108 protein-coding genes, 1 tRNA gene, 1 pseudogene and 1 riboswitch are annotated in these 98,464 nt (G+C 65.9%); of the genes and pseudogenes, 53 read left to right on the top strand and 57 right to left on the bottom strand.

Going from position 1 to position 98,464, the window contains the following annotated elements:
* A partial coding sequence (locus A5733_RS16420; protein ID WP_076240874.1) for a condensation domain-containing protein occupies nt 1–2,619 on the top strand: 2,619 nt, incomplete at its 5' end.
* Nucleotides 2,620–2,647: 28 nt separating this feature from the next.
* Here the strand turns inward: A5733_RS16420 and A5733_RS16415 are convergent.
* The 3 genes from A5733_RS16415 to A5733_RS16405 form a co-directional block, all read right to left on the bottom strand.
* A complete protein-coding gene (locus A5733_RS16415) occupies nt 2,648–3,322 on the bottom strand; it encodes an isoprenylcysteine carboxylmethyltransferase family protein (protein ID WP_076240863.1) in 675 nt (224 codons plus the stop codon).
* Nucleotides 3,323–3,420: 98 nt separating this feature from the next.
* Entirely contained in the window at nt 3,421–3,687 is a 267-nt protein-coding gene (locus tag A5733_RS16410) for a hypothetical protein (RefSeq protein WP_142254032.1), read from the bottom strand.
* A gap of 65 nt (nt 3,688–3,752) precedes the next feature.
* Nucleotides 3,753–3,829 (bottom strand) — tRNA-Leu (locus A5733_RS16405).
* A gap of 83 nt (nt 3,830–3,912) precedes the next feature.
* Here A5733_RS16405 and A5733_RS16400 point away from each other — a divergent pair.
* From A5733_RS16400 to A5733_RS16370, 7 genes are all read left to right on the top strand, one after another.
* A complete protein-coding gene (locus tag A5733_RS16400; RefSeq protein ID WP_067772009.1) occupies nt 3,913–4,539 on the top strand; it encodes an ANTAR domain-containing response regulator in 627 nt (208 codons plus the stop codon).
* Nucleotides 4,540–4,735: 196 nt separating this feature from the next.
* Nucleotides 4,736–5,947, top strand: a complete 1,212-nt coding sequence (locus tag A5733_RS16395) for a branched-chain amino acid ABC transporter substrate-binding protein (RefSeq protein ID WP_067772011.1) — start codon at nt 4,736–4,738, stop codon at nt 5,945–5,947.
* Between the two features lie 84 nt (nt 5,948–6,031).
* Nucleotides 6,032–7,069, top strand: a complete 1,038-nt coding sequence (locus A5733_RS16390) for a branched-chain amino acid ABC transporter permease (RefSeq protein ID WP_067772020.1) — start codon at nt 6,032–6,034, stop codon at nt 7,067–7,069.
* Entirely contained in the window at nt 7,066–8,268 is a 1,203-nt protein-coding gene (locus A5733_RS16385; protein WP_076240861.1) for a branched-chain amino acid ABC transporter permease, read from the top strand. Before A5733_RS16390 ends, A5733_RS16385 begins: the two co-directional genes overlap by 4 nt.
* A complete protein-coding gene (locus A5733_RS16380; RefSeq protein WP_067772024.1) occupies nt 8,265–9,119 on the top strand; it encodes an ABC transporter ATP-binding protein in 855 nt (284 codons plus the stop codon). The genes A5733_RS16385 and A5733_RS16380 overlap by 4 nt, the downstream gene beginning before the upstream one ends.
* Nucleotides 9,103–9,849 (top strand): ABC transporter ATP-binding protein, encoded by a 747-nt coding sequence (locus A5733_RS16375; RefSeq protein ID WP_076240860.1) that lies wholly within the window; start codon nt 9,103–9,105, stop codon nt 9,847–9,849. The genes A5733_RS16380 and A5733_RS16375 overlap by 17 nt, the downstream gene beginning before the upstream one ends.
* A gap of 1 nt (nt 9,850) precedes the next feature.
* Nucleotides 9,851–10,177, top strand: coding sequence for a YnfA family protein (locus A5733_RS16370; RefSeq protein ID WP_067772029.1), 327 nt, complete (start codon nt 9,851–9,853; stop codon nt 10,175–10,177).
* A gap of 5 nt (nt 10,178–10,182) precedes the next feature.
* On the opposite strand, the gene A5733_RS16365 is transcribed toward A5733_RS16370, so the two are convergent.
* A complete protein-coding gene (locus A5733_RS16365; protein ID WP_076240859.1) occupies nt 10,183–11,070 on the bottom strand; it encodes a hypothetical protein in 888 nt (295 codons plus the stop codon).
* Between the two features lie 8 nt (nt 11,071–11,078).
* Nucleotides 11,079–11,795: a FadR/GntR family transcriptional regulator gene (locus A5733_RS16360; protein WP_076240858.1), complete on the bottom strand. Its 717-nt coding sequence runs from the start codon at nt 11,793–11,795 to the stop codon at nt 11,079–11,081.
* A gap of 124 nt (nt 11,796–11,919) precedes the next feature.
* Between A5733_RS16360 and A5733_RS16355 the strand changes: the two genes are divergently transcribed.
* On the top strand, nt 11,920–12,435 hold the full coding sequence (locus A5733_RS16355; RefSeq protein WP_076240857.1) for a gluconokinase: 516 nt from the start codon (nt 11,920–11,922) through the stop codon (nt 12,433–12,435).
* The gene (locus A5733_RS16350) at nt 12,432–13,865 is read left to right on the top strand and encodes a gluconate:H+ symporter (RefSeq protein ID WP_067773947.1); all 1,434 of its coding nucleotides are present in this window, start codon (nt 12,432–12,434) and stop codon (nt 13,863–13,865) included. Before A5733_RS16355 ends, A5733_RS16350 begins: the two co-directional genes overlap by 4 nt.
* Before the next feature lie 45 nt (nt 13,866–13,910).
* Here the strand turns inward: A5733_RS16350 and A5733_RS16345 are convergent, their stop codons facing one another.
* Together A5733_RS16345 and A5733_RS16340 are read right to left on the bottom strand one after the other, a co-directional pair.
* A complete protein-coding gene (locus A5733_RS16345; RefSeq protein WP_067773945.1) occupies nt 13,911–14,420 on the bottom strand; it encodes an RDD family protein in 510 nt (169 codons plus the stop codon).
* Nucleotides 14,421–14,429: 9 nt separating this feature from the next.
* Nucleotides 14,430–15,275, bottom strand: coding sequence for a DoxX family protein (locus tag A5733_RS16340; RefSeq protein WP_067773942.1), 846 nt, complete (start codon nt 15,273–15,275; stop codon nt 14,430–14,432).
* Nucleotides 15,276–15,414: 139 nt separating this feature from the next.
* Here A5733_RS16340 and A5733_RS16335 point away from each other — a divergent pair, with 139 nt between their 5' ends.
* Together A5733_RS16335 and A5733_RS16330 are read left to right on the top strand one after the other, a co-directional pair.
* Nucleotides 15,415–16,233, top strand: a complete 819-nt coding sequence (locus A5733_RS16335) for an acyl-CoA thioesterase domain-containing protein (protein ID WP_076240856.1) — start codon at nt 15,415–15,417, stop codon at nt 16,231–16,233.
* Nucleotides 16,234–16,290: 57 nt separating this feature from the next.
* Nucleotides 16,291–17,361 (top strand): M42 family metallopeptidase, encoded by a 1,071-nt coding sequence (locus tag A5733_RS16330; RefSeq protein WP_067773937.1) that lies wholly within the window; start codon nt 16,291–16,293, stop codon nt 17,359–17,361.
* 2 nt (nt 17,362–17,363) lie between these two features.
* On the opposite strand, the gene A5733_RS16325 is transcribed toward A5733_RS16330, so the two are convergent.
* Both A5733_RS16325 and A5733_RS16320 read right to left on the bottom strand, forming a co-directional pair.
* The gene (locus A5733_RS16325; protein ID WP_369830946.1) at nt 17,364–17,828 is read right to left on the bottom strand and encodes a hypothetical protein; all 465 of its coding nucleotides are present in this window, start codon (nt 17,826–17,828) and stop codon (nt 17,364–17,366) included.
* 52 nt (nt 17,829–17,880) lie between these two features.
* On the bottom strand, nt 17,881–19,239 hold the full coding sequence (locus tag A5733_RS16320) for an SRPBCC family protein (protein WP_076240854.1): 1,359 nt from the start codon (nt 19,237–19,239) through the stop codon (nt 17,881–17,883).
* A gap of 118 nt (nt 19,240–19,357) precedes the next feature.
* Here A5733_RS16320 and A5733_RS16315 point away from each other — a divergent pair, with 118 nt between their 5' ends.
* On the top strand, nt 19,358–19,975 hold the full coding sequence (locus tag A5733_RS16315; protein WP_067773929.1) for a TetR/AcrR family transcriptional regulator: 618 nt from the start codon (nt 19,358–19,360) through the stop codon (nt 19,973–19,975).
* Nucleotides 19,976–20,010: 35 nt separating this feature from the next.
* Nucleotides 20,011–20,844 (top strand): DMT family transporter, encoded by an 834-nt coding sequence (locus A5733_RS16310; RefSeq protein ID WP_067773959.1) that lies wholly within the window; start codon nt 20,011–20,013, stop codon nt 20,842–20,844.
* 3 nt (nt 20,845–20,847) lie between these two features.
* On the opposite strand, the gene A5733_RS16305 is transcribed toward A5733_RS16310, so the two are convergent.
* The 6 genes from A5733_RS16305 to A5733_RS16280 form a co-directional block, all read right to left on the bottom strand.
* A complete protein-coding gene (locus A5733_RS16305; RefSeq protein WP_076240853.1) occupies nt 20,848–21,693 on the bottom strand; it encodes an ABC transporter permease in 846 nt (281 codons plus the stop codon).
* The gene (locus A5733_RS16300; RefSeq protein ID WP_067766209.1) at nt 21,690–22,565 is read right to left on the bottom strand and encodes an ABC transporter permease; all 876 of its coding nucleotides are present in this window, start codon (nt 22,563–22,565) and stop codon (nt 21,690–21,692) included. Before A5733_RS16300 ends, A5733_RS16305 begins: the two co-directional genes overlap by 4 nt.
* A 4-nt stretch (nt 22,566–22,569) precedes the next feature.
* Nucleotides 22,570–23,754 (bottom strand): spermidine/putrescine ABC transporter substrate-binding protein, encoded by a 1,185-nt coding sequence (locus A5733_RS16295; RefSeq protein ID WP_076240852.1) that lies wholly within the window; start codon nt 23,752–23,754, stop codon nt 22,570–22,572.
* A gap of 55 nt (nt 23,755–23,809) precedes the next feature.
* Entirely contained in the window at nt 23,810–24,982 is a 1,173-nt protein-coding gene (locus tag A5733_RS16290; protein ID WP_076240873.1) for an ABC transporter ATP-binding protein, read from the bottom strand.
* 266 nt (nt 24,983–25,248) lie between these two features.
* Nucleotides 25,249–26,763, bottom strand: a complete 1,515-nt coding sequence (locus A5733_RS16285; RefSeq protein WP_142254029.1) for an MFS transporter — start codon at nt 26,761–26,763, stop codon at nt 25,249–25,251.
* 60 nt (nt 26,764–26,823) lie between these two features.
* Nucleotides 26,824–27,675, bottom strand: coding sequence for an alpha/beta fold hydrolase (locus tag A5733_RS16280; RefSeq protein ID WP_076240850.1), 852 nt, complete (start codon nt 27,673–27,675; stop codon nt 26,824–26,826).
* Between the two features lie 305 nt (nt 27,676–27,980).
* Between A5733_RS16280 and A5733_RS16275 the strand changes: the two genes are divergently transcribed.
* Nucleotides 27,981–28,763 carry a hypothetical protein gene (locus tag A5733_RS16275; protein ID WP_142254028.1) on the top strand — a complete coding sequence of 261 codons (783 nt, stop codon included), beginning with the start codon at nt 27,981–27,983 and terminating at the stop codon, nt 28,761–28,763.
* Nucleotides 28,764–28,821: 58 nt separating this feature from the next.
* Here the strand turns inward: A5733_RS16275 and A5733_RS16270 are convergent, their stop codons facing one another.
* From A5733_RS16270 to A5733_RS16260, 3 genes are all read right to left on the bottom strand, one after another.
* Nucleotides 28,822–29,133: a hypothetical protein gene (locus tag A5733_RS16270; RefSeq protein ID WP_067766221.1), complete on the bottom strand. Its 312-nt coding sequence runs from the start codon at nt 29,131–29,133 to the stop codon at nt 28,822–28,824.
* A gap of 120 nt (nt 29,134–29,253) precedes the next feature.
* Nucleotides 29,254–29,775, bottom strand: a complete 522-nt coding sequence (locus tag A5733_RS16265) for a hypothetical protein (RefSeq protein ID WP_076240848.1) — start codon at nt 29,773–29,775, stop codon at nt 29,254–29,256.
* A gap of 199 nt (nt 29,776–29,974) precedes the next feature.
* Nucleotides 29,975–30,220 carry a hypothetical protein gene (locus A5733_RS16260; protein WP_369806661.1) on the bottom strand — a complete coding sequence of 82 codons (246 nt, stop codon included), beginning with the start codon at nt 30,218–30,220 and terminating at the stop codon, nt 29,975–29,977.
* A 231-nt stretch (nt 30,221–30,451) separates the two neighbouring features.
* Between A5733_RS16260 and A5733_RS16255 the strand changes: the two genes are divergently transcribed.
* The gene (locus A5733_RS16255) at nt 30,452–31,753 is read left to right on the top strand and encodes a TrpB-like pyridoxal phosphate-dependent enzyme (protein WP_076240847.1); all 1,302 of its coding nucleotides are present in this window, start codon (nt 30,452–30,454) and stop codon (nt 31,751–31,753) included.
* 175 nt (nt 31,754–31,928) lie between these two features.
* Nucleotides 31,929–32,246 (top strand): hypothetical protein, encoded by a 318-nt coding sequence (locus A5733_RS16250; RefSeq protein WP_076240846.1) that lies wholly within the window; start codon nt 31,929–31,931, stop codon nt 32,244–32,246.
* Between the two features lie 19 nt (nt 32,247–32,265).
* Here A5733_RS16250 and A5733_RS16245 read toward each other — a convergent pair whose 3' ends face one another.
* Nucleotides 32,266–32,745, bottom strand: coding sequence for a CAP domain-containing protein (locus A5733_RS16245; protein ID WP_067766231.1), 480 nt, complete (start codon nt 32,743–32,745; stop codon nt 32,266–32,268).
* A gap of 115 nt (nt 32,746–32,860) precedes the next feature.
* A riboswitch (cobalamin riboswitch) is annotated at nt 32,861–33,052 on the top strand.
* A 63-nt stretch (nt 33,053–33,115) separates the two neighbouring features.
* On the opposite strand from A5733_RS16245, the gene A5733_RS16240 reads away from it, so the two are divergent.
* From A5733_RS16240 to A5733_RS16225, 4 genes are all read left to right on the top strand, one after another.
* The gene (locus A5733_RS16240) at nt 33,116–34,204 is read left to right on the top strand and encodes an iron ABC transporter permease (protein WP_083666240.1); all 1,089 of its coding nucleotides are present in this window, start codon (nt 33,116–33,118) and stop codon (nt 34,202–34,204) included.
* Nucleotides 34,201–35,007, top strand: a complete 807-nt coding sequence (locus A5733_RS16235; RefSeq protein ID WP_076240845.1) for an ABC transporter ATP-binding protein — start codon at nt 34,201–34,203, stop codon at nt 35,005–35,007. Before A5733_RS16240 ends, A5733_RS16235 begins: the two co-directional genes overlap by 4 nt.
* Nucleotides 35,008–35,027: 20 nt before the next feature.
* Entirely contained in the window at nt 35,028–36,077 is a 1,050-nt protein-coding gene (locus A5733_RS16230) for an ABC transporter substrate-binding protein (RefSeq protein WP_076240844.1), read from the top strand.
* A gap of 234 nt (nt 36,078–36,311) precedes the next feature.
* Nucleotides 36,312–36,809 carry a VOC family protein gene (locus A5733_RS16225; RefSeq protein WP_158070619.1) on the top strand — a complete coding sequence of 166 codons (498 nt, stop codon included), beginning with the start codon at nt 36,312–36,314 and terminating at the stop codon, nt 36,807–36,809.
* 87 nt (nt 36,810–36,896) lie between these two features.
* Here the strand turns inward: A5733_RS16225 and A5733_RS16220 are convergent, their stop codons facing one another.
* The 7 genes from A5733_RS16220 to A5733_RS16190 form a co-directional block, all read right to left on the bottom strand.
* A complete protein-coding gene (locus A5733_RS16220; RefSeq protein ID WP_231965585.1) occupies nt 36,897–37,190 on the bottom strand; it encodes a hypothetical protein in 294 nt (97 codons plus the stop codon).
* 598 nt (nt 37,191–37,788) lie between these two features.
* A complete protein-coding gene (locus A5733_RS16215) occupies nt 37,789–38,019 on the bottom strand; it encodes a DUF433 domain-containing protein (protein ID WP_067765669.1) in 231 nt (76 codons plus the stop codon).
* 237 nt (nt 38,020–38,256) lie between these two features.
* On the bottom strand, nt 38,257–38,490 hold the full coding sequence (locus A5733_RS16210; protein WP_076240842.1) for a hypothetical protein: 234 nt from the start codon (nt 38,488–38,490) through the stop codon (nt 38,257–38,259).
* Between the two features lie 311 nt (nt 38,491–38,801).
* On the bottom strand, nt 38,802–39,230 hold the full coding sequence (locus tag A5733_RS16205; protein ID WP_076240841.1) for a type II toxin-antitoxin system VapC family toxin: 429 nt from the start codon (nt 39,228–39,230) through the stop codon (nt 38,802–38,804).
* Nucleotides 39,227–39,472, bottom strand: coding sequence for an Arc family DNA-binding protein (locus tag A5733_RS16200; protein WP_076240871.1), 246 nt, complete (start codon nt 39,470–39,472; stop codon nt 39,227–39,229). The genes A5733_RS16205 and A5733_RS16200 overlap by 4 nt, the downstream gene beginning before the upstream one ends.
* Nucleotides 39,473–39,740: 268 nt before the next feature.
* Nucleotides 39,741–40,073, bottom strand: coding sequence for a type II toxin-antitoxin system PemK/MazF family toxin (locus A5733_RS16195; RefSeq protein ID WP_067765679.1), 333 nt, complete (start codon nt 40,071–40,073; stop codon nt 39,741–39,743).
* Complete coding sequence (locus A5733_RS16190) at nt 40,070–40,276, bottom strand: antitoxin MazE family protein (RefSeq protein WP_067765682.1); 207 nt, start codon at nt 40,274–40,276, stop codon at nt 40,070–40,072. Before A5733_RS16190 ends, A5733_RS16195 begins: the two co-directional genes overlap by 4 nt.
* Before the next feature lie 150 nt (nt 40,277–40,426).
* Between A5733_RS16190 and A5733_RS16185 the strand changes: the two genes are divergently transcribed.
* Nucleotides 40,427–40,978: a YaeQ family protein gene (locus A5733_RS16185; protein ID WP_076240870.1), complete on the top strand. Its 552-nt coding sequence runs from the start codon at nt 40,427–40,429 to the stop codon at nt 40,976–40,978.
* A 40-nt stretch (nt 40,979–41,018) separates the two neighbouring features.
* On the opposite strand, the gene A5733_RS16180 is transcribed toward A5733_RS16185, so the two are convergent.
* Entirely contained in the window at nt 41,019–41,462 is a 444-nt protein-coding gene (locus tag A5733_RS16180) for a hypothetical protein (protein WP_142254027.1), read from the bottom strand.
* A 108-nt stretch (nt 41,463–41,570) separates the two neighbouring features.
* Between A5733_RS16180 and A5733_RS16175 the strand changes: the two genes are divergently transcribed.
* Both A5733_RS16175 and A5733_RS16170 read left to right on the top strand, forming a co-directional pair.
* Nucleotides 41,571–42,377 carry a helix-turn-helix domain-containing protein gene (locus A5733_RS16175; RefSeq protein WP_076240839.1) on the top strand — a complete coding sequence of 269 codons (807 nt, stop codon included), beginning with the start codon at nt 41,571–41,573 and terminating at the stop codon, nt 42,375–42,377.
* Between the two features lie 149 nt (nt 42,378–42,526).
* A complete protein-coding gene (locus A5733_RS16170) occupies nt 42,527–43,336 on the top strand; it encodes an LLM class F420-dependent oxidoreductase (protein WP_076240838.1) in 810 nt (269 codons plus the stop codon).
* A 46-nt stretch (nt 43,337–43,382) separates the two neighbouring features.
* Here A5733_RS16170 and A5733_RS16165 read toward each other — a convergent pair whose 3' ends face one another.
* On the bottom strand, nt 43,383–44,066 hold the full coding sequence (locus A5733_RS16165; protein WP_076240837.1) for a DUF4304 domain-containing protein: 684 nt from the start codon (nt 44,064–44,066) through the stop codon (nt 43,383–43,385).
* 125 nt (nt 44,067–44,191) lie between these two features.
* Between A5733_RS16165 and A5733_RS16160 the strand changes: the two genes are divergently transcribed.
* Nucleotides 44,192–45,877 (top strand): GMC family oxidoreductase, encoded by a 1,686-nt coding sequence (locus A5733_RS16160; RefSeq protein ID WP_076240836.1) that lies wholly within the window; start codon nt 44,192–44,194, stop codon nt 45,875–45,877.
* A 66-nt stretch (nt 45,878–45,943) separates the two neighbouring features.
* Here A5733_RS16160 and A5733_RS16155 read toward each other — a convergent pair whose 3' ends face one another.
* Nucleotides 45,944–46,303, bottom strand: a complete 360-nt coding sequence (locus A5733_RS16155) for an Rv2640c family ArsR-like transcriptional regulator (RefSeq protein WP_076240869.1) — start codon at nt 46,301–46,303, stop codon at nt 45,944–45,946.
* A gap of 96 nt (nt 46,304–46,399) precedes the next feature.
* Between A5733_RS16155 and A5733_RS16150 the strand changes: the two genes are divergently transcribed.
* From A5733_RS16150 to A5733_RS16140, 3 genes and pseudogenes are all read left to right on the top strand, one after another.
* The gene (locus A5733_RS16150; protein WP_076240835.1) at nt 46,400–46,837 is read left to right on the top strand and encodes an ArsI/CadI family heavy metal resistance metalloenzyme; all 438 of its coding nucleotides are present in this window, start codon (nt 46,400–46,402) and stop codon (nt 46,835–46,837) included.
* Nucleotides 46,838–46,878: 41 nt separating this feature from the next.
* Nucleotides 46,879–47,925 (top strand): annotated as a pseudogene (gene arsB / locus A5733_RS16145) (ACR3 family arsenite efflux transporter); the annotation flags it as partial.
* Nucleotides 47,926–48,026: 101 nt separating this feature from the next.
* Nucleotides 48,027–48,593 (top strand): dihydrofolate reductase family protein, encoded by a 567-nt coding sequence (locus A5733_RS16140; protein ID WP_076240834.1) that lies wholly within the window; start codon nt 48,027–48,029, stop codon nt 48,591–48,593.
* A 30-nt stretch (nt 48,594–48,623) separates the two neighbouring features.
* Here A5733_RS16140 and A5733_RS16135 read toward each other — a convergent pair whose 3' ends face one another.
* Both A5733_RS16135 and A5733_RS16130 read right to left on the bottom strand, forming a co-directional pair.
* Nucleotides 48,624–49,232: an LGFP repeat-containing protein gene (locus A5733_RS16135; RefSeq protein WP_076240833.1), complete on the bottom strand. Its 609-nt coding sequence runs from the start codon at nt 49,230–49,232 to the stop codon at nt 48,624–48,626.
* A gap of 114 nt (nt 49,233–49,346) precedes the next feature.
* On the bottom strand, nt 49,347–49,775 hold the full coding sequence (locus A5733_RS16130; RefSeq protein WP_076240832.1) for a cellulose-binding domain-containing protein: 429 nt from the start codon (nt 49,773–49,775) through the stop codon (nt 49,347–49,349).
* 89 nt (nt 49,776–49,864) lie between these two features.
* On the opposite strand from A5733_RS16130, the gene A5733_RS16125 reads away from it, so the two are divergent.
* Both A5733_RS16125 and A5733_RS16120 read left to right on the top strand, forming a co-directional pair.
* On the top strand, nt 49,865–50,770 hold the full coding sequence (locus A5733_RS16125) for a hypothetical protein (protein ID WP_076240831.1): 906 nt from the start codon (nt 49,865–49,867) through the stop codon (nt 50,768–50,770).
* Nucleotides 50,771–50,881: 111 nt separating this feature from the next.
* Nucleotides 50,882–51,337 (top strand): DUF1942 domain-containing protein, encoded by a 456-nt coding sequence (locus A5733_RS16120; protein WP_076240830.1) that lies wholly within the window; start codon nt 50,882–50,884, stop codon nt 51,335–51,337.
* A 34-nt stretch (nt 51,338–51,371) separates the two neighbouring features.
* Here the strand turns inward: A5733_RS16120 and A5733_RS16115 are convergent, their stop codons facing one another.
* From A5733_RS16115 to A5733_RS16105, 3 genes are read right to left on the bottom strand one after another with little or no spacing between them, the layout of a single operon-like run.
* Nucleotides 51,372–52,958, bottom strand: coding sequence for a diol dehydratase reactivase ATPase-like domain-containing protein (locus A5733_RS16115; protein WP_076240829.1), 1,587 nt, complete (start codon nt 52,956–52,958; stop codon nt 51,372–51,374).
* Entirely contained in the window at nt 52,955–53,314 is a 360-nt protein-coding gene (locus A5733_RS16110) for a diol dehydratase small subunit (RefSeq protein ID WP_076240828.1), read from the bottom strand. Before A5733_RS16110 ends, A5733_RS16115 begins: the two co-directional genes overlap by 4 nt.
* Nucleotides 53,311–55,590, bottom strand: a complete 2,280-nt coding sequence (locus A5733_RS16105; protein WP_076240827.1) for a propanediol/glycerol family dehydratase large subunit — start codon at nt 55,588–55,590, stop codon at nt 53,311–53,313. The genes A5733_RS16110 and A5733_RS16105 overlap by 4 nt, the downstream gene beginning before the upstream one ends.
* A 267-nt stretch (nt 55,591–55,857) precedes the next feature.
* Between A5733_RS16105 and A5733_RS16100 the strand changes: the two genes are divergently transcribed.
* Together A5733_RS16100 and A5733_RS16095 are read left to right on the top strand one after the other, a co-directional pair.
* Nucleotides 55,858–57,288: an APC family permease gene (locus tag A5733_RS16100; RefSeq protein WP_067765729.1), complete on the top strand. Its 1,431-nt coding sequence runs from the start codon at nt 55,858–55,860 to the stop codon at nt 57,286–57,288.
* Between the two features lie 169 nt (nt 57,289–57,457).
* Nucleotides 57,458–58,537, top strand: a complete 1,080-nt coding sequence (locus A5733_RS16095) for a PucR family transcriptional regulator ligand-binding domain-containing protein (RefSeq protein WP_076240826.1) — start codon at nt 57,458–57,460, stop codon at nt 58,535–58,537.
* Nucleotides 58,538–58,559: 22 nt separating this feature from the next.
* Here the strand turns inward: A5733_RS16095 and A5733_RS16090 are convergent, their stop codons facing one another.
* A complete protein-coding gene (locus A5733_RS16090) occupies nt 58,560–59,516 on the bottom strand; it encodes a TauD/TfdA family dioxygenase (RefSeq protein ID WP_076240825.1) in 957 nt (318 codons plus the stop codon).
* Nucleotides 59,517–59,597: 81 nt separating this feature from the next.
* On the opposite strand from A5733_RS16090, the gene A5733_RS16085 reads away from it, so the two are divergent.
* The 3 genes from A5733_RS16085 to A5733_RS16075 all read left to right on the top strand — a co-directional run bounded on the left by A5733_RS16085 (nt 59,598) and on the right by A5733_RS16075 (nt 61,510).
* Nucleotides 59,598–60,350, top strand: a complete 753-nt coding sequence (locus tag A5733_RS16085; protein ID WP_083666236.1) for an IclR family transcriptional regulator — start codon at nt 59,598–59,600, stop codon at nt 60,348–60,350.
* Between the two features lie 79 nt (nt 60,351–60,429).
* Complete coding sequence (locus tag A5733_RS16080; protein WP_076240823.1) at nt 60,430–60,765, top strand: hypothetical protein; 336 nt, start codon at nt 60,430–60,432, stop codon at nt 60,763–60,765.
* On the top strand, nt 60,758–61,510 hold the full coding sequence (locus tag A5733_RS16075; protein ID WP_067765744.1) for a hypothetical protein: 753 nt from the start codon (nt 60,758–60,760) through the stop codon (nt 61,508–61,510). Before A5733_RS16080 ends, A5733_RS16075 begins: the two co-directional genes overlap by 8 nt.
* Nucleotides 61,511–61,520: 10 nt before the next feature.
* On the opposite strand, the gene A5733_RS16070 is transcribed toward A5733_RS16075, so the two are convergent.
* Entirely contained in the window at nt 61,521–61,793 is a 273-nt protein-coding gene (locus tag A5733_RS16070; RefSeq protein WP_142254026.1) for a hypothetical protein, read from the bottom strand.
* A gap of 250 nt (nt 61,794–62,043) precedes the next feature.
* Here A5733_RS16070 and A5733_RS16065 point away from each other — a divergent pair, with 250 nt between their 5' ends.
* Complete coding sequence (locus A5733_RS16065) at nt 62,044–62,958, top strand: MBL fold metallo-hydrolase (protein WP_067765750.1); 915 nt, start codon at nt 62,044–62,046, stop codon at nt 62,956–62,958.
* A 69-nt stretch (nt 62,959–63,027) separates the two neighbouring features.
* Nucleotides 63,028–63,420, top strand: a complete 393-nt coding sequence (locus A5733_RS16060) for a DUF488 domain-containing protein (RefSeq protein WP_076240822.1) — start codon at nt 63,028–63,030, stop codon at nt 63,418–63,420.
* Here A5733_RS16060 and A5733_RS16055 read toward each other — a convergent pair.
* A complete protein-coding gene (locus A5733_RS16055; RefSeq protein WP_369830947.1) occupies nt 63,395–64,633 on the bottom strand; it encodes a S1C family serine protease in 1,239 nt (412 codons plus the stop codon). The two genes, A5733_RS16060 and A5733_RS16055, sit on opposite strands and share 26 nt — an antisense overlap.
* Before the next feature lie 369 nt (nt 64,634–65,002).
* Entirely contained in the window at nt 65,003–65,413 is a 411-nt protein-coding gene (locus tag A5733_RS16050; RefSeq protein ID WP_067765756.1) for a transglycosylase family protein, read from the bottom strand.
* 495 nt (nt 65,414–65,908) lie between these two features.
* On the opposite strand from A5733_RS16050, the gene A5733_RS16045 reads away from it, so the two are divergent.
* Nucleotides 65,909–66,925: a TIGR03617 family F420-dependent LLM class oxidoreductase gene (locus tag A5733_RS16045; protein ID WP_067765759.1), complete on the top strand. Its 1,017-nt coding sequence runs from the start codon at nt 65,909–65,911 to the stop codon at nt 66,923–66,925.
* Between the two features lie 51 nt (nt 66,926–66,976).
* Here the strand turns inward: A5733_RS16045 and katG are convergent, their stop codons facing one another.
* Nucleotides 66,977–69,226, bottom strand: coding sequence for a catalase/peroxidase HPI (gene katG / locus A5733_RS16040; protein ID WP_076240821.1), 2,250 nt, complete (start codon nt 69,224–69,226; stop codon nt 66,977–66,979).
* 11 nt (nt 69,227–69,237) lie between these two features.
* The gene (locus tag A5733_RS16035; RefSeq protein WP_067765836.1) at nt 69,238–69,693 is read right to left on the bottom strand and encodes a Fur family transcriptional regulator; all 456 of its coding nucleotides are present in this window, start codon (nt 69,691–69,693) and stop codon (nt 69,238–69,240) included.
* A 66-nt stretch (nt 69,694–69,759) separates the two neighbouring features.
* Here A5733_RS16035 and A5733_RS16030 point away from each other — a divergent pair, with 66 nt between their 5' ends.
* Together A5733_RS16030 and A5733_RS16025 are read left to right on the top strand one after the other, a co-directional pair.
* Nucleotides 69,760–70,407: an FKBP-type peptidyl-prolyl cis-trans isomerase gene (locus tag A5733_RS16030; protein WP_369830945.1), complete on the top strand. Its 648-nt coding sequence runs from the start codon at nt 69,760–69,762 to the stop codon at nt 70,405–70,407.
* A gap of 35 nt (nt 70,408–70,442) precedes the next feature.
* A complete protein-coding gene (locus A5733_RS16025) occupies nt 70,443–71,051 on the top strand; it encodes a bifunctional 2-polyprenyl-6-hydroxyphenol methylase/3-demethylubiquinol 3-O-methyltransferase UbiG (protein WP_067765765.1) in 609 nt (202 codons plus the stop codon).
* Here A5733_RS16025 and A5733_RS16020 read toward each other — a convergent pair.
* Nucleotides 71,002–71,823 carry a thioesterase family protein gene (locus A5733_RS16020; protein WP_142254035.1) on the bottom strand — a complete coding sequence of 274 codons (822 nt, stop codon included), beginning with the start codon at nt 71,821–71,823 and terminating at the stop codon, nt 71,002–71,004. The genes A5733_RS16025 and A5733_RS16020 overlap by 50 nt on opposite strands.
* A gap of 136 nt (nt 71,824–71,959) precedes the next feature.
* Between A5733_RS16020 and A5733_RS16015 the strand changes: the two genes are divergently transcribed.
* Entirely contained in the window at nt 71,960–73,321 is a 1,362-nt protein-coding gene (locus A5733_RS16015) for a TIGR01777 family oxidoreductase (RefSeq protein ID WP_076240819.1), read from the top strand.
* On the opposite strand, the gene A5733_RS16010 is transcribed toward A5733_RS16015, so the two are convergent.
* Nucleotides 73,311–73,832: a hypothetical protein gene (locus A5733_RS16010; protein WP_076240818.1), complete on the bottom strand. Its 522-nt coding sequence runs from the start codon at nt 73,830–73,832 to the stop codon at nt 73,311–73,313. The genes A5733_RS16015 and A5733_RS16010 overlap by 11 nt on opposite strands.
* 120 nt (nt 73,833–73,952) lie before the next feature.
* A complete protein-coding gene (locus A5733_RS16005; RefSeq protein WP_142254034.1) occupies nt 73,953–75,299 on the bottom strand; it encodes an NAD(P)/FAD-dependent oxidoreductase in 1,347 nt (448 codons plus the stop codon).
* Nucleotides 75,300–75,511: 212 nt separating this feature from the next.
* On the opposite strand from A5733_RS16005, the gene A5733_RS16000 reads away from it, so the two are divergent.
* The gene (locus A5733_RS16000) at nt 75,512–75,748 is read left to right on the top strand and encodes a hypothetical protein (protein ID WP_076240816.1); all 237 of its coding nucleotides are present in this window, start codon (nt 75,512–75,514) and stop codon (nt 75,746–75,748) included.
* A gap of 14 nt (nt 75,749–75,762) precedes the next feature.
* Here A5733_RS16000 and A5733_RS15995 read toward each other — a convergent pair whose 3' ends face one another.
* The 5 genes from A5733_RS15995 to A5733_RS15975 form a co-directional block, all read right to left on the bottom strand.
* On the bottom strand, nt 75,763–77,334 hold the full coding sequence (locus tag A5733_RS15995; protein WP_076240815.1) for a threonine/serine exporter ThrE family protein: 1,572 nt from the start codon (nt 77,332–77,334) through the stop codon (nt 75,763–75,765).
* A gap of 73 nt (nt 77,335–77,407) precedes the next feature.
* Entirely contained in the window at nt 77,408–78,076 is a 669-nt protein-coding gene (locus A5733_RS15990) for a class I SAM-dependent methyltransferase family protein (RefSeq protein ID WP_233152709.1), read from the bottom strand.
* 198 nt (nt 78,077–78,274) lie between these two features.
* On the bottom strand, nt 78,275–79,210 hold the full coding sequence (locus tag A5733_RS15985) for a PHB depolymerase family esterase (RefSeq protein ID WP_076240813.1): 936 nt from the start codon (nt 79,208–79,210) through the stop codon (nt 78,275–78,277).
* A 114-nt stretch (nt 79,211–79,324) separates the two neighbouring features.
* Nucleotides 79,325–80,338 carry an alcohol dehydrogenase catalytic domain-containing protein gene (locus A5733_RS15980; RefSeq protein WP_076240812.1) on the bottom strand — a complete coding sequence of 338 codons (1,014 nt, stop codon included), beginning with the start codon at nt 80,336–80,338 and terminating at the stop codon, nt 79,325–79,327.
* 54 nt (nt 80,339–80,392) lie between these two features.
* Nucleotides 80,393–82,249, bottom strand: a complete 1,857-nt coding sequence (locus tag A5733_RS15975) for a fatty acyl-AMP ligase (protein WP_076240811.1) — start codon at nt 82,247–82,249, stop codon at nt 80,393–80,395.
* An 89-nt stretch (nt 82,250–82,338) separates the two neighbouring features.
* On the opposite strand from A5733_RS15975, the gene A5733_RS15970 reads away from it, so the two are divergent.
* Together A5733_RS15970 and A5733_RS15965 are read left to right on the top strand one after the other, a co-directional pair.
* Nucleotides 82,339–83,886: a class I adenylate-forming enzyme family protein gene (locus A5733_RS15970; RefSeq protein ID WP_083666230.1), complete on the top strand. Its 1,548-nt coding sequence runs from the start codon at nt 82,339–82,341 to the stop codon at nt 83,884–83,886.
* A 114-nt stretch (nt 83,887–84,000) separates the two neighbouring features.
* Nucleotides 84,001–84,723, top strand: a complete 723-nt coding sequence (locus tag A5733_RS15965; protein ID WP_076240809.1) for a CPBP family intramembrane glutamic endopeptidase — start codon at nt 84,001–84,003, stop codon at nt 84,721–84,723.
* A 10-nt stretch (nt 84,724–84,733) separates the two neighbouring features.
* Here the strand turns inward: A5733_RS15965 and A5733_RS15960 are convergent, their stop codons facing one another.
* Together A5733_RS15960 and ripD are read right to left on the bottom strand one after the other, a co-directional pair.
* A complete protein-coding gene (locus A5733_RS15960; RefSeq protein ID WP_076240808.1) occupies nt 84,734–85,516 on the bottom strand; it encodes a hypothetical protein in 783 nt (260 codons plus the stop codon).
* Nucleotides 85,517–85,583: 67 nt separating this feature from the next.
* On the bottom strand, nt 85,584–86,195 hold the full coding sequence (gene ripD, locus A5733_RS15955) for an NlpC/P60 family peptidoglycan-binding protein RipD (protein ID WP_067772585.1): 612 nt from the start codon (nt 86,193–86,195) through the stop codon (nt 85,584–85,586).
* Between the two features lie 181 nt (nt 86,196–86,376).
* Between ripD and tenA the strand changes: the two genes are divergently transcribed.
* Entirely contained in the window at nt 86,377–87,060 is a 684-nt protein-coding gene (gene tenA, locus A5733_RS15950; protein WP_076240807.1) for a thiaminase II, read from the top strand.
* Between the two features lie 58 nt (nt 87,061–87,118).
* Here tenA and tpx read toward each other — a convergent pair whose 3' ends face one another.
* Nucleotides 87,119–87,613 (bottom strand): thiol peroxidase, encoded by a 495-nt coding sequence (tpx, locus tag A5733_RS15945; protein WP_067772589.1) that lies wholly within the window; start codon nt 87,611–87,613, stop codon nt 87,119–87,121.
* A gap of 62 nt (nt 87,614–87,675) precedes the next feature.
* On the opposite strand from tpx, the gene A5733_RS15940 reads away from it, so the two are divergent.
* Nucleotides 87,676–88,569, top strand: a complete 894-nt coding sequence (locus A5733_RS15940; RefSeq protein ID WP_076240806.1) for an aminoglycoside phosphotransferase family protein — start codon at nt 87,676–87,678, stop codon at nt 88,567–88,569.
* A gap of 9 nt (nt 88,570–88,578) precedes the next feature.
* Here the strand turns inward: A5733_RS15940 and A5733_RS15935 are convergent, their stop codons facing one another.
* Together A5733_RS15935 and A5733_RS15930 are read right to left on the bottom strand one after the other, a co-directional pair.
* Nucleotides 88,579–88,902, bottom strand: coding sequence for a hypothetical protein (locus tag A5733_RS15935; RefSeq protein WP_067772594.1), 324 nt, complete (start codon nt 88,900–88,902; stop codon nt 88,579–88,581).
* Nucleotides 88,903–89,037: 135 nt separating this feature from the next.
* Nucleotides 89,038–90,003, bottom strand: a complete 966-nt coding sequence (locus tag A5733_RS15930) for an o-succinylbenzoate synthase (protein WP_076240805.1) — start codon at nt 90,001–90,003, stop codon at nt 89,038–89,040.
* Nucleotides 90,004–90,138: 135 nt separating this feature from the next.
* On the opposite strand from A5733_RS15930, the gene A5733_RS15925 reads away from it, so the two are divergent.
* Nucleotides 90,139–90,390, top strand: a complete 252-nt coding sequence (locus A5733_RS15925; RefSeq protein WP_067772605.1) for a hypothetical protein — start codon at nt 90,139–90,141, stop codon at nt 90,388–90,390.
* Nucleotides 90,391–90,408: 18 nt separating this feature from the next.
* Complete coding sequence (locus tag A5733_RS15920; protein ID WP_076240804.1) at nt 90,409–91,071, top strand: MOSC domain-containing protein; 663 nt, start codon at nt 90,409–90,411, stop codon at nt 91,069–91,071.
* Between the two features lie 3 nt (nt 91,072–91,074).
* On the opposite strand, the gene A5733_RS15915 is transcribed toward A5733_RS15920, so the two are convergent.
* Nucleotides 91,075–91,728 (bottom strand): HD domain-containing protein, encoded by a 654-nt coding sequence (locus A5733_RS15915; protein WP_076240803.1) that lies wholly within the window; start codon nt 91,726–91,728, stop codon nt 91,075–91,077.
* 42 nt (nt 91,729–91,770) lie between these two features.
* Between A5733_RS15915 and A5733_RS15910 the strand changes: the two genes are divergently transcribed.
* On the top strand, nt 91,771–92,781 hold the full coding sequence (locus A5733_RS15910; protein ID WP_369830944.1) for a GlxA family transcriptional regulator: 1,011 nt from the start codon (nt 91,771–91,773) through the stop codon (nt 92,779–92,781).
* A 10-nt stretch (nt 92,782–92,791) separates the two neighbouring features.
* Here A5733_RS15910 and A5733_RS15905 read toward each other — a convergent pair whose 3' ends face one another.
* The 3 genes from A5733_RS15905 to A5733_RS15895 all read right to left on the bottom strand — a co-directional run bounded on the left by A5733_RS15905 (nt 92,792) and on the right by A5733_RS15895 (nt 95,698).
* Nucleotides 92,792–93,481 carry a GDSL lipase gene (locus A5733_RS15905; RefSeq protein ID WP_076240864.1) on the bottom strand — a complete coding sequence of 230 codons (690 nt, stop codon included), beginning with the start codon at nt 93,479–93,481 and terminating at the stop codon, nt 92,792–92,794.
* Nucleotides 93,482–93,636: 155 nt separating this feature from the next.
* Nucleotides 93,637–94,848, bottom strand: a complete 1,212-nt coding sequence (locus tag A5733_RS15900; RefSeq protein WP_076240802.1) for an acyltransferase — start codon at nt 94,846–94,848, stop codon at nt 93,637–93,639.
* Nucleotides 94,849–95,104: 256 nt separating this feature from the next.
* Complete coding sequence (locus tag A5733_RS15895) at nt 95,105–95,698, bottom strand: hypothetical protein (protein ID WP_067764702.1); 594 nt, start codon at nt 95,696–95,698, stop codon at nt 95,105–95,107.
* A 75-nt stretch (nt 95,699–95,773) separates the two neighbouring features.
* On the opposite strand from A5733_RS15895, the gene A5733_RS15890 reads away from it, so the two are divergent.
* The 4 genes from A5733_RS15890 to A5733_RS15875 form a co-directional block, all read left to right on the top strand.
* Complete coding sequence (locus A5733_RS15890) at nt 95,774–96,934, top strand: alkaline phosphatase family protein (protein WP_076240801.1); 1,161 nt, start codon at nt 95,774–95,776, stop codon at nt 96,932–96,934.
* 46 nt (nt 96,935–96,980) lie between these two features.
* Complete coding sequence (locus A5733_RS15885) at nt 96,981–97,313, top strand: DUF732 domain-containing protein (RefSeq protein ID WP_067764709.1); 333 nt, start codon at nt 96,981–96,983, stop codon at nt 97,311–97,313.
* Between the two features lie 38 nt (nt 97,314–97,351).
* A complete protein-coding gene (locus tag A5733_RS15880) occupies nt 97,352–97,819 on the top strand; it encodes a DUF5078 domain-containing protein (RefSeq protein WP_067764712.1) in 468 nt (155 codons plus the stop codon).
* Between the two features lie 415 nt (nt 97,820–98,234).
* A partial coding sequence (locus tag A5733_RS15875; protein ID WP_233152707.1) for an MmpS family transport accessory protein occupies nt 98,235–98,464 on the top strand: 230 nt, incomplete at its 3' end.

Here is a 98,464-nt window from a genome sequence, read left to right as displayed (position 1 = left end):
CAACACCAGGGCGGCCAACCCATCCAACTACCACCCACCACAACCTCATTCACACGCTGGGCCGAACTACTCGACCAGTGCGCTCGCCACCCCGACGTGGTTGGCCACACAGCAGCCTGGCAGCGAGTGGCCACGATCCCGGCGGCGCTGCCGGCGCCCAAACCGGCCGACGACACCTTCGCCACGGCCGGATATTTGTCGGAGTTCCTGGATGCCGAGACCACCCACATGTTGCTCGGTGAGGTGCCCGCGGCGTTTCACGCCGGGGTGCAGGAGATCCTGCTGATCGCGTTCGCCCTGGCGTGGGCGCAGTACCTCGGGACCGGCGGTGGGGCCATCGCCATCGACGTGGAAAGCCATGGGCGCCACGAGGAAATGGCAGAGTTGGCCGGGGACTCCGGGCGCGACGTCGACCTGTCCCGCACGATCGGCTGGTTCACCGCCAAATACCCCGTCGCCCTCACACCAGGCGAACTGCGCTGGACCCAAGTCGTCGCCGGCGACCCCGCCCTCGGCACAATCATCAAAGACGCCAAAGAACAACTACGCAACCAACCCGACGGCCTCACCTACGGACTCCTGCGCTACCTCAACCCCGACGTAGACCTTGCCGGAGGGGATCCGGTCATCGGGTTCAACTATCTCGGCCGGCTGGGTTCACCCGCCGCATTTGCGTCGGGGGACGTGTGGCGCTTCGGCCAGGGAAACCTGTCGACGACCGGCGCAGCGGGAGAGATGTCCATACCTCTCGCGCATTCCGTGGAACTCAATGCGGTCACCGTCGACACCGACACCGGGCCACACCTCAACGCCACCTGGACGTGGGCCACCTCGGCCCTGGACCGCACTGCGGTCACCCGGGTCAGCCGGTTGTGGTTCGACGCACTGGCGGGCATGTGTGCCCATGTTCGCCGGGGCGGGGGAGGGCTGACTCCGTCGGACATCGTGCCGGTCAGGTTGAGCCAGCAGCAGATCGACGTGCTGCACAAGGATTTCCCCGTCGCCGACATCCTGCCGCTCACTCCCTTGCAGCAGGGGCTTCTCTACCACGCCGGCATCGCGAAGTGTTCCGGCGACGACGTGTATGCGGTGCAGCTGGACATGGCATTGAGCGGTCCGCTGGACGTGCACCGGCTCCGCGAGGCGGTGCAGGCCGTCGTCGACCGGCATCCGCATCTGGCAGCGCGGTTCTGCCCGCAGTTCGAGCAGCCGGTTCAGGTGATCCCCGCCGACCCGGTCGCGCCGTGGCGGTATCTCGATCTGACCGCCGACGGCGGTGACGCCCACGCGGGCGCTGATATCGATGTCGACGAGCAGATTCGACTGATCTGCTCGGCCGAACGCGCGGCGGTATGCGACCTGGAGAACGAGCCCGCCTTCCGGGCTGCCCTCATCCGCCACTCCGATCACGAGCATCGGTTCGTGCTGACCAATCACCACATCGTCCTCGACGGTTGGTCGATGCCGCTGCTGATGCAGGAGATCTTCGCCGGGTACCACGGAATCCGGCTGCCGGCGGCGTCGTCGTATCGCAGTTTCATGACCTGGCTGGCCGAACGGGATCACGACGCCGCCCACGCCGCATGGCGCGAGGTGCTGGCCGGTTTCGAGACCCCGATTCTCCTCGGCCCGCCGCAAAAGTTGCGGCTCGGACACCGCAGCGTCACGTCGTTCCGGGTACCGGCCAAGACCACCCGCGCCATCACCAAGCTGGCGCGCGCACATCGCACGACGGTCAACATTGTGCTGCAGGGCGCGTGGGCGTTGTTGTTGAGTTCCCTGAGTGGTCAGCACGATGTCGCCTTCGGCACCGTGGTGTCGGGTCGCTCACCCGAGGTGGAGGGGGCGGAGTCGATGCTCGGGCTGTTGATCAACACCGTGCCCGTGCGGGCGACCATCACACCGGCGGCGACGACAGCCGACCTGTTGGATCAACTGCAGAGTGCCCACAACGACACCCTCGAGCACCAACACGTGGCGCTCAGCGATATTCATCGCATCACCGGTCAAGACAGATTGTTCGACACGGTCTTCGTGTACGAGAACTATCCGACCGATACCGGCACGCCGCGGGATACCGAGGGGTTGACCATCACCGGTTTCAGCAGCCGCGATTTCTACCACTATCCGATCGCGGTGCAGGCCGGCCCCGGCCGCGAATTGGAACTCCGGGTGCAATACGACACCGATGTGTTCGATGCGGACAGTATCGATGCGTTGATCGAGCGGTTCACACAGGTGCTGGTGGCGATGACAACCCACCCCGGGCGCCGCTTGCTGTCTCTGGGTGTGCTGGAAACCGAACCGGCACAGTCCAATCGGCCGGAACGGCGTGATGCGGTGCCGGCACCGGTCCTAGACGATGCCGATTGCCCCTATTGCCCGCCGGCGAGCTTGATCGAGCAGATTGTGGCCAGCATCTTCGCCGAGGTGCTGGGCCTGGACCGGGTCGGGGTCCAGGAGTCGTTCTTCGATCTGGGCGGCGATTCGCTGTCGGCGATGCGGGCCATCGCCGCAATCAACGCCGCCCTCGACGTCGAATTGACGATGTTGACGCTGTTCGAGGCGCCGTCGGTGCGCGCCCTGACGCAGCACACCGCCACCACCCCGGCCCAATGACACATCGTCGTGTCAATGGGGCCGGGGCTCACCACATGTACGGCACGAGGCGGTAGCGCGCTTTCTCCGTGTACTCGCGGTATCCGTCCAACTCCGCGACGAGCAGTTTCTCCTCATCACGAATCCGGACGATGAGGGCGATCAGACCGGAGACGACCGGCACCAGCCCCCAATAGGAGCCGAGCGCGAGCGGGAAGCCGACAATCGTCAGCACGTTGCCGGTGTACATCGGATGGCGCACCAGCCCGTACAGCCCTGTGGAGACCAGCTTTTGGCCTGACTCAACCTGGACGGTGGAAGCCGCGAAGCTGTTCTGGATGACCACCAGGCTCGTCACACCCAGCCCCACGGCCACCAGAACATCGCCGGCCACGCAGATCGGCGGTGGCACCGTCGACCAGTCGAAGCGATGATCCAGCCCGCTCACGATCACCATCGCCGCCAACGATGCGTACCAGCCGGCGATGAGAACCTTTTGCACCGTCCGGGTTTCGGCCACCGGTCCGGCGTGTTTACGGCGTTTGTGCGCAGCGGGATCGGCGCGCTGCAACAAGATGGCGGGAATCCAGGTCGAAAGGGCAAACACCACAAGGAAAATCCAGGCTTGCCAGAAGTTCAGGGTGCCGGCGAGGGCGAACAGCACCACGCCGAACACCACGAGTTCGACGAACCCCAACGCCAACACTCTCACAACGGCTTTCAACGATCCTCCCGGCGGCGCTCGGTTGGAGAGCGCACGCCTCAAATTACCGTCGTATACCGGCAACTGGGGCACGATTGACGGCCGCGCTCCGACAACTTCTACGTGAGTGGCCCGGCCAGCGCCGCCATGCGCCAGGCCGCTCCGAGGATGCCGCCTTGGACCAGCTCATCACCACATGCCACGTAAGCGCAGTTGTCGATGCTCATCGGAAACACCATGAAGCTCATCAACGCGACCACGGCCAAACCGGCCTGGATCAAAAAGAGCAACACACAGGCGGTGATGTCGGCGATCCGGACCCCGCGCGGGAGTCGACGGTCACGGGTAGTGGCACCATCAGTCGATGGTTCGTCAGGGTCGCTCATCACGATCCACGGTATTCGCCGCAGGCGGTGGCCGGTGACGCAAACCGACCATGAACTGGTGTTTGTGGTGCCCTCGGTGAGATTCGAACTCACACTGTACGGGTTTTGAATCCGTTTCCTCTGCCAGTTGGGATACGAGGGCGTCCCGATCGGTACTGCGGCCTACCACCATAGAGGATGCCCCCGCGCTCGCTGAACGGAGGCTGTCACGACACAATGTTTTCCATGACCGGCTCACCCGCAGACGCTGACAAGCCCCGCCGCGTGCTCGTGGCCGAGGACGAAGCGCTCATCCGCCTCGACCTTGCCGAAATGCTGCGTGAAGAGGGTTACGAGGTGGTCGGGGAGGCCGGAGACGGCCAGGAGGCCGTCGACCTCGCCGAGGCCTTACGGCCCGACCTGGTGATCATGGACGTCAAGATGCCGCGCCGCGACGGTATCGACGCGGCCGCCGAGATCGCCAGCAAGCGCATCGCCCCGATTGTGATTCTCACTGCGTTCAGCCAGCGCGAGTTGGTGGAGCGGGCGCGCGACGCCGGGGCGATGGCCTATCTGGTCAAGCCGTTCAGCATCACCGACCTCGTCCCGGCCATCGAGGTGGCCGTCAGCCGGTTCAGTGAGATCGCCGCCCTGGAGGACGAGGTGGCGACGCTGGGGGAGCGGCTGGAGACCCGCAAACTGGTCGAGCGCGCCAAGGGGTTGCTCCAGAGCAAGCACCAGATGACCGAGCCGGAGGCGTTCAAGTGGATACAGCGGGCTGCGATGGATCGCCGGACCACCATGAAACGGGTGGCCGAAGTGGTGTTGGAAACGCTCGAGGACTCCGAGGAAGCCCCCGCCCAGGAGAACTGACCGGCGGGTCCCGTTGTTAATTGTGGGTTTCGCTCAGCCCTGAATTCCGCGTTCAGCCAGTACACGCCGAACGAGCATTGACCTAACATCGCGCACTCGGGCCGGTGGTTGGCTATGTTCTACCCGAAGCTCCGGCGTCCGACCGTCACGCGGCCGCGCGCCGGTGCCACTGACAACTTTGACGCGGAGGTGAAGCGTGCGCGGTGGCGTGGCACGGAAAGCATGTGCTCTCGGAAGTGCGGGCGTGATTGCCCTGGCGATCGCCGGCTGCAACCAGTCCGCTCCCGGGGGTGAGGCATCCCAGACCGATCTCAAGATCGTGGAGAAAGTCCAGATCGACGAGAACGGTGCCGAGATCAAGGCCGCCGAGGGCGTCACCCCCGCCGACCCCGCCGGGGACGGAAAGGCCACCTGCCCGCCGGTGATGATCGCCATGATGGGCGCGCTCAACGGTCCCGACGCCGCCCTGGGCATCAATATCAAGAACGGTGTGCAGCTGGCGATCGACAAACACAACGCCGCCAACGCCGGCTGCCAGGTCCAGCTCAAGGGCTTTGACACCGAGGGTGATCCGCAGAAGGCCACCGGTGTGGCACCGCAGATCGTCGACGAGCCGTTCATCATCGGTGTGGTCGGCCCGGCGTTCTCCGGGGAGACCAAGGCCACCGGCGACGTGTTCAACCAGGCCGGCCTGGTCGCCACCAGCGCATCGGCCACCAACGTCACGTTGAGCGAGAACGGGTGGCGGACCTTCTTCCGCGGCCTGGCCAACGACGGTGTGCAGGGCCCCTCGGTCGCCAACTACCTCAAGAACACCCTCGGCAACAAGAAGGTGTGCGTGGTCGACGACAGCACCGACTACGGCCTCGGGCTGGCCCAGGTGGTGCGTGAAACGCTTGGTCCCGTAGCTGATTCGTCGTGCAACATCTCGGTGAAGAAGGGCGACAAGGAGTTCTCGGCCGCCGTCACACAGATCAAGAACGCCGCCCCCGATTCGGTGTTCTACAGCGGGTACTACTCCGAGGCCGCACCGTTTGTGCAGCAGCTCAAGGACGGTGGCGTGACGGCGACGTTCGTCAGCGCCGACGGCACGAAGGATCAGCAGTTCGTCAACCAGGCCGGCGAATCCTCGAAGGGCGCATTGCTGTCCTGCCCGTGTGGCCCGGCCACCGGGACGTTCGCCGACGAATACACCAAGAAGTTCGGCCAGGCTCCCGGCACCTACAGCACCGAGGGCTACGACCTGGGCACCATCCTGCTCAAGGGCATCGACTCGGGCGCCATCACCCGGCCGGCGCTGCTGGACTTCGTCCGCAACTACGAAGGACAGGGTGTGGCCCGTAAGTACCAGTGGAACGACAAAGGTGAGCTGACCACCACCTTGATCTGGATGTACGAAGTCCAGTAGTCGCCGCACGAAACGCGTCCGAGACCGCCGCAGGACTCGGACGCGTTTCGTTCCCCAACCACTCCAGTCAGGAGCCGCCACCGGATGATCCACCAGTGCGTCGAGCAGTCCGCCTGCCTGGCCGCCAACATCAGTTTCAACCTGGACGGTCTGCGAGACGGCTTCTGGCAGTTGACGATCGACGGGCTGTCGTGGGGCGCGATCTACGCGCTCGTGGCGGTGGGTTACACCCTGGTGTTCGGTGTGCTCCGGCTGATCAACTTCGCCCACTCCGAGATCTTCATGCTGGGCATGTTCGGCGCATACTTCTGTCTGGACGTCATCCTCGGCTTCAGCCCCAGCGGCAACGCCTACAACAAGGGCGTCGCGTTGACGGTGCTCTATCTTGGCATCGCCTTGCTCTTCGCGATGCTGGTCTCCGGATCAGCGGCCGTCGGACTGGAACTCATCGCCTACCGGCCGCTGCGAAAACGCAACGCCCGGGCGTTGACGTTCCTCATCACCGCGATCGGGATGTCGTTCGTCCTGCAGGAATTCGTGCATTTCGTCCTCCCCGAACTGATGAAGGGTTACGGCGGTAGTAACGCCCAACAACCGATCGTCCTGGTACAACCGAAAACCCAGTTCACGGTCTTCGGTGCCACGGTGTCCAACGTGACGCTGGTGATCGTGGGTGCGGCTCTGGTGCTCGCATTGTTGACCGACATCGCGATCAACCGGACCAGATTCGGGCGCGGCATCCGCGCGGTCGCGCAGGACCCGACCACCGCCACGTTGATGGGCGTCTCCCGCGAACGCATCATCCTGCGGACGTTCCTGATCGGCGGTCTGCTCGCCGGTGCCGCCGCGCTGCTGTACACCCTGAAGGTGCCGCAGGGCATCATCTATTCGGGCGGTTTTCTGCTCGGTATCAAAGCGTTTTCGGCCGCGGTCCTCGGCGGCATCGGCAACTTGCGCGGAGCCCTGCTCGGCGGCCTGCTGCTGGGCATCATGGAGAACTACGGGCAGGCGGTGTTCGGAACCCAGTGGCGTGACGTGGTGGCCTTCGTCCTCCTCGTGCTGGTCCTGCTGTTCCGGCCGACCGGCATACTCGGTGAGAGCCTCGGGAAGGCGCGAGTATGAACGAGCATCACGATTCGACGTCTGCCGGACCGGTGAGCAGGACCCTGCTGGCACCGGGGGACGCGCTGCGCGACTCGTGGTCGGCATTGCCGCGGTGGGCCAAATGGGGTGTCGGGGTGGTCGGTTTCACTCTGCTCGGCCTGCTGCCGCTGTTCACCCCGAGCTTCCTCGACACCACCGGCATCAGCTTCGGCGGCACCATGGCGCAGTTCGCGATGGTCGCCATCATCGCGATCGGCCTCAACGTCGTGGTGGGGCAAGCGGGTCTGCTCGACTTGGGCTACGTCGGCTTCTACGCGGTCGGTGCCTACACCGTGGCCTTGCTGACCAGCCCCGACAGCCCGTGGAACAAGATGGGCCCCAACGGTTTCTTCAGCCAGGATTGGGCCTGGCTGTCGTGTGTACCGCTGGCCATGGCCGTCACCGCACTGGCCGGACTCATCCTGGGTACCCCCACCCTGCGGCTGCGCGGCGACTATCTGGCCATCGTCACCCTCGGCTTCGGCGAGATCATCCGGCTGCTCGCCGACAACTTGTCCGACGTCACCAACGGTTCCCGCGGGCTCAACCAGATCGCCTATCCACGTGTGGGGGAGAGCGAGAAGCTGCCCAGCGGCGTGTTCTCCAGCGGCAACTCGGCCGGTGAGGCCAATTACGGCACATGGTGGTTCTGGCTGGGCCTGATCCTGATGGTCGCCATCCTGCTTCTGGTCGGCAACCTGGAACGCAGTCGCGTCGGACGGGCCTGGGTGGCGATCCGCGAGGACGAGGACGCCGCAGAGGTGATGGGCGTCAACGCGTTCCGGTTCAAGCTGTGGGCCTTCGTGATCGGCGCCGCGATCGGTGGCCTGTCCGGTGCGCTATACGCCGGGCAGGTCCAGTACGTCGCACCGCCGACGTTCAACATCATCAACTCGATGTTGTTCCTGTGCGCGGTGGTGCTCGGCGGGCAGGGCAACAAGCTCGGTGTCATCTTCGGCGCATTCGTCGTGGTGTATCTGCCCAACCGGCTGCTCGGGGTGGAATTCCTGGGGATCAACCTCGGCGACCTGAAGTATCTGTTCTTCGGTTTGGCACTGGTGGTGTTGATGATCTTCCGGCCGCAGGGATTGTTCCCGGTGCGCCAGCAGCTGCTGACCTACGGTAAATCGGCCCGACAGTTGTTGCGCGGCAACACCGACAAGGATCCGGTCCGATGAGCGAACCCATGCCGGGCGTGCCGGAAAGCGTCGAGGAGCTGGCCGGAGTGCATCGCGACATTCAGGCTGCCGAGGGTGAGATCCTGCTGGAAACGCGCGATCTGACCGTCAAGTTCGGGGGGCTGGTGGCGCTGGACTCGGTGAGCTTCAACATCCGTCGGGGCGAGATTCTGGGGCTGATCGGGCCCAACGGCGCGGGCAAGACGACGTGCTTCAACGCGATCACCGGGGTGTACCGGCCCAGTTCGGGCACCGTGGTCTTCGATGGCGCCCCGTTGGGACGGATCAAACGCCACCAGATCACCCGTCGCGGGATCGCGCGTACGTTCCAGAACATCCGGCTCTTCGGTGAGATGACCGCACTGGAGAACGTCATGGTGGGAACCGACGCGCGGCACAAGACCTCGGTGCCGGGTGCCCTGGTCCGCTCACCGCGGCACCGCCGCGAGGAACGGTCGGCGATCGAGAGATCGGCTGCCTTACTCCATTTCGTCGGAATCGCCCACCGCGGTGAGGAGAAGGCCAAAAATCTCTCCTACGGGGATCAGCGCCGCCTGGAGATCGCCCGGGCGCTGGCCACCGAGCCCAAACTGCTGTGCCTGGATGAGCCGGCGGCGGGTTTCAATCCGGCCGAGAAGTCCTCGCTGATCGAGTTGATCCGCAAGATCCGCGACGACGGCTACACGGTACTGCTGATCGAACACGACATGCGTCTGGTGATGGGGGTGACCGACCGCATCGTGGTGCTCGAGTTCGGTCGCAAGATCGCCGACGGTTTACCATCCGAAATCCGCGAGGACCCGAAGGTCATCGCCGCCTATCTGGGGGTGCCCGATGACCAACTCGGCTGAGTCCGTCCGCCCGGTGCTGCTCGAAGTGCGCGACGCGGTGGTGCACTACGGCAGGATCAAAGCGTTGCATGGGGTTTCGCTGACAGTGCGTGAGGGTGAGTTGGTCACGCTGCTGGGCTCCAACGGCGCGGGCAAGACCACCATGATGCGGGCCATCTCAGGTCTGCGGCTGCTCACCTCGGGCTCGGTGTGGTTCGAAGGCCGCGACATCTCGAAGGTCAAGGCGCATCAGCGGGTCATCGACGGGCTGATCCAGGCCCCCGAGGGCCGCGGGGTGTTTCCCGGCATGACGGTGCTGGAAAACCTGGAAATGGGTTGCTACGGGCGCAAATTCCCCTCCCGCCACGAACACCTCGAGCGCCTGGATTGGGTCTTCACCACATTCCCGAGGCTCGCCGAACGACGCTCGCAGGTGGGCGGCACGCTCTCCGGCGGGGAGCAGCAGATGTTGGCGATCGGCCGGGCGCTGATGGCCCGGCCCCGCGTGCTGCTGCTCGACGAACCGTCGATGGGGCTGGCGCCGATGGTGATCTCACAGATCTTCCAGATCATCTCCCAGATCAACACCGAGGGCACCACGGTGCTGTTGGTCGAGCAGAACGCCCAACAGGCGTTGAGCCGCTCGGATCGGGCCTACATCCTGGAGACGGGCAACATCACCCGCACCGGTGACGCGCGGAAGCTGTTGGCAGACGACAGTATTCGTGCCGCCTACCTCGGTGTCGCCTGACATGGTCGCCAAATCGATCGCATTGTTCGTGCTCGCCGCGGTGCTGGAGATCGGCGGGGCGTGGCTGGTGTGGCAGGGAGTGCGCGAGCATCGCGGCTGGCTCTGGATGGGGGCCGGGGTGATCGCGTTGGGCGCCTACGGCTTCGTCGCGGCGTTCCAGCCCGACGCCCACTTCGGCCGTGTGCTGGCGGCCTATGGTGGGGTGTTCATCGCCGGGTCGCTGTTGTGGGGCATGGCGGTCGACGGTTTCCGGCCCGACCGCTGGGACGTGACCGGTGCGCTCGTCGCGCTGGCCGGTGTCGGTCTGATCATGTACGCCCCGCGCTGAGCGGCTCAACCCAGATGGGCACTTTCGTCATCGAGGTCATCGCGACTCAGGCCCATGGGAGTGGCAGCCGGAACATCCCCGGCGGCCACCACCTGCCGAGTGATCGGCGTCAGCACCTGGAACAAGGTGGTGATCTCGTCGTCGGTCAGCGCGCCCAGCGCCTCGAGAGCCAGCGCATCGGTGCGGTCCTCGATGGCCTGCTTGATGTCTCGTCCGGCATCGGTGAGGGCGCCCTGCTCGTCCAGCCAGCCACGGGAGCGCAACTGCTCGACGTACCCTGCCCACTGTTCGTCGTCGTAATCACGGCTGCGCATGATCATCTCGCGGGGCACCCGGCCGGCCGCGGCGTGCAGCACATTGGATTCGCGACCGCTGATCCCCTCACCGACCAGGACGGCGACGTGGCCGTCGCCCCGTTGCTCGCGTAACAATGTGACCGCATGCCAGAGTTTGGCGATCGGCTCTTCCGGCCACGGCAGCGCCCGGTTGGCGGCATAGAGGGGCCGGCCGTCCAACGGCGCGGTGCGCGCGGCTTTCGCGATCAGGTCGGCGGCTGTGCGGGTGGCGTCGGAGTCGGTCACCCCGGCTCGACGCAGCGCTGCGACCGCCGCGGCCGAGCGGACCTCCAACAACGTTGCCGGGCCGGCCGTGTCCCAGGCCGCCGGCAGTGCCTTCGCGACGCGTTCGGCGGTGAAGTTGTAGAACACCGCGGCGACCACGTCCGCCGGCACGATGCCGAGCGGCGCCGAGCGGGCCGCGAAGTAGCCCATCCAGAATCCCCGATAGCCCAGAGCATCGAGCGCGGTCCGCGCCTCCGGTGCGAAATAGGTGACTGCATGAACCGGCTCCAGCCGGTCGAAGAAGCGACGTGCCAACGCTGGAGAGCGACCCATGTCGTTAGTTAAGCACCGCGGTCGTCGGCGTCGAGCACTGCGGTGGCCGCCTCGTCGATGATGGCCCGCATCGCCTTTTCGGCTGCGTCCTCGTCGCGCAACCGGACGGCCCGGGCCACCTCGTCGTGTAACTCGATGGCGACCGGGTTGGGTGTGACAGGCATCAGCCCGTGCAGGGTGCGCCCGGCGAGGACTTCGGACACGACGTCGTTGAGGGCGCGGAACATCTCGTTGCCACTGGCTTCGAGAAGGGTGCGGTGAAAAAGCTTGTCGGCGGCGAGATAGGCGTACAGGTCTCCGGATCGGCCGTGCATCACCATGTCCGACACCGCGGCGGCCAGCACTCGACAGTGATCGGCGTTCGCCCGGCGGGCGGCGAGTGCGGCGGCAACCGGTTCGAACCCGCGCCGCAGTTCAGACAGCGACGCCAGTTGGGCGGCCCGGTCGCCGGAGTCCAGCCGCCATCGAATCAGCCTGGGATCAAAGACATTCCAACGAGCGCAGGGCTGGACGGTGATACCGACCCGGCGGCGTGATTCCACCATGCCCATCGATTCCAGGACCCGGACAACCTCGCGGGCGACGCTGCGGGACACCATGTGCTCGGCACTGAGCCGGTCCAGCGTCAACACCTGCTCAGCCGCCAGTTCGCCGGAGACGATGGCGGTCCCGAGCGTGGTCAACAGGTTGGCGTGCAGAGCGCCGACGCTTGAGGCCGAGGACACGGTTAGATCGTGTCATATCGGCCCGCATGCGGCTAAAAAACAGATCTATTCGGCTGGCTGTTGCAAACGTATGCTTTTTGATCCACACTGTGTGACGGCAGACACACGTTTCGAGGGTGGTTGTATGGGTTCACCGGTCGTGGTCATGGGCGTATCCGGATCCGGCAAATCGACGGTCGGCGCCGCACTGGCGCAGCGGATGCGGGTCCCGTTCGCCGACGCGGACGACTTCCACCCCGCCGCCAACATCGCCAAGATGTCCGCGGGTCACGCCCTCGACGACGCGGATCGTCATCCCTGGTTGGAAGCGATCGGCGGCTGGCTGGCCGAGCATGCCGACGGCGGCGTGATGAGCTGCTCGGCCCTCAAACGTAAGTACCGCGACCAACTACGACAGCACTGCCCGGACGTCGTGTTCCTGCACCTGAGCGGGTCGCCGGAGGTGATTCGCCGGCGCCAGGCCAGCCGGCCGGGACATTTCATGCCGGCCAGCCTGCTGGATTCCCAGTTCGCGACGCTGGAACCGCTCGGTCCCGACGAGGCCGGCACCGCCCTCGACGTCGACCAGAGCATCGACGCCATCGTCGAGGAGTATGTGACCCGATCCGGCAGTGCGACAACAGAACAGGACAACCGATGACCTCGACGACCCGCCTTCTTGCGGCCGGCACCGAAATCATCGAGCCCGTGGCCGGCGGTGCCCAGCTGATCCTGGCCGCGCTGGCCGGCATCGCGCTGATCGTCGTGCTCATCACGATCGCGAAGCTGCACCCGTTTCTGGCCCTGATCTTCGGCGCGCTGACGGTCGGTCTGGTGGCGGGGGAGGCCATCGGCGATGTGCTCGACTCATTCTCCAGCGGATTCGGCTCCACCGCCGCGAGCGTCGGGATCCTCATCGCGCTCGGGGCGATGTTCGCCAAACTCCTGGCGGATTCCGGTGGCGCCGACGAGATCGTGGACACGATCGTCGGGCACGCCTCACCGCGGATGCTGCCGTGGGCAATGGCATTGGTGGGCGCGATCATCGGCCTGCCCATGTTCTTCGAGATCGGCCTGGTCCTGTTGATGCCGGTGATCTACCTGGTGGCCCGCCGCTCACAACTGTCGTTGATCACCGTCGGCATCCCGGCGCTGGCGGGTCTGTCCGCCATGCACGGCTTCGTGCCGCCGCATCCCGGGCCCGTCGCCGCAGTCGCATTGCTCCACGCCGACCTGGGCGTCACGCTGGCGCTGGGTGTGCTCGTGGCGATCCCGACGATCGTGGTGGCCGGTCCGCTGTTCGGCAAGTTGGCCGGGCGCTGGGTGGTCCTCGACGTGCCGGATCGTTTCGACAGCGCCGAAGCCACCGGCACCGGATCGGGCAGCAACGAGGCCACCACAACGACGACAGCCACGACGCAGACCCGACCGAGCTTCGCCGTCACCATGCTCACCGTGTTGCTGCCGGTCGCACTGATGATGGGCAAAGCCGTCGTCGACATCTTCGTCGACGAGTCGCATCTGGTACGTCAGACGTTCGACATCGTCGGGCGACCGGTGATGGCGTTGCTGATCGCCGTCGTGGTGGGAATGTTCACTCTCGGTCTGGGCGCCAAGATGTCGCGGGAGCAGATCGTGAAATCCGTCGAGTCCTCGCTCCCACCGGTGGCCGGCATCATCCTGATCGTGGCGGCCGGCGGCGGTTTCAAACAGGTTCTGGTCGATACCGGGATCGGCACCCTGCTCGCCGAATGGGCCAAGGGCGCCAATCTGTCGGTGGTGTTGTTGGCCTGGGTGCTGGCGGTTCTCATCCGGTTGGCCACCGGGTCGGCCACGGTCGCCACCATCACCGCGTCGTCACTGATGCTGGGTCTGGTCGAAGGCTTGAGCACCGGTGAGGTGTCGCTGGTGGTGCTTGCGGTGGGGGCGGGTTCGTTGTTCTTCTCTCACGTCAACGACGCCGGATTCTGGCTGGTGAAGGAGTACTTCGGCATGACCGTCGGGCAGACCATCAAGTCCTGGTCGCTGATGGAGACCGCGCTGTCGGTGTCCGGCCTGATATTCGTCCTGTTGCTGGGTCTGGTGATTTGAGCCCGCCCGGGAGGCGCCGGTTGACAGCGCCTCCCGCAACGGATTTCAGCTTCGGATCACCTGAGTACCGCCCGCGAGTTCATCGTGCTTCCCTTGCTTCGTCGCGCTGGCGCTGACCGTCACCGCGATCACGATCATCGCGATGACACCAAGGAATCCGCCGACGATCGGGATGATCGGCAGGAGGGTGAAGGCGTTGCGGATCGCCGACTGTTGTGCCGTGGGCTTGGGGGCATTCGCCGGTCCCCGCACTGCAAGGCCCAACAGCTTCTTGCCGGGTGTCGCGCCCGTGGCGACCTCGAACCCGACGAAGTAGACGAACATCAGCAAGCCGGTGAACAGGCCGGTCACCCAATAGCTCGACAGCGAGTCGGTGACGAATGACAGGAAGAACGCCACAATCGCCACCACGATGCCGTCGATCACGCGGGCGAAAAACCGCCGCGCCAACCCGCCCGGCGCCGCGGTGCCGTAGGCAGGTGGGTACTGCTCGCCATACGGCGGTGGATAGCCCTGTTGTCCGAACTGCTGCGGCTGGTAATCACCCGTGGTCATGCATCAACGCTACCGACCACGGCGCTGGTCGAGTTGTTTTTTGGCCCGGCCGGCCAGTTCAGCGGAGCGTTCGCGGGCCGCGTCGGCGATCTCGGGACCGCGTTCACGTGCCACGTGGGCGAATTCGCTGGCACGTTCACGGGCCGCGTCGGCGATTTCCGGGCCACGTTCGCGCGCCACGTGGGCCAACTCGCCGGCACGATCTCGGGCCGCATCGGCCACCTCGGGTCCGTACTCGCGGGCGGCGTGCGCCCAGTCGGAGGCCAACTCGCTCGCCCGTTCGAGGGCGGTGTCCGCCAGCTCGCGGCCCCGCTCCGCACCGACGGACAGCCCGTGTCCGATTTTCTCGGCGATCGCGCTGTCGGTGATGCCGTTGCTGTGCAGGCTGCTGCCCGCCGCCAAACCCGGCACGGCCGCAGCGACGCTGGCCGAGACCTGACGTGCGGCGCGACGGCCGCGCCAACCCAGCGACGGCTTACCGGCGGTGTCGGCCGCCGCGATGATCAGCCCGCCCAGCAGGCTCACATCGGTGAGGAACTCACGGCGCTTGCTGGCCGCGCGCTGCGGGTCGGTTTCCTTCAAGAAGGCCTGCGAGCCAAGGCTTCCCGGAATCATCGTGACGGCAAGGGCCGCGGCGGTGAGCCGGGGCGCCCGACCGAGGGCCAGAAGCACTCCACCGGCCACTTGGACTGCGGCATTGACCCGTGCCACCGTCGCGGCATTGGTCGGCATGCCGGCGCCCACCGGACCGGGGAGGGCGCTGAGCGTGCTGATGGTGCCGCGCGCGGACTCCGTGGCATCGGCGGGGTCGCGCAACGTGTCGACACCGCGGGCGATGAAGGTGGCAGACAACATAGGGCGGGCGATTCGTCTGATCAACATGGGGTAGTAGTTCCCCGAGCCCGTCGGCGCAAACCTCGTCCAAGGCCAGGCCGCCGCAGTGGTTCGTGAGCCCGCCGACCGAATTACTTAGCCCATATGCGACGATTCGCCGATGACCGAGGTTGTCGCCCATTTCGTGCAGTCCGCGCAGGACCGATTCCAGCCGACCCGCTTTGCGCAGAGCCACTGGGGCGAGGATCACCTCAACGGTCCCGCGCTGGTCGGCCTGGCCGCCCGCGCGCTCGAGTCGGCGTTCGGCCTGCCCGGCTTCCTGCCCGCCCGGTTGACCGTCGACCTGTTCAAGGCCGCCCGCGGCGTGCCGACCACGACGAAAGTGGCCCTGATCCGCGATGGCCGACGCGTGCGCAACTCGGAATGTGAGCTGGTGCAAGACGGCGTGACCGTGGCCCGCGCGACCTTGGTGCAGTACCGCGAGAGTGAGCCGCCACGAGGTGAAGAATGGAGCGCGCCAACATGTTTCGAACCGCCGGCCACCCTCGACGAGGACCGGGCGACCTACATCGGTAGTGACGCCGGCGGCTGGAGCCGCGCCATCGCCGACCACCAGAACGACTCCCGTAAGCGGTTCATGAACCGCACCATCACCGTGGTCGAGGGACAACCGAACTCACCATTCGTGCGGGCGGCGATGGCTGCCGAGGGCACGAGCCTGGTCACCAATCTGGGCACCGCCGGCGTCGGCTACATCAACGGTGACCTCACAGTGGCCCTGTCCCGCTTGCCCGGTGACGAATGGATCGGCGTACAGGCTGATTCGCACTGGGCGACCAACGGGATCGCCGTGGGTGCGTCCACGCTGTACGACAGCGCCGGCGCGTTCGGTACCGGACTGGTCACCGCCATCAGTAACCCGACGGCCCAGATCGACTTCTCCAACGACCCGTTCCCGGACCGAACGGCACCGAAGTAACGTCGCGTACACCGACGTCCAGGTTTCGCCGCGGGCTCCGGAGGTAATCCAGCACCCATGGCCGCGACAGATGACGGGTTCAACCCTGAGCTACTGCAGGAATTGTTGTGGGCGTACGGGCCCTGCGGCCAGGAGGACGCGGTTCGTGAGGTGTGCCGTCGGGAACTGCAACCACACGCAGACGAGCTCTGGACCGACGCCGCGGGCAATCTGATCGCCAAGATCGGCGGCACGGACCCCGACGCCCCGGCCACCCGGATTCTCGCCCACCTCGACGAGCTTTCCATGCTGGTCAAGCGGATCGAGCCAGGTGGCACGCTGCGGCTCACCCCGTTGGGCACCATGTACCCGGCCAACTTCGGCCTGGGCCCGGTGACGATCCTCGGTGACCACGAAACCCTGACCGGCATACTGGCATTGGGCTCCGAACACACTACCCAGGAGACCCCGCAGGTCTGGCAGACCAAGCCCGACCAGGGCGACAAGGCGTTGGACTGGCCCGACGTGTACGTGTTCACCGGGGTGGACAACGAACGCCTGGCCGACGCCGGTATCGGCCCTGGTACCCGGGTCTGCATCGACCGCACCAAGCGCACGCTCATCGAACTGGGTGACTACGTCGGCTGTTACTTCATGGACGACCGAGCGGCCGTGCTGGCCCTCCTGATGCTCGCGCACCGGCTCAAGGAGACCGGTCGCCGACCGGCCGGTGACCTCTACCTGGTGTTCACCACCAATGAAGAGATCGGCGGCGTGGGCGCCGCATATGCCTGCCGCACACTGCCCGGTGATCTGACGCTTGCGGTCGAGGTGGGCCCGACCGAAGCCGAGTACCGCACCACCGTGACCGGTGGGCCGATCGTGGCGTACAGCGACGCCCTGTGTGTCTATGACAAGTCGATCGCCGACCGTCTGTGCGACATCACCCGCAAACTCGGCTACGCACCGCAGGCTGCCGTGCTGGGTGCGTTCGAATCCGACGCGTCACACGCCAAGGCGAGCGGATTGTCCCCGCAGGCCGGGCTGCTCTGCCTGCCGACCCTGAGCACGCACGGTTACGAGGTGATCGCCAGGACGGCCATCGCGGCCGTGACGGATGTCCTGGCCGAGTTCGTGGACCAGGCCTGACATCACTGCGACAGCTCGACGCCCTCGTAGACGGTCGGCATGTCGGCGCCGGGCAACGCCATCTGCAGATAGACATCGATGTGCCGGATCTTGTCGTCGCCGTCGAACTCGTACACCGAGACCGAGTTGACGACCGACTCGAAATCACCCATCTTGGTTCGTTCTTCGAGCTCGAGGTATACCACACCGTCAACCTCGCTGACCCGCTTGAACAAGCCGTCCCACTGCGAGGCCGCCGCCCAGTTGGTCATGAAATCCAGGTATTGCTCCCAGTTCATCACCTCTTTGAAGTTGCCGACCCGCACAAAATCCTCGACCGCCACCAATTCCGCCAGCGGCGCCCAGCTCGCCACACTGAAGCCGGGCTGCTTGGCGGCCTCCACCAATTGTTTTGTGGTGACCGCGTATTGGATGACGGTGCGGCAACGGCCCGCGTAGTCGTCGACGACTTCGCTGACATGCTTCACGCGCAATTCCCTTTCTATCGGTTGTTTCGTGACCGGCCCGGGCCGACCCGCCTCAGGACGTGGCAGCGGCCGCGTCGAGATACCTGTCGACCACCGAGTGGAAGTGGGCGATCACCACTTCCTCCTTCACCAGTGCCATATGGTCCAACGCGGTGTTGCGCAGCCCGATCTGCTGACGGGGCATCTGCTCGTAGTCCTGTTGCAGCGCTTCGAAATACTTGAAGCTGCCCGGCTCGTCCACCACGACCGGTTCAGCGGTGAAGGCGGCTTTCATCTCGTCCGGAAGCCACATGTAGCTCGCGACATGCCAGATGCAGCGGTTGGGATCACCGTCCGGGTGGGGAAGCGACATGATGATGGTGGCCTCGCCGGCGCGAATAGTCATGAAGAAGTTGGGGAACCAGACCCAGCCGTGGTTGTCACTCATTTGTGCGTCGGTCAGCCCGCTGACGTCAAGACCCATGCCGGTCAACGTATCTCGCGTCGCCTTTTGCAGCAGCGTGCGCGCGGTGACTCCGTCGGGGAAGTTCAGCGCTCCGTCATCGGCCCGGTACTCGGCAACGAGTTCCTGGAAACGGGGGAGAACCGCGACGGTGGACGGAAAGGTCTCGGGCAGATCCATGATCCCGTCGACCTGCTGTTCGGGTGTGGCACCGACGACGTCGAACGGTGCCATCGACACACTGTGTTGCTCGAAGAACCGATAGCGGCTGGTGGCCGGGTCGATGTTGATCACCCGTAACAGTTGTGGATGGATCCCGTCGATGTGGTAGCCCTCCTGGAAGGCATCGAGGACGACCTTCCAGTTGCAGTCGATGGCCTCGGTCACGTCCATCACCGTCACCATGTCCTCAAGGTGGTAGGGGGCCAGCATGGCGGCGACCTCCTCGCCGATGAAGTCCGCGAGCGGCTGCGCCGACGGGTCCGGGTTGAGGAAGATGAATCCGGCGAAGGTGTCCACCGAGACCTCGATCAGCCCGTGGGTGTCCTTGTCGATCGGTCCGGCCAATGCCTCCCGCAACATGCCCTTGAGCCGTCCGTCGAGGTCATACGACCAGAGGTGGTACTGACACAGGAAGCCCCGCTTGGCGTTTCCACGTGCGTCGCGGCACAGCACGTTGCCTCGATGCCGGCAGGCGTTGACGAATCCGCGGATCTTCTCGTCTTTCCCACGGACGACGAGGTAGGACTGATCGAAGATCTGGTACTGCTTAGAGTCACCGGGCTTGGTCAGCTCGTCCACTCGTCCGACCACCTGCCAGACTTTCTTCCATATGCAATCTCGCTCCTGCGCAACGAATTCCGGTGCGATGTAGCGGCTGGTCGGAATCTCCATCCGGTAGGCATCCGGCGCGATGTCATCCAGGGCGGTGGCGTTCTCGACCCAACTTCCGGGGCGTGCTGTCGGCACGGGCGGACCTCTCCTCGTTCGGTCATGACTTGTGACTGGCATCACTACTATACATAGACGTATATTCGATACAAGAGTGAATATTCTCCGGCAGGTTGAGGTTTGACAGGATGGGTCCATGGCCGAACGCTGGACGAAGCAACGCCGCTTGGAGCACACGCGCAACGTGCTGCTGGATGCTGCCGAAGAGGTGTTCGCCCGCAAAGGGTTTGACGGGGCCGCCCTCGAGGACATCGCCGAGATCGGCGGCTATACCCGAGGCGCCATCTACTCACATTTCGGCAGCAAGGCCGAGATGTTCCTGGCCGTGGTCGAACGCCAGCGCCAACAGTTTCTCGACGGCTTCGCCGATGTCATCGCGACGTTCCACCGGCTCGACGATCTCGACGCCGACGAACTCGGTGACCGCTGGCGAGATCTGGTCGCCGCCGAGGGCTCCGACCGGGCCGCCCTCGGTTCGGAATACACGCTGTTCCTGCTGCGCAATCCAGAGGCCCGAGACCGCGTGGCGGCGCAGCGGGAGGAGACGGTGCGCGCCCTTGCCGAATACATCTCCAAAGGGGTCGCGCGCTTGGGCGGGCACCTGAGTATCCCGGCGATGGATCTGGCTCGCGTCGTGCTGGCGGCCAACGACGGGGTGACCCTGAACAGTCTGCTCGACGATCAGGCCGTCTACCGGCCCTTCCTGCGCATGGTGCTCGCCAACATCATTGTCCCGAAAGGCAATAACTCTTGACCGAGGCGCGGCATCCGGCCCGCGCCGGCGCGCTGATGGCCGTGGCGTCGATGTTGTGCGTGCAGATCGGCCTGGCGGTGGCTGTCGGATTGATCGACGACATCGGCGCCGAAGGCGCCGCGTGGCTGCGGCTCGCCTGGGCTGCGGTCCTGATCCTGGTGATCGTGCGGCCGCGTCCCTCTGCCTTCACCAAATCGGCCTTCTGGACCTGTGTCACATTGGGCGTGGTCACCGCCGGAGTGACCATCCTGTTCATGGCGGCGCTGTCGCGAATACCGCTCGGTACCGCCAGCGCGCTGGAATTCCTCGGCCCGCTCGGAGTCGCAGTGGCACACGGGCGGGGCCGCAGCCGGGTGGTGTGGCCGGGGCTGGCCGCGGCCGGCGTCGTGCTGCTCACCGAACCGTGGTCGGGCGACGTCGATCCGATCGGCGTGCTCGACGCGCTGGGCGCCGCGCTGTGCTGGGCGTGCTACATCCTGCTGACCCAACGGGTGGGCGACGAAGTGGCCGGGATCAAAGGCCTGGCGGTGTCCATGCCAGTCGCGGCGTTGGTGGCCACCGTGACCGTCGGACCGTCGGTGTTCGGCAAGCTGACCCCGCAGTTGCTGCTGATCGGGGTGGGGCTGGCGATCCTGCTGCCCGTGGTGCCGTTCGCCTTGGAGATGACCGCCCTGCGCTTCTTGAGCACGGCCGCGTTCGGCACGTTGATGGCCCTCGAGCCCGCCTTCGCCATGCTCGTCGGCCTTGGTCTGCTGCGGCAGGTTCCCGACGAGCTCGCCGTGATCGGCATCCTGCTCGTGGTGGCTGCCGGCATCGGCGCCGCCCGCACCGGAGCGCGGGCTACGCCGGTGCCGGCCGAAGTCGGCTGAACCTCAGGCGTCGATACGCTTGCGCCGGTACAGGGTTCCGGCCATCAGCAACAGCAAGCTCACCACCAGGATCGCCGTAGCCAGCACGTTGATCTGAGGCGGCACCGCGGCCTTGACCGCGGCATTGACGTAGAGCGGATAGGTGACGCTCGAGCCACTGACGAAGTAGGTGATGATGAAGTCGTCGAGTGACAGCGCGAACGACAACATCGCGGCAGCCACGATTCCCGGAACGATCAGCGGCAGCGTGACCCTGAAGAATGTGCGAGCGGGGCCGGCGCCCAGATCCATCGAGGCATCCTCGAGGGTCCAATCGAAGCCGCGGACCCTGGCCCGCACCGTCAGCGCGATGAAGCTGACCTGGAACGCGATGTGCGCCAACACAATCGTGGAGTAACCTGTCGCCCAGCCCAGGTCGAGAAACAGTGTCAGCAACGAGGCGCCCATGACGACCTCCGGCGCGGTCAGCGGCAGGACCAGGAAGGTGTCGACGGCCTTCTGGCCGCGGAACCGTTGGCGCACCAGGGCGATGGCCACCAGGGTGCCCAACACGAGGGCGATCGCCGTCGACACCCCAGCGACGTTGAGACTCAACTTCAGCGCCTCGGTCAACGCCGGATACTTGAACGGGTGCGCCCAGTTGTCGAGGGTGAAACCCTGCCAGGTGTAGTTGAACTTGCCCGACGGATCGTTGAACGAGAACAGCACGATCACGAAGATCGGCAGGAACAGGTACAGCAACACCAACCCGGCCACCAGCCGCAGGACCAGGTCGCCCCATTTCGGGGATCCCTTGACTGCCTTGGGTTGTGGCGGGTTGATCGCAGCGTCGATCGCGGTGGCGGTCACACCAGATCCTCCGTCCCCAGAGCGCGGGTGTAGAGCAGCACACCGACGAGGATGATGCCCATCAGCACCATGCTCAGTGCGGCGGCCGCGGGATAGTCCTTGACCACCAGGAACTGCTTCTGGATCACGTTGCCGATCATCGTGGTCTGGGTGCTGCCCAGGTAATCGGCGTTGATGAAGTCACCGACCGCCGGGATGAACACCAGCATGCTGCCCGCCAGGACGCCCGGCATCGACAGCGGCAGAATCACTTTGGTGAAGCTGCGCCGATTCGAGGAGTACAGGTCCTTGGATGCCTCGATCAGCCGGGGATCGATTTTCTCCAGGCTGACATACAGCGGCAGGATCATGAAGATGATCCAGTTGTAGGTCAGCCCGCCGATCACCGCCCAGCTCGTCGAGAGCAACCGCCCCTCGCCGGGCAGCAACCCGATCGAGCCGAGCACGCTGACCACCAACCCGTCGTCGGCCAGGATGGTCTTCCAGGCCAGCGTCCTGATCAGGAACGTGACGAAGAACGGCAGGATCACCAGTCCCAGAATCAGGTTCTTGTACCGGCCGGCCTTGAAGGCGATCACGTAGGCCAGCGGGAAGGCCAGAACTGCGCACAGCACGGTGGCGGCCAGGGCGTAGCCGAAAGACCGCACGATCTGATCCTGATAGTGGCTGAATGCGTCGGCGTAGTTGCCGAAATTCCAGTCGAACGTCAGTGTCGGAAGATAGATGGACCCGCCGGAGGTGGACAGTGAGGTCCGCGCCAGCGAGAAAAACGGGACGACGAAAAAGATGCCCAGGTAAGCCAGGGCCGGCAGGATCATCAGGTACGGAGCGATCCTGCTGCGCCGCCGGCCGCTGGTGGCTACGCCTGCCACGGGGTCAGCCCCCGGTCACGGCGGCATAGAGCTCGTTGAACTCCTGGGTCTGTTCGTCGGTCAGCGCTGCCCACGACTTGAGGTTGTCCAGCATCGCGGCGGGCGGGTTGATCAGTTGGTTGCCGGCAATCGCGGGATCGATCTTGCCCAGTTCGTCGGTCATGTCCGAGAGCACCGGGACGAATTGCGTGGTGGCGATCAGCTTGGCGTAGTTGGCCCGATCGTAGATGTAGTCGATCCACGCCTCGGCGGCCTTCTGGTTCTGCGTGGTGTACGGGATCACCATGGTGTCGATGAACCAGGTGCCACCGGCCTCGGGCACGATGAACTCGATATCGGGGTTGTCCGCCTTGAGCTGCACGGCGTCGCCTGAATAGGCCTGGGCGACAACCACATTGCCCGCCGCCAGCTCCTCGGCGTAATCGTTGCCGGTGAACTTGCGGATCTGGCCCTTGTCCTTGTTCTCCCGGATCGTGTCGACGGCCTTCTTGACGGCGTCGGTGCTGGGATCCTCGGGCGAGTTGCCTTGCGCGAGCATGACCATGCCGACGCCGTCCTGCAGATCCGACAGCAGGCTCACGCGGCCCTTGAAGGCCGGATCCCACAGATCCTCGACCTTCGTGATCGGGCGACCGGCGGCGGCTTTGTTGTAGGCCAGACCCACCATGCCCGACATGAACGGGGCGATGAACTTGCGACCCGGGTCGATCTTCGAGTTCAGCAGATCAGGCCGCAGGTTCTTCTTGTTGGGCACCCGCGAGTCACGGATCTCATTGAGCCAGTGCAGGTTCATGATGCGGGCGGCCATGAACTCGGTGGGTACCACCAGATCGGAACCGATGTCCTGTTTGCGCGACATCGGCTCCTTGACCTTGGCGAACCACTGTTCGTTGTCGTTGAAGTCTTCCTTGTAGTCGACCTGCAGGCCCGATGCCTTCTGGAACGCCTCGACGAACCCGGGCGCCATATACAGCGGCCAGTTGGAAACCCGCAGCAGGCCGCTGGCCGGTGCGCCGTCGTCAGGTTCGGCCGAGGTGGACGGGGCGCTGGATTGCTCCTCGGAGCTACACGCGGCCAGGATCGAGGGGCCCAGGGCCAGGGCAGCGGCGGCAGCGGCGCCGCCGCCGAGGAATCGGCGCCGAGACGTACGGTTTCCGGAAAGCAGTCGCGGATCGGTGTTTTCGGGCATGGCGGCCTTTCGGTGGGGTTCGGACGCTGTCGTCGAGAGGAATGGCGGGCGGCGGTTACGTGTCATCGAGCATCTCTTCGAGATCTTCGGTGGTGGGGATGTCCGCGGCAGGCAGTACGCGCGACGCCTCCGGTGACCAACTCACGTGCACCGGGTCGCCCGGGCGCAACAGCGGCAGGTCCTGCTCGGGACCGACATGGGCGATGATCGTCGAATCGTCCGGTGCGGCAACCGAAAGACGTACCACCGGCCCCTGGAAGGTCAGATCTTTGACGGTCCCGGGCACGGATACGACGTCGGCTGCGCCCGGTTGATCCGTGGACACCCGCACGCGTTCAGGACGGATCATCAGGGTGGCGTGGCCACCGGCCTCGATCGTGGTGTCGCCCGGCTTGGCCCTGAGCGTGGTGCCGAACACCTCGATCTCGACGAAGTCGCGGTTGGCCCGCCCGGTCTGCCGGCCCGGCCACAGGTTGGCCTGCCCGATGAAGCTCGCCACGAACACCGTGGCCGGCCGGTCGTAAATCTCTGTCGGGCTGCCGATCTGCTCGACGTTGCCGTTGTTCATCACCGCGATCCGGTCGCTCATGGTGAGCGCTTCTTCCTGATCGTGGGTGACGTAGATGAACGTGATACCGAGTTCGCGCTGGATGCGTTTGAGTTCGAACTGCATCGCGTGGCGCAGTTTGAGATCGAGCGCGCCGAGCGGCTCGTCGAGCAACAGGGCGCTGGGGTAGTTGACCAGGGCGCGTGCCAATGCCACGCGCTGCTGCTGGCCCCCGGAGAGCTGGCCGGGTTTGCGCTTGGCGAAGTCGGTGAGCCGCACGATTTCGAGCAGCTCGTCGACGCTGCGTTTGATCTCGGCGGCATCTTTCCTGGCGGACTTCTTGCGGCTGCGCGGGCCGTAGGCGACGTTGTCCCACACCGTCATGTGCGGAAACAGCGCGTAATGCTGAAACACCGTGTTGACGTTGCGTTTGTGCGGGGGCACGCGCGAGACGTCGGCACCCTCCAACCGGATGGCGCCCTCGGTCGGGCTCTCGAATCCGGCGATCATGCGCAGGGTGGTGGTCTTGCCGCAGCCCGACGGGCCGAGCATCGAGAAGAACTCGCCGGAGGCAATGGAGAAGTCCGCATCGGCGACCGCCACATAATCACCAAACCGTTTCGTGACATGGTCGATCTCGATGACGGGCGTTCCACTGGCGCGTGGCGCGTCGTCCTGGATTGTCGGGTTGTCGACGGCGGTGATGTCTGGGCCGGTCAGCGGTCTCCTCCTCAAGTGCAGCCGCGGGAGCTGTCGGTAAACAATCGCCGATTCCGCCGACCTTCGCAAGCGATTCCGCAACGATTTAACATTTTTACAATGGAATCCTTCGTTTGACCCGGCTCGAACTGTGCGATTCCATCGCTGGCGATCGACACCGCGCCGGCGACGCGCTACAAGTTTCGCAGCCGATCCGATCGCTCCGACACGAAACGGGGAGTTCTCGATCAACCCCACTCGTGGTTCATCGCACGGGATTCGGACAGGCTGTGGACGGTCTCGTCGTGGCGGTCCGGAGCCCGCGACACCGCGATGAGCGCCATCGCCAGCGCAGCGGTCAGCGCGCCGGCGACGAAGATCGTCACGAAGCTGATCTCGGACGGCACCATCTGATGGCCGAGCAGCACCGCCACCACCGCCGCCGCCACGGAACTGCCGATGGTGCGGGCGATGGCGTTCATGCTCGTCGCGATGCCGGTCTCGGTGGCGTCGACCTCGCTCACGACGAGTGCGGGCAACGCCCCGTATCCCAGACTGATGTAGGCGTTGGCCAGGACCCCGGCCAGCACCACCTGCCAGGGACGGTCGTGCGCCACCGCGAGCATGACGAACCCCGCGATGCCGGCGACCGCCGCGACCACAAGCACCTTCCTGGCGCCGTATCGGTCGATGTAGCGGCCACTGACGAGCGCCACCACGAAACCGGTGAGCGCGCCGGGAAGCAGGAAGTACACGCTCGCCTGCAGCACACTGGCGCCGAACCCGTACCCGGCGGCCTCGCGCGACATCTGCACGAACTGGGTGAGGCCCAGGAATGCGAAGTAGAGTCCCATGCCGACCAGGACCGTGGCCAGATTGGTCAGCAGGATGGGTCGCCGAGCCAGCATGCTCGTCGAGACCAGGGGATCGGCCGCCCGTCGCTCCCACCACCACCAGCCGATCAGCGTGGCCGCGCCGCCGATCAGGAAGGCCAGGGTGCCGGGGTGAATCCAGCCCCACGAGTTGCCCTGGGTGATCGCCAGCAGTACCGCCGACAAACCGATCGCCAGGCCGACCGCGCCGAGCCAGTCGATCGCGCCGCCGGCCGCGGGCCGACGGTGGGGTACCACCATGATCGCGACGGCGATGACGACGACCGTGAACGCCGTGGTGAGCCAGAAGACGCGGTGATAACCCGCATCGCCGGTCATCAGCACGCCGGTGACCACCAGGCCGACGCCGCCGCCGAAACCGAGCGTTCCGGACAACACCGACATCGCCCCGACCAGTCGGTCTTCGGCGAGTTCCTCGCGCAGGATCGCGATGCTGATGGGATACAGCGCATACGAGGCACCCTGCAGCACGCGGGCCGCGACCAGCAGCGGTACCGATGCGGTCACCGCGGCCAGCACCGAACCCGCCAGCACGACCACCAGTACACCGAGCAGAACGCGTTTCTTGCTGTAGAGGTCGGCGAGCCGGCCGATCAACGGGGTCGAAGCCGCCGCGGCCAGCAGGTTGGCGGTGACGGCCCAGCTGACGGCTACCGACGAGGTGTTCAATTGCCGGGCGATGATGCCGAGGATGGGCACCACCGAGGTTTGCAGGACGGCGACGGTCAGCGCCACGAGGCTCAAACCGGCGATCAACAGGCCGGGGTGAGGATGCCGCGGGGGAGCGGGGGATGCGGACCGGTCAGTCTCGGTCCTCGCCACGCCCGCTCCGATCGTTAGCTCACCTTGATGTTTGTCGATTATGGTCATCGTCCGCGCTCGGCCTACACACGGGGTGCATCGTCGCGGGCGCGGTGAACCTCGATGCGCTCAGAGTGGGTGCGCCGCGAACCACTGCAACAACATCTCGGTGATCTCTGCCGGCTTCTCCTCCGGCAGCCAGTGGGAGGCACCGGTCAGAGTCTCGAACCGGTACGGACCGCTGACATACCGGGCGGTGTCGTGCGCGGGTTTGGCGGTGATCGCGATATCGCGATCGCTCCACACATACAACGTCGGCACCGTGATCTTCGGCGGCGCCGAGCCGAGGCCCGACCGGCTCAGCGGCATCGCCCGATACCAGTTCAGTGCGGCGGTCAACGCGCCGGGTTCGATCATCGACCGGGTGTCGCGCGCAGCGGCTTCGGGCGGGAGTCCGCTACGGATCAGGGATTTGGTGACTGCCGCTCCCTTGCCGTCACGGCCGAGCATGAGCCATTCGGACAGTCGCGGCAGTTGATTGACGTACATGTACCACGACGCCAGGGCTTGCCGGCTGGTGAGCAGAGACCGCAGGAACGCCATCGGGTGCGGGACCGACAGTGCGGTCAACGACGCCAATCGCTCGGGGGCGTGGCCCGCCACACTCCAGGCGACCGCCGCACCCCAGTCATGACCGACGAGATGCACCCGCTCGGCACCACTGGCGTCGATCAGCGCGAGGGCGTCTTGCACAAGTTCGTATGCGCGGTAGTCCCGACGGCGAAGTGGCCGGGCACCGGGGGAATAACCTCGCTGGTTGGGGGCGAGGCACCGGAATCCCTGCGCGGTGAGCAGCGAGATGATCGGCAGCCAACTCGTGTTCTGCTGTGGGAACCCATGCAGTAAGACCACCACCGGGCCGTCGGCGGGCCCATCATCGATGACGTCGAACACGAATTCCCCGCGACGGTACTGATCCATTACGCACCTTCGTTCAGTAGAAGCATGACGAGACCGGACTGCGCAGCAGTATGTCCGCATCATGCCAAGCCCGGCCGGGCACGTGTGGACGGTTGCGGCCGTGATCTGCCGGTGGCTCAGTTGTGATCGCAATGTGGCGTTGATCAGGTGCTGAGCGGTTGCAGGGCATCGACGAAGTGCGATACCAATCATGAGATGCGCGCGGGAAGGACCACCTGATGACAGGGATTGGCACAGAAGACGTTCCGGGGCATTGGCTCACCGCGGCGGAAATCGCCCAAGCGTCTCAGTTGCGGGAAGATCTGGTGGCGCGGTTTCTGCCCACGATGCAACCACCGGAGAATCTCTACAGCCGCGACCTCGTCTCGGTCGCCAGGTTCGTCAAGGCGCTCACCGATCTGGGCACGCCCACCGCGGCCGTCGAAGTGGCCGTCGCCGAGTTGCGCGCCCGTCCCGACGCCGCGTTCCACGTCGCGCTCGGCAGCGGCAGCCGGTGGCCTTCGGGTGCCGGTCTGGCGACAGGTCGGTCGCGGACATGGAAGGCCGTCGGCACCGCCACTGCTGCCGTGCTGATCGTCGGTGGTGTTCTGGCGGTCACGCTGCCGAACAACGAAGAGGGGCAGGCCGCGTCTGCCCCCACTTCGCCGCCGTCAACCAAAACCATTCCTGCCGAGCCGGTTTCATCGGCAGCAAGCGACCAGGCCGGCGCCCGCCCCGCCCAGGCCTTCGCTGCCGCGAAGCCGGACCCGATCTGCGTTCAGTGGCAACGCGCCAGTGCCGGCTTCGACGGCAGGCAGCGGGCATGGGCCAAGACCGATCACGGCGTGCCGGCCGCGCGCTGGACGCCCAAACAGAGGTCCATCACGATGGCCGTGGTCCCGGTTATGCGCGAGGAGGCGGCCGAACTGCGCCGCTTGTCCGACAAGGCGACAGACCCGCTTCTCGTCAATTTGCTCCGAGCACAGTCGAAATACGTGGACAACTATGCCGCGAAGCTTTCGACGTTTCAGCCGGCAGATCAAGCCCACTGGACCGCGGCCACCGCGATGGACGGTGCGGTGAAAGCGGTGTGCGCCACGCCCAGGTAAGCACGGCGCTTGCGGTGGGGCACTCCCATTCGAGTACCCCACCACGGGTCACGTTGCCTTACAGCGGGATCCAGGTACCGAGGAACCAGAAGCCCCAGCCGTGGCCGTCGCCGGCCGGCATGGGCGTCACCCGTTGGCCGTTCCAGTCGAACGGCTGATGGTCGCGCCGTCCCTGGTCAATGCCGCGATTGTGCCACTCCTCGGCCTGGGGACCTCGATTGTTGTGGTTGTCGCAGGGCGCACCGGGGCGATCACAGCCGGGCCCGGGGCCGGGATCGGCACTGGCCGTACCGATGCCGAGGCCCAGCAGTGCCGCCACCCCGATGCCCGCCGCCATCGTCGAGACGCCTACGGTGTTCTTGAAACGCATTGCCTTACTCCGTTTCTCCCTGGTGCGACAACGGTGCCGCACGGAGAGCAACGCTATTTCGGGCAGTTGTGCCGGCGCTGTGTCGAGTATTGGCGCCGACTGTGCATCAGTTTTTTTCGTTCACCAGGTGAGGTTGTGCTTTTCGAAGTGGCGGGCCAGCGCCTCCATGTACTCGTCACCGTGGAACGGGCCACGGGCACCGATGGCCTTCTCCAGGAAGGGGCCGTACTCCTCATCGTTGACATAGGTCGACCAGTGAGTGATCTGCCCGTCGTCGTTGGTGTCGACGAAGCTGATGGAGTAAAAGCCCATCGTCTCACCCTCGGCCGTCGTACCTTCCCAGCGGTAGCGCATGACAAGACCGTTCTCGGCCGGCCAGAACTTGTGGTCCACAGGCTTCCAATCCGGAAAGACCACCGAGTACGCCTTGGCCTCGACCGTGGCGGCGACGTCGAAAGAGGTTGCCACATCTTTGAGGACGAGTTCCTGCCCCGCCACGAAATAGGGGGAGGTGTACACCGCGTCGTCGGTGAACTCCCACTCGTCGTACGTTTCGCCTTCCTGAACCTTCCGCAACACGTACTTGTCACGGTAGCTCTCGGCCATACGGCGATGTTTGGCGATGCGGTCAACGAGATCCATTGCAGTCCTTCACTTATGGGAGCGGAGCGCCGACCACGGACTCATGTGGCGTAACGCACACCTAATATACAACTCTGTATCCGAGATTCAACGGTGAATCTGGCATTGGTGAAGGAATGCATCGTGGGCCCCATCGGCATACGAAGCGACCTCCGACACCGCCGTACGCCGGCGATGGCGGAGGTCGGGTCGGTGCCGATCAGAACGTCGGGACGAACACCCCGTTCATCCACACGCCCCAGTGGTGCCAACCTTCATCCCAGACCTGCGGGTTACCCGCGGCCCATGCCGGTTGCGCGGGCGCCGGAGGTGCCCACGCCGGCGGGCTGCCGGGATTGGGCCCCGGTGGCGGCGCCGTCGCGAGCATCGGCTGATCGGGCGCCGGCGCCCACGCCGGATCGGCGCCGGCGGTAGCCGCGCTCAGTCCGACCGCACCGGCAGCCATTCCACCTGCGATAGCCGTGGTTGCAAGAACCTTTGTGATCTTCATGCCGTAGACCTCCAATCCGTATGCGGATGAATCTCACGGACACGTTGGCTAGCCGAGGCCGGCAAGGGATAAACCTCCCCGGAGAAAGCATGTGTGTCGACGCGCGCTGAGACCGGCCGAAACAAGGGTCTACTTGGCGAAACGCACCTGTTGAGGGCGTATGAGCGGACCCACTACAGTGTCGGCATGACGTTGCACGCCGACGCTGCCCATCCGGATCTGGTGACCGTCGAGGTGCCGACGCATTGGTACAACTTGGCCGCCGAATTGGACCGGCCGATTCCACCCCACCTACATCCGGCGACGAAAGAGCCGGTGGGGCCCGACGATCTCGCAGCTCTGTTTCCGAGCGGGTTGATCGCGCAGGAAGTATCCACCGAGCCCTACGTCGCGATCCCGGACGCCGTGCGCGAGATCTATGCCATGTGGCGCCCGGCACCGTTGATTCGGGCCCGGCGGTTCGAGCAGGCGCTGAACACCGGGGCGCATATCTACGTCAAGTACGAGGGTGTCAGCCCGGTCGGCAGCCACAAGACCAATTCGTCTGTGGCACAAGCGTATTACAACAGCATCGACGGTGTTCGCAAACTCACCACCGAGACCGGCGCCGGCCAGTGGGGCAGTGCGCTCGCGTTCGCCGGCGCGCAGTTCGGCCTCGAGATCGAGGTGTGGCAGGTCCGGGCGTCCTACGAGTCAAAACCGTACCGGCGTCACCTGATTCGCACCTACGGCGGCACGGTGCACTCCAGCCCCTCGACGCTCACCGAGTCGGGCCGTGCCATCCTCGCCCAGAGTCCCGACACCACCGGCAGCCTCGGGATGGCGGTCAGCGAGGCGGTCGAGGTCGCCGCAGCAGATCCGGACGCCCGTTACGCCCTCGGCAGCGTGCTGAACCACGTGGTGCTGCACCAGAGCGTCATCGGTCTGGAAGCCGTCGCCCAGTTGGCCGCGGTCGAACCGAACGGTGCCGACGTCGTCTTCGGCTGCGCCGGTGGCGGCTCGAACCTTGCCGGCCTGGCATTCCCGTTCCTGCGCGAGAAGATCCATGGCCGCTCGAACCCGAGGATCGTCGCCGCCGAACCCGCCGCATGCCCGTCGATCACACAGGGGGAGTACCGGTATGACCACGGTGACGTGGCGGGGCTGACACCGTTGCTCAAAATGCACACGCTCGGTATGGATTTCGTACCCGATCCGATCCACGCGGGCGGGCTGCGTTATCACGGTATGGCACCGGCGCTCAGTCACACCGTCGAACTCGGACTGGTCGAAGGCATCGCGATCTCGCAGCACGATGCGTTCTCTGCCGGCGTCCTGTTCGCCCGCACCCAGGGAATCGTGCCCGCGCCCGAATCCACTCATGCGATCGCCGCCGCCGCGGCGCACGTGGCCGACAACTCAGCCGAACAGGTTGTGGTGATCGGGCTGTCCGGACACGGCCAACTCGACCTGCCGGCGTATGCCGAATTCCTGGACGGCAATTTCTGAGCTGTCACCGTTGTCGGCCGTTGTGTCTGAATTCGATGTGAAGCGTCTATGAGCTTGTGCTGCAGCTAATTATGCGTTGGGTATGAGTTCCGGCCACCAGCCGTATTCGTCTCTAGCCTGGACCTATACACCGCACCCACACGGAGCGGCTGGTGATCGGCCGAAAGGGGCTCAGATGACGAAGAATACGTTCGTGAAGATCGTTGCCGTCGCCTCGGCTGCGGCAGGTATGGCTCTCGCGTCATCCGCGCCGGCGGTGGCGGCACCGACAGGCCAGACCTCGGCCCAAGCGACGATCAGCGATCTGGAAGCTCAAGGTTTCAAAGTCATTCTCAACAAGGTCGGAAATGCGCCGATGGATCAGTGCACCGTGACGGCGGTGCGCCAGGGCACTGACGTCAAGCACTCCTGGGTGCAACGCGGACCGGTGGGCAATGTGAACAACCTCGTGCGGTACACCACCGCGTATGTCGACCTGATGTGCAGCCGCTGAGTGGATGACCGACCCCGGCTTATGCTCCCGCGAAGTCACCCACCACAGTCATCTTGTTGCTGTCCATGGCTGTCGCAAAGCCGACTGCGGTGTAGCTGCAATTCAGGATGACGTCCCGGTGCGGGGGACTGTTCATCCACGCGTCGAGCGCTGCGGCCACACTGGCTGCCGATCCGGTACCCCAGTACACGATTTCACCCGTGTACCCGGCGTTGTAGCCCGCATCCGCGATACGGGCTTGCGGTGAAGAGCCATCGGAACCTGTATGGCCGCCCACGCCGGTCATCAGCATGTCATCGGCGTGCCGTTGCGCTGCCAACCTCAAGCTCGGTTCGCCGCTGAGACCCGGACAGGTCTGGCGAAGCTGGCCGACGCGGCTTTGTAAGGCAGTCCCGAAATCGTCTGCGCGCGCGGGTGGCCCGACGACAGCAGCGGCACCGAGGACGATGAGAGTCGCAGTGCATTCCGAGGAGACCGCGACGATTCTGCGTTTCGTCATAGTAGTTGCCTCTGGAGAGAGGGGTTGCTGTGCTATTGCTGTAGCAAACAGCCTACGACGGGTTTTCCCACGATGGTCGAAATCGGGCCATTCCGTCTGCTGACCGGGGCTTGGTAGTGTCCTCGACGAGGTCGGTCGCATCCGTGCCAACGGATGCCAGGGAACCCGGTGAGAATCCGGGACTGGCGCGCAGCGGTATGGGAGACGGACTCGGCACAAGCCACTGGAACACCTCGCGGTCTTCTGGGAAGGCGTCGAGTTCGGATGATCCCAAGTCCGAATACCTGCCGTCCTCGGTTGAGTCCACGTGTATCTCGCGCACAGATACCCCGGCAGACGAAGGCAAGGCGTGTCGATCCACCGGCCTCCCATGACCGTGCCCCCGAAGGCAACCCTTGCGGGGGTCAGGGCACCGGCTCCCACCGTACGACGCGTTCCGGCCCCGCCGCTCACCGCGATTCTCGCGGGACTCACCTTGGCGAGCATCGTGGTCTCGGTCGCCTTCGGCGCGGAGGACATCCCGATCGGCGAGGTGTGGCGCACCGTGATCGGCCGCTTCATCGCCGGGATCGAGGTCGACTCGGCCTACGACGTCATCGTCTGGGATCTGCGCCTGCCGCGTTCGATGCTGGCCGCGATCGTGGGCGCGGGTCTGGCGTTGGCCGGCGCGCTGATGCAGGCCTTGGTCCGCAACCCGCTGGCCGAGCCGTATCTGCTGGGGGTGTCCGCAGGTGCCGCCGTCGGCGCAACGTCGGTGATGACCCTCGGGGTGCTCTCGGCGTTGGGGGTATGGGCGTTGTCCGGAGGGGCGCTGCTGGGCGCGTTGGTCGCCACCCTCACCGTGTACGCCGTCGCACGCGCCCAGGGCGGACTGAGCGCCCTTCGCCTGATCCTGTCAGGTGTCGTGCTGTCCTCGGCATTCATGGCGTTGTCGTCGTTGCTGGTATTCACCACCGGTGACCCGCATGCCGCCGAGAGCGTCATGTTCTGGTTGCTCGGCAGTGTCGCCGGAGCGACGTGGGCGAAAGTGCCGATCGCCGGTGTCGTCGTCCTGGTCTCGCTGATCGGGGCATTGCTGATCCATTCGTGGCTCGACGCTTACGCCGCCGGCTCCGACACCGCCACGTCGCTCGGTGTGCCGGTACGGGCCTTGCGCAACGCCCTGTTCGTCGCGCAGGCGGTGCTCGCCGGCGTGCTGGTCGCCGTCGCCGGTGGGATCGGGTTCGTCGGGCTCATCGTGCCCCACGCGGCACGCCTCGTCGTGGGCGCCACTCATCGCGCAATGCTGCCGGTGACGGTCTTCGGCGGAGCGCTGTTTCTGGTGTGGGTCGACGTGATCTCCCGTGAACTGGCCGCACCCCGGGAGATGCCCCTGGGTATCGTCACCGGACTGATCGGGGCGCCGGTGTTTCTGTTCCTGATGGGCCGTCGCCGCTACGAATTCGGCAGCAGCACGTGAGTGCCGCGACGGTCAGCGCGCATGCCGTCGTGTGTCGCCGCGGCGGGAGAACCGTGGTGTCCGGGGTGGATCTGGTCGTTCCCGCCGGCACCCGACTGGCCGTGGTCGGACCCAACGGCGCCGGCAAGACCACCCTGCTGCGGGCGCTGTCGGGTCTGCAGGCTCCGCGGGCCGGAACGATCCAGGTCGACGGGGAGGATGTGTATCGGATGCCCGCGCGGCGCCGGGCGCGCACCGTCGCCGTCGTCGGGCAGGAAGAGCGGCCATCGGGTGAGCTGACCGTCGCCGAGGCGGTCCGGCTTGGCCGGACGCCGTACCGGAATCCGTGGTCGTCGACGGGTGCGGGTGAGGAGCACGACATCGTCGAGGACGCGCTGATGGCGGTCGGTCTGAGCGGTTGGGGAAACCGGTCCTGCGCGGAACTCTCCGGTGGTGAACGTCATCGTGTCGTGCTCGCGCGCGCGTTGGCCCAACAGACGTCGGTGCTGGTGCTCGATGAACCGACCAATCATCTCGACGCGGCATGGCAGCTGAGATTCATGAGGGTTCTCGACACCCTCGAATGCACGGTCATCGCTGCCATGCACGATTTGGATTTGGTGCTGAGGCATTTCGACGCGGTCGCCGTCGTCGCTGCCGGTGGGCTCGTCGCGCACGGACCGCCTACTGAGGTGCTCGATCCCGAGCTGCTGTCTGAGGTGTTCGACGTCGCCGGCGATGTCATCACCCATCCCACGACGAGACGTCCCCACCTGCTGCTCACCCACGCCGATCCGGCGTTCGACACCACCGACGGAAGATGACTGTGGCACATACCTTTTGGATGAAATGGTCCGTTGCGGCACTCACGCTTGGCCTGATCACCGCCTGCGGCTCGCAGCACGAGGTGTCCGCTGCGTCGTCCACCGTGACCGTCGCCAACTGCGGCGAGGAGGTCAGCTATGAACAGCCGCTCGATCGGTTGTTCGTCAACGACGGCGGCATGATCGCCATCGCGCTGGCCGCCGGTGCGCACGAGCAGATGGTCGCGGTCAGCTCGATGGCACGTGACGTCGACGTGCTTCGATTGGAATACGGTTCGCAGGTCGATGAGCTCAACGAGGTTGCGCCGACGCAGCCGACGCTGGAGAACATCGTCGGCGCAAAGCCGCAGGTGCTGTTCGCCGGATACAACTACGGCATGGGGGAGGCCCGGGGGATCACGCCCGAAATCCTGTCCGGACACGGTATCGGCGTCTACCAGTTGTCCGAGGCGTGCCGGCAGGTCGAGGGGGAGCGCGTACGCGGCACGATGGACCCGTGGCTCGCGCTCGATACCGACCTGCGCAACATCGGCATCATCACCGGCAACGCCGAACAGGGCGCACGCGCGGCCGACGAGGTGGCTGCGAGACTCGAAACGCTACGTGCTGCACCGCAACCCGAGCATATGCCGACCGTCTTCTTGTTCGACAGCGGCAGCGACACCGTCTTCTCGTCGGGGATGTTCGGCGGGCCGCAAGGGATCATCGACACTGCCGGTGCGCGCAACGCCACCGAGAACGTTCGCGACACCTGGACCACGGTGAGCTGGGAGCGGATCGCCACGGCCGATCCAGATCTGATCGCGTTCGTCGACTACCCGGGTCAGTCGGTCGAGGAAAAGATCGACGCCCTACGGTCCAACCCGGCCAGCCGCAACCTCAGGGCCGTGCGGGAGAACCGGTTCATCAATCTGCCCTACGCCATGTGGGTGTCCAGCCCACTCAACATCGATGCCGCTGAGGTACTGCGGTCGGTACTCGAAAACCATGGCCTGGCCCCGCAATCCGGCATCACGCCCACGCTCGACGTGAAATCACTTGGTCTTGCGGGTAACGACTGGCTGGAGTGAGCGCACTCTGGGCGTCGCTTCAGCCACCGGCTCACACCTTCCTGGCCGAATCGATCTGCGGGACCGCAAGACAGTGGGCGTCCGCGAGGGTGGTATGGCTGTGCTCGACGGCATACCGGCGAGAATCGAATTGCTCTCGCGCCCAGCACCTTGTTCAAGACACGGTGTCAAAGTAGGAATACATTGAGAATGAGCATGATTCGAGGCCTTGAGCCAGGAAGAGAGCAGCCGCGAATGTCAGCGCCTGAACCAACCGGAGTGGCCGTTCACCACATCGCGATTTGCCCCGCGGATATGGATGCGTCGCTGCGGTTCTACTGCGACGGCATTGGGCTGAGAACGCTCTTTGACACAGTCGTTGAGCCCGATCTGGTCACGCTGCTCAATGCGCCCACCAATCGCACCAGGACCGTCTTCCTCGGCGTGGCAGGGGAACCGAACACCGGGTGTGTGGAGTTGATGCAGATCAACGGTTTCGACGCGGAACGCGAACCCGAGGGAGTGCGACGGCTTCAACGAGGAATGTGCGTGCTGTCATTTCAAGTCGACGTCGAGGAGACGCTGCGGCGGCTCAAATCTCTTGGACTGGCCTCGGATGTCCGCACTATCAAGACATCACGCACGAATGCTCCAGTGGCCTGCGTTCTGGATCCCGACGGCATTCAGGTGGAATTGTTGGGCGAACCGCTCGACCTCAGGGTGTTCGATGACCGATCGGTCGTGCCCTCTTGAACACGGGTCTGGAGCAACGCCACGACCGCCTCGTTCTACCCCAATGGCATTCGTCACAGTGACGAAATCCATTGGGGTAGAACCGCTTTACGGGAAGGGGATAGGCGGGATCGCGGAGGGCAATTGAACGCGGGGAATCTCGGCAGGCAACTCAACCTGCGGTACATCGGCCGGCAGTGGCTCCCGTGGGATCTCACTCGGGAGCTGGACGGTGGGCACAGCGCTGGGCAGCCACACCGGCGGAATGTCGCTGGGATATGGGAACGGCGGCATGTTCGCCGGAACCGGCAGCGTCGTCACGGGATCATCCGAGGCGACAGGTCGGCTTGGATCGGTACCGCAGCCGGCGATCAGCGTCGCAGCCAGAGGCAGCAGCGACACGGCTCGCCACCTCATCCGCCTTAACCAAACAACCATCCGGCCAGCTCCTTGCGTTCACCGGGGACGCTATCACCAGCCGGAACCCGAAGCCGACCGCCAGGCTTCAACCCGGCCTCGTCTTCATCGAAAAAGCCTGTACGGCAAGCGAATCTGACACACAGGCACCTTCTCGAAAATCGTCACTGTGACGCAATTGGAGAGGCGACGGCGGGGCACTAGTAGTCATCACCACCGATTGACCGACGGGGTACCTGACGCGCGAACCCCAAATGTCGGCGGGCCGCGACTGGATCCTTGGCGGCGTGGCCAACGCCTCGACGCTTATGCGGCTTACACATCCGCACAGCCGCGCCACGAACGAGATGGTTGATGGTCGGGCATGAAGATGTTCCTGGACTCCGCAGGTAAGGCGAAGAGATCGACTGTACCGCCGACTAGTCGCAGTCGGTACAGCTCACCAATGTACCGATAAGATACATTATGTCAGTTTAAAGTCTTCGTTTTCATCTGTGTCCGAGCGGTTTCTGTTCCGGTAGTGCCCTGTCTCGATACACCTGGCGGACTTCACATATGGCCTGGGCGGTGAAGCGCAGAAACTTCACGCCGGTTTCCGAAGCGGAAGTTCGCGTTCCTTCAGCGCTTCGGCAGCGTACTTCAATGCCTCGGCAACGTCGCCGAGTTCGAGATCAGGATGCTCGGCGATGATCTCTTGCGCGGACATGCCGTCGGCGACCATTGCCACAACGGTCGCCACAGGAAACCGCAACCCACGCACACAGGGCATACCGCCCATCACAGCTGGGTCCACGGTGATCCGAGTGAAGATCATTGCCCGATTTTACCCCGCGTACGAGCCGAGTCGAAGGAGATGAAGCGCCTCGCTGATTCACAAGGCGCTCCCCCAGCCGATAACGGGTTAGCAAACAATGAACCTCCTTGGACCACCTCATCGATGGCAATGCTTGCGGCCGGGGTCGAAGTCGCGTGCGGCCGCCGCTGGGCGCCGAGAGGCCGGCTCGTGGCCGACCGGCTGGGCGAGATCGACGTAGTAGATCCCCTCGCCAGATCAAGCCAGGGCGTCCCACTCGTGACGCTCGGCCAGGTACTGTTCCCAGAGTTCGGGATTACCACGCAGGCGCTGGTAATCGCCGTTTAATCCCCGGAGGAACTCCTGCCGTTCCAGAGCGTCGATCGCAGCGTGCACGACGTCGACAACGGCGGTCTGACGAGCTTTGGCCAGCGATTGGAGCCGCTCAGAATCTCGCCGGCGGACTCGGACAGTTGTAGTTTCTGCCGCCATGGAAGTCAGCGTAGACGAAATGTAGACAAGCGGTTGATTGTGGATCGTCGGCAAAGTCCAGCAAACGATCGAGCGCCTGCGGGGTTTGAGAGCGACCGGCTTGTTGCCCTACCACGTTGGGGCTAGATAGCGCTCAGCTCGTAGTCGGCGGGCAATCCGAGTGACCCCCTCACCCCACTCATCGAACCAACATCCCGGCGAATCCACCTGGACGAACCATGACGCCCGACTCGTCCTAGGCAAACCGCTGTGCTGCAGCGTGTTTCACTAAGGCCGTTTCGCAACCGGCGTGCGTCGTTTAGGCCAAGTGGTTACGGTGTTGCCAAATCCCACGGATTGATGAGGTCGACGCCGATGTCAACGAAGTCACTGACGTTGCGCGTCGCGAGTCCGGCGTTCCAGTTGCGGCAAATTGCGGCGACCTGCCCGTAGGCCATACTGATCTGGAGCCCGCTACGCTCCCGGTCAGCAACGATATCTGCATAGTGGGTTGCCGCCAGCGCATCGAACGGCAGAATTCTGTCCTGGAAATCCTCCGCCAGCAGTCCGTCGACCTTTGCGCGAAGCTCACGCCGGCGTCGCCCGTTCGGCAATCGGGCGACGCCGCACATCAGTTCGGCCGCCGTCACGACAGTCAGCCATATGTCGGCCACATCCAAGCTGTCGACCCAACTAGTGACGCCAGGTTCCGGCGCTGGGCGCATCAGCTCCGAAACGACGTTGGTATCCAAGACGATCATTCGTCAAGGGCCGCAGCGCGTGGACGCTCGGTCCGACTGGGCAGGTCAAGCTCCACACCCCCGGTTCCCGCGAAGCGCTGCCGAATCCGCGTCGCCATCCCCGGACCACCCACAGGGCGTTCCAATGCCGTGCGCAAGATCTCACGCACCTCAGATTCCATCGACCGGCCGCGCTCTGCTGCGCGAACACGCAGTGCCGCTTTGAGTTCGTCGTCAAGATCACGAATCGTCAAGGTCGCCATCGTCACCCCTCATCCACTGCATGCATTGCAGTCAATGCTAGCGCTCGTCGGTACTAGGGACTCTGCTATCCAGCAAACTCCGCGCACAGCCACTCGGGCAGTACCGATGATTGAAACGACGACCCCCGACTGGCGGATGACGACTCCCCTGCCTGCACCAACTGGCCAACCGGCTGGCGGTACCTTCAGTTGAGGAATACGACGAGATCGAAATATGGCGACCTGACGCTAGAGCATGCCATTTGCACTGCTCCTCAACGGGGTTCATTCATCGAGCAAGGCCGAGGAATGCCATCATTGCCCGCTCGATCTCAACCAGTTGCTCCGCTGTCAGGCGGCCGATTCGGGTATGGACGTTCGACCTTCTGACCGTCGTGAGCTTGTCGATCATCACGTCACTATCGTGGTCGAGTCCCGAAAGTAGCCCATCTCCGCCCCCTATGCGGATGCGCAGCAGTGGAGCATCCAACAGCGTGCTGGTCATCGGAGCTACGGTGACCGAAGTCGTGGCATCGAAGAGGTCATCCTGAACGATCACCGCCGGACGGGGCTTCGAGGCATAAACACCTCCGGCCACGGTCCAAATCTCCCCTCGATTCACTCCTCGTCCCACCGCGTCGAGATCGCCTCGATGAAGTCTTGGTCGTCGCTTTCTTCGTGAGCTTCTGCGACCAGCGAGGCCTGCCTGTGCGCCTCGGCCGCGAAAGTCTCGGTGCGCACGTCAGGCACCCAGACCTGCAGCGGTCGGAGGCCGCGCTCGCGCATCCGTCGTCGGTACTCACCTACCCTTTCCCTCACCGCCATAGAGCCATGTTACATGTAACGCCGAGTTTGGAGCTGCTGATTTGTCCGGCAACGTGACACGGAACCGAGCACAGAACGGTTTATCCCGGCGGTCGACCACTCAAAGCAGCCCGATTGCTCGGAGGACGCCACGTGGGTGGACACTATGACGTGGCCCTTTCTGCAACGGTATTCAAAGTCGAACTTGGCGTCTCCGATGTCGATCACGGCTACTACGCCGATCACACGCTCACCGTGGCCCGTCATCCTAGCGAGACCGATGAGCGGATGGTGGTGCGGTTGTTGGCGTTTGGGCTTCGCGCACACCGACTCAGCGACGTCGACGGCGAGTTGACTTTCGGGGCAGGCCTGTCCACCCCTGGCGTACCGGACTTGCGGCTCGCCGACTACACCGGCCGGATCCTGGAGTGGATCAACGTCGGCCAGCCCGACGAGCGCGTCTTGGGCAAGGCGGCCAGCCAAGCCGACCAGGTGCTGCTGTTCCCGTTCGCCGCCGGCGTGCCCACCTGGTGGCGCACCGTCGGCCCCAAAGTGGCCGGGCTGGCGAACCTGTCGGTGACGCAGATACCGCACGCACCGGTGCAGCAACTGGCCCAAACTGTCGATCGACGGGTCTCGGCGCAGGTGATGGTGATCGAAGGTCAGGTGACGATGACCGTGAGCGGAGTCGACGTCACCTTCGCACCCGAGCCATTGCAGTGACCTCTGAGCCCGAGCCATGTCCGCTCGGCTTTGCGCTGCCTCACAAGGTGCTCGAATGGTGGCTACTGCCGCACTCATCAACCAGTCGCGGGAACAGCGGCGCTCCCCGCAGCGGACGGTAGTCGGCGGCCGCTAAGGCAGCTGCAGCCGCCGATACCAGCGCCAGGACGAGGGCCGGCTGGAGACTGGCGTCAGCAGGCAACGCGTACAACAGCAGCCAGGCCAGCGTCACGGTGGTGATCACACCGAGGCCATCGGTCGCGCCAATGATCGAAACGTCGGGTCTGTTCAGGCCGATCTGCCCACCCGTGAGCGCGGATGTCAACGCGCACAAGGCAAGAGCCACGCAGAGCGGAAAAGTCAGCTTCCACAACCCCCACGCGATGCGATCGGTGTCCTGAATCTGGTCCCACGGTAGGAATAATGCGACGAGCATCATGGCGCCAGCTGCGCCGCAGACCAGCCGTCGAATCAACGTAGTCATTTTCCGTCCTCCTCACGGTTCTCCAGTGATCGTCACGGTGGGAGGTCGCACTGTCGATTACCTAGAGGTAATCGAGGAACGAACCCGGTGCGGCTACAGTCGGTGCGAATGGCAACCACCGGCACCGCTTCCCGGGTCGGGCCGCTGCTGCGGGAATGGCGGCTCCGGCGCCGGCTGACCCAGCTCGAGCTCGCGCTCGATGCCGGCGTATCCGCGCGTCATCTGAGTTTCGTCGAGACCGGTCGCTCCAAGCCCGGACGAGACATGGTGCTGCGCCTTGGCGAACGACTCGACATCCCATTTCGTGAACGAAACCAGCTCCTGCTCGCAGCAGGGCACGCCCCCGCCTTCCCCGAGCATCCGTTCAGCGCACCCGAACTCGCCCCGATTCGCGAAGCGCTGAAACGGATCCTGAAAAGCCACGAGCCGTACCCGGCCGTCGTCTTCGATCGGCACTGGAATCTGGTCGCTGCGAACGCCGCCATACAACCGCTTGTCGCGGGCATCGACCCAGCCCTGTTGAAGCCGCCCGTCAACGTCCTCCGTATCGGAATGGCGTTGTCATCACAGATCATCAACGCTCGCGACGTCATGGTGTACTTCCGTGATCGTATCGAGCGCCAGCTCGCCACCACTGCCGACCAGCAGCTCGCACAGCTGCTGGAGGAGTTTGACAACTACCTATCCGGCGACGACCGCGGTGCGGCAAGCGAATCCGACTTCGCACAGAATCTCGGCCCGGTGAGGGTGCGCGCACCCGGGGGCGGTGAATGGTCCTTCTTCGGCATGTTCGGCACATTCGACATGCCGTTCGAGGTCACGCTTTCCGAGCTGGCCATCGAGCTGCTGTTTCCTGCCGAACAAAACACTGCCGACGCGTTTGAATCGCTTGCCCGCGCACGTTCGGATAGTTGATGTCCGTGGGTTGGAGATCCCCAGCACTCGCTGCAACGGACCGGAGCCCCTGGCGATCACCCTCATTTGAGGATCACCTCGACCGGAATAAATCTCGCACCTCGTCCACTTGGCTCAGGAGTCGCCTTTCCCCGACTCAGGAGTTCCACATGACCCGTCCCGTTCGCGTCGCCGCGCAGATCCAGCCCGGCGGCACACCCGACTACCGCACGTGGCGCGACGCCGTCCTGGCCGCCGACGACCTCGGCGTCGACGTGATCTTCGGTTACGACCACTTCCACCGCCCGGCGGTGGAGGCCATCGTCGACGGCAAACCCCTGCTGCTCGATGAGCAACCCGACGTTGCCAACTTCGAGGGTTGGACCGCGCTCGCGTCGTGGGGTGAGATCACCTCGCACGCCGAGATCGGGCTCCTGGTCACCGGCGTCGGTTTCCGTAACCCGGACCTGCTCGCCGACATGGCTCGCACCGTCGACCACATCAGTGGCGGCCGGCTCATCCTCGGTCTCGGAGCTGGATGGTACGAAAAGGATTACACCACTTATGGTTATGAGTTTGGCACGTTCAGCTCCCGCTTCGATCTGTTCGACGAGAGCCTGATCCGGATCGAGAACCGGCTCGCGGCACTGATCCCGCCGCCGGTGCGCAAGGTACCCATTCTCATCGGCGGCACAGGGCCCAAACGCTCGCTGCCCGCCGTCGCCCGACACGCCGACATCTGGCACGCGTTCCAAGACCTCGACGCGTTCCGCAGGTCCAGCGACCTCGTCGACGAGCTGGCGGCGACGTTCGGCCGCAACGGCGCCGATATCGAACGCTCGACGCTGTGGCAGGACGCCGACAGTGCCGATGCCTTCCGCGAAGCCGGCGTCACGTTGTTTCAGACGGAGCTCACCGCTGATGACGGCTACGACCTCACGTCTCTCAAGGAAGTGCTCACGTGGCGGGACAACGGCTGACGACGATCACAGTTGATGCGTCCGTTGATGCGTCCGGCCTCCTGATCTAAGAAGGCTCATTCCCGCCACTGGCGGGAATCAAATCAAGCAATCCGCGCTCCCGCAGATGGCCCTCCCAACGCCCTGCAGCCGTGCTGATGTTGCGGCTGAAGATCGACCACCGGTCCTGATGCCCGAAGTAGCTGTGCAACGTGGTGACATATTCCGTCAGCGTGTCGATGTCATCGACCGCCGCCAGATACCCGCAGGTCTTGTCGTACTCGATCAGCACGTTGTTGTCGACCGCGTATCGCACCAACTGCTTTGTGCTGCTTATCTGTTCCATCACAGCGAGCGTCGCATCAAAGCCATCGCAGAGCGCCGCCGCGAATTTCTGCATGTCGGTGCGATCGTCGAACCGCGCCTCGTACGGCAAGTCGGGTACCAACTGTTCCCAACGGCGTTGCAGTAGCGAACCTTTGAGCGGATGCCGGGCTCGCTCGTATCCAGGGCACGCGCTGTCGACCTCAGCGGATCCGATTCCGACGTTGATGAAGAATCCATGCCACGACATCGTGCCGTTGTGCCGGTCGGGCTGAAGATTGATCACGTCGTAGAGCGGCCCCCGTTCCCGCGTGAAGCTGGAGTCGGATATGTCGAAGCCACGTGCGCGCAGGAAAGGCCCCACATCGGCGGAAATCATGACCTCGTAGGCCCGTTGCAATGAATCGTTGACTGTCCCCTCACCCATGACCCAAGGCTAAGCCGCCGACAACATCCGTCCGTGCACCAATTCGGGCGGGGAATCCGCACCTACCGAGCGGTCGTCGCGCACACTAGGTGACGCACCCGACGCTATGGAGGAACGAACCCGGAATGAGCCCCGTCGCCGAATTCGACTTCATCATCGTGGGAGCAGGCAGCGCGGGCTGCCTGCTTGCCAATCGGCTCAGCGCCAACCCTGACCACCGCGTGCTGTTGATCGAGGCCGGCGGCAAAGACAACTGGTTCTGGATCAAGGTGCCGGTGGGCTACCTGTACACCATCGCCAACCCCCGCACCGACTGGTGCTTCACGACAGAGGCCGATCCAGGTCTGGCCGGGCGCAGCATCCATTACGCGCGGGGCCGGGTGATCGGCGGCTGCTCGTCGATCAATGCCATGATCCACATGCGTGGACAGGCAAGCGATTACGAGCTATGGGCACAAGCCACCGGTGACGAGCGATGGCTCTGGGGTGGTGCGGACTCCCCCGGCGAAACGCTGGCGATCTACAAAGAGTTGGAAGACTACTTCGGCGGTGCCGACGACTGGCACGGCACCGGTGGCGAGATCCGCGTCGAGCGGCCGCGGGTGCGCTGGAAGATCTTGGACGCCTGGCAGGCCGCCGCAGCCCAGGTAGGCATCGCACCCATCGAGGAATTCAACCGGGGCGACAACTCTGGCAGCGCCTACTTTCACGTCAACCAACGACGGGGCCGTCGCTGGTCGATGGCCGATGCGTTCCTGCATCCGATCGCCCACCGACCGAATCTCACCGTCTACACCCAGACTCAGGCCCTGGGGCTGCTGATGGACGACGAGGTCTGTGACAGTCAGCGGCGCGGTGCATGGACCACGGCCCGGCACCGGGTCACCGGCCTGCGGTTGCTCAAGGACGGCCAGACAATCACCGTCCAGGCCCGCCGGGAGGTGATCCTGAGCGCGGGGGCGATTGGCTCGCCGCATCTCATGCAGGCCTCGGGGCTGGGCCCAGCCGAGTTGCTCACCGAGCATCACGTGCCGGTGGCCGTCGATCTACCAGGAGTCGGCGAAAACCTCCAGGACCATCTGCAGCTGCGCACCGTCTACCGCGTTCAGGGTGCCCGGACCGTCAACACGCTGTACCGCAACTGGATCACCCGTGGCGGCATGGGACTTCAATACCTGACGCTGCGCTCAGGTCCGATGACCATGCCGCCCTCCACGCTAGGGGCTTTCGCGAAAAGCGACCCGACGCTGGCCAGTCCCGATCTGGAGTGGCATGTGCAGCCTTTGTCGTTGCCCAAGTTCGGCGAACCGCTGCACCGGTACGCAGCCATCACACCCTCGGTCTGCAATCTGCGGCCCAGCTCGCGCGGCCATGTGCGCCTGGCCAGTGCCGATCCGTTGACCGATCCGAAGATCTCCTGCAATTACCTGTCCACCGACGCCGATCGTCAAGTCGCCGTGAAGGGCCTGCGGATGACCCGGAAGATCATGGCAGCGCCCGCACTGGCCGGCTACGGCCCGCAAGAATTGCTTCCCGGCCCGGACCTGGTGACCGACGAAGACCTGCAGCAGGCTGCTGGTGAACTCGGTACGACGATCTTCCACCCGGTGGGCACCTGCGCGATGGGAGCCTTTGACATACAAGGCCTTCCACGGTCAGCCGGCACGGTGCTCGACACCGAATGTCGCGTGTATCGCGTCGCCGGCCTTCGAGTGGTCGACGCCTCGGCGATGCCCACCATCACCTCCGGCAACACCAACGCGCCGGTCATGTTGATCGCCGAGCGCGCCGCCCGGGCGATTCTGGGATGAGGCGGAATCGAGCAGGGCGGTTCACCAGGTAAGGCCGCCTTGGATCCGCAATCTCGTTGGCCGCACCTACTGACAGCAGTTGGGGTCGAGTACTACGCACAAGGCTTGCAGGGCTTCGGGTTTCACCCGGTGAAAGACATTCATACCGCGCCGTTCGGAGATCACCAACCCCGCCCTGCGCAGCTGCCCGAGGTGATGGCTGACGGTGGATTCGGCCAGCTCGAGTACCGCGGCCAGATCCCCGCTCGTTTCCTCTCCTGGGCGGGAACTGAACAACAGCGACATGATTTTCACCCGCATCGGATCAGCGAGCGCCTTCAGGCGCATCGCCACCTCTAGTGCGTCGGCGTCACTGAGCGGCCCGGCCGCGACCGGGGCACAGCACACCGGGGCGGACATGTCGATGACGGGCAGCGCCTTGGGCATGACATGCATCATGCCACTTTTCTTGACATATATCGAAAAGGTGTCATTCTGAGCATGGCAGTTCGATATATGTCTCATCCGCAGTGGAGGTCGACCATGTCCCGCGTCCAGTTAGCACTCAATGTCGACGACCTCGACGAGGCGATCATGTTCTACACCAAACTGTTCGGCGTATCGCCGGCCAAGGTGAAGCCCGGTTACGCCAACTTCGCCGTCACGGAGCCCCCGCTGAAGCTGGTGCTGCTGGAAAACCCCGGCAAGGGCGGCACCATCAACCACCTCGGCGTCGAGGTGGAATCCAGCGACAAGGTGCATGCCGAGATCGCCCGACTGACCGGCGAAGGCCTGTTCACCGACGAGGAGATCGGCACCACGTGTTGCTTCGCCACCCAGGACAAGGTCTGGGTAACCGGCCCGGCCGGCGAAAAGTGGGAGGTCTACACCGTGCTGGCCGACTCCGAGACGTTCGGTTCCAACCCCACCTCACGACCGACAGCCCGGCTTGAAGCCGGATCCGACAACAACCAATATTGATGTATGTCGATATCACCCGATCCGACCGCTGGGGCGTCGACATGACAAACACCACCACTGCGTCGCCAGTGGTCGGCAAGCTGTCCACCCTGGATCGGTTCCTGCCGGTCTGGATCGGTGCGGCGATGGTTGCCGGGCTGCTGCTGGGCCGCTGGATACCCGGCCTGAACACCGCCCTGGAAACGGTTCAGATCGACGGGATTTCACTGCCGATTGCCCTGGGCTTGTTGATCATGATGTACCCGGTCCTGGCCAAGGTTCGCTATGACCGCCTGGACACCGTCACCGGTGACCGCAAGCTGCTGCTCGCGTCGTTGTTGCTGAACTGGGTATTGGGCCCGGCGTTGATGTTCGTCCTGGCCTGGCTGTTGTTGCCGGATCTACCCGAATACCGCACCGGCCTGATCATCGTCGGGCTCGCCCGCTGCATCGCCATGGTCATCATCTGGAACGACCTGGCCTGCGGTGACCGCGAAGCCGCCGCTGTCCTGGTCGCCCTCAACTCGATCTTCCAGGTCGTCATGTTCGCCGTGTTGGGCTGGTTCTATCTGTCCGTGCTGCCCGGGTGGCTCGGCCTGGAGCAGACCACCATCTCGGCCTCACCGTGGCAGATCGCCAAATCGGTGCTCATCTTCCTCGGCATCCCCCTGGCCGCCGGGTACCTCTCGCGCCGGTTCGGAGAAAAGACCAAGGGCCGCGACTGGTACGAGGCCAAGTTCCTGCCACGGATCGGGCCGTGGGCGCTCTACGGCCTGCTGTTCACCATCGTGATTCTCTTTGCGCTGCAAGGCGATCAGATCACGCACCAACCGTGGGACGTCACGCGCATCGCGCTGCCCCTGCTGGCGTATTTCGCGATCATGTGGGGCGGCGGCTACGTACTCGGCAGCGTGCTCGATCTGGGCTACGAACGCACCACTACCCTGGCCTTCACCGCCGCAGGGAACAACTTCGAACTCGCCATCGCCGTGGCCATCGCCACCTACGGCGCCACCTCCGGCCAAGCCCTGGCCGGTGTCGTCGGACCGCTCATCGAAGTGCCCGTCCTGGTCGCCCTGGTCTACGTCTCGCTGGCACTGCGCAAACGGTTCCGCCATCGCACCGAGACCCTGCGGCGCTGAGCCGACGCGACGCGCCTCGGTGGCGAGTATCCGCGATGAGTTTCATACCCGAGTGCAGTCTGCTCTGCATGGGCAGACTCATCTATGGCTTCAACGTCTCGGTGGACGGGTACATCGCCGATGCACAAGGCAACCTCGAATGGTCGGAACCGAGCGACGAACTGCACCAGTACTGGAACGACTTCGAGCGGGAGACCGCGTGCGCGTTCTACGGCCGGCGACTCTACGAACTGATGTCGGCGTATTGGCCGACCGCCGATCAGGACCCGGACGCCACCCCGCTGATCGTAGATTTCGCTCGAATCTGGCGCGACATGCCCAAGGTCGTGTTCTCACGCACGCTCGGATCCGTCGAGGGGAACGCCCGACTGGAACGCGGCGATCCGGTCGAGTTGGTCGCGAAGCTGAAGGCCGAAACCGACGGCAGGCTGGAGGTGGCCGGCGCGACCCTGGCCGCCCCGATCGTGCAGGCCGGACTGGTGGATGAATACCGGATCGTGATCGCACCGACCGCCGTGGGCGGCGGCACACCGTTCTTCCCGACACTGCCGTCGTGGATCTCGCTGCGACTGCTGGAGAACCGTACTTTTCCCGGTGGCACTGTGCTGCTGCGCTACGAGGCCAAGCGCGACTGATCCGGAAGCGTTTGACAGTCCCTCGGGTGTTTACAACCCAGAAGGCACGACCTTGTCGTTGATCGTCACCTCGACCTGACGGGTCTTCGTGTTGTACGCGATCTTGCCGTGCTCGAACGTCTCCACGAGCAGATCGCCGTCCGGCGTTTCGTCACTGGTGGGGGCGCCCAGCGGGCCCACTGAGCCGTTCTCGCCGGTGATCGCAGGCACGCCGTCGGAATCGCGGGGGACATTCCAGGCCTCCCGGATCTTGCCCCAGGTGATGTAGGCAGGCGTGCCGGCGTCGTCATTCTTGGCGGTGATCACGCCGCCCTGGAATTGCTGGAACAGCACGCCGCTCTCGCGCGCACCTGCGTTGCGATCACCGGTGAGCGGTTTGCCCAGAGCATCCCGCTGACTCTCTGTCGCCGACGAGTATTTGGCAGCGATCGGCCCGGTCAGCGTCACCTCGACGTCCCGCTCCCCGATCAGCGTCACGTCGGCGGCCTGCGCCGGGGTGTCAACCGTGGAGGTGGAGATCAACCCGACCTGGGGCGACACCGAGGAGCCGACGTTGTTGTCATTGCTGCAGCCCACGACGATCAGCGCGACGGCCGCCAGGCCGACGACTGCCGTGGGGCGAAATGCGGTCGTACTCACGGGTTTCCTCTCGCGTCTGTTCGTCGGGCGTCGAATTGCGCCTGAACCTCGCCTCGGCGGGACTATAACCGAATTCGCGAGGCTGGTAGCGGTCAAGTTTGGGTACGGGGTTCGTCAGCTGCACAAAAACTGCCGGTTGAGAACGCAATTCAACGGTGGTACGTACGAACCGCTCAACACTCCCCTCATCCCACCTGTGGCCGTACCGCCGGGTGGGATGATCCGGTTCCAATTCGCAGGTCGGAGCACATAGTGCGTGCCATATTGCGCAAGTGTGCTACTCCACGTGTGCGAGACGGATTCTCCCGCCGGCAGGTCGAATTCGAGCTGCCAGTCCGCCAGTGGTGCCGCGCTCAAGTTGGTGATGGTGAAGCGGGCGATGAACCCCGTCTGCCACGTCGATGTCACCGTCAACGTCGCCGTCGCCGCGGCCGCACGAGCGACTGGCGGGATGGCCAATCCGACCAACACAACAACCATTGCGGAGACAATCACGTGAAGCGCTGTACGCCAGCGCCTCACGGAGCGGTTAGTTGCGGCCATGGCAGGCAACGGTAAAGCTGAGGAGGAAGTATGGGCCTTCGCATCGCAAGTAGGCTGCAGTACCTTTGCTCAACCGACATCGTTCTGAAATGCTCGGCGCAACGCCGGCGGCATTGCCTGGCTCCGAGGTTGCGGTGAGCGTCGACGAGGACCTCGACTCGCTCTATGCCACACGGCCGGAGGAGTTCACCGCGCGACGCAAAGAACTGGCGTCGGCGGCGCGCAAGCGCGGAGATGCCGAGGGTGCCAAGGTGATCGCCGCAGCTCGCCGACCGACGACAGCCGCGTGGGTGGTGAACCTTCTCGTGCTGACCGATCCCAGCGTCCGGCCCCGACTGACCGACCTTCACGAAGCACTGCGCGGTGCCCACGCAGACATGGACGGACACCGTATCCGCGAATTGTCGGCCACACAGCGCCAACTGGTGCAGGACCTGGCTCGCGCCGGGTTCACAGGCGCCGGATTACCCGATCCCACAGCGGCGTTACGCGACGACGTCACCGGCACGCTGCAGGCGGCGATAGCCGATCCGGATGTCGCCACGCGGCTGGGTCGGCTCTCCAAGGCCGAAGAGTGGTCCGGGTTCGGTGACTTCGGAGCGTCGTCCGCGGTGAGCACACCGGCCCGGTCCGATACCGGGTCGCGGGCGACCTCGCCGCCGTCGACGAAGGACCAACCACACCCGGATGACGCCGGCCTCCCAGAGGCCCGTCAGCACCGCGACGCCGCGGCGTCCGAACTGACCGAGGCACGTGCCGCCCACGACGAGGCCCTTGCCACGGTGGACGACCACCGGACCACGGTCGCCACCGCACGCCGGCGCTATGAGAAATTGCTCGAGACCCTCGCTGGGGCCGAGCACGACCTCGAGGCCGCCGATGCGCAACTCAACCGTGCGCAACGGGCCGCAGACCGGCTGCGGGACCGGGTGCGAGCTGCCGAAGCGGCGTTGGCCCAGGCAGAAACGCGGTTGACCGACCTCACCGGCCAGTAGCTGCCCGAGTCGATCAACCGGAAGAGGTTTCAAACCCCCACGGGTGGATACGCCTGAGTGGAATTGCGGGCAATGACGCCTGCACACCGGAAATCAGCGGAGGAGCCCACCATGACGTTCTCGCAGATCGCGTGGAAAACGACGGCAGCTGCGGCTGGGATCGCGGCGGCCGGGATCTTGACGGCAACCCCGGCGTTGGCCGACCCGGAGACCGTGCAGTTCGGCCAGACGGCGGAGATTCCGAGCCCCGGTGGCGCCATCGATTACACCGTGAGCAACTTGCAACCCAGTGGTCACAACGACGGCATCTGGTACTCCGATGTCACGGCCCAAGCGGTGAGCGGCTCGCCGACCCCCAACATCGCCGATTTCAACGCTCGGGCAGTCAACAGCTCCACCTACGCAAACATGAAGGGCAACCAGACCGACGGGCTGCCGAATCAACCGATCGCGCCGGGAACCCAGACATCCGGACGGATCTACTTCGACGTCCGCAGCGGCACTGCACCGGACAGCGTTGTCTACCGCGACGCTGGAGGCACTGACAAGGTCGTCTGGACGCACTGACGCCCTGCCTGACCCGCCGCCACGGCAGCCACTCCTAACCCGCCACCGCAGCCACGACCAGCCCGTAGGCCACCGCAAAGCGATGTCCGAGCCGGCCGGCGACATTACCGCGCCCGACGCTGACATGGTGTCCGAGTTGCTCGCTGACCGCACGGACGAGTTCGTCGTCACTGGCTCCCCCACCGACCAGCAGCACTTCGGTGGCGTCGGGACGAACCTGTTCGATCCCTCTCATCACGTTGCCGCCGATGATCATGCGCTTGGCGGCCAATCGCCAACTGCGCCATTCTGTTCCGGACATCTGCGACGTGAACGGAAGCAGGCCACTGGGTGCCGAGGTGAGCAACCACCCGGTACAGCGACCGTTGAGGGGCTTGTCGAGGAAGTGACGGCGACCGTGCTCATCCTCGACGAGTTGGACGGTGACCGCGGTGACCGCCTCCGCGCGTTTCGCGTATTCGGCGGCGCTCCTTGAGATGTCGAGGGCGGCGGCGGTGGCTGTGGTGAGCATCTGCCCAGCGCCCGGGAGTACGACGCGGGACCCTTCGGCCACCACGTCCACGGTCCCGCCGCCGACATCCACCACCACAACGTCGTCGGAGACACCGGGAGTGGTCAGTGCGCCACGCCGAGCCGCAGCTGCTTCCGAATCGATGCGGGTGACAGTAACGCCGAGCGCCGCGCCGAGGTCCTCGACATCGGCGGGCGGGGTGTCGTCGTCACCCATGGTGGCCATGACCAGGCTGTCGACCGTGACCGACCCGCGTCGCGAATTCGCCTGCGCCGCAATATCGGCCAGGTGCACGACATGCGTCGCCGAACTCCGCTGTCCGGTCTCGACGGCTGGTTCGAGCACCCCGTGATCCGGCATCGGGCTCGCCGGCTCGGGACTCTCCAGAACGACCGCCGCGCAGGCACTGTCGAACAGCTGGTCGGCGACGATCCGGGCGTCGACGCGTTCGCCGTCGTGGAGACCGAATGCGTCGGCGAGCCAGAACGGATCGGTGAGCCGCTGTAGCGGCGCCACCCCCTGGCGCACTTCCACGGCCACCAGTGTCGCCGCCAATATCGGTCGCACGTCGACATCGTCGATCACCGGTAGTGCCGTGTTCAGCCGGTTGGACACGAGAACGGCCTCGTCGTTTGCCGTCAGCACCGCCACGATGTTCCGGCCGTCGGTCACCGCGGCGTTGACCGCACTCGCGACGTCGCGGTAGCCCCATTCCGCGGTCGCGCACACGACGACCGGGCGTTCGCGGGCAACGCGTGCGAGTTGGCCGACCGGTACCGGAGCGCCGACGCCGACGGCATCGCCCGCAGTGGTCGCCGCCGATCGGGTAGCGATGGTGAGCCGCCCGGTGCGACGGGTCTCCAACTTGACGCGCTCGACAGCCGAATGCACCGGCGGGGTCGGAGCGAATGCGGCGCGGTCGATGACGAGGCCATGGCTGTCGGCCAACCGGCGGGCCAGCTGCGCGGCACCGTCGACCGCCCGCCGGGATCCCTTGCCGCCGCGCGTCGGCGTCCGCGCACTGCCCAGCACGTCGAGTTCGGCGCCCGCACGGCACAGCACCACCTCGGTGGTGGCGTTACCGATGTCGACACCGACCCAGACTGTCATCGCAGCAAGCCGCGCCGCTGGTAGACCTGCGCGGCCTCCCGCACGAATCCGGCACAGATATGTGCCTCCTGTGCAGCGAGTCGCTCCGCCAGGTCCTCCAATTCGGCAAAAGTCGACCGTCTGGGCCGCAGCGCCTCGTATGCAGCGAGCATGTCCTCGGCGCTGAGTGCCGTCATCTCGGCCGCGCGCCGCAGGTTCAACCCGAGTTGCGCTGATCCGGTGCGTTCGGCGGTCTCGGCCTGGATCAGCAGGGTTTCTCGGCTGATCCGCACATCGTCGAGGACGAGATCACCGCTGCGCGCGGCTTCCACGGTGACCTCGGTGACGTCGCGGCCCGAATGTGAAGAGATGGTCATCGCATGAGCTCCAGTTCGATGTGGGCCCGGCCGCCTTCGGTGCGGCAGGCGGACTCCCGACGTTCGATGGCGACCATCGATACCACCTTGGTGTGGTACCGCGAGGTGATCGCCTCGTCGGTGTAGGCATTGCGCATCGGCGCCGGCGTCGCCCCTTTGGCGTGCCGACCGGCGTTGATCCCGATCAGCCGGTACATCTCCGGAGTGATCAATGGAGCGACACTGAGCAATTCGAGGTTGGACAGCGGGGTGAGGTCGCGCCGGTGGATGAGCGTGGTGCCCTTGGCCTGCAGCCCGACCGAGATCCCGGATCCCGACAGCTGAGCCGCCGACTTCCCGATGGCACCCAGGTCGATACTGTCGGTGATCCGGACCAGCCGCGGGACGCACTGCTCCTCCTCAAGCCCAGCCAGGATCTGCTCCAGCACGTCGTAGATGGTCATCCCCGACAGAGTGCGAAACAGCTTGGTGCCGAACGCCGGTGACACGCCGATGACGACATCGCGCGGATCGTCACCCACCCGCGCCGGACCGATCGGTGCGAGCCGGTCCGGCTGGGCAGCCGCCGCCTGCTCTTTCACCAGGTCGGCCACCGACCGGGCCTGGCGCACCGCATCGATCTGGGCCTGGCGCTCAGCCGTCGGCCGGTAGCCGGTGCCCGGCCCGCGGTAGTCGTTGGGATCCTGCAAGGCCGAGAGCACGTTCATCTCCTCGTCGAAGATGGCCGCGGTCTGCAGATAGTCGCCGCTGACCCTGGCCTTGGCCATGCCCAGCACCCGGTCGGCGAGGTCGCTGAAACCGGTCTCGGCCAGCGCGCCGACGACATCGAGGACAGTGAGGCCGGACTGGTCGATCATCCGGGCGGCGTTGAGCACCTTCACCCCGTCGGTCGGTGGCAGGTCCTTCGAACCTTCGGCTCCCACAACGGCTTCCACGTGTGCGTCATCGAAGTCGGCGAGGCCCAGATACTCGAACACCGCCCGAGTGGCCTCGGCGGCCAGCCGGCGCATGGACTCCAGGGTGGTCGGGTCGACGGGGCGCAATCCCCCGTCGACTCCCCAGTCGCGCTGCAGCACCAGGTAGTCGTCGAGATCGGCGGCATTGAAGTTGGACGGGCCGAACATGTTGTCGTAGGCGGGGATCGAGCCGAAACCGGAGAAGATGAAATCCGACCCGGACAGCAGCACCGGCAACGTCCGACTGGTGCGACGCATCGTGGATTCGGACATCAGACTGTCGTTGCCGCTGCAGGACTCCAGCCCGCGCAGCATCACCATGAGGTTCTCGGCGATCAGCTCACGGACACCACCGGGAACCGACGCGGTGATGCCGGCCCCGTCGATACCGCCGTTCTGCACGCCCTGCGCGCCGATGCCCTTGGCCAGCGCCACGCACCGAGATTCCAGGTAGTTCATGGACTTTCGCTCGGCCTGTCCCATGAGCACTTCTGAACCCGCCCCGCTGGACAGCCGCATCTTGATGCCGCGGGAGGCGTAGGACGACGTCAGGAATGCCTTGGACCACGGGGTGTCGTCACCGTCGGTGAAGACCTGCTCGGTGCCGTACACCGAAACCGTCTCGGCGTACGAGACCAGGCCGCGCACACCCATTTCCAGCTCGCGAGCCTCCTCGACCGAACACTGGGTCAATGCGCCGGGCGCCGGCACCTGCGAACCGATCAGCAGACCCACGGCGACAGCCGGGGCGTCGTCGAGCACCGGGACGGTGGCTTCCAGTTCCCGGAACCCGTACACCACAGCGGTGGCGGCATCCGCGGCAATCAGCAAGGGGTCGTCGAGACGGTTGGTGACGTGCGCCTGGTTGGCCGGCGTCCGGCGGGCACGCATCTTCATCATCGCCATCTGGATTTCCACCGGCTGCAGCATCGCGACGACACGCGCCATCTTGGCCGGGGTCAATCCGGAACAGACCCGCAGCACCTGCTCCCGGGGGACCGCCGAATCCACGATCATCCGGGCCAGGTCGGTCTCCGCCATCGCCATCGACCGGGGCGCCTCGGTGTGGTCGATGGCGTAGCGCACGATGAACTCGTCGATCGTGTCGAAGTCCGCGGCCGGGGTGGAGTCCATCTCGAGCACCGTGCCGTCATCCCCCACCACCCAGGATGGTTCCGGGTCGTGAGGTGAGAGGTGCGAGATCATTCCGAGTTCCGGGTCGGCCTCGGCGAACCCGTCGAGGTTGACACGCTGTTCGTCCAACAGCCGAATCCGCCCCAGCCGGTGGTCCTGCTCGATCTCGGTGCTGTCCTGCTGCATGACGCTCGCCGTGCCTCTCTGTTGCGTGAGGGGCTCAGCATTGACCGAACACGAAGGGCGGAACAACGGCGCACACCGAGATTCCAACAACCTGTGTGATGCGCACGCCACTGCCGCCCGGCCGCTGTGACCTGGCCTACAACAAGGTGTTGGAAAGAGCCGTTCCGGCTCTGGCCGACAGCCCGTCCGTCTCGCAGACTTCATCCCCGGAACTCGACGGAGCCGGCGATCCGCGGCTCCTGTGGCAGAGGCCAGAGAGGATCAGTCATGTCCCAAGTTGTCGACGCGGACAGCTCACGCAGTCGCGACTCGTCGCCGGACGGTAGCCCCGCCAAACTGCGCGGAAACCTGGGCGTCCCCGCGATCGTGTTGATGGTGGTGGCAGCCGCCGCACCACTGTCGACCATCGGCGGCAACGTGCCGATCGCCATGGTGCTAGGAAAGACGACGGGAATTCCGGTCTCGTTCATCGTGGCCGGAGCAGTGTTCTTGCTTTTCGCGGCGAGCTTCGTGGCGATGTCGAAGTACGTCACCAAGCCTGGCGCGTTCTACGCCTACATCCAGATGGCCCTCGGCCGTGCGGCCGGGGCCGGGGCTGCGGTGCTCGCGCTTCCCGCCTACATGGCGACGCTGCTCGGTGTGTCGGCCTACGACGGGGTCATCCTCGCCGGCCTCATCGAACGCTTCGGTGGCCCGGAAATCCCGTGGTGGGTGCTGACCGCGCTGGTGCTCGCGGCCGTCGCATGGCTGGGTTACCGCGACATCGATCTCAGCGCCAAGGTCCTGGGCATCTTCCTGGTCTCGGAGGTGGCCATCCTGGTCGTCCTCGACCTGGTCATCGTCCTGCAGGGCGGCGAGAAGGGCATCACCGGTGACTCGTTCACGCCGCAGGGCCTTGCCGGCGGTGTGGGCATCGCACTGCTGTACGCCCTGTGGGGTTTTGTCGGTGTGGAGGCCACCGCGGTCTTCCGTGACGAGGCCAAGGACCCGGACCGGACCGTGCCGCGCGCGACCTACTGGGCCGTCGGAATCGTGGCGAGCTTCTACGCCTTCTCCAGCTGGGCCCTGATCGAGGGCAACGGCGGCCCCGATGCCGTCGCCGCGGCCGAGGCCGACCCGGACAACTTCATGGTGAACACCGCACAGCAGTACCTCGGCATGCTGGGGCGCGATCTGACCACCGGCTTCTGGTTCATCAGCGTCTTCGCCTGCGCCCTGGCCTTCCACAACATCGCCTCGCGATATGCCTTCGCACTGGGGCAGAGCGGTATCTTCCCGAAGCGTCTGGGTGAGGTGCACGGCCGCCACGGCGCCCCGTCGAACGCGTCGCTGGCCATCACCGTCGCCTCGTTCGTGATCATGGGGATCTTTGTCGCACTCAAGCTGGACCCGGTGCTGCAGATCTTCGGGCCCCTCGGCGGCCTCGGGATCTTGGCGCTCGCGATCCTGTGGCTGCTGACCACCGTCTCCGTGGTGATCTTCTTCAAACGTCGCGGCGACTCGACCCGCAACGTGGTGTTGGGCTCGGCGGCCACGCTCGCCCTGGCCGGGGCATTGGTACTGGTCGTGTCGAATCTGACCCTGATCGTCGGTGGCAGCTCCACCCTCGCGGTGATCTTCGGCCTGATGCCGCTCGTGTTCTTCGGCGCCGGCATGCTTCTCAGCCGACGGTCGACGGCGGACCTGTCGACGATGTGATCGGTGAAGGGCAGGTTCGTCGACACAATCTCTGTCGACGAGCCTGCCCTCTCCGCGCTGCAGAGGGCCCACCGACCGCTGGTACCGTCTTTCGCCGGGGGGCGGTGTGCCGCCGAGGTTTCGCCGACAGGAGCAACGGATAAGCGGGTAGATCAGGAGAAGGCGCGACATGTCTGAGGAATCGCCGCTGACCGTGGCGGCAGCCTTGACCGTGGCGCCCCTGGACCGGGGCTCGGTGATCGCCGGTCATCGTGGTTTGACCCGTGGGGTCGGCTGGGTGGACATCATCCATGCCCCCGCCGAATCGTTCATCCGTACCGGCGACCTCGTGTTGTGTACCGGCGCCGACATCCGTCAGCCCGGCAATCGGGAATTCCTCACGTACCTGGTCTCCTCCCCGGCCGCCGGACTCGTCTTGAGTCCTCCGCCCGAAGTCAGCGTCCGCGAACTTCTGAAATCGCTGGTTCCGCTGGCCGATCGTCACGAGTTCCCGGTGGTTCTGCTGCCCTGGGAGATCGCCTTCGCCGATGTGCAGAAGAATCTGCTCCCGCTGGTGAGCCCGTCGATCCCGGGAGCACGGGTGGAGATGGCCATCGGACGGCGCCAGCATGACGACCCCGGCTGGAGCGAACTCGCCGGCGCCTTCACCGAAGCCCTCCACGACCTGGCACTTGCCGCCGATCTCACCGTGAGTTCGTCGGTCACCGATGACTTGGTGATGAGCCACTTCACGCCGGCCCCGCCGGCAGCCACCGTCTCGGTGTTGGTCGCCTCGGCCCAGCGCCTCGGTGCGCTTCCCGAAGATCTCGTCAGTTGGGCAATGCTGCCGCCGGTCCGCGACCAGTCCGTCACCGTGACCGCAGCGGTGTCGCCGACCCTGCCCGAACGGCCCGCCGGCTCATGGCAATTCGCCGAGGTCCTGCGCCAGCACCCGCAGTCCATGGCGACGATCCTCGAGACGCTGCAGCCGCTGCTGGACTACGACCGCACCCGTCGGGGTCAGCTCGTCCACACGTTGGAGATCCTTCTGAACGAGGCCACCAACACCAGCGCAGCGGCACGAGCGCTGTACTTGAACCGGCACTCGTTGATCTATCGGATCAAGCTCATCGAGGAACTCACCGGACTGTCGCTCAAGGACCCCGCGGACCGCTTTCAGCTGGAGGTCAGTGTTCGCGTCCACCAGCTCAACGAGGCGCGTCCCGACGGTCACCGCGCCGGCCCGGAAACCACGGCCTGCTTACCCTGACCCCGGCGCACCGAGGTGTGGCTCAGACCGTCATCTCGAGGATCTTGTCGCCTTGGACGTTGCCCTCGAAGTAGCCCAGACCGTAGTCACCCTCGATCGTGGTGCGGTGCATGACGCGCGGCTCGTCCGGGTCGTGGCCGGTGACGGAGTGCAGCATCCGCAGGTTGTCCCAGATCACCATGTCGGTGGGACGCCACGTGTGGAAGTAAGGCCGGATGCCGGCCAGCATCTCCTTGCACACCGCCTCGAGGAGTTCGTCACCGACCGACGACTCATCGCCTTCGATGCCCTCGGCCATCCACGGTGACACGTGCAGAACCTTCTCGCCGGTGGCCCGGGTCCACACCGCGGGATGGATTGCGCGGGGAAGCTTCTTGCCGTAATCGATCGTCTTCTGCAGGGCCGCGTGCGGCTGGATCTCACGGAACCCGTCGGCGAGGCCGAAGCGCATTTCTGCGAAGCGCAGGTTCAGGGTGTAGATGATGTTGCGGTCCTCGATCTGCCGGCGTAACTGCGGCGACAGGTTCTTGTAAAGGTCGATGCCGTCGGCGAATCCGGTCTCGCCGCCCTGGCTGACACCGGTCACACACCGCAGGACGCCCGCGAGGTTCAATTCGTTGTTGTAGCAGTGGTCGAAGTGCCAGGGCAGCCACGACGTGACCTCCTTGCCGTCGACTTCGACGATGTTGCCCTCACGCGGCGCCTGGCCGATCTCGATGACGCCGGGATGCAACGCTCCCCCGGCCCGCGGCACGGTCGGTACCGGATGGTCCTTCAGCGGGCCGAACACCTTGCTGATCTCCACCTGGAGCCGGCCGTCGGGTTCGACCTCTTCGAACAGGATCATCCCGCGCTCCTGGAACACCCTTCGAAGACGGTCGCGGACCTGCGAATCCTCCAACACCGCGAGGGTGACGCCGGTGACCCGGGCGCCGAACGCGAGGTCATCCCGGAGGGGCCGGACGTGGATGGCTGACATGGCTTATTCCTCCTGGATCGACAGACGTCATATCAATATCTGATATGGTGGATCACTATTCAACATTAGCGAGGTGGACAGATGGCAGTCAAGGGCAGTTCGACAGCCGCGCGCGTGCTGACCGTGTTCGAGGCAGTCGCGGCCAACCAGCCCGTCGGCGTCGCCGCGCTTTCTCGGCTGCTGGGGATCGACAAGAGCGCCGTACAGCGCGCCCTCGTGACGCTCTCCGATCAGGGCTGGATCCAAGCGCGCGAGGAGCAGCTGACCCGATGGGAGACCACTGGACGCATCCTGAGCATCGCCCATAGTTCGCGCGCGAAATCCGACCTGCGCCACCGGATCCAGTACGCGCTCGAGCACCTCGCGGCGCAGACCGGTGAAACCGCGATGTTCAACGAACCGGACGGTCCGCACCTGGTGGTGTCACAAGTGGCGGAGAGTCGGCAGGCGTTGCGCATGGTGCCACGCATCGGTGCCATGGTGCCGGCACGCGAAAGTGCCACCGGGCGTGTCCTTTTGCCGTTCCTGAGCCAGGATCGGCAGATCGAACTGCTCGGCGAACTGCCCGACGCGGAGTTTCTGGCCCAACTCGACGCCTGCCGCACCCGCGGTTATGCCGCCAGTAGCGAGGTGAATGCGCCGTCCATGACCATCGCAGCACCCGTATTCGAAGCCGACGGCCGCCCGATCGGCGCGGTGGCGATCAGTGGCCCGGCCGAGCGCATGCCGCCCGACAGCCACCCACGCTTGGCGGACTTGGTATGCCAAACAGCGAATCAGCTGTCACGTCGTGTTCCGCCGCCGCCCGATCAGGGTGATCTTCCCTACCCGTGATGGGACTCCTTGATGGGCATTACCCTATTTGGGTATTACCCAATTGTGTCGTGGTGAGTAGTATGGCGTCAGGAGGTAGATGATGAGCAGCCCACAGCGCGCCAGGCATTTCGTCACCGAGGTCGAGGTCGATCCGCGGCGTCGTGTTTCGCTGGGCAAGGCCGGCAAGCCCGGTCACCGTCGCTACCGGGTGGAGGAAGACGACATGGGCGTACTCACACTGACCCCCGTGGTCAGCGTGCCGGTCACCATGATCGCCGATCGCCTACGCAAGGCGGTCGCCCTCGCCGACGCCGGTGACCTGCGTCCACGTCCGGAGCGGTCCCGTTCCCAGCCGGAGGACGCCGTGCCCGGGAAAGACCGTGCACCTGCAGCCCGGCGGTCTCGCACCGCAACCACGCGCCGACGTGCCTGACGGCGACGGGCCGCTGACTTCCGAACGACCGTTCCCGGGACCGACGACGCCGCTGGCTCGCGCCGGTCGCGGCTATACGCGCTGCGCTGTCGGCTTCATCGACACTCTCGGCGCCAAGACCTTCGCCGGCAGCGAGAAGTTTCTCAACGCGCTGGCCTACATGGTCGACCTGCAACAGAAAGTGGCCCAGGCCCAACCCGGCGGAGCCGTGCGCACGGTGTACTTCTCCGACAACATCGGCGCGTCGATCCCCCTGGCGGGGCTCGACGCCACCAGTGAGAAGCGCGCGGTGTGTCAGCTGCTACGCCTGCTGGCCGGCATCCAGCTGTACTACCTGCGCGACTTCGGGATCCTGTGTCGCGGCGGGGTGGTCGTGGGTGACTGCTTCCACAGCCCGAACATGATCTTCGGTCCCGCGCTCGTGCAGGCCTACCTGCTGGAAGGCAGAGCGGTGAGCCCGCGCATCGCGGTTTCCGACGAGATCGCCGCGCTCGCCGGCGATGACGTGGTGGCATTGCTTCCACCCGAACCGCTCGTCGAACACGGCCGGACGATCGGCACTGCCCGTGCAATCGACTTCATGCGCGCCGAGTGCCCCGGCGAGCCGGGACAGACAGAGTATTTGGCACAGCTGCGGACCGTCATCGCGGCGATGTTGAATCAGTCGGACGCGGCGGCACGCCCGAAATGGGAGTGGACCGCACACCGGCTCGCCACACTCGAGGCCGCTCTCTCGGCTCCCTGAGCCGACCTCGTCAGTCGTCGAACACGAAATCGAGCACGATGGCGCCCCGGTCGGCATCCAGCGACCAGTAGATCCACAGGCTCGGTGAGCCGGCTTCGATCAAGGTGCGACGGATCGCGCGGTCCACACCGGGCAGCGCGACCGGCTCTGCGGCCGCCCACGCGTCGTCGGACTGGAACTCGATGTCGTCGAGGATCTCCCTGGCACGCAACACCATCGCCATCCGATGGTGTGGCTCGAACAATGCGTCCCACGACTCCTCAGCTAGTTCCGTCCACCACACGCCGGAATGCTACCGCGGCCATCCGACACCGGGCCGCAGGCTCCGGCGCAGGCGTCGAGAACGGCAGTTCCGGAAAAGGAAGGACCTCCGCTGCCAAAAATGTTCGGCCACAACGGTTTAGACGAGATTCCGCCCGACAGGCGCGCCGACCGTACTTCACTGGATAGTTCCGGCGACGCCACGGCGTTCAACGTCACGACAGGTCATTTGCACCATGTCGTCGGGAACAGCCACTCAGGAGGAGAACAGGATGAGCGTGGACAGCGTGTCGCACCTTGGCAGCCAGGGTATCGACGAGTTGGTTCCGTCACGGTACGCGGTGCAGGTCGGCAACATCGAGGTACTGGTGATCAGCGATGGCGTACTGCCGATTACCGCGTCGACGTTGGCCACCAACGCCGACTCGGCGGATCTGGCGGGCTGGCTCGGGGACAATTTCCTGCCGCCGGACGTCGTCGACTGGCCGCTGAACGTCGTCGTGGTCCGTAGCGGCGATCGGACCATCCTGGTCGACGCCGGACTCGGTCTGGAATTCCCGGACTTTCCGCGGGCCGGACAGACCGCCATGCGTCTGGAGGCCGCCGGTGTCGATCTGGGATCGGTCACCGACGTGGTGCTCACCCACCTGCACATGGACCACGTCGGCGGGTTGCTCACCGACGGGGTGAAAGAACGGCTGCGCCCCGATCTGCGGGTACACGTCGCCACCGCGGAGGCCGAGTTCTGGGAAGCCCCCGATTTCTCGCATACCACCATGCCGCAGCCGATACCGGACGTGCTGCGGACCGTCGCCTCGCGTTTCTTGGACGGATACCGTAGCCAACTGCGGCCTTTCGAGACCGAATACGAGGTGGCACCGGGAGTCCTCGTGAGTCGCACCGGTGGACACACCCCCGGGCACAGTGTCGTCCGACTGGAGTCCGGCGGCGATCGTCTGACGTTCGCCGGTGATGCCGTCTTCGCCCCGGGATTCGACAATCCTGAGTGGCACAACGGATTCGAACACGACCCAGAGGAAGCGGCCCGCGTACGGGTGAACCTGCTGCGGGAGTTGGCCGCGACCGGCGAGTCGCTGGTCGCCACTCACCTACCGTTCCCGTCCGTCTGCCGGGTCGCGGTCGCCGGTGACGCCTTCCGGTGTGTGCCGGCCGTCTGGGATTACTGATCTCGCGGCCACCTCACGTCAGGTCCGATGGTGGACCTGACGTGAGGTAGAAACGATGAGGAGGCGACGATGGCTGACTCACCACATCAGGTTCGGATACGCCGGGTCTACGAGGATCCGAGTCCGGACGACGGTGCACGGATTCTGGTCGACCGGCTGTGGCCGAGGGGGGTGAGAAAGGACCGCGCGGCTCTCGACGAGTGGTGCAAACAGGTGGCGCCATCCACCGACCTGCGCAAGTGGTATGGCCACGACCCGGCGCGCTTTGCGGAGTTCAGCCATCGGTACCAGGCCGAGCTTGTCGAGCCCGAACGTGCCGCCGGGCTCGACCATCTACGGGATCTGGCGAAGAGGGGCACCGTGACGTTGCTGACGGCGACCAGGGATCCACAGATCAGCGAGGCCGCCGTACTGGCGGAGCTGATCGCCGGGAAGTTCAGGCCTGCGTCTGACCCAGAGTGACATCCAGGGTGCGGGATGCCCCCGACGGGTCTTCGTACGTCAGCGTGACGGTGTCACCCGGTGCCTTGGCATGCACGGCCGCGACCAACGCGTCCGGACCGTCGATCACCTGGCTGTCGACCTTCGTGATCACCGACCCCTGGGGTAGACCCGCCTGCGCCGCCGGGCTGCCCTCGACGACTCCGGCCACCGCCGCACCATGGGTGTCGGCATCGGCGAGCTGCACACCAAGCGAGGCATGCTGAACCGTCCCGGTCGAAACCAATTCGTCGGCAATGCGTTTGGCCTGATCGACCGGAATCGCGAAACCCAGGCCGATCGATCCGGCCGGCCCGCCCTGCGACCCTTGCCCACCGCCCAGTGAGGCGATCGCCGAGTTCACGCCGATGAGGTCGCCGTTCATGTCCACCAGCGCACCTCCCGAGTTGCCCGGGTTGATCGCCGCATCGGTCTGAATGGCACTCATCACCGAATGCTGGCCGGTCTGCCCGTCACCGGTGACCACCGGGCGGTTCAGGGCGCTGATGATTCCGGTGGTGACCGTCCCCTGCAGGCCCAGCGGTGAACCGATCGCCACGACGTTCTGCCCCACCTTCAGATCCTTCGACGAGCCGATGCTGATCGGGGTGAGCCCAGAGATGTTCTGCGCCTTCACCACCGCGATGTCGTCGGCAGGGTCGGTGCCGATCACCGTGAACGGCACCGTGCGTCCGTCAGAGGTGGTCACCGTCGCCGCCATGGCACCGCCCGTCCGTCCCGACGGATTGGCCGAGGGGCCATCGGGGGCAAACGGATTGTCTCCGGGGAACAGTCCGCGCGGCAGGCCGGGGAACTGACGATCAGGTGACGCCTCGGCGGCCAGGGGTCCCCGACCGCCGGCGCCTTGCGCGGCCGAGGCGACCACGTGGTTGTTGGTCAGAATCAAACCGTCTTCGCTCAAGACGATGCCGGACCCTTCCTCACGTCCGCGCCCCGTCTCGATCTGCAACTTGACCACGCTGGGCAGCACCTTGGCCGACACTTGCTCGACCGTGCCGGCGGGAGCGGTGTTCTTCGGCTGCCCGGGAGCAGCGCCGATTGCCGGCGACGGCTTGGCGGCGTGGTCGGCGGCCGGGGCCTGCGCCACCGGTGTGGTTTGCCCGGCATGGTCCATCACGGCGACCGCCGACACCGCACCGGTTGCCATCGCCACCGCGGCCGTGCCGGCAACCAGCACGCCGGCGCGAGACTTCTTCCTCGGCTGCGGATGATCCGGCACCAGTGGCTCTTCGAACTTCTGGGTGATCTCGGGATGCAACCCGTAAGGCGGAGAGGGCTGTCGATACCCCGCGCGGCTCCACGGACTCGGATTATGTTGACCCGTCATGTGATTCGTTTCACGCCCAGAGTTGCTGTGCTGCGACGGCTGCGCCGACCATTGATCCATCAAAATTGCTTCTTCCCTTGCGACACCGACATATATGCGCCATGCCGGCGCCTACGTAGATGTTGCAGTGACCTACTGAGCGTTTGCTGAGAATGAGTTCGGCGCTGCCCAAGACTTTTTCGCCGTCGACGGCTGACGGCGTGGCGACCGTTGCGTTCAGGCCAACGGATTGAGCACCAGAGTGCACAGTCGAGGAAGGTTGGCCAACGGAATCCAGGCCACCAACTGACGGCAGGTTCCGGTGGCCATACCGATGGGGCCGCCGCAGACCGGCCACGCGCCGAGACCTTGCGTCTGCAATACGTTGCGCGCCACCCGGATCTGCTCCTCGCGTGAAGCGGCGGCCGGTGACCCCGTTCCGCCGTGTGAGGCCCACGTGGCCGGGGTGAACTGCAGCCCACCGTAAAACCCGTTGCCGGTGTCGGCCGACCAGTTTCCGCCCGATTCGCATTGGGCCATCGCATCCCAGTTCGGTTCTGCGCCGGCAGGCGGGACGGTCAAGACTGTCTGCGCCAGGGCCATCGCGCCGACGAAGGCGACCACCGTGGCGATCTTGCGCGTACGCATGTCGACCCCCTCCTGGCGTTGTACGCCGAAGCGCACGCCGGTTAAGGCAAGGGCGAGAGATTGTTGCTCCACCCCATCGTGGTACGGAGCTTACCCATGGGATGAAAGTAAAAAACACGTGCTAGAGAGTCTTATTATCTTCTCTGAGTTTATTTAATAGTTATGCGCCTAGTGGGGCAGATGAGTCGAACAACGGCCCCTGTCAGGACGCGATACTGTCCAGGTCAGGGCCATGAGCGACGCTCACAATCGGCGTTCCGTCAGCCCCGTGAAATTTGAGTCAAATGTGAATTCAGATCTGCAAGTGAACAAAGGGAGAAGAATTTCCCCTGTGACTCATGTGCTAATTGAGATAGTTGTGGCCGCTGTTGCAGAACGTTGCTCGCTGCGCCCGTTTCACCGGGCGGCGCGGCAGCCGCCCGAATTGCCGAGGCGCCCCGATAAAACGGTTCACTTCCACCGTCGCGCGGGTGCTGGGCACGTACGCTCCCCCACGTGTACGTCGACGTGATGACCGTTCCGCAACCGTTGGCCCGAATCGGTGAACTCGCCCGTCGCACCCAGGCCGCCGGATTCGCCGGCCTGCTGCTCACCGAGACCGGTCGCACGGCATACCTCAACGCCGCGGTCGCCTCTCAAGCTGCGCCCGGCCTGACCCTGTCGACCGGTGTCGCCGTTGCCTTTCCGCGCAGCCCGTTCATCACCGCAGCCTCGGCATGGGAACTCCAGGAAGCCACCGGCGGGAGATTCCGACTGGGCATCGGCACCCAGGTCCGCACGCACGTCGTACGCCGTTACGGAATGCCGTTCGAACACCCCGGCCCGCGCCTGCGCGATTACGTGTTGGCGGTCAGGGCCTGTTTCGCCGCCTTCCGGACCGGAAAGCTGGACCATCACGGCGATTTCTACAACCTCGACTTCATCACTGCGCAGTGGAGTCCCGGCCCGATCGATGCGGCCGACCCCAAAGTCGATGTCGCTGCAGTGAATCCGTGGATGCTACGGATGGCCGGTGAGGTCGCCGATGGTGTGCACATCCATCCGATCGGAGAACCCGGCTACATCACCCGCCATGTGCTGCCCAACCTGGCGGCCGGCGCAGCGAAGGCCGGCCGGTCGGTTGCCGACATTGCCAAGATCGTGCCGGTCATGACGATCGTCGGTGACAGTGATGCCGAACGGGCCCATGAGCGCGAGTTGGTCCGGGCCAGCATGAGCTTCTACGGAAGCACGCCGAACTATGCGTTCATCTGGGACGAGGCCGGCTTCGAGGGAACCACCGCGCGACTTCGGGAGAAGCAGAAGGCCGGGGACCTCGCAGGCATGGCGGCCCAGATCACCGACGACCACATCGCTGCGTTCGCCACCGAGTCGACCTGGGACGGATTGGCCGACGCATTGTCCGCCAAGTACCAGGGCGTCGCGACGCGCATCGTGCTCTACAACGCCCTGGCCGGGCCCGATCGTCTCGAACGCTACGGAGAAATTGCGCGGCAGCTGTCGGCGGTGTGATCGAAACGGGCTTTCGCGCCGGCCGACCACATCGCCGAAAAGCCGCCCCGCTCAGTCGAGATCGAACCGGTCGTTGTTCATCACCTTGACCCACGCCGCGACGAAATCCTCGACGAACTTGCCCTTGTGGTCGTCCTGCGCATAGACCTCGGCGATGTTGCGCAACACCGAATTCGAGCCGAACACCAGATCGTTGGCGGTGGCCGTCCACTTGGTCGCACCCGTGGCACGGTCTTTGACCTCGTAGACGTTCTCGGTGTTCTCCGAAGGTTTCCACTCGTTGCGCATGTCGACCAGGTTGACGAAGAAATCGTTGGACAGCACACCCGGCTTGTCGGTGAACACACCGTGCTTGCTGCCGCCGTGATTGACAGCCAGCGCGCGCAATCCGCCGACCAACACCGCCATCTCGGGAGCGGTGAGGTTCAGGAAATACGCCTTGTCCACCAACAGCTGTTCGAGCGGCGCCTTCTCCCCGGGGCGGAAGAAGTTACGGAAGCCGTCGGCACGGGTCTCGAGCACCGCGAACGACTCCACGTCGGTGTTCTCCTGCGTGGCGTCGGTGCGCCCCGGGGCGAAGTGGACGTTGATCTCGTAACCGCCCTCCTTGGCTGCCTTTTCGATCGCCGCGGACCCGGCCAGCACGATCAGGTCGGCCAGTGACACTTTCTTGCCGCCGGCCGCCGAGCCGTTGAAGTCCTGCTGGATTTGTTCGAGCACCGGCAGCACCTTGTCCAACTCGGACGGCTCGTTGGCCTCCCAGCGCCGCTGCGGCTCCAGCCGGATCCGCGCGCCGTTCGCCCCGCCGCGCTTGTCGGTACCGCGGAAACTCGACGCCGCCGACCATGCCGTCTTCACCAGCTGTTGTACCGTCAGGCCGGACCCGAGCACCTTGTCCTTCAACCCGGCGATGTCCTGCTCGTCGATCAACGGGTGATCGACATCGGGCACCGGGTCCTGCCACAGCTGCGGCTCGGGGATCCACGGACCGAGATAACGACTGACCGGGCCCATGTCGCGGTGCATCAACTTGTACCAGGCCTTGGCGAACGCCTCGTCCATCTCCTCGGGATGATCGAGCCACCGGCGGGTGATCTCGCCGTAGATCGGATCCACCCGCAGCGACACATCGGTGACTAGCATGGTCGGCTTGCGCTTCTTGTTGGGATCGAACGGGTCCGGGATGATCTCCGGCGAGTCCTTGGCCTCGAATTGCCAAGCTCCGCCAGGGCTTTGGGTCAGTTCCCACTCGTGGCCGTAGAGCGTCTCTAAAAAGCTGTTGTCCCACTTGGTCGGTGTGGGCGTCCAGACGACCTCGAGACCGCTGGTGATGGTGTCGCCGGCCTTGCCGGAGGCGAAGGCACACTTCCAGCCCAGACCCTGCTCCTCGATCGGGGCGCCCTCGGGTTCCGGGCCGACCAGGTCACCGTCACCGGCACCGTGGGTTTTGCCCAGCGTGTGACCGCCGACGATCAGCGCCGCGGTTTCCTCGTCGTTCATCGCCATCCGGCCGAAGGTCTCACGGATGTCGTGGGCCGCGGCAACTGGATCCGGCTTGCCTTCGGGGCCTTCGGGATTGACGTAGATCAACCCCATCGTCGTCGCACCGAACGGCTGTGCCAGTCGGCGGTCGGACTCGTTGGTGCCGCCGTAGCGCTGATCGGTGCCCAGCCAGGTGTCCTCCTGACCCCACAGCATTTCCTCTGGCTCCCAGATGTCCTCACGCCCGAAGGCGAAGCCGAACGTCGTGAACCCCGCTCCCTCCAACGCGGCGTTACCGGCGAACGCGATCAGATCGGCCCAGGAGATCTTGTCGCCGTACTTCTGCTTGATCGGCCACAGCAGTCGCCGGCCCTTGTCCAGATTCGCGTTGTCCGGCCAGCTGTTGAGTGGGGCGAACCGCTGACTGCCTTCACCGGCTCCGCCGCGACCGTCGAAGATGCGGTACGTCCCGGCGGCGTGCCAGCTCATCCGGATGAACAGGCCGGCGTAACTGCCGTAATCAGCCGGCCACCAGTCCTGTGAGGTGTTGATCAACTCGATCACGTCGCGTTTGAACGCCTCGACGTCGAGCTGCGCGAACGCCTCGGCGTAGTTGAAGGATTCGCCGAGCGGGTTGCCTTTGTTGTTCTGCCGGTGCAGCACCGACACGTCGACCTGCTCGGGCCACCAGTCACGGTTGGTCAGCGGCGCATGGGCTTTTGGCTTCGGCGAATCGATGACCGGATTCTCGGACTCACTGTGGCTGTGGGTTTCGGCGTCGGAATGGGGCGGACGGGCATCAGAGGTATCGGCAGGCATTGCATTCCCTTTCATCTCCGGCTGACGGGGCTGCCATCAGGATCTTTAGAACGCGAACAATCGGGGCACAGGCCCCAATAGATGACCTCGGCCTCGTCGATCTCGAAACCGTTGTCATCTGATGCGGTCAGGCATGGAGTTGCGCCGACCGCGCAATCCACGTCGGCGATGACGCCGCACGACCGGCATACGACGTGGTGGTGGTTGTCGCCGACCCGCGTCTCATAACGGGCCAACGAACCGCTCGGCTGTATCCGGCGTACCAAACCGGCCGCGGTCAACGCGTTCAGCGCGTCGTAGACGGTCTGATGGGAAACGTCCGGGAGGTGCGCCCGGGTGGCGCGAATGATCTGCTCTGTTTCGGCATGTGGATGCTCACCCACCGCATCGAGAACCGCCAGCCGGGGGCGGGTTACGCGGAGCCCGGCCGAGCGCAACATGTCTGCGAACTCGAGGCCATCAGCCATCACTTCGAGTGTGGCGACCAATTTGGAAGGAATCAAGGTTCCGGCTCGGATCAACGCAGATGTAGCGTGGCGACCGTGAATTCCTCTCGTCTGTCTTCTTCCCTGGCACTCGCGGCGTGCGCCGCCTCGTTGTCCCTCGCGCTCGCTGGCTGCGGGTCGGATTCCGACACCTCGTCGAGCGCATCGCCGACCAGCACAACCTCGGTCGGAGACGTCCTCACACCGTCCATCGCCGAGACCGCGACCGAAGCCCGAACCTGTCCGACGGCGGCCCCGCAGAATGCGGGCACGCCCGAGTGGACGCTGTCCGGTGCCACCGGCAGTGTCGCCGTCACCGGCTCGACCGACAGCGCGGCACCTGTGGTCAAGGTGGACGGACCGTTCAGCGTGACGGAGACCCAGGTGCACACCCTCACGGCCGGCGACGGGCCGGTGGTCTCACCGACGGCCAACGTCTCGGTCTGCTACATGGGTGTCAACGGACGGGACGGCTCGGTCTTCGACAGCAGCTACGAACGCGGCGAGCCGGTCGACTTCCCACTTACCGGTGTGGTGCCGGGCTTCCAGAAGGCCATCTCGGGGCAGAAGGTCGGCTCCACGGTCGCCGTCGCCATGACTTCCGCGGACGGCTACCCCGAGGGCCAGCCGGCCGCGGGAATCCAGCCGGGCGATTCGTTGATCTTCGCGATCAAGATCCTCGACGCCAGGGGCTGAGCAGCAGCACGCCGGCCGCTTGCGACAATGCTCGTATGGTCGAGCAGAGTCTCTGGATGCAGAAGGTCGCGGCCGATCCCGGGCACTCGCATTGGTACGTCGAGCGCTTCCGTGCGATGGCGCGTGCCGGGGAGGACCTGGCCGGGGAGGCTCGTCTCGTGGATGCCATGGCCTCGCGTCAGGCCCGCATCCTCGACGCCGGCTGCGGGCCCGGCCGGGTGGGCGGTTACCTGGCCGAGGCAGGGCACCAGGTGGTGGGCGTCGACGTTGACCCGGTGCTGATCGAGGCCGCCGAGCAGGACCACCCGGGCCCGCGCTGGCTCGTCGGCGACCTTGCCGAACTCGACCTGCCCGCGCGCGGCATCGCCGATCCCTTCGACGTCATCGTCTCGGCCGGCAACGTGATGGCCTTTCTCGCCCCGAGCACGCGGGTTCAGGTGCTGACGCGGCTGCGCGCCCACCTCGCTGACGACGGTCGGGCGGTGATCGGATTCGGCGCCGGCCGAGAGTACGAGTTCACGCAATTTCTCGACGATGCCCGAGCGGCGGGGTTCGCCCCCGACCTGTTGCTGTCGACCTGGGATCTGCGTCCCTTCAACGAGTCGTCGGACTTTCTCGTCGCGGTGCTTGTCCGTTCGGACTGAAGTTGAAATTGGCCACGGCAGTGGACAATCCGGTACCGATCAGGCCAAGGGTGTCGTAAAGGCTCGCGCTGCCGGTGGCCACCCCGTCAGCACTGGTGTGCGTCACCGCGGCCATCCCGATGTACGGACCGACCGGCAGCCTGCTGAGCGCCAAGGTGTAGTCGGCGTTGATGAACGCCAGCCCGGCCGAACTGAAGTTGGTCATCGAACTGGTGACGTCGACTGCCAGGGCGGCTCTGATGAAGGGTGTGAGCTCTTCACCGGCCACGAGCTCGCGGACCTCACGCAGCCACGCGTAGCGGGGACCGGCCTGCTGCCACGGGAACCCCTCGCCGGTCCACTCGGGATCCGGCCCGTATGCCTTGATGAACATCGGCACCGCGTCGTCGAACTGCGCCGGTTCGTCAGGCGGCGCCGGCAAGTCGAGCGGGGCCGACCAAAATTCGCCGTCAGGTTGTGTGCCGCGCCGTAGGTACAACGCGGACCCGCGGGCCACCAGCTCTCCGTCCTGCGTCATCGCCGCATCCACCGACTGCATTCGTGCGCCGGTCCGCACCACCGAAGCGCTGACCCGAACCGGCGCACTGGCCACGCGGCGCAAGATCTCCACCGTGAACCGCGCCGGCTGCAAATCGTCGTCGGTGACGAGCTGTTCGACTGCGCGGGCCAGCAGGCCGCCGACGACCTGGCCGCCGAGTGTCGGCCCCCAGCCGCCGTGGGCGATCTTGTTCGGGGTGAACCCGTCGTCACCGCTCACGAAGAACGGCGTCATCGCCATGCGCTCCACAGACCCACCTTCCACCGGCACCTCAAGCACGTACGGACTCTATTACAGAAAGCCCTACAGTTGATGCGACCTTACGGTCGTCGGCCCAGACGGCGGATTTTGCCGGCGTAGCGTCGGATCGATGGGATTGGTGTACTCCAGCGTCATCGACGCCCCACGCGATGAAGTCTTCGCCTGGCACGCCCGGCCGGGCGCGTTCACCAGGCTGTCGCCGCCATGGCAATCGCTGCACCTCAAATCCGAGGCTGTCTCACTGCGAGATGGTCGCGCCGAACTCGCCCTGCCCGGCGGGCTGCGGTGGGTGGCCGCGCACCAGGCCGACGCCTACGACCCACCCAGGCGGTTCGCCGACAAGATCGCCAGTGGCGGGCTCGCGTCGCTTCCGGCCGCTGTGACGGTGCGCTGGAACCACATTCACGACTTCGATGCCGTCGGCGACAACCGCACCAGGATGACCGACCGGGTCGATACCCCGGTGCCCGGCCGGTTCCTGCGACCGATGTTCGTCTACCGTCATCGGCAACTGGCCGACGATCTGGCCACCCACCAACGCGCCCGGGCCCACGGAGTGGCACCGCTGACTGTCGCGGTCACCGGGGCATCCGGACTGGTCGGTACGGCACTGACCGCATTCTTGAGCACCGGAGGCCACCGGGTCATCCGGTTGGTACGCCGCGCGGCCACGAAACCCGATGAGCGGCAATGGAACCCGAACGACCCGCACCCTGACCTGCTCGCCGGTGTCGATGCCGTCATCCACCTGGCGGGCGCGTCGATCGCCGGGCGCTTCACCGAAGGACACCGCCACGCGATCCGCGACAGCCGTGTCGAGCCGACCCGGCGGCTCGCCGAACTCATCGCGCGTACCGATGCCGGCCCCCGGATTCTTCTCAGCGCCTCGGCGGTCGGCTTCTACGGCCACGACCGTGGCGACGAGGTGCTCACCGAGACCGCGGAACGCGGTGAGGGATTTCTGGCCGACGTGGTCGCCGACTGGGAGGACAGCCTGGCACCGGCCGAGCGGCGCGGCATACGGGTGGTGCGCATTCGCACCGGAATTGTGCAGTCGCCGCGCGGCGGCACGCTACGGCTGTTACGTCCGCTGTTCGCCGCCGGTTTCGGTGGCCGCATCGGTGACGGCCGGCAGTGGCTGCCGTGGATCGGCATCGACGATCTGATCGACATCTATCACCGGGGCCTATGGGACGACGCACTGTCAGGACCGATCAACGCGGCGGCGCCGAGCCCGGTGCGCAACGCCGAATACACCGACGCGCTCGGCGCCGTGCTGCACCGCCCGACGGTTCTGCCGGTCCCGGTGTGGGGGCCGCGGCTGTTACTGGGCGAGCAGGGTGCCCGGGAACTGGCCTGCGCGAGCCAGCGTGCGATGCCGGCGCGGCTGCAGGCGGCCGGTCACCACTTCCGTCACCCCGACCTGAAACAGGCCCTGGGCCACGTCTTGGGACACCCCGCTACGGCGTAGGAGCTGCCGGAGGCGCCGCCGGCCGCTGCCCCGGGGTGTTGTTGTACTCGTACCCCGGCGGTGGCGGCCCGTTCAACGAGTAATAGCCGGGCGGCAGCGGTGGACCGGCCGGTTCGGAGCCCGGTGGCGGCTCAGTCATCGGAGTCTCCGAGCCGGGGGCGTTGATCGATACATAGCCGGGCGGCAACGGCGGCGGCGGACCCGCGCCCGGCGGCGGCGCGACCCCCTGGGGCGCTCCCCCGCCGCCTTGGAAGCCGTATGGATCGTGGGCTTGGTGCCACAGATCGCGCAACGTGCCGATCGGGCCGGAACCGTATTGACCGGAACCGTATTGCGGGTTCGCGATCTCGGGAACCTGCGGCGGACCGGCCGGGGCCGGCGGCGGCGGTGCTGCCAGTGCCGGATCGACCGGGGCGGGCGCCGGCTCGGGCACAGCCGGGTCGGCGGCGGCCGGGGCCGCCGTAGCCAGCGCGGCTGCGACGAGGGTCAGCCCCGCGATGGCGCGCTTCATCCCGCTGACCGAACGGGTGGCGCGGCGCGCGTCAGTGGTCAATCCGGCGGTCCTCTCTGTCAACACCGCCGGCACATCTACCAGGAGAACCGGGCGGTCCGTGCATCGTCGCACACCGCGCTACCGTTCGCCCTCCACCTGCGCCTGCGGCGGCGGTGTCGGCGCATCCCACACCGTCCAGGTGTAGTGCTGCTCGGGCGACCCGGCGGAACCGAGCATGAATGCCCGATGCCCGCGGTTGGCGCGGGCGATGGTGACCATCCAGGTACTCACCGTGCTGATCCGGTTTCTGACCCCGGCCAGGAACGCGATATGGATGAGCCCCCAAGCCAGCCAGCCGAAAAAGCCGGCGATCTTGACCGGACCGACCTGCAGCAGCGCCTGCCCGCGAGCGATGTACGCCGCCGAGCCGAGATCGCGGTAGCGGAATGGCCGCCGGGACTTCCCGGCAAGCTCGCGCCGGATGCACGATGCCACGTGGAGCCCGCCCTGCATCGCGTTCTCGGCCACCCCGGGCAGGTGGTCACGGCCGGCGAGGTCGCCGATGACAAAGACCTCGGGATGGCCGGGCACGGAAAGATCCGGGCCGACCGCGATTCGTCCGCTACGGTCCGACTCAGCCCCCAGCACCTTTGCCACGTGGCGGGCGAACGGTACGGCCTCGACACCGGCCGTCCACAACACAGTCCGCACCGCGTACTGCTCATCCGGGCCATCGCCTTTCGGGCTGGCGGTCACCCCGGCTTGGTCGACGTCGGTCACATGCACACCCATGTGCAGCTCGACGCCGAGATCCTGCAGCGACCGTGTCGCCTTGTCCGCCAGCTCCGGGGCGAAGGACTTCAACACCCGCTCACCGCCGTCGAACAGCAGCACCCTGGCTTCTTCGGGTTCGATGCTATGGAACTCGTTGGCCAAGGTGCGCGTGGCCATCTCGCGAATCTGACCGGCGAGTTCGACACCGGTCGGCCCGCCACCGGCGACGGCGAAGGTGAGCCAGCCATCGCGCTCCGGCCCCGGCGGCAGCGTCTCGGCGATCTCGAAGGCGGTGAAGATCCGCTGACGGATGTGCAGCGCGTCGTCGAGGGTCTTCATCCCCGGTGCCCACTGAGCGAAGTGCTCGTTGCCGAAATAGGACTGTTGCATGCCCGCGGCCACGACGAGCACGTCGTAGTCGATGGTGAACGTCGTCTCGTCGGGCCGCCGGGCGGTCAGCCGGCGAGTGTCGGGGTCGACGTCGATGGCTTCGCCGAGCAGGGTGGTGACGTTGCGGTGCCGCTCGAATTCCTCACGCAACGGGCGGCTGATCTGTCCGAGGCTCAATGTCCCGGTGGCGCATTGGTAGAGCAGCGGTTGGAACAGATGTCCGGCCGACCGGTCGAGCACAGTGACGTCGACGTCGACGCCGCCCAACCGACGCGCACAGAACATGCCGCCGAATCCCCCACCGATGATCAACACCTTCATTCGACTGTTGCCCACACTTAGGAGGTTAACCATCCGTCCCGGAATTGAATCGGCGTCAGAGCGGCGCAGTTTCGGATCTGGGAGCAGACCGCGCCGAACGGGTCCATCATGACTCGTATGGCAGTCATCACGCCGGGGGTGCCGGATCAATCGGTTCGATTGGCTAAGCTTCTGGTGTCGAAGTTCGATCTCAAGCACCGAGGTGGGCATCCATGTTCCTGAGCAAGGCAACCCTGGCGAGTATCGCGGCTATTGGCGTGGTCGGGGCCGCCGTCGGCCTCGGCACGGCCACCGCGAACGCCGAACCGGACCCGAGTCTCCCGCCGCCGCCCAACGCGCCGAAGAAGCCGGCCGAGACGTGGCAGGGTCACCCGATGGTCTGGTGGAACCTGCCTGCGGGCGGCCACTGGGGCGTGTGGATCAACGGCGACTTCCTTCCGTTCACCTGATCCGAGGGGCAGGTTCAGGAGCCGGGCGCGTCGTCGCTGTCGCCGTCGGCGTCACTGTCCGGTTCCTGTGCGGGTGGCGCCTCGAGCGGGACGCTCTCGGCGCGCTGTACACCGACCGCCGCGGTGTTCTCCGCCGGCCGCAGTCGCACCACCCGTCCGACGGCCCGTCGGACCCCGGGCGGTCCCTCGATCCGGAAGAAATCGCCGATCCGTCCGGCGCCGTAGCGCAGCGGTGAGCCGAGCAACTCACCCATCACCACACCACTGCCCAGTGCCAACGCGGTGGCCGCCGCGGTCAACAGGTAGGCCAGCCCCTGGCCGAACTTCTCGTCGACGGCGAAGGCGAACACCGCCCAGAACACCGGCAGACCGGGGAGCATCGGCATGATGCCGGCGGTCGCGGTCACCAGAGCCGGGGACTGCCGGCGAATCGAGATCAACGTGGCGATGAAGCCGACCCCGATCGCGGCCACACCGGTGGCCGCCCACTGTCCGAACCCGGCAGTGCCCAGGCCGATCAACGTCAGCTCGGCCAGCCCGGCGGCCAGCCCCGCGGTGAGCAGCGAACGCAGTGGCGCATAACTGGCCAGCGTCAAGCAGACCCCGGCCAGCGCCGCACCGGCGACGGCCAGCACGATGTGCAGCGGATCGCTGGGGATGATGAAGGTGCCGGGCGCATTGACGTGCAGTTCGATTCCGACGCCGAGCAGTGTGGCGGCCTGCAGCGCACCGACGATGCCGACCACGATGCCCGCGGTGAGGAACACCGCGTCGCCGAGGCGGGCGACCGCGGTGACCATGTAACCGGTCAACGCGTCCTGCACCGCACCGACCAGGGTCATCCCGGACAGCAACACCACGATGCCCGTGGCGACCAGCGCACTGAGACCCTGACCGGTGTATTGGTAGGCCGCCAACGCCACCAGCGTGGCGATGGCCGCGCCGACGGCGTGCTGGAAGAAGAACGGGGTCCCGATCCGGTTCAGCACCCGGCCGACCCGGTCGATCGCGGCGGCGGTGACACTGGCCAACAGACAGGTCAACCAGTTGCCGCCCATGAGCATCGCGATGCCCAGCGCGAAACCGGCCCAGCCGGCAGTGGCCAGCCAGCGTGGGAAGGGGTGCGGGCTCTCGGTGAGCTCGTCCATCGCCTCGTGTGCCTCGTCGACGGCGATACCGCCCGAGGTGATGCGCCGCACCAGGCGGTCGAGTTCGGCCAGCCTGGTGTAGTCGGTGGATCTGGTGCGGACCGAGCGCATGATCGTGACCGGAGGGCTGTCGGCAGTCGGCAGCGCCGACACAATGATCGTGGCGACGGTGATGTCGACGACGCAGTCGGTGAGCCGGTAGGCCTGCGCCACGTCTTGGGCGGTGGCCACGACATCGGCGGTACCCGAGCCCGAGGAGAGCATCACTTCGGCGAGCCGGATGGTCAGATCGAGCACCTTGCGGGTATGTACGTCGCCCATACCGGCCGACGTCCGGCTGCGCCGACCGGCGACCGGTGCGGGGTCACGCCGCCCACGCAGGGCCATACGCAGCCCACCGCGCAGGCGGGCCCTGCCGTTCAACCCTTCCTCAGTCATCTTTGAGCAGACTACTGATGAACCGGCGGCTGCCGGTGGAGGCTCGGGTCTGTGTGCCCGGTGGGGCCGACCGTCAGGTCGCGGGACTGCGCTGCGCGTCAGCGGCGCGGATCACATCCGAGCCGACGAAGGTGAAGATCCGGGCGCCGGAGGTCAATGGTTGCGACGCTCCGGTGAACCGGTGGGCGCCGACGCCGTAGCTCACCTCCGGCGGCGAGACCCAGACCAGGTCGAAACCGCGCTCGTCAAACCAGTTGAGGATCAACGGGACTCGGTCGGGAACCGAGCGACCCCTGGTCCACAGCACGGTGCCGCCCGGTTTCGTCAACTGCGGCAAAAAGCCGATCGTCCCCGCGATGTCCTCGTCGGTGATGTTTCCGAAGATGCCGCACACCACCACGATGTCGGCGGGCACCAGCTCCTGGTAATGGTCGATGAGCGACGCATCGCCGGTAACCACCTCGACACCGGTGAGCCCGTAGGCGTTCACTGTCTCGGAGGCGACCGCGGCGTTGCGCGGGTCAAGTTCGACCAGGCGCGCGCGGACGTCTGCCCGTCGCGGGTGATCGATCAGCACCTCGAGGAGGTCTCGGCCCTGTCCGGCGCACAGGCTGACCACCTGCAGCGGACCGGCCGGGGCCTCGTCCAAGGCTTGCCTGATCAGCGTCTGCACGGCCCGGAGCCGGTGCGCCAAAGCCGAATCCGGACGGTCGTAGTCCTCATGCCAGCTGTGCCAATCCACGGCCGAAACCCTAACGCCGCACAACCTGTGCATCCCCGCGTCGCGCCGACGCAGGCGTGCGCAGACTTGACGAGCACGGGACGCGTGGCGGATCTTAATCCTGCTGTGACACATAGCTATTCACTCACCGCCCGATCGTCGCCTCCGGGTCACGGCGGGATTAACGCGGCCTGAGCGATATTGGCCCTCGGGCGGCGACTATCGCCCGTGGGAGGCGAAAAATTGAGCGGAGGCATCCGAGGCGTCGAAGGCCCGGCTGGCCGCGCCGACGGCCTGCACCGGCAGGATCTCGGGAACACCGGGCCAGGTGTGCCCGCCACCGTCGACCCGCATGAACACCACCGACGTGCCTGCTGCGCAGCCGTCCGAGGCGATGCGGTGCGTCTCGGTGCCGTCGCCGGTGCTGGGCAGCACCTCGTCCGAGGGTGCCGGGCAACCGTTTATCTGTCGCCACCGGTCCACCAACGCCGACCCGGACAACACCGTGCTACCGCCACCGCGACCGGTCATCGGTCCACCGTTGAACGGCACGACGGGGTCAGCCGTGCCGTAGGTGGCAAGCACCGACACCGGCCGAGACGGCTGACAACCCACATTGGAGCCGAGGGTGCCCGCAACGGGTGCGATTGCCGCGAACAGGTCCGCACGGTCGCAGGCCAACCGGTTGGCCATGAATCCGCCCGCCGACAGACCGGTGGCATATACCCGGCCACGCGGGATGCCGTTCTCGGCGACGATCCGGTCGACCAGTGTTGCGATGAAACCGACATCATCGATGCCCTGCCGGTCGGGCACCGAGGCGCCGCGGCCGTCGGCCCAGCTGTAGTCGATGCCGTCGGGATAGACGACGGCGAACCCATGGGCGTCGGCGACCGCGTCGTAATGGGTCAGGGCGGCCTGATCGGCGCCCGTCGCACCGGCGGCGTGCAGGTTGACGACGAGTCCCGAGGGTGCGCCGCCACCCGCCGGTAGGTGCAGCCGATACGTGCGCATCAGGCCGCCGAAGTCGATCTGCGCGGCGGGCAGCGGGGCCGCCGCGGCCGGTGTGATCCCGACAGCGCAGCACGCCGACACGAGGAGGGCTGCCGATACCGCCGCGTGGGCGATCATTGTTGCCATCCGATTCCACACCATCGCGGCCCCCACCGATACGTCGTCCAGCAAACGAGATTCCGACGCTACCTGTTCGCTGTGAATGATGGGGCCGGATAACCGGATTCCTCGTGCCCGACCGATCGCGTGGTCAAGTCACATGGTCAAGATCATGCGGTACCGCGCCCGCCCCTGCTCCATCGCGGCGTACGCAGCTGCGGCGTCGTCGAGCGGCCGTTCCTCGATCCGGGCCCGCACCCCGGTCAGAACCGCGAAATGCATCGTCTCCTCGACGTCGCGCGCGGTCCCCGACGGGTGGCCCGAAATGCTCAGCGCCGGCTGGATCAGTTGCACCGGGCTGATCGGCAACGGATCGGCCGACACCCCGATCGCGACCAGCTCGCCTCGTGGCGCGAGCCCGCCGACCGTCTCGGCCATCGCCTGCGAGTTGCCCACGGTGGCCAGAACCACTGCGGCACCGCCCAAGTCACGCAACGCCGCACTGACGTCGCCAGCGGTGGAGTCGATGTAATGCCGCGCCCCGAGCGAGCGGGCATCGGCTTCTTTGTCCGGGCCACGGGCGATGGCAACCGTCTCGAAGCCCATCGCGTCGGCGAACTGCACGCCGAGATGGCCCAAGCCGCCCACCCCGAGGACCGCGACCAGATCACCTGCCACCGCACGGGTATGGCGAAGCGCGTTATAGGTGGTCACCCCGGCACACCCCATGGGGGCTGCCTCGGCGAACGACAGCTCGTCCGGGATCCTGGCAAGGGCGTTGGCCGGCACGGTCACCGACTCCGCATAACCGCCGGGGTAATGCAGGCTCGGTATCTGTCCCCGCTCACAGTGGATGAAAAGACCCTTGCGGCACGGGATGCAGACGCCGCAGTGCCCACCGAACCATCCGATCGCGACACGATCACCGACCGCGAAATCGCTTACTGCCGAACCAATTTCGGCGATCGTGCCGGCGATCTCATGGCCCGGGGTCAGCGGCCAGCTGATGCCCGGGAACCCGCCGTTGACGATCGCGCGGTCGGTGCCGCAGACCCCGCAGGCCGCCACCGCCACCCGGACCTGTCCGGCTTCGGGTGCGACGCTCTCGGCCGCGACGAGTTCCAGAGCACCGCCTGCCGACTGGACATGAACAGCTCGATGGGTAGACATGGTGCAATCCTGGCTGGCCAGGCGCGATTTGGCCAGGGTGAAATCTGCGGCCGGTCAACGCACACCCAGGGTGCCGTCGAGATATTCTCTGCGGCACGCCAGCCGGGCCAGCTTGCCGCTCGTGGTCCGTGGGATCGCGCCGGCCGGCAGGAACCGCAGATCTGCCACCGACAATCCGTGGCGCTGCGCCACCGCCGCCCGGATCTCCTGACTGGCCGCCTCGGGGTCGGCGCGTTTGGAGCGGGCCGCACGCTCGGCGATCACCACCAACCGGCTGCGGTCGGTTTCGTCGTCGGACGGCACGGTGAATGCAGTCACATAGCCACGTCGCACCAGCGGTGAGGCCTCGGCGACGGTGGCCTCGATGTCGTGCGGGTAATGGCTGCGTCCGTCGATGCACACCAGATCGGCCATCCGCCCTGTGACGTAGAACTGTCCTTCGACATAGACACCCAGATCCCCGGTGCGCAGCCACCCGGCGTGCTCGGGCACCCCGTCGGCGTGACTGCCGGAGGCCAGCCGCTGCTGCAGCCGCACCCCGAACGTCTTCCGGGTCTCCTCCGGGCGGCCCCAGTAACCTCGTCCGATGTTGTTGCCGTGCAACCAGATCTCGCCGACCTGACCGTCGGCCACTTCGGCAGCCGGACCGTCGGCCGTCTTCGGGTCGACGATCACCGCCCACAAACTGCGGGCCGGTTGCCCGCAGGACACCTGGGCGAGTGCGCCGTCGGCCTCGGCACCGACACGGACTGCACGCCCGTCGGCGAGTTGCTCGCGATCGAAGTAGACGACCGAGGCCTGCTCGGCCGGGGCGATCGTCGAGATGAGCAGCGTGGCCTCGGCGATCCCGTATGACGGTTTGAACGCCGTCGGCGGGAGCCCGTAGGGCGCGAATGCTTCGTTGAAAGTCGTTATCACCTCGGGGTTTACCGGTTCGGACCCGATGATGAGCACGACATTTCGCAGATCGATGTCGTCACCGGAAGACGGCACACCGCGCTGAGCGGTCCATTCGTAGGCGAAGTTCGGCGCGGCAGTGATGACCCGACCGTCCCGCGAGGCGTCCGAGAGCGCCTGGATCCACCGCTGCGGCCTGCGGATGAATGCGGTGGGCGACATCAACGTCGAATGCCCGCCATACACCGCGGGAAATCCGATCATGGACAAACCCATGTCGTGGTACAGCGGTAACCAGCTGAGGCCGTGGGTATTTCGGTTCAGCAGATCGATCGACAGGATCATCTGCATGAGGTTGGTGCCCACGGCGCGATGCGTGATCTCCACTCCGACCGGCGGACGGGTGGCCCCGGAGGTGTACTGCAGATGGGAGACGTCGTCGGGATCAACCGGAATGGGAGTGAAGCCCTCGCCTGACGAATCGGGGATCTCGTCGATGATCACCACCTGCGGGCGCACGGCGTCCGGCATCGTGTCCAGGAATGCCCGTACCGCGGCGTCGGCGGCAGCGGTGGTGAGCACCGTGGTGGGGCGCGAATCCAACAGTGCCGTCTCGAGCCGTTCGGCGTGACCTTGCAGTTCTGGGGCGAACAGCGGCACGGCGATGTTTCCGGCCTTGATCGCGGCGAAGAATCCCACGACGTAGTCGAGACCTTGCGGCGCAAGGATGGCCACCCGGTCCTCGCGTGCCGCGACCTGCTGCAGCTGCGCGGCGACCGCTCTGAGCCTGACCCCCAACTGCGTCCAGGTCAGCTCGAGTACCTGTTCCTCCGATTGGCTGTGGTCGAGGTAACGGTAGGCGACGAGGTCACCGACATGGGCGATGTTGCGGTCGATCAGGGATATCAGGGTGGTCCCCGGTGGCAACACGATGTCGCCGTTCTCGTCGAGACAATCCTCGATACCCAGTAATCCCTCCGGGGCCTCGTATTGAACCTGCGAGCCGCTGTCCATGACCGCAGTCTAGGTCGCGAGACCGGCGAGGAAGGATCGCTGAACCGACCCCGAGCGGATGCCCAGCGCCCGTTGGAGAAGATGGGCGGGTGACGCAATCGCCGTTGACCATCCCCGCTCTGCTGCAACACAGTGTTGCCGAGTTCCCGGAGAGCACCTATCTGGTCACCCCCACCGAACGGCTCACCTACCTCGAAGCCGAACAACGGTCCGCCCGCCTGGCGCGGTGGCTGCTGCACGAAGGGGTGGGCAAGGGCACCCGCGTCGGGCTGTTCTTTCCCAACGGTGGCGAATGGGTGACGTGGTGGCTTGCGGTGTCACGCATCGGGGCGGTCGCGGTGCCGCTGAGCACGTTGTACGCCCCGGCGGAAATCGCAAAGGTGTTACGGCTGGCCGACATCGGGTTCCTGATCGCTCCCAGCACGGTCCTGACCATCGACGTCGCCGAGCGGCTGGAGGCCGCACTGCCCGAGCTGACCGGCCACGTCGGCAACCGACCGGTCGTGCGCGCCGCACCCTATCTGCGTCGCATCGCCGTCGTCGGCGACGTCGACCGGCCCTGGGCAACGAGCGTGGACACGCAGACCGGCCATGGCGTGCCGGCCGAGATCCTGGCCGCAGCCGAAGCCGAGGTCTCCCCCGCCGACCTGGCCATCATGGTCCACACCTCCGGCTCCACCGCAGACCCCAAAGGGGTACTGCACACCCACGGCACACTCGTGCGGCAGACCTCGACCTGGCCGAGCGCCATCCGCGCGATCACCAAATCCGAGGACCCGCCCCGGATTCTGTGCGCCATGCCGTTCTTCTGGATCGGCGGCCTGCTCGCGGCCACCGGGGCGCTGCACGAACCCGTCACCCTGGCGGTCATGCCGAAACTCGACGCGGCGACCGCGTTGGATCTCGTCGAGCGCGAACGTATCACCGGTGTGGTGGGCTGGCCGGCGTTCACTCAGCGGATGCGCGAACACCCGTCGTTCGCCGACCGGGACCTCAGCAGTGCGCCCATGCTGCGCGACGGGCCGCTCGACATCGCGATGACCGATGTGCCCGACGGATTTCCGGTGCACCGGACTATGTCCGAGACCGCAGGCGGGTTCGTCTACACCGACATCGCCATCGTCGACGAGCAGGGCAAGCTGGTCCGTCCCGGCCACACCGGCGAACTCCTGGTCCGCGGTATCGGGGTGATGGCCGGATACAACAAGCGGGAACGTTGCGAAACCTTCGACGCCGACGGCTGGTACCACACCGGTGACAAGGTGTACCGGCGCGACGGCGACCCCCGATTGTTCTACGTCGGACGCACCACGGATCTGATCAAGGCTGCCGGCGCCAACGTCTCGCCCCTGGAGGTCGAGGCCGTCATCGCCGAAGCTGCCGATGTGGCGCAATGTGTGGTCATCGGCCTCGACGATCCACAACGCGGCGAACAGGTATGTGCCATCGTCGTGCCGACCGCGCCGATCGACGTGGCGACGCTGATCTCCCATGCCCGCGAACACCTGTCGGCCTATAAGGTGCCGACCCGCTGGGTACTGACCACGGGTGACCGGATCCCGACGCTGCCCAGTGGAAAGTTCGACCGAAAAACCCTGCGGCAGTTGGTGGTCGACGGCGACCTGGACCGGGACTGAGCTTCCGGCTGATCGGGGCGGATCGATCAGCGCGCGGAACCAGGCGACCGGTCCGCCGACCACATCTCGGCGATACATGATGGGGCGCCACCGGGAGCAGTAGCCTCTGGCCGCATGGATGCTGTTCAGGAGGCGTCGCGGGTGCCGACCGGACCGACCCACCGCTGGGGTCTTGGCGCATTCGTCGTCGTCGAGGCCGTCTATCTGCTCACGTCGGCCTCCTTCGGGTTGCTCGCGCCTGCCGGTCCCCCACCGGCCTGGCTGATCACGCTGGCGATCGGGACGCCGACACTGCTCGCGGCCGCGTCGGCCCTGGCGATCGCGAAATGGCGAGGCAACGGTCCCTGGATCGACTTTCGCTGGCATTGGTCCTGGCGGGCGGTCGGTCTCGGTGTGGCCTTCGGCATCGGAGGTCTGTTCGTCACGCTGCCCGCTGCGCTGCTCTACCAGTCGATCGTGGGACCGGACGCCACCTCCGCGGTGGGCGGGATCTTCGAGGGCGTGCGAGCCACCTGGCCGGTGGCGGTGACCGTACTGGTGCTGGTCGCGGTCATCGCCCCGATCTGTGAAGAGGTGGTGTACCGCGGCCTGCTGTGGGGCGCGCTGGAGCAACGTTGGGGACGCATCACCGCCCTGACGGTGTCCACCGTGGCGTTCGCCGTGGCCCACCTGGAACTCGAGCGCGCACCCCTGCTACTGGTGGTGGCCCTTCCGATTGCGTTGGCGCGCCTGTATTCCGGGAACCTCTGGGGCGGCATCCTGGCGCACCAGGTGACCAACCTGCTGCCAGGCCTCGTGATGATGTTCGGCTTGCTGGGCATGACGCCGGCCGCCTGACGCCGCGCCGTCAGCGCTTGCGGTCTCGCACCTTGTACGTGGAGGGCCAGGACATCCGGGATTCGTCGCCCACCAAGGGAGTTCCCGACCCACCGACCCGGACGTCGTAGGCTTCCTGCCCGGCCCCCACCTCGCGGTTGGCGTGTTCTTGGGCCAGAAAATAGAGCTGGTCGATCTCGGCCTCGGAAAACGCCACGAACGTTGTCTTGCGCACGATGTCGTTGATCCCCGCCGTCATCCGGTCGGGCAGGATGCGCGAGGCCAGCACCGCCAACCCCAGCAGGACGAACGGGATGACCCAGTAGCAGACGAACGACAATGGCGTCTCGGTGTCCAGGATCGTGGCATCACCCTGCACGATCGGCGGGATCGCCGATGAGATCGTCATGCCGGCAAAGGCGCCGACCCAGATCCAGGTCAGAATCTTGATGATCCGTTGGAACACATCGCTTTCCACCACCCCGGGCGGTTGACCGGCCGCGGCGAACTCGAGCACGAACGGCTTACCGATCAAAAGACCGATCAACGCGACCAGGAAGATCCCCGCGTTGCTCAGCGGCTGCATCCAGCGTTCCATGACGTCCTGGCTGAGCACCAGGGTCAGCACCGTCAACACGACGAAGGTGGCGAGCGCACCGATCTCCAGGGTGCGCCCCGGCGCCCCCGAGACCCGGCTGATCACGAATGTCGCGATGGCCGTCGCCAGCGCCACCAGCACGGCGACTCCGAACGGCACGTTGCCGACGAGTACCCAATAGATGATCCACGGCGCGAAGCCAAACAGAATGCCCACGACGGCACAGTCTAGGGGCTTACCGTTGGATATACGGCAAGTCCTGCGGCGGTGGCGTCGACGCGCCTCACGCGATGATGCGGACGAGGTAGGGCGTCATGCCCTCGGCGCGCACCGGCGTGACCGCGACCGCGGGCTCGGTGCCCTGGATCATCTGGTTGTTGCCGAGGTAGAGCGCGACGCTCTGGGTGCCCTCTGGCCCGTAGAAGATCAGATCCCCGGGCAGCGCGGCCGACGGCAGCACCTTCTGTCCGACCTTGTACTGCTCACCAGAGGAGCGCGGCATCTTGACGCCCGCCCCGGCGAAGGCGTACACGATCAGACCGGATGCGTCGAAACCGACCACGTTGGCCGAGGGGTCCGGCATGACACCGAGGCCCGGCGTGGTCAGTGCCGGGGCGGTGACCGCCGGGGTCGACAGGCCGGGCGTCAGTCCACCTGCCGTGGGCGGCGGGGTCAGGCCGGGGGCCGGCACGGTGCGGGCGATACCGCGGGTGGGTCCGTTGACGTCGCCACCGCCGTAGCTGAACGGCACCCCGCGCTGGGACAACGCCCGGGCGATCACGAGGTCGACAAACTGCTGATTGCCGGCCGGGCGTTCGATCGGTGCGGCACCGGCAAGTCCGGGAGTCGCTACCAGAAATGCCAGACCTAACAGCAGGGCAACGTAACGTCTCATCGAACATCAACTCTCTCGACCACAGCGAAGGTGACCTCGAACTGCTGGTCGTCGTCAGTCGAGTCAACCATTTGTACCGCCGACGCCGGGTTTCGCCCAATTCAGCTGGGGCGCAAGGCTAATCAGATGCAGTACCGTGACCTGACGGTTACCCGGCGCCGCGACCTGTCACCATATCGACATGCATACCGATGCGAATCTGCAATCCTTCTCGGCACGGCTGTGGCACTCGATCGAGCCGATCTTCGCCGCGACCGTGGCGCACCCGTTCCTGACCGGCCTCACCGACGGCAGCCTCGACGACACGGCATTCACGCACTATGTCGCACAAGACGTGCACTACCTGCGTGACTACGCCCGGGCCCTCGCGATCGTCGGCGCGAAGGCGCCCACCTTGGCCGACACCGCGATGTTCTCCCGGCATGCAGCCGAAATCTTCGACGTGGAGCTGGGATTGCACAACGAGCTACTGCCCGCCCTGGGGCTGGATCTGACGGAGTTGAACTCCACCCCCGTGGCCCCGACCACGCGGGCCTACACGAGTTATCTGCTCGCCACGGCATACGGCGGAAGCTTTGCCGAAGGGCTGGCGGCGGTGCTGCCCTGCTACTGGATCTATGCCCGGGTCGGCTCGGCCCTGGCGAAAGACGGTTCGCCCGACGAGCGGTACCAACGCTGGATCGACAGCTATGGCGGTGAGGAGTTTGCCGCGACCGTCGCCGAGGTGCTGGCCGTCACGGACCGGATCGGGTTGGCGCTCGGCTCGGCGCAAGAAGCCGACGCCCGAACGCATTTCGTGGTCACGGCGAAATACGAATGGATGTTTTTCGACGCGGCGTATCGCCGCGAGCAGTGGCCGATCTGAACGTCGGCCCGGCGTCATCCCTCACCGGCGTATGGACACCGGTGAGGGACGAGCGCAACTACTTGAGCGCAGCCAGGGCGGCGTCGTAGTTGGGCTCCTGAGCGATCTCGGGAACCAGTTCGGAGTAGGCCACGTTGCCGTCGGCGCCGATCACCACGACGGCACGGCCGAGCAGACCGGCCATCGGGCCGTCGGCCAGGGTGATGCCGTAGTCCTCGCCGAAGCTGTCCCGGAAGGCCGACGCCGAGGTGACGTTCTCGATGCCCTCGGCACCGCAGAAGCGCTTCTGGGCGAACGGCAGGTCCTTCGACACGCACAGCACCGTGGCGCCGGCCTCGGCAGCGCGCTCGTTGAAGGTGCGCACGCTGGCGGCGCACACCGGCGTGTCCACCGACGGGAAGATGTTCAGCAGCAACGCCTTGCCCTGGAACTGGTCGCTGGTGACGGCGCCGAGGTCGGTGCCGGTGAGCGAGAAGCTGGGGGCCGGGCTGCCGACTGCGGGCAGTTCACCGACGGTGTTGATGGAATTTCCGCGCAAGGTTATCTGTGCCATAGCGCACAGTCTGTCAAAACCTGCTGCCCCGCGGGCCGCCCGGGGTGCGACCATGGGTCGCGATGATCGATCTGCCCGAGGCCGTGCACGCCATGGGCACGCGGGGACCACGGTGGCAGTCCTGGGTCGAGAGCCTGCCCCGGCTACTTCGAGACCAGTTCGACGAGTGGACGCTGCGCGCGGACGGGCCGCCGTACCACGGTCACTGCTCGATCGTGGTCCCGGTACGGACCGACGACGGCGTCGCGGCAGTCCTCAAGGCCGGCTTTCCCGACGAGGAATCGGCCCACGAACATCTGGCCCTGCGCCGGTGGGCCGGAGCCGGGTCAGCCCGGCTGCTGCGGGCCGACCCGCACCGGCGCACTCTGCTGCTCGAACGGCTACAGCAACGAAACCTCAACGAGCTCTGGGACATCGAGGCCTGCGAGATCGTGGCCGGACTCTACGGCCGGCTCCACGTGCCACCGCTGCCCCAGCTGCGTTCGGTCGCCGAGAACACCACCCGCTGGTCCGCCGGCCTGGCCCGGCTGCCGCGCAACGCTCCCCTGCCGCGACGACTGGTCGAGCAAGCCATCTCGCTGGGCACGGATCTGAGCACCGACCGCGCGGTTGCCGACACCGTGGTCCACGGTGATCTGCACTACGCCAACGTGCTCGCCGGCGAACGCGAGCCATGGCTGGTGATCGACCCCAAGCCGATGAACGGCGACCCGCACTACGACCTCGCACCGATGTTGTGGAACCGGTGGGACGAGCTGGCCGGCCATGTTCGCGACGGCGTCCGGCGCCGGCTGGCCGCCCTGGTCGATGCCGCAGATCTCGATCCCGACCGGGCCAGGGACTGGGTGATCGTGCGGATGATGCACAACGCGATGTGGGAGCTGACCGAGGAAGCCCACCCTGATCCGGACTGGCTGACCGTGTGTGTGGCCATCGCCAAGGCCGTGCAGGACTGACCGGCGTGCTCAGATGACCTTGTAGGTGAGGGCGTAATGGGCCCCGGCGCCGCTGACCTGCTGAGTGACCTCGCCGCGGCCCAACTCCTCGGAGCGGATCACAATCGACCCCACGTCCTGCGTCTCGTCGGTGCGCACATCCACCTCCCGGAACACGATCTCCAATTCACCGTCGAACGGCAGCAGCCGGTCCAGATCCACCACATCGCCCTGGCACATCGACACAGCCCGGAACTGGAACCCGTCAGCCCGGCTGATGCTGAGCTCGTCGGTTCCCCCGGACTCCTGGGTCTTGACGGCCCGCAGTTCCGACAGTTTGGCGAACAACGACATGGCACCTCCGTTGGATCTGTCGCCAGCGGGTGGCTGACGACGTCGATTCTCGAGTTGCCGCCGGGCCGCACACATGCGTAGTGCGCTACTTGAATCTGTTCGACGCGAATCCGGTCGACCACGTTGCTGGATCGGTCACGACGCGGTGATGGCAGCCCGCAGCCGTTCGCGCCACCACTGCACGCGAGCCGGGTCGGTGACCGCGTAGCGCTCCAACTGCTCGGGTTGCGGAGCCGGAGGCATCGGCGCGACGGGTAGATAGCCATCCACAGCTGCCAGCGAACGCGAATCCGCGACCAGATCACCGGCCAGCAGCCCTCTGGTTCCCAGTTCGCAGGCGAACGGCAGCTGTGGCAGCGCGCCGGCCAGCGCGAGACCGGCGGCCAGGCCGATCGTGGTCTCCACGCTGGACCGGACCACGCTCGGCAGCCCGAGCATCTCGGCCACGCGTAATGCGCGCCGCACCCCGCCCAGGGGTCCGACGGCGAGCACCGCGATGTCGGCAGCCGCTTCGAGCCGCAGATCCCGCGGGTCGTCGGCACCGCAGAGCGACTCGTCGACCGCGATGGGCACCTCGACCCGACGTCTGAGCGCGGCCAGCTCGTCAATTGTCGGGCAGGGTTGCACCACGAACTCCAGCCCGTCGGCCGCTCGACTCAGGGCGGCGATGGCCGCCACGGCGGTATCCGGATTCCACCTGCCGTTGACGTGGCAACGTACGGTGCCGCCCGGTCCGAGCCCGTCTCGCGCCGCCTCTACCCGCTCGATGTCCTCGGCCAACGATCCTGCGCCGACCTCGACCGCGGCGGCGCGGGTTTTCGAGGCGGCCGCGATCTGATGGGCCCGCGCCGCATCGACCGCGGGAATGGTGACCGCGATCGGCACCCGCCCGCGCACGGGGTCGGGCCAGCCCACCGTGCCCGGTTCGGTCGCGGCCGTCAGCCAGCGCACCAGCGAGCGGTCTTGCGGCAACGGGCTGAACTCTCCCCAACCCTGCGGCCCTTCCAACAGCATTCCCTCGCGCACGGTGAGTCCGTCCACCGGCGCGACGGTGGGAATCGCGAAAACGGGCGCACGGTCGAAATCGATCAGGGTCTGCACAAGCAGGTGACGCTAGCCCAGCGAGCGGGCCGGCGGCGGGCAACCGACCGCAAGTGGTCAACCGGCGGCGCCGCCAGATCATGCCGCCTAGACTGCGCCGGTAGGTCGGACCGCAGGTTCGGGAGGAGACAGGCGATGGCGAGCGCAATGTGGCGCGGGGTACTCACGGTGATGTCGGCTGCGGTGCTGTCGGCCGGGTCGATGGCGGTGGCCACCATCGTGACACCGGCCTCGAGCTCGGCATGCCCACCCGGAGAAACCGGCGTGACCAACGGTTGCTCCCCGTTCTGTGTCCCGGGCCGGCAACTCGACACCGCGACCGGGCTGTGCCTGCCGGTGCCGCCCGCGCCCCCGGCCCCGAATAGTGTTGCGACACCGATCTTCTAGACCGTTACGCTGTGGGTCATGGCGCAGGTATTGACGGTCAACGTGGCCCATCCACGACCCAACACCGCCGAGGGGCGTGCGGTCACCGGAATCGACAAGCGCCCGGTCCAAGGGGCCGTCGGCGTTCGCGCACCCGGCCCGATGCACGGTGGGCTCGGCAGCGGACTGATCGGTGACATCATCGGCGACCAGCAGTTCCACGGTGGTGACGACCAGGCGGTGTATGCCTATGCGCGCGAAGACCTCGACGTCTGGCAGACCGAACTGAACCGCGACATCGCCAACGGCGTCTTCGGCGAGAACCTGACCACCGCGGGCATCGATGTCACCAATGCCCGCATCGGCGAAAGGTGGCGGGTCGGATCCGATGGCCTCGAGCTGGAAGTGTCGCGGCCACGGATACCGTGCCGGACGTTCGCGAACTGGCTGCAGATCAACGGATGGGTGAAAACCTTTACCAGGGCGGCGATTCCGGGCGCCTATTTCCGTCTGGTGACACCCGGTTCGGTAGCCGGCGGTGACGAGATCACGGTGACACACCGGCCCGACCACGACATCACCATCGGGCTCGTGTTCCGGGCCCTCACCCTCGAACCGCGGCTCTTGCCGGACATCCTGGGTGCCGATGCGCTGGCCGTACCGATACGGGAACTTGCCGAGCGCCGAATCGCCGCCGGCTGACCGTCATTCCGGCCAGCTGCTCTCACGGATGACCTCGACGAAGTCTTCGCGCACGAACGTGTCGTCGAAGTGCGCGAGCACGTCAGCGTTGACCGTGCCGAATGTCGATTCCGGACGCTGCCGCACACCTTCGGTGAAGGCATGCAGGATACGATTTTTGAAATCAGGCCGCGGATGAACCGCGGTGACGGCCTGCAGGTGTTCCGGCGTCAGGTCGTCGCGTCCTATCCCCAGCACATCCGTCTCGACACCCGCTGTCACAAGGGCGATCTCGGGGTCGAGGAACTCCGGGATGCCCGGGGTGGTGTGAAGGGCGATCCCGAGCCACACCTTCCGTGCGGCGACCTCGTCGACGCCGCGCTGCAACAGGAAATCCCGGGCGGCGTCGGCACCGTCGACCTCGAACCGCAACTGCGAGGTCGTCCGGTAGGACTCGGTCAGACCGATGTCGTGGAACATCGCGCCCACGTACAACAATTCGAGGTCCGGCTGCAGGCCCCGACGCCGCCCGTGCAGCGCCCCGAAGTAGAACACCCGCCGTGAGTGATGGAACAGAAGGTCGTCCTCGACGTCACGGATGTACTCGGTGACGTCACGCACCAACGGGGTGTCGGGCAGTTCGATCTCGGCGATGTTGTTGGTCAGTGAAATGCTCATGTAGCCAGTCTCGGACGCGGTTGACCGGCAGACCCATGGCCGATGCGCCACATTTCCCACAAGAAGCGACACAATGAGCGGATGGCACACGCCGGACAGCCTCGCGAGATCGCGATCGTGGTCTTCGACGGCGTGAAACTGCTGGATGCCGCCGGTCCCGCCGAGGTGTTCGCCGAGGCCAACCGGTTCGGCGCCGACTACCGCCTGCGGATCGCCTCGGTCGACGGGGCCGACGTCACCACGTCGATCGGCACGACATTCGCGGTGACCGATCGGATCGACCAGATCGACGGCGTGGACACCGTATTGGTCTCTGGCGGAGACGATCTGGTGGGGCGGCCGATCGACACCGCGCTCGTGTCGTCTCTGCGGGACATGCCGGCCCGAACCCGACGGCTGGCCTCGATCTGCACGGGGTCGTTCATCCTGGCCCAGGCGGGTCTGCTCGACGGACGCCGGGCCACGACGCACTGGCGCCATGCCCGCCTGATGGCGCGCGCCTATCCCACGATCTCGGTCGAACCCGACGCCATCTTCGTGCGGGACGGAAACGTGTACACGTCTGCCGGGGTGTCGGCGGGCATCGATCTGGCGCTGGCCCTGGTGGAGTCGGATCACGGGGCCGATCTGGTGCGTGACGTCGCGCGCTCACTCGTGGTCTATCTCAAACGCGCCGGCGGTCAGTCCCAGTTCTCCACGCTGGTCGAGTCGGACGCGCCCGCCCAGTCGACGCTACGTCAGGTGACCGACGCCGTCGCCGCCGATCCCACCGCCAACCACAGCGTGAAATCCCTTGCCGCCCTTGCGTCGTTGAGTACCCGCCAGCTGACTCGGCTGTTCCGGACCGAGCTCGGCACCACACCGGCACGCTACGTCGAGATGGTGCGCATCGACGTGGCCCGGGCCGCCCTGGACGCCGGGCGACAGGTCGGCGACACGGCCCGGCTGGCCGGGTTCGGCAGCGCCGAGACCCTGCGTCGGGTCTTCGTCAACCATCTGGGAGTGTCGCCGAAGGCCTACCGGGACAGATTCCGCACCACGTCGGCAGGTTGAGCCGTCGCGCTCACACCCAACGCGGGAGCTCCTTGCCGATGAGCGGCGCGATCTTGTCGGCCATGTACGCGTGGCCGGCATCAGTGGGGTGGATACCGTCGGCCCCGATCAACTCCGGGTGATCGAAGAACCACCGGTCGGCGATCGGATCGACGAAGGTCGCTCCCACCTGCTCGGCCTCATCCCGCAGGATGTCGCGCACGCCCAACAGGTTCGGCGGCACATCGGCGTTCACCCACGGTGGCCCGATCACCAGCATCCGCGCGGCAGGCGCGGCCTGCCGCGCCATCGTCAGCGCATCGTGGCTCAGCCGGGTGACCGCGCCCAGGTCAGCGCGATCGTCGTTGCGGGACCCGAAGAAGACGATCAACGCGTCGTCGGGGCGCACGGCCCGGGGCACCAGGTCGGCGAAGATGCTGCCGCGGTTGCCGCGCGCGACGTAGCCGGCACCGCCTTCGGCCACCACGTCTGCATCGACCTGCACGCCGCGTTGCGCCAATTTCTGCCAGGCCAGCGGCGCCCAATTCTTCGGCCCCATACCGCCCTCGGCGGGCATGCCCGTGGTGTACGAGTCACCGATGACCGCTATGTGGCTGATCTGCGGATCCAATCCGGAGGTGACGTAGCGCTGCGGCGGAACCTGCGCAAACAGCCCGACCAGAAGGCCGAGTGAGACGATGAAAGTGGTCAGACGACTCACTGCAACCTCCACTGCCGGCGAGACGCATTCATCCCGTGCCGCGATTCGACGAACAGCCTATGGGGTGAACCCGGGCGGTAGATAGGCGGCCGGTGACACACCGATAACAAGGGCATAACAACCTGTCGCGCACTGGGTTTGGATAGTTACAACACTCAGCCCGCGCGGGCCGGGACCTCGGTGGAGCCCTCGGGTTCGGTGTCGACCCGGTGCAGTTTCGTGCTGCCCGAGTCGACGGGCCTGATGTCGACCATTCGGCGCATCCACCGTCGGGCCGGCTCCTCCACGACGTGATAGAGCACGATCGCCCCGACCAGTGAGATGGCCAACAGCGCGATCACCGTGGCTTTCCCCGAGAGCGTCGGCGTCAGCGTCAGCTCGAACTGCCTGGTGGTCCAGATCCACGCGGTATGGACCAACTCATGAACCATATAGAGGCCGAACGAGATCTGACCGCCGTAGACCAGAAACCGGGTCGACAGCAGCGCCGGCAGGCTGCCGACACCGACCGCCAGCGCCACCACCTGCGGGACGAACAGGATGTCGACGATCCCACCGGCATCACCGATGGTGTTCATCGGGTGCGCGTCGAAGAAGTACAGCCCACCCACGATGACGCCGCCCAACACGATCGACAGGTAACCCGCGCGCCGGCGGGTGCGATCGGTCAGATGCAGCTTGCGGACCGCCGCACACGCCAGGGCACCCGCGGTGAACTGCATGACGATTCGCGGCAACCAGCTCCACGGGGTGTAGAAGTGGCCGGTGGCCATCAACAGCACCACCGGGGGCACCGAGGCGGCGATGGCCAGCAGGACCAGGCTCCTGGCCCGGGTGGCGCGTGCGATCCGGAAAACCACCAGGATCAGCGCTCCGAACAGCAGGTAGGCCAACCACTCGGCACTGATCGACCACGCCGGCCCGTCCCAGCTGCTGCCGTCGAAGTACGGCTGGAACCACAGTTGGACCAGGAACAGCTGACGTACATAGCTCACGGCGTTGTAGCCGCTGGTGTCTTCGGGCGGGATGTGCCCGACGTTGAGGGTGAAGATCAGCCACAGCGCCGCCAGGTGCAGCGTCACGAGGTACACCGGCCACACCCGCGACAACCGGAGCCACAGGAAATGCAATGTGGCCCTGGTGTCCCAGCTCGGCCCCATCCGGTCGATGTAGTTCCAGGTCAACACGAATCCGCTGAGGATGAAGAACAGGTCCACGCCCTGGGCGCCACAGTCGAGCACCGGAGCAAGGGCCTCCGTGACATCGGGGGCGACCTGGTAGAGCAGGGGGCGGAAGTGGAACAACACCACCCACACCGCGGCGACGATGCGCAGTCCCGTCAGGGCCTTGATTTCAGCGCCGCGCACAACACCTTTTCCGTATCCACTCAAGCTGATTCGTCACGTCGTCACCGCAACCGGCAGCGTTCGCAGACTAGCAGCGTGCGCGGGTGCGATGTGCTGTGCACATCCTGCACAGCCGCCGCGAGCGACCTGACGACGTCCCGGACGGTCTTGCGCAGCAAAGCAATTGCCGAAGCGGCGAACATCACCGCCGACGTCGAGGCCTGCGCAGGCCGGGCGTGTCAGCCGATCGCGGGAGGGCGCAGAGCGACACCCGCGGTCAGGGCATGGGCACCTGTGACCCGTCGTAATTGCGGGCGTTGTTGTTGAGGGTGTTGAGCCAGGCGCGGAGCTTGGCCTGCGCGATCAATGCCGGGATGTCGCCGGTGGGCGGCGTATCGGGGGCGGCGTCAGTGAGCTGCCACGGTTGGCAACCGCTCGTCTTGAAGGCCTTGTCGGTGGGGTCGATCGTGATCACCTGCGGCTTCTTGCTGAAGGCGTTGTCGATGATGTCCCCGCCGTGCAGATCCGCCATCCGCTTCCAGTAGCAGGTACCGCCCTCGACGGGGCCGGCCGAGGCGTAGTTGCCCGGCTGGATGTCGGTACCGACGATGAAGAGGCCGTCATGGTCGATGCTCGTCGCGGAACCACCAGGTGCCGCCGCAGCGGGGGCTGCCGGGTCAACTGGGGCCGGAGCGGCCGGAGCCGCCACGGCCGGGCCCGGAGCCGGACCCGGGGCTGGGCCGGTGGGCGTGGGCCCGGGGGCCGGAGCGGGTGCGGGTGTCTCCGGATCGGCACTGGCGACGCCGCTGAACGCCCCACCTGCGCCCACCACCAGAGCGGCAGCAAGGATCGCGGCTTTCATCGACTTCATGGAAACCGAGGGTACCGGGTGCGACGAAGTGGCCGGGCCCACTTGCGACGCGGCGATCTGTGACACGCTCACCGGGTGGAAGCCCCACATCCCGACCCCGCCGCACTACATCTGGCCGATGTCGTCCCCTCAGTGCTCGCCGCGATGGGTGTGGCCGGCTTCGATGCGCGGATCACCTGGCCCGGTCCGATACGCGGAGCATGCGTGCTGTTGATCGACGGCCTGGGTGCCGAGTTGCTGGCCGCCCACGCCGCCGACGCGCCCGTTCTGACCGCCATGGCCGCCTCGACGAGCCACCAGACGTTGAGCGTCGGGTTCCCCTCCACGACCGCGGCCGGTCTGGCCGCGATCGGCACCGGTTGCCGGACCGGTGAGCACGGCTTCGTCGGCTACACCTTCCGGGTGCCCAAGGCCGGCCCGGACGTCGACGTGATCAATGCGCTGCGCTGGCGGCCACAGCCATGGGGACCGGACCTGCGCGACCGCGTGGTGCCCGAACGAGTTCAACCTCTGCCCACCACGTTCGAACGAGCCGAGGCCGCGGGTTTGGCCGTATCGGTCGTCTCGGGGGCGGTGCACGCCGGTTCCGGCCTGACCCGGGCGGTGTTGCGCGGCGGACGGTATGTCGGGGTGCACGCTCTCGGTGATCTCACCGCCCGCGTCACGGCGGCCGTGGCCGGTGGCGGATTCTGCTACGGATACCACGCCGAGCTCGATCAGATGGGTCACCTCTACGGACCCGGGTCGGAACCGTGGCGCATGCAGCTGCGACAGGTGGACCGCCTGGTGGAGTCGGTGCTGGAAGCGCTGCCCTCGGAGTGTCTGCTCGCCGTGGTGGCCGATCACGGGATGGTCGCCGTCGACGAAGCCGCCGTGGTCGACGTCGACGAGTCAGAACCACTGCGCACCGGGGTAGCCGCGGTAGGTGGCGAGGCCCGCGCCCGTCACGTGTACGCCTCCCCCGGCGCGGCCGACGACGTGCTGGCGGCCTGGCGCTCGACGCTGTCCGATTCCGCGTGGGTGATGGCGCGGGAGGAAGCCATCGCCGCGGGCTGGTTCGGTCCTCGAGTCCGTGACGACGTCCGGGCGCGCATCGGCGATGTCGTGGCCGCCGCCCGTGGCCGCGCCGCGCTGCTGCGACGAAACGCCGAACCGCTGGAGTCGGCGTTGATCGGCCACCACGGTTCGCTGACCAGCGCCGAGCAGAATGTTCCTCTTGTGTGGGCAATCAGATGACGAACTGCACGCAAAGATCAGGCTTAGATGGGCTAAGATTCACCGCATGAAGCTTGCAGGCCTGGCAGCACTTGGTGCCGCGGCGGCTATCGCCTTCGCCGCTCCCGCACATGCCGATCCCGACACCGATTTCGCCAACGAACTGCACACGTTCGGCATCTACGGCCAGCGTGACTACAACGCCTGGATCGCCAAGATCATGTGCAAGCGGCTGCACAACGGCGTCGACCACAATGCGCAGGACTCGGTCAAGTTCGTGGGCGATCAGTTGGCGCGCGACAGTTCACCGGCCCAGGCGTGGCAGTTCCTCGGCACCGCCATCAACTACTACTGCCCCGATCAGCGCTTTATCTACGAACAGGCCGCCAAGCCGTCGTAGTCTGATTCCCGAGGCCGATCCCAGATTTTTGGAGCGACATGTTGAACCACAAGAGTGTCAAAAACCTCTTCCGCACCGGCGTGGCCGCATGCGCCGTCGTCGGTAGCCTGGCGACCGGCGCGGGCATTGCCTCGGCCGACGCCACCGACGATTACCCGATTCCCAACCGCATCCTGCGCACCCCGTGCACGGCGGAGCAGATCATGGCCGCGGCCCGCGACGTCGAGCCGGTGTACTACGAGCGGTACATGATCGACTACAACAACAAGCCTGCCGCTGATCAGCAGGGCGCCCGGGATCGGATCCACTGGTTCTTCTCCATGGATTACGCCGGCCGCCGGCAGTACTCCGAGAACACCGCCACCAACGCCTTCTTCGAGAACATGGCGTGGCGCTGGCCGAACTGGGCCAAGTTGTTCTTCAACAACAAGGGTGTCGCGGCCAACACCACCGACATCTGCATGAACTACCCGCCCGACGACATGTCTGTCTGGGACTGGCACTAGTTCACAGGTTCGACTCGGAAGGGGCTTCGTCGCCGGCAACCCGGCGGTGGGGCCCTTCCTCATTCCGTTAGCTCCATCACAATCGGTGTCGAGGCCGCCGATCAGGGCCGCCGCGGGCAATGCGTCGTGACTGGATGACCTCGTCGCGCGTGCCATGTGGCAAAGTCGGTCGCTCGGTGCCGACCATGCGTGGCGACGGGTGCGCCACGGCGGTGTCACCGTTTTGTGACTCATTTAAATAAGCTAATATCTCGCTAAGTTTTAGTTAGCCATTCGGCTAGACGGCGAGACGTTTCGAGGTGAACATGGCATACGGGCACTCCCCCTTGGGCTGCCATGGCCTCGATGTGTCGACTGCGTCCGGCCTGCTCGTTGCCCACCTCGCCCACGACCGACGGACCGGTGCCATTTCACGATGACCAACGCGACGAAAAGCCCTCGGCGGAAACAGTTTTCGCTGACCAGCCTGGCCAAGAAGTTCTGGATTCCGTTGATCATCGCCGCGGTGGTCGTGGTGGGTGGCTTCACGGTGATGCGGGTTCGCACGTTCTTCGGTGCCGGCGACGGTTCGGGCATCTCCAGCGCCAAGGTCGATGACACCAAGCCGTTCGACCCCAAGGTCGTGGTCTATGAGATCTACGGCGC

This window comes from Mycobacterium sp. NS-7484, assembly GCF_001953975.1.
GTDB lineage: Bacteria > Actinomycetota > Actinomycetes > Mycobacteriales > Mycobacteriaceae > Mycobacterium.
This window is presented reverse-complemented; position numbering and strand designations above follow the sequence as displayed.

Bases quoted from the DNA above. Each gene is read 5' to 3' on its own strand.
- A5733_RS16410 (WP_142254032.1), bottom strand. From the start codon at position 3,687: ATGAGCGACCCTGACGAACCATCGACTGATGGTGCCACTACCCGTGAC.
- A5733_RS16400 (WP_067772009.1), top strand. From the start codon at position 3,913: ATGACCGGCTCACCCGCAGACGCTGACAAGCCCCGCCGCGTGCTCGTG.
- A5733_RS16390 (WP_067772020.1), top strand. From the start codon at position 6,032: ATGATCCACCAGTGCGTCGAGCAGTCCGCCTGCCTGGCCGCCAACATC.
- A5733_RS16385 (WP_076240861.1), top strand. From the start codon at position 7,066: ATGAACGAGCATCACGATTCGACGTCTGCCGGACCGGTGAGCAGGACC.
- A5733_RS16380 (WP_067772024.1), top strand. From the start codon at position 8,265: ATGAGCGAACCCATGCCGGGCGTGCCGGAAAGCGTCGAGGAGCTGGCC.
- A5733_RS16375 (WP_076240860.1), top strand. From the start codon at position 9,103: ATGACCAACTCGGCTGAGTCCGTCCGCCCGGTGCTGCTCGAAGTGCGC.
- A5733_RS16370 (WP_067772029.1), top strand. From the start codon at position 9,851: ATGGTCGCCAAATCGATCGCATTGTTCGTGCTCGCCGCGGTGCTGGAG.
- A5733_RS16365 (WP_076240859.1), bottom strand. From the start codon at position 11,070: ATGGGTCGCTCTCCAGCGTTGGCACGTCGCTTCTTCGACCGGCTGGAG.
- A5733_RS16355 (WP_076240857.1), top strand. From the start codon at position 11,920: ATGGGTTCACCGGTCGTGGTCATGGGCGTATCCGGATCCGGCAAATCG.
- A5733_RS16350 (WP_067773947.1), top strand. From the start codon at position 12,432: ATGACCTCGACGACCCGCCTTCTTGCGGCCGGCACCGAAATCATCGAG.
- A5733_RS16345 (WP_067773945.1), bottom strand. From the start codon at position 14,420: ATGACCACGGGTGATTACCAGCCGCAGCAGTTCGGACAACAGGGCTAT.
- A5733_RS16340 (WP_067773942.1), bottom strand. From the start codon at position 15,275: ATGTTGTCTGCCACCTTCATCGCCCGCGGTGTCGACACGTTGCGCGAC.
- A5733_RS16335 (WP_076240856.1), top strand. From the start codon at position 15,415: ATGACCGAGGTTGTCGCCCATTTCGTGCAGTCCGCGCAGGACCGATTC.
- A5733_RS16330 (WP_067773937.1), top strand. From the start codon at position 16,291: ATGGCCGCGACAGATGACGGGTTCAACCCTGAGCTACTGCAGGAATTG.
- A5733_RS16315 (WP_067773929.1), top strand. From the start codon at position 19,358: ATGGCCGAACGCTGGACGAAGCAACGCCGCTTGGAGCACACGCGCAAC.
- A5733_RS16310 (WP_067773959.1), top strand. From the start codon at position 20,011: ATGGCCGTGGCGTCGATGTTGTGCGTGCAGATCGGCCTGGCGGTGGCT.
- A5733_RS16295 (WP_076240852.1), bottom strand. From the start codon at position 23,754: ATGCCCGAAAACACCGATCCGCGACTGCTTTCCGGAAACCGTACGTCT.
- A5733_RS16285 (WP_142254029.1), bottom strand. From the start codon at position 26,763: ATGACCATAATCGACAAACATCAAGGTGAGCTAACGATCGGAGCGGGC.
- A5733_RS16280 (WP_076240850.1), bottom strand. From the start codon at position 27,675: ATGGATCAGTACCGTCGCGGGGAATTCGTGTTCGACGTCATCGATGAT.
- A5733_RS16270 (WP_067766221.1), bottom strand. From the start codon at position 29,133: ATGCGTTTCAAGAACACCGTAGGCGTCTCGACGATGGCGGCGGGCATC.
- A5733_RS16265 (WP_076240848.1), bottom strand. From the start codon at position 29,775: ATGGATCTCGTTGACCGCATCGCCAAACATCGCCGTATGGCCGAGAGC.
- A5733_RS16260 (WP_369806661.1), bottom strand. From the start codon at position 30,220: ATGGCTGCCGGTGCGGTCGGACTGAGCGCGGCTACCGCCGGCGCCGAT.
- A5733_RS16255 (WP_076240847.1), top strand. From the start codon at position 30,452: ATGACGTTGCACGCCGACGCTGCCCATCCGGATCTGGTGACCGTCGAG.
- A5733_RS16250 (WP_076240846.1), top strand. From the start codon at position 31,929: ATGACGAAGAATACGTTCGTGAAGATCGTTGCCGTCGCCTCGGCTGCG.
- A5733_RS16245 (WP_067766231.1), bottom strand. From the start codon at position 32,745: ATGACGAAACGCAGAATCGTCGCGGTCTCCTCGGAATGCACTGCGACT.
- A5733_RS16240 (WP_083666240.1), top strand. From the start codon at position 33,116: ATGACCGTGCCCCCGAAGGCAACCCTTGCGGGGGTCAGGGCACCGGCT.
- A5733_RS16230 (WP_076240844.1), top strand. From the start codon at position 35,028: ATGAAATGGTCCGTTGCGGCACTCACGCTTGGCCTGATCACCGCCTGC.
- A5733_RS16225 (WP_158070619.1), top strand. From the start codon at position 36,312: ATGTCAGCGCCTGAACCAACCGGAGTGGCCGTTCACCACATCGCGATT.
- A5733_RS16215 (WP_067765669.1), bottom strand. From the start codon at position 38,019: ATGATCTTCACTCGGATCACCGTGGACCCAGCTGTGATGGGCGGTATG.
- A5733_RS16210 (WP_076240842.1), bottom strand. From the start codon at position 38,490: ATGGCGGCAGAAACTACAACTGTCCGAGTCCGCCGGCGAGATTCTGAG.
- A5733_RS16205 (WP_076240841.1), bottom strand. From the start codon at position 39,230: ATGATCGTCTTGGATACCAACGTCGTTTCGGAGCTGATGCGCCCAGCG.
- A5733_RS16200 (WP_076240871.1), bottom strand. From the start codon at position 39,472: ATGGCGACCTTGACGATTCGTGATCTTGACGACGAACTCAAAGCGGCA.
- A5733_RS16190 (WP_067765682.1), bottom strand. From the start codon at position 40,276: ATGGCGGTGAGGGAAAGGGTAGGTGAGTACCGACGACGGATGCGCGAG.
- A5733_RS16180 (WP_142254027.1), bottom strand. From the start codon at position 41,462: ATGACTACGTTGATTCGACGGCTGGTCTGCGGCGCAGCTGGCGCCATG.
- A5733_RS16175 (WP_076240839.1), top strand. From the start codon at position 41,571: ATGGCAACCACCGGCACCGCTTCCCGGGTCGGGCCGCTGCTGCGGGAA.
- A5733_RS16170 (WP_076240838.1), top strand. From the start codon at position 42,527: ATGACCCGTCCCGTTCGCGTCGCCGCGCAGATCCAGCCCGGCGGCACA.
- A5733_RS16165 (WP_076240837.1), bottom strand. From the start codon at position 44,066: ATGGGTGAGGGGACAGTCAACGATTCATTGCAACGGGCCTACGAGGTC.
- A5733_RS16160 (WP_076240836.1), top strand. From the start codon at position 44,192: ATGAGCCCCGTCGCCGAATTCGACTTCATCATCGTGGGAGCAGGCAGC.
- A5733_RS16155 (WP_076240869.1), bottom strand. From the start codon at position 46,303: ATGCCCAAGGCGCTGCCCGTCATCGACATGTCCGCCCCGGTGTGCTGT.
- A5733_RS16150 (WP_076240835.1), top strand. From the start codon at position 46,400: ATGTCCCGCGTCCAGTTAGCACTCAATGTCGACGACCTCGACGAGGCG.
- A5733_RS16140 (WP_076240834.1), top strand. From the start codon at position 48,027: ATGGGCAGACTCATCTATGGCTTCAACGTCTCGGTGGACGGGTACATC.
- A5733_RS16130 (WP_076240832.1), bottom strand. From the start codon at position 49,775: ATGGCCGCAACTAACCGCTCCGTGAGGCGCTGGCGTACAGCGCTTCAC.
- A5733_RS16125 (WP_076240831.1), top strand. From the start codon at position 49,865: ATGCTCGGCGCAACGCCGGCGGCATTGCCTGGCTCCGAGGTTGCGGTG.
- A5733_RS16120 (WP_076240830.1), top strand. From the start codon at position 50,882: ATGACGTTCTCGCAGATCGCGTGGAAAACGACGGCAGCTGCGGCTGGG.
- A5733_RS16115 (WP_076240829.1), bottom strand. From the start codon at position 52,958: ATGACAGTCTGGGTCGGTGTCGACATCGGTAACGCCACCACCGAGGTG.
- A5733_RS16110 (WP_076240828.1), bottom strand. From the start codon at position 53,314: ATGACCATCTCTTCACATTCGGGCCGCGACGTCACCGAGGTCACCGTG.
- A5733_RS16105 (WP_076240827.1), bottom strand. From the start codon at position 55,590: ATGCAGCAGGACAGCACCGAGATCGAGCAGGACCACCGGCTGGGGCGG.
- A5733_RS16100 (WP_067765729.1), top strand. From the start codon at position 55,858: ATGTCCCAAGTTGTCGACGCGGACAGCTCACGCAGTCGCGACTCGTCG.
- A5733_RS16095 (WP_076240826.1), top strand. From the start codon at position 57,458: ATGTCTGAGGAATCGCCGCTGACCGTGGCGGCAGCCTTGACCGTGGCG.
- A5733_RS16090 (WP_076240825.1), bottom strand. From the start codon at position 59,516: ATGTCAGCCATCCACGTCCGGCCCCTCCGGGATGACCTCGCGTTCGGC.
- A5733_RS16085 (WP_083666236.1), top strand. From the start codon at position 59,598: ATGGCAGTCAAGGGCAGTTCGACAGCCGCGCGCGTGCTGACCGTGTTC.
- A5733_RS16080 (WP_076240823.1), top strand. From the start codon at position 60,430: ATGATGAGCAGCCCACAGCGCGCCAGGCATTTCGTCACCGAGGTCGAG.
- A5733_RS16065 (WP_067765750.1), top strand. From the start codon at position 62,044: ATGAGCGTGGACAGCGTGTCGCACCTTGGCAGCCAGGGTATCGACGAG.
- A5733_RS16060 (WP_076240822.1), top strand. From the start codon at position 63,028: ATGGCTGACTCACCACATCAGGTTCGGATACGCCGGGTCTACGAGGAT.
- A5733_RS16050 (WP_067765756.1), bottom strand. From the start codon at position 65,413: ATGCGTACGCGCAAGATCGCCACGGTGGTCGCCTTCGTCGGCGCGATG.
- katG (WP_076240821.1), bottom strand. From the start codon at position 69,226: ATGCCTGCCGATACCTCTGATGCCCGTCCGCCCCATTCCGACGCCGAA.
- A5733_RS16035 (WP_067765836.1), bottom strand. From the start codon at position 69,693: ATGGCTGATGGCCTCGAGTTCGCAGACATGTTGCGCTCGGCCGGGCTC.
- A5733_RS16025 (WP_067765765.1), top strand. From the start codon at position 70,443: ATGGTCGAGCAGAGTCTCTGGATGCAGAAGGTCGCGGCCGATCCCGGG.
- A5733_RS16020 (WP_142254035.1), bottom strand. From the start codon at position 71,823: ATGACGCCGTTCTTCGTGAGCGGTGACGACGGGTTCACCCCGAACAAG.
- A5733_RS16015 (WP_076240819.1), top strand. From the start codon at position 71,960: ATGGGATTGGTGTACTCCAGCGTCATCGACGCCCCACGCGATGAAGTC.
- A5733_RS16010 (WP_076240818.1), bottom strand. From the start codon at position 73,832: ATGAAGCGCGCCATCGCGGGGCTGACCCTCGTCGCAGCCGCGCTGGCT.
- A5733_RS16005 (WP_142254034.1), bottom strand. From the start codon at position 75,299: ATGAAGGTGTTGATCATCGGTGGGGGATTCGGCGGCATGTTCTGTGCG.
- A5733_RS16000 (WP_076240816.1), top strand. From the start codon at position 75,512: ATGTTCCTGAGCAAGGCAACCCTGGCGAGTATCGCGGCTATTGGCGTG.
- A5733_RS15995 (WP_076240815.1), bottom strand. From the start codon at position 77,334: ATGACTGAGGAAGGGTTGAACGGCAGGGCCCGCCTGCGCGGTGGGCTG.
- A5733_RS15985 (WP_076240813.1), bottom strand. From the start codon at position 79,210: ATGGTGTGGAATCGGATGGCAACAATGATCGCCCACGCGGCGGTATCG.
- A5733_RS15980 (WP_076240812.1), bottom strand. From the start codon at position 80,338: ATGTCTACCCATCGAGCTGTTCATGTCCAGTCGGCAGGCGGTGCTCTG.
- A5733_RS15975 (WP_076240811.1), bottom strand. From the start codon at position 82,249: ATGGACAGCGGCTCGCAGGTTCAATACGAGGCCCCGGAGGGATTACTG.
- A5733_RS15965 (WP_076240809.1), top strand. From the start codon at position 84,001: ATGGATGCTGTTCAGGAGGCGTCGCGGGTGCCGACCGGACCGACCCAC.
- ripD (WP_067772585.1), bottom strand. From the start codon at position 86,195: ATGAGACGTTACGTTGCCCTGCTGTTAGGTCTGGCATTTCTGGTAGCG.
- tenA (WP_076240807.1), top strand. From the start codon at position 86,377: ATGCATACCGATGCGAATCTGCAATCCTTCTCGGCACGGCTGTGGCAC.
- tpx (WP_067772589.1), bottom strand. From the start codon at position 87,613: ATGGCACAGATAACCTTGCGCGGAAATTCCATCAACACCGTCGGTGAA.
- A5733_RS15940 (WP_076240806.1), top strand. From the start codon at position 87,676: ATGATCGATCTGCCCGAGGCCGTGCACGCCATGGGCACGCGGGGACCA.
- A5733_RS15935 (WP_067772594.1), bottom strand. From the start codon at position 88,902: ATGTCGTTGTTCGCCAAACTGTCGGAACTGCGGGCCGTCAAGACCCAG.
- A5733_RS15925 (WP_067772605.1), top strand. From the start codon at position 90,139: ATGGCGAGCGCAATGTGGCGCGGGGTACTCACGGTGATGTCGGCTGCG.
- A5733_RS15920 (WP_076240804.1), top strand. From the start codon at position 90,409: ATGGCGCAGGTATTGACGGTCAACGTGGCCCATCCACGACCCAACACC.
- A5733_RS15915 (WP_076240803.1), bottom strand. From the start codon at position 91,728: ATGAGCATTTCACTGACCAACAACATCGCCGAGATCGAACTGCCCGAC.
- A5733_RS15910 (WP_369830944.1), top strand. From the start codon at position 91,771: ATGCGCCACATTTCCCACAAGAAGCGACACAATGAGCGGATGGCACAC.
- A5733_RS15895 (WP_067764702.1), bottom strand. From the start codon at position 95,698: ATGAAGTCGATGAAAGCCGCGATCCTTGCTGCCGCTCTGGTGGTGGGC.
- A5733_RS15885 (WP_067764709.1), top strand. From the start codon at position 96,981: ATGAAGCTTGCAGGCCTGGCAGCACTTGGTGCCGCGGCGGCTATCGCC.
- A5733_RS15880 (WP_067764712.1), top strand. From the start codon at position 97,352: ATGTTGAACCACAAGAGTGTCAAAAACCTCTTCCGCACCGGCGTGGCC.